The 111,421-nt window shown below is 65.2% G+C and carries 113 protein-coding genes and 1 tRNA gene (1 of these 114 cut by a window edge); 79 read left to right on the forward strand and 35 right to left on the reverse strand.

The features are described from left to right. Positions 1-146: 146 nt before the first annotated feature. Together V9K97_RS19080 and cyaY are read left to right on the forward strand one after the other, a co-directional pair. A complete protein-coding gene (locus V9K97_RS19080; protein ID WP_337320005.1) occupies positions 147-413 on the forward strand; it encodes a hypothetical protein in 267 nt (88 codons plus the stop codon). Next, on the forward strand, positions 413-745 hold the full coding sequence (gene cyaY, locus V9K97_RS19085) for an iron donor protein CyaY (RefSeq protein ID WP_258504391.1): 333 nt from the start codon (positions 413-415) through the stop codon (positions 743-745). Before V9K97_RS19080 ends, cyaY begins: the two co-directional genes overlap by 1 nt. 12 nt (positions 746-757) lie before the next feature. Here the strand turns inward: cyaY and V9K97_RS19090 are convergent, their stop codons facing one another. Then, positions 758-3,166, reverse strand: coding sequence for a penicillin-binding protein 1A (locus tag V9K97_RS19090; protein ID WP_337320007.1), 2,409 nt, complete (start codon positions 3,164-3,166; stop codon positions 758-760). Positions 3,167-3,404: 238 nt separating this feature from the next. On the opposite strand from V9K97_RS19090, the gene V9K97_RS19095 reads away from it, so the two are divergent. The 33 genes from V9K97_RS19095 to V9K97_RS19255 all read left to right on the forward strand — a co-directional run bounded on the left by V9K97_RS19095 (position 3,405) and on the right by V9K97_RS19255 (position 36,490). Then, the gene (locus tag V9K97_RS19095; RefSeq protein ID WP_126745805.1) at positions 3,405-4,484 is read left to right on the forward strand and encodes a pilus assembly protein PilM; all 1,080 of its coding nucleotides are present in this window, start codon (positions 3,405-3,407) and stop codon (positions 4,482-4,484) included. After that, a complete protein-coding gene (locus tag V9K97_RS19100; RefSeq protein WP_337320009.1) occupies positions 4,481-5,101 on the forward strand; it encodes a PilN domain-containing protein in 621 nt (206 codons plus the stop codon). Before V9K97_RS19095 ends, V9K97_RS19100 begins: the two co-directional genes overlap by 4 nt. Before the next feature lie 8 nt (positions 5,102-5,109). After that, the gene (locus V9K97_RS19105) at positions 5,110-5,790 is read left to right on the forward strand and encodes a type 4a pilus biogenesis protein PilO (protein WP_337320011.1); all 681 of its coding nucleotides are present in this window, start codon (positions 5,110-5,112) and stop codon (positions 5,788-5,790) included. Continuing rightward, positions 5,787-6,329 carry a pilus assembly protein PilP gene (locus V9K97_RS19110; RefSeq protein ID WP_337320013.1) on the forward strand — a complete coding sequence of 181 codons (543 nt, stop codon included), beginning with the start codon at positions 5,787-5,789 and terminating at the stop codon, positions 6,327-6,329. The genes V9K97_RS19105 and V9K97_RS19110 overlap by 4 nt, the downstream gene beginning before the upstream one ends. Further along, entirely contained in the window at positions 6,326-8,467 is a 2,142-nt protein-coding gene (gene pilQ / locus V9K97_RS19115) for a type IV pilus secretin PilQ (RefSeq protein ID WP_337297726.1), read from the forward strand. The genes V9K97_RS19110 and pilQ overlap by 4 nt, the downstream gene beginning before the upstream one ends. 23 nt (positions 8,468-8,490) lie before the next feature. Continuing rightward, a complete protein-coding gene (locus V9K97_RS19120) occupies positions 8,491-9,039 on the forward strand; it encodes a shikimate kinase (protein ID WP_258504398.1) in 549 nt (182 codons plus the stop codon). Between the two features lie 31 nt (positions 9,040-9,070). Continuing rightward, positions 9,071-10,183: a 3-dehydroquinate synthase gene (aroB, locus tag V9K97_RS19125; protein ID WP_337320015.1), complete on the forward strand. Its 1,113-nt coding sequence runs from the start codon at positions 9,071-9,073 to the stop codon at positions 10,181-10,183. Between the two features lie 22 nt (positions 10,184-10,205). Then, positions 10,206-11,336, forward strand: a complete 1,131-nt coding sequence (locus V9K97_RS19130) for a deoxyguanosinetriphosphate triphosphohydrolase (RefSeq protein WP_337320016.1) — start codon at positions 10,206-10,208, stop codon at positions 11,334-11,336. Between the two features lie 5 nt (positions 11,337-11,341). Further along, entirely contained in the window at positions 11,342-12,595 is a 1,254-nt protein-coding gene (locus V9K97_RS19135; protein WP_443303708.1) for an MFS transporter, read from the forward strand. Then, a complete protein-coding gene (locus V9K97_RS19140; protein ID WP_337320019.1) occupies positions 12,592-13,164 on the forward strand; it encodes a DUF1415 domain-containing protein in 573 nt (190 codons plus the stop codon). Before V9K97_RS19135 ends, V9K97_RS19140 begins: the two co-directional genes overlap by 4 nt. Beyond that, a complete protein-coding gene (locus V9K97_RS19145) occupies positions 13,161-14,045 on the forward strand; it encodes a class I SAM-dependent methyltransferase (protein ID WP_443303710.1) in 885 nt (294 codons plus the stop codon). The genes V9K97_RS19140 and V9K97_RS19145 overlap by 4 nt, the downstream gene beginning before the upstream one ends. A 28-nt stretch (positions 14,046-14,073) precedes the next feature. Then, the gene (locus V9K97_RS19150) at positions 14,074-14,769 is read left to right on the forward strand and encodes a transposase (RefSeq protein WP_337320021.1); all 696 of its coding nucleotides are present in this window, start codon (positions 14,074-14,076) and stop codon (positions 14,767-14,769) included. Positions 14,770-14,952: 183 nt separating this feature from the next. Then, positions 14,953-19,707, forward strand: a complete 4,755-nt coding sequence (locus tag V9K97_RS19155) for a glutamate synthase-related protein (protein ID WP_337320023.1) — start codon at positions 14,953-14,955, stop codon at positions 19,705-19,707. A gap of 172 nt (positions 19,708-19,879) precedes the next feature. Beyond that, a complete protein-coding gene (locus V9K97_RS19160; RefSeq protein WP_337320024.1) occupies positions 19,880-21,358 on the forward strand; it encodes a glutamate synthase subunit beta in 1,479 nt (492 codons plus the stop codon). Between the two features lie 65 nt (positions 21,359-21,423). Next, the gene (locus tag V9K97_RS19165; RefSeq protein WP_258504406.1) at positions 21,424-22,281 is read left to right on the forward strand and encodes an ABC transporter ATP-binding protein; all 858 of its coding nucleotides are present in this window, start codon (positions 21,424-21,426) and stop codon (positions 22,279-22,281) included. Then, entirely contained in the window at positions 22,278-23,060 is a 783-nt protein-coding gene (gene mlaE / locus V9K97_RS19170; RefSeq protein WP_126745528.1) for a lipid asymmetry maintenance ABC transporter permease subunit MlaE, read from the forward strand. Before V9K97_RS19165 ends, mlaE begins: the two co-directional genes overlap by 4 nt. A gap of 38 nt (positions 23,061-23,098) precedes the next feature. Next, a complete protein-coding gene (gene mlaD, locus V9K97_RS19175; protein WP_126745807.1) occupies positions 23,099-23,590 on the forward strand; it encodes an outer membrane lipid asymmetry maintenance protein MlaD in 492 nt (163 codons plus the stop codon). Positions 23,591-23,616: 26 nt separating this feature from the next. Then, positions 23,617-24,333 carry an MlaA family lipoprotein gene (locus V9K97_RS19180; RefSeq protein WP_258504407.1) on the forward strand — a complete coding sequence of 239 codons (717 nt, stop codon included), beginning with the start codon at positions 23,617-23,619 and terminating at the stop codon, positions 24,331-24,333. A 184-nt stretch (positions 24,334-24,517) separates the two neighbouring features. Continuing rightward, positions 24,518-25,177: an MlaC/ttg2D family ABC transporter substrate-binding protein gene (locus V9K97_RS19185; protein WP_258504408.1), complete on the forward strand. Its 660-nt coding sequence runs from the start codon at positions 24,518-24,520 to the stop codon at positions 25,175-25,177. 4 nt (positions 25,178-25,181) lie between these two features. After that, the gene (locus V9K97_RS19190) at positions 25,182-25,454 is read left to right on the forward strand and encodes an STAS domain-containing protein (RefSeq protein ID WP_126745531.1); all 273 of its coding nucleotides are present in this window, start codon (positions 25,182-25,184) and stop codon (positions 25,452-25,454) included. 88 nt (positions 25,455-25,542) lie between these two features. Further along, a complete protein-coding gene (locus V9K97_RS19195) occupies positions 25,543-26,490 on the forward strand; it encodes an ABC transporter ATP-binding protein (protein WP_258504410.1) in 948 nt (315 codons plus the stop codon). Between the two features lie 5 nt (positions 26,491-26,495). Then, the gene (locus V9K97_RS19200; RefSeq protein ID WP_258508276.1) at positions 26,496-27,251 is read left to right on the forward strand and encodes an ABC transporter permease; all 756 of its coding nucleotides are present in this window, start codon (positions 26,496-26,498) and stop codon (positions 27,249-27,251) included. A 21-nt stretch (positions 27,252-27,272) separates the two neighbouring features. After that, positions 27,273-27,515: a BolA family protein gene (locus V9K97_RS19205; protein WP_012746311.1), complete on the forward strand. Its 243-nt coding sequence runs from the start codon at positions 27,273-27,275 to the stop codon at positions 27,513-27,515. A 39-nt stretch (positions 27,516-27,554) separates the two neighbouring features. After that, positions 27,555-28,844 (forward strand): UDP-N-acetylglucosamine 1-carboxyvinyltransferase, encoded by a 1,290-nt coding sequence (gene murA, locus V9K97_RS19210; protein ID WP_337320026.1) that lies wholly within the window; start codon positions 27,555-27,557, stop codon positions 28,842-28,844. A 28-nt stretch (positions 28,845-28,872) separates the two neighbouring features. Continuing rightward, positions 28,873-29,523, forward strand: a complete 651-nt coding sequence (gene hisG / locus V9K97_RS19215) for an ATP phosphoribosyltransferase (protein WP_337297735.1) — start codon at positions 28,873-28,875, stop codon at positions 29,521-29,523. A 20-nt stretch (positions 29,524-29,543) separates the two neighbouring features. After that, entirely contained in the window at positions 29,544-30,866 is a 1,323-nt protein-coding gene (gene hisD, locus V9K97_RS19220) for a histidinol dehydrogenase (protein ID WP_337320028.1), read from the forward strand. Positions 30,867-31,026: 160 nt separating this feature from the next. Continuing rightward, on the forward strand, positions 31,027-31,731 hold the full coding sequence (locus V9K97_RS19225; protein WP_337320029.1) for a hypothetical protein: 705 nt from the start codon (positions 31,027-31,029) through the stop codon (positions 31,729-31,731). Positions 31,732-31,735: 4 nt separating this feature from the next. Beyond that, on the forward strand, positions 31,736-32,107 hold the full coding sequence (locus tag V9K97_RS19230; RefSeq protein ID WP_258504415.1) for a hypothetical protein: 372 nt from the start codon (positions 31,736-31,738) through the stop codon (positions 32,105-32,107). Further along, complete coding sequence (gene hisC / locus V9K97_RS19235; protein ID WP_337320032.1) at positions 32,104-33,192, forward strand: histidinol-phosphate transaminase; 1,089 nt, start codon at positions 32,104-32,106, stop codon at positions 33,190-33,192. Before V9K97_RS19230 ends, hisC begins: the two co-directional genes overlap by 4 nt. Next, positions 33,189-33,812: an imidazoleglycerol-phosphate dehydratase HisB gene (gene hisB / locus V9K97_RS19240; RefSeq protein WP_281149338.1), complete on the forward strand. Its 624-nt coding sequence runs from the start codon at positions 33,189-33,191 to the stop codon at positions 33,810-33,812. The genes hisC and hisB overlap by 4 nt, the downstream gene beginning before the upstream one ends. A gap of 19 nt (positions 33,813-33,831) precedes the next feature. After that, a complete protein-coding gene (gene hisH / locus V9K97_RS19245) occupies positions 33,832-34,488 on the forward strand; it encodes an imidazole glycerol phosphate synthase subunit HisH (protein ID WP_337297741.1) in 657 nt (218 codons plus the stop codon). 63 nt (positions 34,489-34,551) lie between these two features. Next, complete coding sequence (gene hisA / locus V9K97_RS19250; RefSeq protein ID WP_126745541.1) at positions 34,552-35,295, forward strand: 1-(5-phosphoribosyl)-5-[(5-phosphoribosylamino)methylideneamino]imidazole-4-carboxamide isomerase; 744 nt, start codon at positions 34,552-34,554, stop codon at positions 35,293-35,295. A 19-nt stretch (positions 35,296-35,314) separates the two neighbouring features. After that, a complete protein-coding gene (locus tag V9K97_RS19255; protein WP_337320033.1) occupies positions 35,315-36,490 on the forward strand; it encodes an AAA family ATPase in 1,176 nt (391 codons plus the stop codon). Positions 36,491-36,503: 13 nt separating this feature from the next. Here V9K97_RS19255 and V9K97_RS19260 read toward each other — a convergent pair whose 3' ends face one another. Together V9K97_RS19260 and V9K97_RS19265 are read right to left on the reverse strand one after the other, a co-directional pair. Further along, the gene (locus V9K97_RS19260) at positions 36,504-37,421 is read right to left on the reverse strand and encodes an amino acid ABC transporter substrate-binding protein (protein WP_337320035.1); all 918 of its coding nucleotides are present in this window, start codon (positions 37,419-37,421) and stop codon (positions 36,504-36,506) included. A gap of 8 nt (positions 37,422-37,429) precedes the next feature. Continuing rightward, a complete protein-coding gene (locus tag V9K97_RS19265) occupies positions 37,430-38,737 on the reverse strand; it encodes a dicarboxylate/amino acid:cation symporter (RefSeq protein WP_258504421.1) in 1,308 nt (435 codons plus the stop codon). 192 nt (positions 38,738-38,929) lie between these two features. Here V9K97_RS19265 and V9K97_RS19270 point away from each other — a divergent pair, with 192 nt between their 5' ends. From V9K97_RS19270 to tatC, 9 genes are all read left to right on the forward strand, one after another. Continuing rightward, the gene (locus tag V9K97_RS19270; RefSeq protein WP_337320036.1) at positions 38,930-39,766 is read left to right on the forward strand and encodes a D-hexose-6-phosphate mutarotase; all 837 of its coding nucleotides are present in this window, start codon (positions 38,930-38,932) and stop codon (positions 39,764-39,766) included. 19 nt (positions 39,767-39,785) lie between these two features. Beyond that, on the forward strand, positions 39,786-40,565 hold the full coding sequence (hisF, locus tag V9K97_RS19275; protein ID WP_126745545.1) for an imidazole glycerol phosphate synthase subunit HisF: 780 nt from the start codon (positions 39,786-39,788) through the stop codon (positions 40,563-40,565). A gap of 30 nt (positions 40,566-40,595) precedes the next feature. After that, entirely contained in the window at positions 40,596-40,994 is a 399-nt protein-coding gene (gene hisI / locus V9K97_RS19280) for a phosphoribosyl-AMP cyclohydrolase (RefSeq protein WP_337320109.1), read from the forward strand. Further along, the gene (locus V9K97_RS19285) at positions 40,991-41,371 is read left to right on the forward strand and encodes a phosphoribosyl-ATP diphosphatase (protein ID WP_126745547.1); all 381 of its coding nucleotides are present in this window, start codon (positions 40,991-40,993) and stop codon (positions 41,369-41,371) included. Before hisI ends, V9K97_RS19285 begins: the two co-directional genes overlap by 4 nt. A 13-nt stretch (positions 41,372-41,384) precedes the next feature. Continuing rightward, complete coding sequence (locus V9K97_RS19290; protein WP_337320038.1) at positions 41,385-41,774, forward strand: DUF4870 family protein; 390 nt, start codon at positions 41,385-41,387, stop codon at positions 41,772-41,774. Then, on the forward strand, positions 41,764-42,123 hold the full coding sequence (locus V9K97_RS19295; RefSeq protein ID WP_157612537.1) for a histidine triad nucleotide-binding protein: 360 nt from the start codon (positions 41,764-41,766) through the stop codon (positions 42,121-42,123). Before V9K97_RS19290 ends, V9K97_RS19295 begins: the two co-directional genes overlap by 11 nt. Before the next feature lie 62 nt (positions 42,124-42,185). Continuing rightward, on the forward strand, positions 42,186-42,434 hold the full coding sequence (gene tatA / locus V9K97_RS19300; RefSeq protein ID WP_126745550.1) for a Sec-independent protein translocase subunit TatA: 249 nt from the start codon (positions 42,186-42,188) through the stop codon (positions 42,432-42,434). A 14-nt stretch (positions 42,435-42,448) separates the two neighbouring features. Then, the gene (gene tatB / locus V9K97_RS19305; RefSeq protein ID WP_126745551.1) at positions 42,449-42,907 is read left to right on the forward strand and encodes a Sec-independent protein translocase protein TatB; all 459 of its coding nucleotides are present in this window, start codon (positions 42,449-42,451) and stop codon (positions 42,905-42,907) included. Between the two features lie 76 nt (positions 42,908-42,983). Continuing rightward, positions 42,984-43,799 (forward strand): twin-arginine translocase subunit TatC, encoded by an 816-nt coding sequence (gene tatC / locus V9K97_RS19310; RefSeq protein WP_337320039.1) that lies wholly within the window; start codon positions 42,984-42,986, stop codon positions 43,797-43,799. A 32-nt stretch (positions 43,800-43,831) separates the two neighbouring features. Here the strand turns inward: tatC and V9K97_RS19315 are convergent, their stop codons facing one another. Next, a complete protein-coding gene (locus V9K97_RS19315; RefSeq protein ID WP_281149351.1) occupies positions 43,832-44,992 on the reverse strand; it encodes a S1C family serine protease in 1,161 nt (386 codons plus the stop codon). A gap of 285 nt (positions 44,993-45,277) precedes the next feature. On the opposite strand from V9K97_RS19315, the gene V9K97_RS19320 reads away from it, so the two are divergent. The 3 genes from V9K97_RS19320 to pdxA are packed head-to-tail and all read left to right on the forward strand — an operon-like array spanning position 45,278 to position 48,452. Continuing rightward, entirely contained in the window at positions 45,278-46,621 is a 1,344-nt protein-coding gene (locus V9K97_RS19320; protein WP_337320041.1) for an MFS transporter, read from the forward strand. Next, on the forward strand, positions 46,618-47,391 hold the full coding sequence (locus tag V9K97_RS19325; RefSeq protein ID WP_337320042.1) for a Nif3-like dinuclear metal center hexameric protein: 774 nt from the start codon (positions 46,618-46,620) through the stop codon (positions 47,389-47,391). The genes V9K97_RS19320 and V9K97_RS19325 overlap by 4 nt, the downstream gene beginning before the upstream one ends. Beyond that, entirely contained in the window at positions 47,388-48,452 is a 1,065-nt protein-coding gene (gene pdxA / locus V9K97_RS19330; RefSeq protein WP_337320044.1) for a 4-hydroxythreonine-4-phosphate dehydrogenase PdxA, read from the forward strand. Before V9K97_RS19325 ends, pdxA begins: the two co-directional genes overlap by 4 nt. Here pdxA and mscL read toward each other — a convergent pair. Continuing rightward, positions 48,449-48,883, reverse strand: a complete 435-nt coding sequence (gene mscL / locus V9K97_RS19335; protein ID WP_337320045.1) for a large conductance mechanosensitive channel protein MscL — start codon at positions 48,881-48,883, stop codon at positions 48,449-48,451. The genes pdxA and mscL overlap by 4 nt on opposite strands. A gap of 210 nt (positions 48,884-49,093) precedes the next feature. On the opposite strand from mscL, the gene V9K97_RS19340 reads away from it, so the two are divergent. The 9 genes from V9K97_RS19340 (at position 49,094) to V9K97_RS19380 (ending at position 59,805) form a co-directional block, all read left to right on the forward strand. Then, positions 49,094-49,765, forward strand: a complete 672-nt coding sequence (locus V9K97_RS19340) for a phosphatase PAP2 family protein (protein ID WP_337320047.1) — start codon at positions 49,094-49,096, stop codon at positions 49,763-49,765. A gap of 385 nt (positions 49,766-50,150) precedes the next feature. Then, a complete protein-coding gene (locus V9K97_RS19345; RefSeq protein WP_258504431.1) occupies positions 50,151-51,314 on the forward strand; it encodes a polysaccharide biosynthesis/export family protein in 1,164 nt (387 codons plus the stop codon). Next, complete coding sequence (locus V9K97_RS19350) at positions 51,311-51,766, forward strand: low molecular weight protein-tyrosine-phosphatase (RefSeq protein WP_258504432.1); 456 nt, start codon at positions 51,311-51,313, stop codon at positions 51,764-51,766. The genes V9K97_RS19345 and V9K97_RS19350 overlap by 4 nt, the downstream gene beginning before the upstream one ends. Further along, positions 51,763-54,015, forward strand: coding sequence for a polysaccharide biosynthesis tyrosine autokinase (locus V9K97_RS19355; RefSeq protein WP_337320049.1), 2,253 nt, complete (start codon positions 51,763-51,765; stop codon positions 54,013-54,015). The genes V9K97_RS19350 and V9K97_RS19355 overlap by 4 nt, the downstream gene beginning before the upstream one ends. Positions 54,016-54,358: 343 nt before the next feature. Continuing rightward, the gene (locus tag V9K97_RS19360) at positions 54,359-55,069 is read left to right on the forward strand and encodes a sugar transferase (protein WP_337320050.1); all 711 of its coding nucleotides are present in this window, start codon (positions 54,359-54,361) and stop codon (positions 55,067-55,069) included. 13 nt (positions 55,070-55,082) lie between these two features. Beyond that, positions 55,083-56,231, forward strand: a complete 1,149-nt coding sequence (locus V9K97_RS19365; RefSeq protein WP_258504436.1) for a polysaccharide pyruvyl transferase family protein — start codon at positions 55,083-55,085, stop codon at positions 56,229-56,231. Between the two features lie 11 nt (positions 56,232-56,242). Continuing rightward, a complete protein-coding gene (locus tag V9K97_RS19370; RefSeq protein WP_337320052.1) occupies positions 56,243-57,313 on the forward strand; it encodes a glycosyltransferase in 1,071 nt (356 codons plus the stop codon). Further along, positions 57,313-58,572 carry a hypothetical protein gene (locus V9K97_RS19375; RefSeq protein ID WP_337320053.1) on the forward strand — a complete coding sequence of 420 codons (1,260 nt, stop codon included), beginning with the start codon at positions 57,313-57,315 and terminating at the stop codon, positions 58,570-58,572. Before V9K97_RS19370 ends, V9K97_RS19375 begins: the two co-directional genes overlap by 1 nt. Positions 58,573-58,575: 3 nt before the next feature. After that, positions 58,576-59,805: a lipopolysaccharide biosynthesis protein gene (locus V9K97_RS19380; RefSeq protein ID WP_337320055.1), complete on the forward strand. Its 1,230-nt coding sequence runs from the start codon at positions 58,576-58,578 to the stop codon at positions 59,803-59,805. 43 nt (positions 59,806-59,848) lie between these two features. On the opposite strand, the gene V9K97_RS19385 is transcribed toward V9K97_RS19380, so the two are convergent. The 3 genes from V9K97_RS19385 to V9K97_RS19395 all read right to left on the reverse strand — a co-directional run bounded on the left by V9K97_RS19385 (position 59,849) and on the right by V9K97_RS19395 (position 63,986). Next, positions 59,849-62,935 (reverse strand): YjbH domain-containing protein, encoded by a 3,087-nt coding sequence (locus V9K97_RS19385; RefSeq protein ID WP_337320056.1) that lies wholly within the window; start codon positions 62,933-62,935, stop codon positions 59,849-59,851. Next, positions 62,932-63,555, reverse strand: coding sequence for a YjbF family lipoprotein (locus V9K97_RS19390; RefSeq protein WP_337297757.1), 624 nt, complete (start codon positions 63,553-63,555; stop codon positions 62,932-62,934). The genes V9K97_RS19385 and V9K97_RS19390 overlap by 4 nt, the downstream gene beginning before the upstream one ends. A 134-nt stretch (positions 63,556-63,689) precedes the next feature. After that, complete coding sequence (locus V9K97_RS19395) at positions 63,690-63,986, reverse strand: hypothetical protein (protein WP_258504442.1); 297 nt, start codon at positions 63,984-63,986, stop codon at positions 63,690-63,692. A 294-nt stretch (positions 63,987-64,280) separates the two neighbouring features. On the opposite strand from V9K97_RS19395, the gene petA reads away from it, so the two are divergent. The 6 genes from petA to V9K97_RS19425 all read left to right on the forward strand — a co-directional run bounded on the left by petA (position 64,281) and on the right by V9K97_RS19425 (position 68,584). Beyond that, on the forward strand, positions 64,281-64,895 hold the full coding sequence (petA, locus tag V9K97_RS19400) for a ubiquinol-cytochrome c reductase iron-sulfur subunit (RefSeq protein WP_126745569.1): 615 nt from the start codon (positions 64,281-64,283) through the stop codon (positions 64,893-64,895). A 14-nt stretch (positions 64,896-64,909) separates the two neighbouring features. Then, positions 64,910-66,346 (forward strand): cytochrome b, encoded by a 1,437-nt coding sequence (locus V9K97_RS19405; protein ID WP_258504444.1) that lies wholly within the window; start codon positions 64,910-64,912, stop codon positions 66,344-66,346. Between the two features lie 29 nt (positions 66,347-66,375). Continuing rightward, a complete protein-coding gene (locus V9K97_RS19410) occupies positions 66,376-67,149 on the forward strand; it encodes a cytochrome c1 (protein ID WP_337297759.1) in 774 nt (257 codons plus the stop codon). A 95-nt stretch (positions 67,150-67,244) separates the two neighbouring features. Next, a complete protein-coding gene (locus tag V9K97_RS19415; protein ID WP_062473683.1) occupies positions 67,245-67,856 on the forward strand; it encodes a glutathione S-transferase N-terminal domain-containing protein in 612 nt (203 codons plus the stop codon). A 30-nt stretch (positions 67,857-67,886) separates the two neighbouring features. Further along, positions 67,887-68,474, forward strand: coding sequence for a ClpXP protease specificity-enhancing factor (locus V9K97_RS19420; RefSeq protein WP_337320058.1), 588 nt, complete (start codon positions 67,887-67,889; stop codon positions 68,472-68,474). A 34-nt stretch (positions 68,475-68,508) separates the two neighbouring features. Then, positions 68,509-68,584: transfer RNA gene (locus V9K97_RS19425), tRNA-Thr, on the forward strand. Between the two features lie 94 nt (positions 68,585-68,678). On the opposite strand, the gene V9K97_RS19430 is transcribed toward V9K97_RS19425, so the two are convergent. Next, complete coding sequence (locus V9K97_RS19430; RefSeq protein ID WP_258504446.1) at positions 68,679-69,080, reverse strand: hypothetical protein; 402 nt, start codon at positions 69,078-69,080, stop codon at positions 68,679-68,681. A 152-nt stretch (positions 69,081-69,232) separates the two neighbouring features. Between V9K97_RS19430 and V9K97_RS19435 the strand changes: the two genes are divergently transcribed. Continuing rightward, entirely contained in the window at positions 69,233-70,021 is a 789-nt protein-coding gene (locus V9K97_RS19435; RefSeq protein WP_337320060.1) for a YoaK family protein, read from the forward strand. Here V9K97_RS19435 and V9K97_RS19440 read toward each other — a convergent pair. The 3 genes from V9K97_RS19440 to V9K97_RS19450 all read right to left on the reverse strand — a co-directional run bounded on the left by V9K97_RS19440 (position 69,996) and on the right by V9K97_RS19450 (position 73,810). Beyond that, the gene (locus V9K97_RS19440) at positions 69,996-71,018 is read right to left on the reverse strand and encodes an SDR family oxidoreductase (protein WP_337320061.1); all 1,023 of its coding nucleotides are present in this window, start codon (positions 71,016-71,018) and stop codon (positions 69,996-69,998) included. The genes V9K97_RS19435 and V9K97_RS19440 overlap by 26 nt on opposite strands. A gap of 108 nt (positions 71,019-71,126) precedes the next feature. Next, a complete protein-coding gene (gene recJ, locus V9K97_RS19445) occupies positions 71,127-72,848 on the reverse strand; it encodes a single-stranded-DNA-specific exonuclease RecJ (protein ID WP_337320063.1) in 1,722 nt (573 codons plus the stop codon). After that, entirely contained in the window at positions 72,845-73,810 is a 966-nt protein-coding gene (locus tag V9K97_RS19450; RefSeq protein WP_337320064.1) for a hypothetical protein, read from the reverse strand. The genes recJ and V9K97_RS19450 overlap by 4 nt, the downstream gene beginning before the upstream one ends. A gap of 88 nt (positions 73,811-73,898) precedes the next feature. On the opposite strand from V9K97_RS19450, the gene V9K97_RS19455 reads away from it, so the two are divergent. From V9K97_RS19455 to V9K97_RS19465, 3 genes are all read left to right on the forward strand, one after another. Next, positions 73,899-75,155, forward strand: a complete 1,257-nt coding sequence (locus tag V9K97_RS19455) for a lipoprotein-releasing ABC transporter permease subunit (RefSeq protein ID WP_126745577.1) — start codon at positions 73,899-73,901, stop codon at positions 75,153-75,155. Further along, complete coding sequence (gene lolD, locus V9K97_RS19460) at positions 75,148-75,909, forward strand: lipoprotein-releasing ABC transporter ATP-binding protein LolD (protein WP_337320066.1); 762 nt, start codon at positions 75,148-75,150, stop codon at positions 75,907-75,909. Before V9K97_RS19455 ends, lolD begins: the two co-directional genes overlap by 8 nt. A gap of 93 nt (positions 75,910-76,002) precedes the next feature. Next, a complete protein-coding gene (locus V9K97_RS19465) occupies positions 76,003-76,596 on the forward strand; it encodes an ATP-dependent Clp protease proteolytic subunit (protein WP_258504452.1) in 594 nt (197 codons plus the stop codon). A gap of 19 nt (positions 76,597-76,615) precedes the next feature. On the opposite strand, the gene V9K97_RS19470 is transcribed toward V9K97_RS19465, so the two are convergent. Continuing rightward, positions 76,616-77,002: a RidA family protein gene (locus tag V9K97_RS19470; protein ID WP_055803740.1), complete on the reverse strand. Its 387-nt coding sequence runs from the start codon at positions 77,000-77,002 to the stop codon at positions 76,616-76,618. A gap of 187 nt (positions 77,003-77,189) precedes the next feature. Between V9K97_RS19470 and V9K97_RS19475 the strand changes: the two genes are divergently transcribed. The 8 genes from V9K97_RS19475 to V9K97_RS19510 all read left to right on the forward strand — a co-directional run bounded on the left by V9K97_RS19475 (position 77,190) and on the right by V9K97_RS19510 (position 86,483). Then, complete coding sequence (locus V9K97_RS19475; RefSeq protein ID WP_337320067.1) at positions 77,190-78,764, forward strand: ABC transporter substrate-binding protein; 1,575 nt, start codon at positions 77,190-77,192, stop codon at positions 78,762-78,764. Between the two features lie 43 nt (positions 78,765-78,807). Next, a complete protein-coding gene (locus V9K97_RS19480; RefSeq protein ID WP_126745582.1) occupies positions 78,808-79,749 on the forward strand; it encodes an ABC transporter permease in 942 nt (313 codons plus the stop codon). 12 nt (positions 79,750-79,761) lie between these two features. After that, positions 79,762-80,601 carry an ABC transporter permease gene (locus V9K97_RS19485; protein WP_126745583.1) on the forward strand — a complete coding sequence of 280 codons (840 nt, stop codon included), beginning with the start codon at positions 79,762-79,764 and terminating at the stop codon, positions 80,599-80,601. Beyond that, positions 80,601-81,638: an ABC transporter ATP-binding protein gene (locus V9K97_RS19490; RefSeq protein ID WP_126745584.1), complete on the forward strand. Its 1,038-nt coding sequence runs from the start codon at positions 80,601-80,603 to the stop codon at positions 81,636-81,638. Before V9K97_RS19485 ends, V9K97_RS19490 begins: the two co-directional genes overlap by 1 nt. A 148-nt stretch (positions 81,639-81,786) precedes the next feature. After that, positions 81,787-82,764, forward strand: a complete 978-nt coding sequence (locus V9K97_RS19495) for an ABC transporter ATP-binding protein (RefSeq protein ID WP_337320069.1) — start codon at positions 81,787-81,789, stop codon at positions 82,762-82,764. A 2-nt stretch (positions 82,765-82,766) separates the two neighbouring features. Then, positions 82,767-84,083 carry an amino acid deaminase gene (locus V9K97_RS19500; protein WP_337320070.1) on the forward strand — a complete coding sequence of 439 codons (1,317 nt, stop codon included), beginning with the start codon at positions 82,767-82,769 and terminating at the stop codon, positions 84,081-84,083. A gap of 13 nt (positions 84,084-84,096) precedes the next feature. Beyond that, positions 84,097-85,008 carry a MurR/RpiR family transcriptional regulator gene (locus tag V9K97_RS19505; protein WP_337320072.1) on the forward strand — a complete coding sequence of 304 codons (912 nt, stop codon included), beginning with the start codon at positions 84,097-84,099 and terminating at the stop codon, positions 85,006-85,008. Further along, positions 85,005-86,483, forward strand: coding sequence for an N-acyl-D-amino-acid deacylase family protein (locus V9K97_RS19510; RefSeq protein ID WP_337320073.1), 1,479 nt, complete (start codon positions 85,005-85,007; stop codon positions 86,481-86,483). The genes V9K97_RS19505 and V9K97_RS19510 overlap by 4 nt, the downstream gene beginning before the upstream one ends. A gap of 230 nt (positions 86,484-86,713) precedes the next feature. On the opposite strand, the gene V9K97_RS19515 is transcribed toward V9K97_RS19510, so the two are convergent. After that, entirely contained in the window at positions 86,714-87,652 is a 939-nt protein-coding gene (locus tag V9K97_RS19515; protein WP_337320075.1) for a class I SAM-dependent methyltransferase, read from the reverse strand. 68 nt (positions 87,653-87,720) lie between these two features. Here V9K97_RS19515 and V9K97_RS19520 point away from each other — a divergent pair, with 68 nt between their 5' ends. Both V9K97_RS19520 and V9K97_RS19525 read left to right on the forward strand, forming a co-directional pair. After that, entirely contained in the window at positions 87,721-88,701 is a 981-nt protein-coding gene (locus V9K97_RS19520; RefSeq protein ID WP_337320076.1) for a LysR family transcriptional regulator, read from the forward strand. A 61-nt stretch (positions 88,702-88,762) separates the two neighbouring features. Continuing rightward, the gene (locus tag V9K97_RS19525) at positions 88,763-89,371 is read left to right on the forward strand and encodes a flavin reductase family protein (RefSeq protein WP_337320078.1); all 609 of its coding nucleotides are present in this window, start codon (positions 88,763-88,765) and stop codon (positions 89,369-89,371) included. 24 nt (positions 89,372-89,395) lie between these two features. Here V9K97_RS19525 and V9K97_RS19530 read toward each other — a convergent pair whose 3' ends face one another. The 16 genes from V9K97_RS19530 to paaG all read right to left on the reverse strand — a co-directional run bounded on the left by V9K97_RS19530 (position 89,396) and on the right by paaG (position 105,135). Further along, positions 89,396-90,190: a CPBP family intramembrane glutamic endopeptidase gene (locus tag V9K97_RS19530; protein ID WP_337320079.1), complete on the reverse strand. Its 795-nt coding sequence runs from the start codon at positions 90,188-90,190 to the stop codon at positions 89,396-89,398. Further along, entirely contained in the window at positions 90,187-90,747 is a 561-nt protein-coding gene (locus tag V9K97_RS19535) for a methyltransferase family protein (RefSeq protein ID WP_337320081.1), read from the reverse strand. The genes V9K97_RS19530 and V9K97_RS19535 overlap by 4 nt, the downstream gene beginning before the upstream one ends. A gap of 30 nt (positions 90,748-90,777) precedes the next feature. Next, positions 90,778-91,536: an SDR family NAD(P)-dependent oxidoreductase gene (locus V9K97_RS19540; protein ID WP_337320082.1), complete on the reverse strand. Its 759-nt coding sequence runs from the start codon at positions 91,534-91,536 to the stop codon at positions 90,778-90,780. Then, positions 91,536-93,587 (reverse strand): phenylacetic acid degradation bifunctional protein PaaZ, encoded by a 2,052-nt coding sequence (paaZ, locus tag V9K97_RS19545; RefSeq protein ID WP_337320084.1) that lies wholly within the window; start codon positions 93,585-93,587, stop codon positions 91,536-91,538. Before paaZ ends, V9K97_RS19540 begins: the two co-directional genes overlap by 1 nt. Positions 93,588-93,737: 150 nt before the next feature. Then, the gene (locus V9K97_RS19550) at positions 93,738-94,469 is read right to left on the reverse strand and encodes an ABC transporter ATP-binding protein (protein WP_337320085.1); all 732 of its coding nucleotides are present in this window, start codon (positions 94,467-94,469) and stop codon (positions 93,738-93,740) included. Continuing rightward, positions 94,466-96,376 (reverse strand): branched-chain amino acid ABC transporter ATP-binding protein/permease, encoded by a 1,911-nt coding sequence (locus V9K97_RS19555; RefSeq protein ID WP_337320087.1) that lies wholly within the window; start codon positions 96,374-96,376, stop codon positions 94,466-94,468. Before V9K97_RS19555 ends, V9K97_RS19550 begins: the two co-directional genes overlap by 4 nt. Continuing rightward, entirely contained in the window at positions 96,373-97,401 is a 1,029-nt protein-coding gene (locus V9K97_RS19560) for a branched-chain amino acid ABC transporter permease (RefSeq protein WP_337320088.1), read from the reverse strand. The genes V9K97_RS19555 and V9K97_RS19560 overlap by 4 nt, the downstream gene beginning before the upstream one ends. Before the next feature lie 202 nt (positions 97,402-97,603). Then, positions 97,604-98,749: an ABC transporter substrate-binding protein gene (locus V9K97_RS19565; protein ID WP_337320090.1), complete on the reverse strand. Its 1,146-nt coding sequence runs from the start codon at positions 98,747-98,749 to the stop codon at positions 97,604-97,606. Positions 98,750-98,787: 38 nt separating this feature from the next. Continuing rightward, positions 98,788-99,882, reverse strand: coding sequence for a 1,2-phenylacetyl-CoA epoxidase subunit PaaE (gene paaE, locus V9K97_RS19570; RefSeq protein WP_337320092.1), 1,095 nt, complete (start codon positions 99,880-99,882; stop codon positions 98,788-98,790). Between the two features lie 7 nt (positions 99,883-99,889). Continuing rightward, a complete protein-coding gene (gene paaD, locus V9K97_RS19575; RefSeq protein ID WP_443303744.1) occupies positions 99,890-100,417 on the reverse strand; it encodes a 1,2-phenylacetyl-CoA epoxidase subunit PaaD in 528 nt (175 codons plus the stop codon). Then, entirely contained in the window at positions 100,414-101,193 is a 780-nt protein-coding gene (gene paaC, locus V9K97_RS19580) for a 1,2-phenylacetyl-CoA epoxidase subunit PaaC (protein WP_258504487.1), read from the reverse strand. Before paaC ends, paaD begins: the two co-directional genes overlap by 4 nt. Positions 101,194-101,202: 9 nt before the next feature. After that, on the reverse strand, positions 101,203-101,499 hold the full coding sequence (gene paaB, locus V9K97_RS19585) for a 1,2-phenylacetyl-CoA epoxidase subunit PaaB (RefSeq protein ID WP_126745601.1): 297 nt from the start codon (positions 101,497-101,499) through the stop codon (positions 101,203-101,205). Then, a complete protein-coding gene (gene paaA, locus V9K97_RS19590) occupies positions 101,496-102,509 on the reverse strand; it encodes a 1,2-phenylacetyl-CoA epoxidase subunit PaaA (protein ID WP_337320095.1) in 1,014 nt (337 codons plus the stop codon). The genes paaB and paaA overlap by 4 nt, the downstream gene beginning before the upstream one ends. Before the next feature lie 45 nt (positions 102,510-102,554). Then, a complete protein-coding gene (paaK, locus tag V9K97_RS19595) occupies positions 102,555-103,871 on the reverse strand; it encodes a phenylacetate--CoA ligase PaaK (RefSeq protein ID WP_258504492.1) in 1,317 nt (438 codons plus the stop codon). A 15-nt stretch (positions 103,872-103,886) separates the two neighbouring features. Beyond that, positions 103,887-104,330 carry a hydroxyphenylacetyl-CoA thioesterase PaaI gene (gene paaI, locus V9K97_RS19600; protein ID WP_337320097.1) on the reverse strand — a complete coding sequence of 148 codons (444 nt, stop codon included), beginning with the start codon at positions 104,328-104,330 and terminating at the stop codon, positions 103,887-103,889. A gap of 1 nt (position 104,331) precedes the next feature. Next, positions 104,332-105,135 carry a 2-(1,2-epoxy-1,2-dihydrophenyl)acetyl-CoA isomerase PaaG gene (gene paaG, locus V9K97_RS19605; protein WP_337320099.1) on the reverse strand — a complete coding sequence of 268 codons (804 nt, stop codon included), beginning with the start codon at positions 105,133-105,135 and terminating at the stop codon, positions 104,332-104,334. A 150-nt stretch (positions 105,136-105,285) separates the two neighbouring features. Here paaG and V9K97_RS19610 point away from each other — a divergent pair, with 150 nt between their 5' ends. Both V9K97_RS19610 and V9K97_RS19615 read left to right on the forward strand, forming a co-directional pair. After that, positions 105,286-105,888 (forward strand): phenylacetic acid degradation protein PaaY, encoded by a 603-nt coding sequence (locus V9K97_RS19610; RefSeq protein WP_337320100.1) that lies wholly within the window; start codon positions 105,286-105,288, stop codon positions 105,886-105,888. Between the two features lie 64 nt (positions 105,889-105,952). Continuing rightward, positions 105,953-106,597 carry a TetR/AcrR family transcriptional regulator gene (locus tag V9K97_RS19615; RefSeq protein WP_258504499.1) on the forward strand — a complete coding sequence of 215 codons (645 nt, stop codon included), beginning with the start codon at positions 105,953-105,955 and terminating at the stop codon, positions 106,595-106,597. Here V9K97_RS19615 and V9K97_RS19620 read toward each other — a convergent pair. Next, positions 106,579-107,382, reverse strand: a complete 804-nt coding sequence (locus tag V9K97_RS19620; protein WP_337320102.1) for an SDR family NAD(P)-dependent oxidoreductase — start codon at positions 107,380-107,382, stop codon at positions 106,579-106,581. The genes V9K97_RS19615 and V9K97_RS19620 overlap by 19 nt on opposite strands. 144 nt (positions 107,383-107,526) lie before the next feature. Between V9K97_RS19620 and V9K97_RS19625 the strand changes: the two genes are divergently transcribed. Next, entirely contained in the window at positions 107,527-108,123 is a 597-nt protein-coding gene (locus V9K97_RS19625) for a TetR/AcrR family transcriptional regulator (protein ID WP_337320103.1), read from the forward strand. Here the strand turns inward: V9K97_RS19625 and V9K97_RS19630 are convergent. The 4 genes in view from V9K97_RS19630 to V9K97_RS19645 are tightly spaced (at most 54 nt apart) and all read right to left on the reverse strand, a layout consistent with a single transcriptional unit that may run on beyond the window. Beyond that, positions 108,107-109,144 (reverse strand): VWA domain-containing protein, encoded by a 1,038-nt coding sequence (locus V9K97_RS19630; protein WP_258504502.1) that lies wholly within the window; start codon positions 109,142-109,144, stop codon positions 108,107-108,109. The two genes, V9K97_RS19625 and V9K97_RS19630, sit on opposite strands and share 17 nt — an antisense overlap. Then, positions 109,141-110,130 (reverse strand): DUF58 domain-containing protein, encoded by a 990-nt coding sequence (locus V9K97_RS19635; RefSeq protein WP_258504503.1) that lies wholly within the window; start codon positions 110,128-110,130, stop codon positions 109,141-109,143. The genes V9K97_RS19630 and V9K97_RS19635 overlap by 4 nt, the downstream gene beginning before the upstream one ends. Continuing rightward, positions 110,111-111,124 carry an AAA family ATPase gene (locus tag V9K97_RS19640; RefSeq protein WP_157612665.1) on the reverse strand — a complete coding sequence of 338 codons (1,014 nt, stop codon included), beginning with the start codon at positions 111,122-111,124 and terminating at the stop codon, positions 110,111-110,113. The genes V9K97_RS19635 and V9K97_RS19640 overlap by 20 nt, the downstream gene beginning before the upstream one ends. Positions 111,125-111,178: 54 nt before the next feature. Then, positions 111,179-111,421, reverse strand: the 3' end of a protein-coding gene (locus V9K97_RS19645) for a S1C family serine protease (protein WP_258504505.1). 759 nt of this gene lie beyond the right edge of the window; the window shows 243 of its 1,002 coding nt (coding positions 760-1,002); the start codon falls outside the window, past its right edge — the gene reads right to left on this strand; its stop codon occupies positions 111,179-111,181.

Below are 111,421 nucleotides of genomic sequence, written 5' to 3' on the forward strand. Positions count from 1 at the left end.
CTTGCCGACGCCCGCTTGGTTGCGGGTGATGACAGCGGGGATGCTGACTTTGATCATTTGGTGGCTCCTGTTAACGTCACTCAATGTGAATAACGTTGCAGAGCCTACCTTTTCTACACCTTGTACAACATGAGGAATTCACGAATATGCAATCCACGCTGAACCTGCTAGACGACGCCGTCAAAGTTCAAGGGCTGTCCGACTGGGCGGCAAAACTCGGGCTCTCGAAACGAGCCCTCTACACGGCACGTGACCGGGGCCACCTGTCACCAGCAATCGCCGGTGCATTGGCATCCGAACTGGGTCAAGACCCGAGGGAATGGATCGTGGTCGCCGCTCTGGAATCAGAGCGGGACAGCGCGTGCAAAACGCGCATGGTGAAGCAGCTTATGAGCGGAGTTCGAAAGCTGTAATGACCGACTCCGAATACATGGACCGCGCCGAAGCTGCGCTCGCCGCCATCGAGCAAGGCTGCGACCGCATCAACGATGCAACCGACGCCGACATCGACAACCAGCGGGTGGGCGGGATGATCACGATTTCATTCAAGAACGGCAGCCAGCTGATCGTGAACCTGCAGAAGCCGCTGCAGGAAATCTGGCTGGCCGCGCGCTCCGGCGGCTATCACTACCGCTTCGACGGCAAGGCCTGGGTCGACACCAAGACCGGCGAGGAGTTCTTCGGCAACCTGTCGCGCGAGGCAAGCCTGCAAGCCGGGCAGCCGCTGGAGTTTGCGGCCCCCTGACTCTGCTCATTCTCAATTCCTGAAGAGGTCGAGAATCCGATTGCGTTCTTCAGGCGGCGGAGGCGGGCTCACCGGCACGCCGCTCAGTGACTCCGCGGGCGGCGTGGCGGGGGTCTCCACGCCAAGGCTGGAGACGCCGCGGCCCGGCGCGTAGTCGTCGTAGTACCACTCGCCGCCAACGCTCACCACGCCAGCCGGCGGGGTGGTGGAAAGATCGGTCACGGGCACGCCCTTGATGGCGGTTTCCATGTAGTTGATCCAGATCGGCAGGCTCAAGCCGCCGCCGGTTTCGCGGTCGCCCAGGTTGCGCGGCGTGTCGTAGCCGATCCAGGAGATGGCGGTCATGGTGGGCTGGAAGCCGGCAAACCAGGCGTCGAGCGAGTCGTTGGTGGTGCCGGTCTTGCCGTAGAGGTCGGGCCGCTTGAGCATGGCCTGCGCCTTGGCCGCCGTGCCGGCGCGCGTGATGGATTGCAGCAGCGAATCCATGATGAAGGCGTTGCGCTGGGGAATGGCCCGGATCGTCTCGTTGAGCAGCGGCGGCTGCTTGTCGACCAGCACCCTGTCCTTGTGGTCGGTAATGCGGGTGACCAAGTACGGATTGACGCGGTAGCCGCCATTGGCGAATACCGAGTAGCCCACGGCCATCTGCATGGGCGTGACCGCGCCGGCGCCCAGCGCCATGGGCAGGTAGGCGGGGTGCTTGTCCTTGTCGAAGCCGAAATTGGTGATCCATTCCTGCGCATAGCGCGTGCCGATGGATTGCAGGATTCGGATCGACACCAGGTTCTTCGACTTCATCAGCGCGGTGCGCATCGACATCGGGCCGTCGTACCCGCCGCCGTAGTTCTTGGGTTCCCAGGGCTGGCCGCCCGTGGTGCCGGCATCGAAGAAGAGCGGTCCGTCGTTGATCACCGTGGAGGGCGTGAAGCCCTTCTCGAGCGCCGCCGAGTAGATGAACGGCTTGAAGCTCGAACCCGGCTGGCGCCAGGCCTGCGTGACGTGGTTGAACTTGTTCTTGCCGAAATCGAAGCCGCCCACCAGTGCCTTGATGGCGCCGTCGCGCGGATCCATGGCGACGAAGGCGCCTTCAACTTCGGGCAGTTGGGTGATCTCCCAAGTGTTCTTGGGCGTCTTCACCACCCGGATCACCGCGCCGCGGCGAATCTTGATGTTGGGCGGTGCCTTGTCGGAAAGGCCGGATTGCGCGGGCTTGAGGCCTTCTCCGGTGATCTGCACCGGGTCGCCGTTGCCGCGGACGGCCGAGATTTCCTTGGCACTGGCCTTGAGCACCACGGCTGACATCACGTCGCCGTTATCGGGGTGGTCGGTCAGCGCGTCGTCCACGGCTTCGTCGAGTTCCTTGGGGTCGTTGGGAAGGTCGACGAATTTCTCGGGCCCGCGATAGATCTGGCGCCGCTCGTAGTCCATGATGCCCTTGCGCAGCGCCTTGTATGCAGCGGCCTGGTCGGCGGCCACCAGCGATGTGTACACCTTCAGGCCGCGGGTGTAGGTGCTGTCGCCGTATTGCGCATACATGAGCTGGCGCACGGTTTCGGCCACGTACTCGGCGTGCAGGCGGTTCGGGTCCGCCGCGTCGCGCAGGTGCAACTCTTCCTTCTTGGCTTGGGCGGCCTGCTCGGCCGTGATGAAGCCTGCGTCCTGCATGCGGTCGATCACGTAGAACTGGCGCCCGCGTGCGCGCTGCGGATTGTTGACCGGGTTGTTGGCGCCCGGTGCCTTCGGCAGGCCGGCCAGCATGGCCGCCTCGGCAATGGAAAGATCTTGTAGCGGCTTGCCGAAATACGCTTCGGAGGCCGCGGCAAAACCGTAGGCGCGGTTGCCCAGGTAGATCTGGTTCAGGTAGATCTCGAAGATCTGGTCCTTGGTAAGCAGGTGCTCCAGCTTGAAGGTGAGCAGCACTTCGTAGATCTTGCGGGTGAGCGTTTTCTCCGAACTCAGGTAGACATTGCGCGCTACCTGCATCGTGATGGTCGAGGCGCCCTGGCTCTTCACGCGGTTCATGTTGGCCAGCCCCGCGCGCACCATGCCCTTGTAGTCGACGCCGCCGTGGTCGTAGAAGCGCGTATCTTCAGCGGCCAACACCGCTTCCTTCACCAGTTTGGGGATCGCCGCGATCGGCGTAAGGTTGCGCCGCTCCTCGCCGAATTCGCCGATCAAAATGCCTTCGGCCGAGAAAACCCGCAGCGGCAGCTTCGGCCGGTAGTCGGACAGCTCGGAAATATCCGGCAGATTGGGGTAGGCAACCGCCAGGGCGACCGCGACCACGCACAGAACGGCCAGCGCACCGGCCGCGGCAATGCCGAATCCCCAGGCCATGAAGCGCAGCAGCCATTTGAGCCAGGCTGGGCGTGTGGAGGAGGGAGTCTTGGCTGGCCCTTTGGGGCGTGAGGTTTCTTGCATGTGGGCCCGGAGAATCACCTGACATTATAAAAAGCCGCCCTCTTGCCGAGGACCGAACTTTGGCGCATCGTTGCGGGCTAAACCAAAAGTTACTGAATGTGGCTACAACGTCAGCTTTTGACAACGGTCCCCAGGCTTGGAGCCCGCGGTTGCTTGGTTGCAAGTACGCCTCCTGCTAGCATGCAACCGAACGCAATTTTTTCCATTGGTTACAAATGCAGGGGTAAAGGGACCTAACTTGGCTGCTTTCGGATCATTGTTTCGTCGTCAGAACGCCCCCATGCTCGGCTTGGACGTCAGTTCGTCCAGCGTCAAGCTGGTCGAGCTCGGCCGTGAGGCCAGCGGCAAGCTGGTTCTGGAGCGGTGTGCGATCGAACCCCTCGAGCGGGGCTGGATCACTGACGGCAACGTCGAAAAGTTCGATGAAGTGGCCGAAGCCGTCCGCCGCGTCGTGCGCAAGAGCGGCACCCGCACGCGCAATGTGGCGCTGGCGCTGCCTCCTTCGGCCGTCATTACCAAGAAGATCATTCTTCCGGGCGGCATGAGCGAGCAGGAACTCGAACTGCAAGTCGAGTCCGAAGCCAACCAATACATTCCCTTTTCGCTGGACGAAGTCAGTCTCGACTTTTGCGTGACCGGCCAGAGCGCGGCCTCCGCCGGCGATGTCGAGGTGCTGATTGCCGCGTCCCGCAAGGAAAAGGTCCAGGACCGCGAAGGGTTGGCCGAAGCGGCCGGCCTGAAGGCGATGATCCTGGACGTCGAGTCTTATGCATCGCGCCTTGCAACCGCCCGCCTGATCGAGCAACTGCCGGGCAAGGGCCTCGACGCCGTTGTGGCGCTTTTCGAAGTGGGCGCCTTCACCACCAGCATGCAGGTGCTGCGCAACCAGGAGGTGCTGTACGACCGCGACCAGGCTTTCGGCGGCGCCCAGTTGACCCAGCTGATCGTGCGCCAGTACGGCTTTTCCGCCGAAGAGGCCGAAGCCAAGAAGCGCAGCGGCGACCTGCCTGACGACTACGGCTCCAGCGTTCTGAAGCCCTTCGTGGAAAGCATTGCGCAGGAAATTGCCCGTGCACTGCAGTTCTTCTTTACCAGCACGCCGCACAACCGCGTCGACTATGTGCTGCTCGCGGGCGGTTCGGCCTCGTTGCCAAGCCTGACCAGCGCCGTCACCCGTCAGACCTCCTTTGCCTGTTCGCTCGTGAATCCGTTCGACGGCATGGAGATGGGTCCCAACATCCGTGAGAAGAAGGTCCGGCGCGAGGCGCCTTCCTATCTGACCTCCTGCGGTCTCGCCATGCGGAGGTTCGTGCAGTGATCCTCATCAATTTGCTTCCGCATCGCGAAGCCGCGCGCAAGCGGCGCCGCGAAGCTTTCTACGGCACCCTGGGCGCCGCGGCCATACTGGGCGGCGTGATCGCGGGCCTCGGCTTTCTCTGGTTCGAAGCGCAAATCTCGGCCCAGCAGGCCAAGAACAATTTCCTGAAGACCGAAATCACCAAGCTCGACGCCGAGATCAAGGAGATCTCGACGCTGCAGGACGAAATTGCAGCCCTGCGTGCACGCCAGCAGGCGGTTGAAGACCTCCAGGGCGACCGCAACCTGCCGGTGCACCTGCTCAATGAACTGGTCCGGCAGCTGCCCGACGGCGCCTACATCACCAGCATGAAGCAGGAGAACCAGACCGTCACGCTGCAAGGCATGGCGCAGTCGAACGAGCGAGTCTCCGAACTGCTGCGCAACCTTGGCAACAACAGCCCCTGGCTGGTCAAGCCCGAGCTGGTCGAAATTACTTCCGCAACGGTGAACCTGAGCCAGCGCGACCAGCGCCGCGTGGCGAACTTCACGATGCGCATCGGCCTCAAGCGGCCGACCGACGCGCAGAAGGCCGCGGCTGAGAAAGCCTTGGCCACAGCGGCGCAGGTCAAGGGGTAGAACGGATCATGGCAAGCAATCGCCCCTCTCAAAAGATAGATGTCGCCGCCGCATTTCGTGGCTTCGGCGACCAGTTCCGCAACCTGAATCCGAACGATCCGGCCAGCTGGCCGCCGGTGCCCCGCTATGCCTTGTGCCTGGCGGTGACGGCAATGGTGCTGGTCGGCCTGTGGTTCCTGTGGCTCACCAACTCGAACGACGAACTCGAAAGCGAGCGCGCCAAGGAAGTCACGCTGCGCGCCGACTACCAGAAGAAGGTCGCACTGGCCGCCAACCTCGACCTGCTCAAGAAGCAGCGCGAGCAGGTGCAGCAATATGTGACGCTGCTCGAGAAGCAGCTGCCGAGCAAGGCGGAAATGGACGCACTGTTGTCCGACATCAACCAGGCCGGCCTCGGCCGCAGCTTGCAGTTCGAGCTGTTCCGTCCGGGGCAGGTTTCGGTGAAGGACTACTACGCAGAACTGCCGATCGCCGTGCGTGTGACCGGCCGCTACCACGACATCGGCTCGTTTGCCGCCGACGTCGCGGGCCTCTCCCGCATCGTGACGCTGAACAACCTGACGATCACTCCGCAAAAAGACAAGGACGGCGCCCTGACGATGGATGCCACGGCCCGCACCTACCGCTATCTCGATGACGAAGAGCGCGCGGCCCAGAAACGCGCTGCGGCGCCAAAGGCGAAGAAATGAGGATGATCGCCAAACTCCTGTGGCTGGCAGCGGCCGCAATGGGCTTGAGCGCCTGTGCCGATTCGGAGCAGGAAGACCTGCGCCGCTGGATGGTCGAGCAGCGCGCCCAAGTCAAGCCCAATGTGCCGCCGATCACCGAGCCCAAGAAATTCACGCCCCAGACCTATACCGAAGGGGCTGCTTTCGAGCCGTTCAACCTGCTGAAGCTCACGCAGGCACTGCGCCGCGAATCGAACCAGCCCAGCACGTCGGAGCTGATCGCGCCTGAACTGGCGCGTCGCAAGGAAGCGCTCGAAGCCTTCCCGCTCGACTCGATGGCCATGGTGGGCAGCATGAACCGCAACGGCCAGCCGGTGGCGCTGGTCCGTGTCGACAAGCTCCTCTACAAGGTGCGCGTCGGCGAGTACCTGGGGCTCAACTACGGGCGCATTACCCGTATCAACGAAACCGAAGTCGCCTTGCGTGAAATCGTGCAAGACGCCGCCGGTGAATGGATCGAACGCGTGGCGACATTGCAGCTGCAAGAGAGTGCGAAATGAATCAGAAAAAATCAACAATGGCACAGCGGCTGCGAGCTGCCGGGCTGGGTCTGCTGGCATTCGGCGCATTTGCCATGGCGCATGCGCAAAACGCCATCGAAGCGGTAACCAGTTCGACGCAATCCGGCGCCGAGGTCATCCGCATCGACCTGGCACAGCCGCTCGCGGCCGTGCCGACCGGCTTTGCCGTCCAGACCCCGGCGCGCATTGCGCTTGATTTCCCGGGCGTCACCAACGCCATCGGGCGCTCCGCCATCGAGGTGAACCAGGGCAACCTGCGTTCCGTCAATGTGGTGCAGGCCGGCGAGCGCAGCCGCGTGGTGCTGAACCTCAAGCAGGCGACCGCCTACAAGACCGAGATCCAGGGCAAGTCGCTGCTGGTGATCCTGGAGCCGGTGGCCGGCACGGCGCTCGCGTCGTCCACGCCCACTGTGTTTGCCGAGAACCGCAACCGCGACACGCTGCCGCTGCGCGACGTCGACTTCCGCCTCGGCTCCGAGAACACCGGCCGCGTGATCGTCGACCTGCCGAACAACCAGGTGGGCGTCGATGTCAAGCAGCAGGGCAAGAACCTCGTCGTCGAATTCACCAAATCGACGCTGCCCGAGGGCCTGCGCCGCCGCCTCGATGTGGCCGACTTCAACACGCCGGTCCAGCTGATTACCTCGCAACAGTCCGGTGACCGCGTTCGCATGACGATCGAGGCCAAGGGCGACTGGGAGCACAGCGCCTACCAGAGCGAGAACCAGTTCGTCGTCGAAGTGCGTGCCCGCAAGGTCGACCCGACCAAGCTGACGCAAGGCGTGGGCTACAACGGCGAGAAGCTGTCGCTGAACTTCCAGAACATCGAAATCCGCTCGCTGCTGCAGGTGATCGCCGACTTCACGAACTTCAACATCGTGACCTCCGATTCGGTGACCGGCGCGCTGACGCTGCGGCTGAAGGACGTGCCGTGGGACCAAGCCCTCGACATCATCATGCAGGCGAAGAACCTGGGCATGCGCAAGAACGGCAGCGTGCTGTGGATTGCGCCCAAGGATGAAATCAACGCCAAGGAAAAGCTCGAGTTCGAAGCCAAGGCCGCAATCGAGAATCTCGAGCCGCTGCGCACGCAGTCGTTCCAGCTCAACTACACCAAGGCGATTGCCATTGCCCAGGGCCTGACCGGCACCGGCGCCTCGTCGGGCGGCGGTGGCGGCTCCGGCACCACAACCCGCATCCTGAGCCCGCGCGGCAGCGTGATCGCGGAGTCGCGCACCAACCAGCTGTTCGTCTCCGACGTGCCGTCGCGCCTTGCACAGGTGAGCGAACTGATCCAGAAGCTCGACATCCCGGTTCGCCAGGTGCTGATCGAAGCGCGCATCGTGGAAGCCTCCGACACCTTCGGCAAGTCGCTCGGCGTGCGCCTGGGCGGCGGTATCTCCCGCGAACGCGTCGCGTCGGCCAACGGCAATCCGGCATACGGCACCCTCGGCGTCATGCCCACCACCACCACCGGCGGCGTCGGCGCAGCGGCAGCCACCTGGACCAACTCCAATTTCCTCAACCTGCCCGCAGGCGATGCCGGCGGCACCGGCAATTCGCCCGGTACCTTCGCGATCTCGCTGTTCAACTCGAGCTTGTCGCGCATGTTGAACCTCGAGATCTCGGCGCTCGAAGCTGACGGCAAGGGCAAGCTGGTTTCCAGCCCCCGCGTCATCACGGCCGACCAGACCAAGGCGCTGATCGAGCAGGGTGAAGAAATTCCCTACCAGCAGGCAACCTCCAGCGGCGCCACGTCGATCTCGTTCCGCAAGGCGGTGCTCAAGCTCGAAGTCACGCCCCAGATCACGCCCGAAGGCAACATCATCCTGACCCTGGACGTGAGCAAGGATGCCCGCGGCGTCAACACTTCGGCGGGTCCGGCCATCAACACCAAGCACGTGCAGACCGAAGTGCTGGTCGAGAACGGCGGCACGGTCGTCATCGGTGGTATCTTCGAACTCACCGAAACCAATGACGAATCGCGCGTGCCGGTGCTGGGTGAAGTGCCCTACCTTGGGGCACTGTTCCGCAAGCGCGAACGCGTTGCCAACAAGACCGAAATGCTCGTCTTTATCACTCCGAAGATGATTACCGATCGCAACGCCGCGCGCTGACGCGCGGGCGTAGCAGCCACCGCGTGGCGGTCGCACTCGTCGGTTTGCCCGGCGCCGGTAAATCCGCAGTGGGGCGGCGCCTGGGCGCCCGCCTCAATCTTCCGTTCGTCGATACCGACCACGTGATCGAGCAGCGCATCGGCTGCTCGATTCGCGATTACTTCGAGCGGGAAGGCGAAATCGCTTTCCGGGACCTCGAGCAAACGGTAATAGCCGACCTTTGCGCACAGCCTCACGGCGTGCTTGCCACGGGAGGCGGAGCGGTCTTGCGGGAGGTCAATCGCAAGCAGTTGCGGGACCACTTCCACGTGATCTACCTGCGCTCTTCCCCCGAAGACCTGTTTCGCCGCTTGCGGCATGACGTCAAGCGGCCTCTCTTGCAGGTGGCCGATCCGCTCGGGCGGCTGCGCGAGCTGCACGATGCGCGCGACCCGTTCTACAGGGAAACGGCCCACGACGTGGTCGACACGGGCCGCCCGTCGATCGCCATGCTGGTGAACATCATCGTCATGCAGCTGGAGCTCGCCGGCATCGTGGCGCCGGGCGCCCACCCGGAAGAACCCGCCGCCTGAGCAACCGGTCCGCAGCGCCTAAACTCGCTGCATGCCATTGCCCGCACCTTCCGCACCGCCAGAACGCGTCGATATCCAGCTCGGCGAGCGCAGCTACCCCATCCTGATCGGCGCCGGCCTGCTCGGCGAATCTTCGAGCTTTGCCGCGGCGCCCGACGCTGCGAGCGCGCTGATCGTCAGCAACACCACGGTGGCACCGCTCTATGCCAAGGCGCTGCACGCGGCCCTGGCCGACCGTTTCCGCACGGTGCACCTTCTCGAGTTGCCCGACGGCGAGGCGCACAAGAACCTGCAGACGCTGAACCTGATCTTCGATGCGCTGCTCGGCCATGGCAGCGACCGGAAAACCGTGCTGTTCGCCCTGGGCGGCGGCGTGGTGGGCGACATGACAGGCTTTGCCGCCGCCAGCTACATGCGCGGCGTGCCGTTCGTCCAGGTGCCGACCACGCTGCTGGCGCAGGTCGACTCGTCGGTGGGAGGCAAGACCGCGATCAACCACCCGCTGGGCAAGAACATGATCGGCGCGTTCTATCAGCCGCAGCTCGTGGTGTGCGACCTGGGCACGCTGCAGACGCTGCCGCCGCGGGAACTGAGCGCGGGCCTGGCCGAAGTCATCAAATACGGGCCCATCCACGACATGGCGTTCTTCGACTGGATCGAAGCGAACATCGATGCGCTGGTGGCCCGCGACCCCGCCGCGCTGGCCTACGCCGTCAAGCGCAGCTGCGAGATCAAGGCCCTGGTCGTCGGGCAGGACGAGCGCGAAACGGGCCTCCGCGCCATTCTCAACTTCGGCCATACCTTCGGCCACGCGATCGAATCGGGCCTGGGCTACGGCGAATGGCTGCATGGCGAAGCGGTCGGCTGCGGCATGGTCATGGCTGCGCACCTGTCGCAGCGGCTCGGCGGCGTCGATACAGCGTTTGTCGAACGGCTCACGCGGCTCATCGAACGTGCCGGCCTGCCGACCGTCGGCCCGGCACTGGGAGCCGACCGTTACCTCGAGCTCATGCGTGTCGACAAGAAATCAGAAGCCGGAGAGATCCGCTTCGTGGTCATCGACAAGCCGGGCTCCGCCGCGGTCAGCAGCGCGCCCGATGCGCTCGTGCGCGAAGTGCTCGCGCAGTGCTGCAGCGCCGGATGAGCGCAGCGCCAAGGGTGCGGCGATGAGTCTTGCGGCCTATGCCTGCCACCCCGCGCGGTCGCGCGGGCGCCGCCATGCCGAGCCTCCCGCACCCACGCGCGATGCCTTCCAGCGCGACCGCGACCGCATCGTGCATTCCACCGCGTTCCGGCGCCTGGTCTACAAGACGCAGGTGTTCCTGAACCATGAAGGCGATCTGTTCCGCACCCGGCTCACGCATTCGCTCGAGGTGGCGCAGCTCGGCCGTTCCATCGCGCGTGCCTTGCGCCTCAACGAAGACCTGGTGGAGGCAATTGCCCTGGCGCACGACCTCGGCCACACGCCGTTCGGCCACGCCGGGCAGGACGCGCTCAACGCGTGCATGGAAAGCCACGGCGGTTTCGAACACAACTTGCAGAGCCTGCGTGTGGTCGATGCGCTGGAGCACCGATATCCGCAGTACGACGGCCTGAATCTCAGCTTCGAGACCCGCGAGGGCATTCTCAAGCACTGTTCGCGCGCCAATGCCGAGCGCCTGGAAGCCGCCGAACCCAACGGCGTGGCGAGGCGCTTCCTCGACCGCACCCAGCCTGCGCTCGAGGCGCAGCTGTGCAACCTGGCGGACGCCATTGCCTACAACGCGCACGACATCGATGACGGCGTGCGCTCGGGGCTCATCAGTGTCGAGCAGCTCGGCGAGGTGGAGCTGTTCGAGCGCTACCGCCGTGAGGCACTCGCCGAGTACCCCGGGCTGGAAGGGCGGCGCGTGCTCTACGAGACGATCCGGCGCATGCTGAGCGCCCAGGTCTATGACGTGATCGACGCCACCCGTGCGGCGGTCGAAAGTGCAGCGCCGGCGGATGCCGACGGCGTCCGCAACTCACCGCCGCTCGTCGCTTTCAGCGAAGCCATGCAGTCCCAATCCAGCGAGCTCAAGAGCTTCCTGTTCCGCAACCTCTATCGGCATCCGCAGGTGACGCAGACCACCGACCAGGCGCAGCAGGTCGTGCGGGAGCTGTTCGACGCATACCTCGAGCGCAGTGCCGAGATGCCCGCTTCCTACGCCGACCGGCGCGACCGGCATCGCGCCGTGGCCGACTACATCGCCGGCATGACCGATCGGTTCGCCATGCGCGAGCACGAAAGGCTCACCGGCCGGCGGGGCATCGGGTGAGTTCGGTGGCCGCCGTCTCCGCGCGCGTTCCAGCCGCCGCCTTCGCCGTCCTTTTCGGCGGCGTGAGCGCTGCGCTGCACCTGGGCAAGCTGCCGCCCGCCGTGCCGGCCCTGCAGGCGTCGCTCGGCATCAGCCTGGTCGAAGCCGGTTTTCTGCTGTCGCTGGTGCAAGTGGCCAGCATGACTCTCGGGCTGGTGATCGGGCTTGCGGCGGACACCATCGGTTTGCGGCGCAGCATGCTCTCCGGACTCCTGGTGTTGGTTGTCGCCAGCCTGCTCGGCGGCGCCGTCGGCACCGGCCTCTTCGGCGATGCGCACGCGGTGCGGTGGCTGCTGGTTCTGCGCGCTGCCGAAGGCATTGGCTTTCTGCTGGCGGTCATGCCGGGGCCAGGGCTGATTCGCGCGCTGACGCCTGCAGGAGCGGACAAGGCCGCGCTCGGACTGTGGGGTGCGTACATGCCGCTTGGCGTCGCGCTTGCGCTGCTGCTCGGTCCGGCGTTGATCGCCTGGGGCGGTTGGTCCGACTGGTGGTGGGCACTGTCCGCCGTTTCAGCCGGCGCGGCGCTCTGGCTGTGGCTGGCCGTACCTGCGGAGAAGGTTCGTTCCACCGCTGCGGGCGGCGCAACGGCGGGGTGGTCGTCGCGGCTGCGCACGACAGTCGGTGCGCGCGCACCCTGGATGATCGCGCTGACCTTTGCCGTGTATTCCGCCCAGTGGATGGCGGTGATCGGCTTCCTTCCGGCCATTTATGCCGGCGCGGGTGTCCCACCAGGCTGGAATGCGGTGCTCACCGCGATTGCGGCCGCGATGAACATCGTCGGCAACGTGGCGGGCGGGCGCTGGCTGCAGCGCGGCGTTGCGCCCGAGCGCCTGCTGCAGCTGGGCTTCGGGGCCATGGCGCTGGGAGGCGTGGCAGCTTTTGCGCAAATGGGGCAGGGCGCCGACGCGCTCGGCCTGCCGCCAGCGCTTCGCTATGCCGCTGTCTGCCTCTTTTCGTTGGGCGGCGGCATGGTGCCGGCAACGCTGTTCCTTCTCGGGGTCCGCATGGCGCCGGGGCCCAGCACCGTCTCGACCACGGTCGGTCTCATGCAGCAGGCCTCCTCGCTGGGGCAGTTCCTGGCGCCGCCCGCGGTGGCATGGGTGGCTCACCGCGTCGGCGGCTGGCACTGGACATGGACCGCCACACTGGCATGTTCGTTGGCCGGCATGGCCATGGCGCGGCACCTGGGACGAATACGCCTTGCGGCGACAGTGGCATGACGGGCGCGGCGACAATCGAGGCCATGCAGGCCGAAGCCGATACGCGGCGCTGGCTCGAACGTGCGGTGATCGGACTCAACCTGTGTCCCTTTGCCAAGGCGGTTCATGTCAAGGCGCAGATTCACTTCGCCGTGTACATGCCGGCCGACGCCGCCGCGCTGATCGAAATGCTTCTTGCCGAGGCCAATGAGCTCGCCGCGCTCGATGCCTCCGTGCGCGACACCACCTTGCTGATAGCACCCAACACCTTGGCGGATTTTCTGGACTTCAACGATTTCACGGCACGCGCCGAACGCAAGCTCGCCCGCGCGGGCTTCGACGGCGTATTCCAGCTGGCGAGCTTCCATCCGCAGTTCCAGTTCGGCGGCACCGAGCCCGACGACATTTCGAACGCAACCAACCGCGCGCCTTACCCTACGCTGCATCTGCTGCGCGAAGACAGCGTGAGCCGCGCGGTCGAGGCCTTCCCGGAGGCCGAAGCCATTTTTGAGCGCAACATCGAAACGCTCGAAACACTGGGCCCCGAAGGCTGGACCGCGCTCGACGTGGGCCCCGGGAGCGCTCGATGATGAATGCACAAGCGACCAAGACCGTGAAGACTGCAAAGACCGCCAAGGCCGAAGCCGAGTTGTCCGAGGTTCTGCGCCCGGGCCAATCCGTCGAGCTCCTGAAGGAGCTGCACATCCTTACGCGTGAGGGCCGGCTCAACCAGGATTCGCGGCGCAAGCTCAAGCAGGTGTACCACCTGTTTCAGTTCATCGAGCAACTGCTGCGTGAGCTGCCGGGCGGCGGCGCCGAGGCCACGCTGGCCGACCACGGCGCGGGCAAGTCGTACCTCGGGTTCATCATCTACGACCTGTTCTTCCGTTCGCGCGAAGGCGGGCACGTCTACGGCATTGAGACGCGCAGCGAACTGGTGGAAAAGTCGCGCGCGCTGGCAAGGCAGCTCGGATTCGACCGCATGTCGTTCCTGAATCTCACCGTCGCCGAATCGGCGAACGCGAGCGAATTGCCCGAGCGGATCGACGTGGTCACCGCGCTGCACGCCTGCGATACGGCCACCGACGATGCCATTGCCTTCGGCCTCGCGAAGAAGGCGCGCTGCATGGTGCTGGTGCCTTGCTGCCAGGCCGAGGTGGCCGCCTGCCTGCGCGAAACCAAGGCGCTCGCGCTGTCGCGCACGCCATTGGCCGAACTGTGGCGCCACCCGCTGCACACCCGCGAAATCGGCAGCCAGCTCACCAATGTGCTGCGTTGCCTGTATCTCGAAGCCAACGGCTACAGCGTCACCGTGACCGAACTGGTGGGCTGGGAGCACAGCATGAAGAACGAGCTGATCCTGGCGCGCCACACCGGGCAGCGCAAGGCCGCAGCAGCCGCCCGGCTGGGGGAGTTGCTGGCGCAGTTCGGCCTCGATGCCTTGGGCGAGACGCGCTTTCGCCTGAGCTGAATCCGCGAGCACGCGCCGCCTTCAAGCCATGGCCCGTCTCCCCCGCCTCACGCTGGCCGACATGCCGCACCACGTGATCCAGCGCGGAAACAACCGCCAGGCAATCTTTGTCGACCGTGCGGATCACGAGCGGCTGCTCGCCCTGCTGGCCGACAACGCCGTGCGCTTCGGCATCGCGCTGCACGCCTATGTGCTGATGGACAACCACTTCCACCTGCTGGCAACGCCCAGTACCGCCACCGGATTGCCGCAGTTCATGCAGTCGGTTGGGCGCAGCTATGTGCGCTACTTCAATGACCGCCACGGCCGCAGCGGCACCTTGTGGGAGGGGCGCTACAGGTCGACGCTGATCCAGAGCGATCGCTATCTGCTGACCTGCATGGCGTACATCGATCTCAACCCCGTGCGGGCCGGCATGGTCGCGGACGCGCGCGACTTTCCATGGTCCAGCCACGGCCACTATGCCGGCCTGCGGCACGACAAGCTGCTCACGCCGCATCCGCTCTACTGGGAGCTTGGCAACACGCCCTTTGCCCGTGAGGCTGCATATGTCGAATTGGTGCGCGCGGGCGTGCGTTCCGCCGACCAGGGCACTCTGACCGAAGCCACTCTGCGCGGGTGGGCGGCCGGCGACGCGGATTTTCTTGCTTCGCTTCAAAAATCGACCGAGCGGCGAGTGGCCAAGGCGAAGGCCGGTCGGCCCCCATCTACCGCCAACTCCTGAGCCTAAGCGCAGCGAACGGCGCAATGTTTGGGCTAGCCTGCTCCTTCTTTTAATGTGTCCCCAATTTAATTCTGACAAGAATACTCGGAATTTAATAAGAATCTGACCCCTATTAAAGTGTTTGGCATTCTTTGTGCATCGCAATATCCTTCTCTTCCCTGCGAAAAACTGAAGGAGTGCGCCATGACGACGGCTGCCGAGATCGAACATCTCCAACAACACGGTCTGTATTCCGGTGCCGACGAGCACGATGCCTGCGGCGTCGGCTTCGTGGCGCACATCAAAGGCGAGAAAAGCCATGCGATCGTGCTGCAGGGCCTGAAGATCCTCGAAAACCTCGACCATCGCGGCGCAGTGGGCGCTGACAAGCTCATGGGCGACGGCGCGGGCATCCTGATCCAGCTGCCCGACCATCTGTACCGCGAAGAAATGGCCAAGCAGGGCGTCACGCTGCCGCCGCCGGGCGAGTACGGCGTGGGCATGATCTTCCTGCCGAAGGAACACGCCTCGCGCGAAGCCTGCGAGCAGGAAATGGAACGCGCCATCAAGGCCGAAGGCCAGGTGCTGCTCGGCTGGCGCGACGTGCCGGTCAACCGCGACATGCCGATGTCGCCCACCGTGCGCGCCAAGGAACCGCTGCTGCGCCAGGTGTTCATCGGCCGCGGCAACGACGTGATCGTGCAGGACGCGCTCGAGCGCAAGCTCTACGTCATCCGCAAGACCGCCAGCGCCAACATCCAGCGCCTGAAGCTCAAGCACAGCAAGGAATACTACGTTCCCAGCATGTCGAGCCGCACCGTGGTCTACAAGGGCCTGCTGCTGGCCGACCAAGTGGGTACCTACTACCTCGACCTGCAGGACAAGCGCTGCATCTCGGCCCTCGGCCTCGTGCACCAGCGCTTCTCGACCAACACCTTCCCCGAGTGGCCGCTGGCCCACCCGTACCGCTATGTCGCCCACAACGGCGAAATCAACACGGTCAAGGGCAACTACAACTGGATGAAGGCGCGCGAAGGCGTGATGTCGTCGCCCGTGCTGGGTGCCGACCTGCAAAAGCTGTACCCCATCAGCTTTGCCGGCCAGTCCGACACCGCCACCTTCGACAACTGCCTCGAGCTGCTGACGATGGCCGGCTACCCCATCAGCCAGGCCGTGATGATGATGATTCCCGAGCCCTGGGAACAGCACGCCACCATGGACCCGCGCCGCCGCGCGTTCTATGAATACCACGCCGCCATGCTCGAGCCGTGGGACGGCCCGGCCTCCATCGTGTTCACCGACGGCCGCCAGATCGGCGCCACGCTCGACCGCAACGGCCTGCGCCCCTCGCGCTACTGCGTGACCGACGACGACCTGGTCATCATGGCTTCGGAATCGGGCGTGCTGCCCGTGCCCGAGCAGAAGATCGTGCGCAAGTGGCGCCTGCAGCCCGGCAAGATGTTCCTCATCGACCTGGAGCAGGGCCGCATGATCGACGACGAGGAGGTCAAGGCCACCCTCGCCAACAGCAAGCCCTACAAGCAGTGGATCGAGAACCTGCGCATCAAGCTCGACAGCGTGAAGGCCGAGCCGGTCTCCGCTCCCGTCAGCCAGGTCGCGCTGCTCGACCGCCAGCAGGCCTTCGGCTACACCCAGGAAGACATCAAGTTCCTGATGAGCCCGATGGCGCAGGCCGGCGAAGAAGGCATCGGCTCCATGGGCAACGACAGCCCGCTGGCCGTGCTCTCCAGCAAGAACAAGCCGCTCTACAACTACTTCAAGCAGTTGTTCGCGCAAGTGACCAACCCGCCGATCGACCCGATCCGCGAGGCCATCGTGATGTCGCTGGTGTCGTTCATCGGCCCCAAGCCCAACCTGCTGGACATCAACCAGGTCAACCCGCCGATGCGGCTCGAAGTGAGCCAGCCGATTCTCGACTTTGCCGACATGGCGAAGCTGCGCGACATCGGCAAGTACACGCAGGGCAAGTTCAAGAGCTACGTGCTCGACATCACCTATCCGCTCGCCTGGGGCGACGAGGGCGTGGAGGCCAAGCTGGCCTCGCTGTGCGCCGAGGCGGTCGACGCCATCAAGGGCGGCCACAACATCCTCATCGTGAGCGACCGCGGCGTGAGCCCGACGCAAGTCGCGATTCCCGCCGTGCTCGCACTGTCGGCCGTGCACCAGTACCTGGTTCGCGAGGGCCTGCGCACCACGGCCGGCCTGGTGGTCGAGACCGGTTCGGCGCGTGAAGTGCATCACTTCGGCGTGCTGGCGGGCTACGGCGCGGAAGCCGTGCACCCCTACCTGGCCATGGAAACGCTCGCGGCCATGCATGCCGACCTGCCGGGCGACATGAGCGCCGAGAAGGCGGTCTACAACTACGTCAAGGCCATCGGCAAGGGTCTGTCGAAGATCATGTCGAAGATGGGTGTCAGCACCTACATGAGCTACTGCGGCGCGCAGCTGTTCGAGGCCATCGGCCTGAACACCGCCACGGTCAACAAGTACTTCACCGGCACGGCCAGCCGTGTCGAGGGCATCGGCGTGTTCGAGATTGCCGAGGAAGCCATCCGCATGCACAAGGCGGCGTTCGGCGACGATCCGATTCTTTCCAACATGCTCGACGCAGGCGGCGAGTACGCCTGGCGCACGCGCGGCGAAGAGCACATGTGGACGCCCGACGCCATCGCCAAGCTGCAGCACAGCACGCGCTCGAACAACTGGAACACGTACAAGGAATACGCGCAGCTCATCAACGACCAGAGCCGCCGCCACCTCACGCTGCGCGGCCTGTTCGAGTTCAAGCTGGATCCGGCCAAGGCCATTCCGGTCGACGAGGTCGAGCCCGCCGCCGAAATCGTCAAGCGCTTTGCCACGGGCGCGATGTCGCTCGGTTCGATCAGCACCGAAGCGCACTCCACGCTCGCCATTGCCATGAACCGCATCGGCGGCAAGAGCAACACGGGCGAGGGCGGCGAAGATCCGGCGCGCTACCGCAACGAGCTCAAGGGCATTCCGATCAAGCAGGGCGACACGCTCAAGAGCGTGATCGGCGCGGCCAACGTCGAGGTCGACCTGCCGCTGAAGGACGGCGACTCGCTGCGCTCGCGCATCAAGCAGGTGGCTTCGGGCCGCTTCGGCGTCACGGCCGAGTACCTGCATTCGGCCGACCAGATCCAGATCAAGATGGCCCAGGGCGCCAAGCCGGGCGAGGGCGGTCAGCTGCCCGGCGGCAAGGTCACCGAGTACATCGGCAAGCAGCGCTACGCGGTGCCGGGCGTGGGCCTGATCTCGCCGCCGCCGCACCATGACATCTACTCGATCGAAGACTTGGCGCAGTTGATTCACGACCTGAAGAATGCCGCGCCGCACGCAAGCATCAGCGTCAAGCTGGTGAGCGAAATCGGCGTGGGCACCATCGCGGCCGGCGTGGCCAAGTGCAAGAGCGACCACGTGGTGATCGCGGGCCATGACGGCGGTACGGGCGCATCGCCCTGGTCGTCCATCAAGCACGCAGGCAGCCCGTGGGAAATCGGCTTGGCCGAAACGCAGCAGACGCTGGTGCTCAACCGCCTGCGCAGCCGCATCCGCGTGCAGGCCGACGGCCAGATGAAGACCGGCCGCGACGTCGCCATCGGCGCGCTGCTGGGCGCCGACGAGTTCGGCTTTGCCACCGCGCCGCTGGTGGTCGAAGGCTGCATCATGATGCGCAAGTGCCACCTGAACACCTGCCCGGTGGGCGTGGCCACGCAAGACCCGATCCTGCGCAAGAAGTTCTCGGGCAAGCCCGAGCACGTCGTCAACTACTTCTTCTTCGTTGCGGAAGAAGTGCGCCAGATCATGGCCCAGCTCGGTATCCGCAAGTTCGACGACCTGATCGGCCGCGCCGACCTGCTCGACATGCGCAAGGGCATCGAGCACTGGAAGGCCTCCGGCCTGGACTTCAGCCGCCTGTTCGCGCTGCCGACGGTGCCGGCGGAAGTGCCGCGCTACCACGTCGAAAACCAGGACCACGGCCTGGACAAGGCGCTGGACGTCAAGCTCATCGAGAAGTCGCGTCCCGCCATCGAGCGCGGCGAGAAGGTGCAGTTCATCGAGGTGGCGCGCAACGTCAACCGCTCGGTGGGCGCCATGCTGTCGGGCGCGCTGACGAAGGTGCATCCGCAGGGCCTGCCCGACGATTCGATCCGCATCCAGCTCGAAGGCACGGGCGGCCAGTCGTTCGGCGCCTTCCTGGCGCGCGGCATCACGCTGTACCTGATCGGCGATGCCAACGACTACACCGGCAAGGGCCTTTCGGGCGGCCGCGTGGTGGTGCGCCCCAGCCTCGACTTCCGCGGCGAAGCCATCCGCAACACCATCGTCGGCAACACCGCGCTCTACGGCGCGACCACCGGCGAAGCCTATCTGTGCGGCGTGGCCGGCGAGCGTTTCGCGGTGCGCCTCTCGGGTGCCACGGCGGTCGTCGAAGGCACGGGCGACCACGGCTGCGAATACATGACCGGCGGCACGGTTGCGGTGCTCGGCAAGACCGGCCGCAACTTTGCGGCTGGCATGAGCGGCGGCGTGGCTTTCGTCTATGACGAAGACGGCCAGTTCGCCACGCGCTGCAATCTCTCGATGGTGTCGCTCGACAAGGTGCTGACCTCGGCCGAGCAGACCGCGAGCGTGCACCGCAAGATCTGGCACGGCGGCGAGACCGACGAGGCCCAGCTCAAGAAGCTGCTCGAAGAGCACCACCGCTGGACCGGCAGCAAGCGTGCGCGCGAACTGCTCGACAACTGGGCCGTGGCCCGCACCAAGTTCGTCAAGGTGTTCCCGAACGAATACAAGCGTGCGCTCGCCGAGCTGCACGACCGCAAGGTCGAGCTCACGAGCAGCGGCAACAACGCGCACATCGGCCTCGAGCCGCACGCGATCGCCGCCGCACCGCAGGCCACCCCGGCCGCAGTTTGAAGATCAACCAAAAACAGAACTAGCTCCCACACGGCATGCAGCACGTGAAACTGTCACAGCCCCTTCGGGGAACACCGCGGAACCGGCTTTGCCGGGCCGCAGGTGTTGCCCCCTTGAGGGGGGAGGCGGCTACACGCAGTGAGCAAGCAACGGGGGTGTAAAAGGAATCGCGATGGGAAAGATCACCGGCTTCATGGAGCATGAGCGCATCGAAGAGGGCTACAAGCCTGTCGAAGAGCGCGTCAAGCATTACAAGGAATTCGTTGTCGGCCTGACGAACGAGCAGGCCAAGGTACAGGGCGCACGCTGCATGGACTGCGGCACGCCGTTCTGCAACAGCGGCTGCCCTGTCAACAACATCATTCCGGACTTCAACGACCTCGTGTACCGCAACGATTGGCAGAACGCCTTCGCGGTGCTCGACTCGACCAACAACTTTCCGGAGTTCACCGGCCGCATCTGCCCCGCCCCTTGCGAGGCCGCCTGCGTGCTCAACGTGAACGACGACCCGGTCGGCATCAAGTCGCTGGAACACGCCATCATCGACCGCGCCTGGGACGAAGGCTGGGTGGCGCCGCGCGTCGCCAAGCACAAGACGGGCAAGAAGGTGGCCGTGGTGGGTTCGGGCCCGGCCGGCATGGCCGCGGCGCAGCAGCTTGCGCGCGCCGGCCACGACGTGACTCTCTTCGAGAAGAACGACCGCATCGGCGGCCTGCTGCGCTACGGCATCCCCGACTTCAAGATGGAGAAGACGCACATCGATCGCCGCGTCGAGCAGATGAAGGCCGAGGGCGTGACCTTCCGCACCGGCGTGATCGTCGGCGCCGCGAAAGACCCGCTGGGCAAGGGCTCCAAGGTGACCAACCTCGCCAAGGAAACCGTCACGCCCGAGCAGCTGAACAAGGAATTCGACGCCGTGCTGCTCAGCGGCGGGGCCGAGCAATCGCGCGACCTGCCGGTGCCGGGCCGCGACCTGGACGGCATTCACTTCGCGATGGAGTTCCTGCCACAGCAGAATCGCGTCAACGCAGGCGACAAGGTCAAGGGCCAACTGCGCGCCGAGGGCAAGCACGTCATCGTCATCGGCGGTGGCGACACCGGCTCCGACTGCGTGGGCACCAGCAACCGCCATGGCGCAGCCAGCGTCACGCAGTTCGAGCTGATGCCCCAGCCGCCCGAAGAAGAAAACCGCCCGCTGACCTGGCCCTACTGGCCGATCAAGCTGCGCACCAGCTCCAGCCACGAAGAAGGCTGCGAGCGCGAGTTCGCCATCTCCACCAAGGAGTTCATCGGCGAAAAGGGCAAGGTCACCGGCCTCAAGACCGTCCGCGTCGAGTGGAAGGACGGCAAGATGCAGGAAGTGGCCGGCAGCGAGCAGATCCTCAAGGCCGACCTCGTGCTGCTGGCGATGGGTTTCATCAGCCCCGTGGCCACCGTGCTGGATGCCTTCGGCGTCGAGAAGGATGCACGCGGCAATGCCAAGGCCACCGTCGATTTCATCGGTGGCTACGCCACCAACGTGCCCAAGGTGTTCGCGGCAGGCGATATCCGCCGCGGCCAGTCGCTCGTGGTGTGGGCGATTCGCGAGGGGCGGCAGGCTGCCCGCTCGGTGGACGAGTTTTTGATGGGATTTAGCGACTTACCTCGCTGATTTTTGTTTCAGTTTTGCGGGGCCCGTCACGGCCCCGCTATCATTTGCGGAAACCGCATGCCGGGATGCCTGTCAAGGCGCCCGGCTTTTTTATTGAGATGGACCCAGCCGCACTGCCACACCCCTTTGTAGAGTTCCGCGACGTTACGTTCGGCTATGGCGCACGTGCGATTCTCGACGGGGTGTCCTTTTCCGTCCCGCGCGGCAAGGTCACCGCGCTCATGGGGGCCTCGGGCGGCGGCAAGACCACCGTGCTGCGGCTCGTCGGCGGACAGCAGCGGGCCCAGCGCGGCGAGGTGCTGTTCGACGGTCAGGACGTCGGCAAGTTCGATGCCGCGGCTCTCTATAAAGCGCGGCGGCGCATGGGCATGCTCTTTCAGTTCGGTGCCTTGTTCACCGACATGAGCGTGTTCGACAACGTGGCTTTTCCCTTGCGCGAGCACACGCAGCTGTCGGAAGCGCTGGTGCGCGACATCGTCCTCATGAAGCTCGACGCCGTGGGCTTGCGCGGCGCGCGGGACCTCATGCCCAGCGAAGTGTCCGGCGGCATGGCCCGGCGCGTGGCGCTGGCGCGTGCCATTGCGCTCGACCCCGACCTGGTGATGTACGACGAGCCTTTTGCCGGCCTCGACCCGATTTCGCTCGGCACGGCGGCGCGGCTGATCCGCCAGCTCAACGACACGCTGGGGCTGACCAGCATCGTCGTCTCGCACGATCTCGAAGAAACATTCCGCATCGCCGACCACGTGATCATCCTGGCCAACGGCGCCATCGCGGCGCAGGGCACGCCCGACGAAGTGCGGCAAAGCGCCGATCCGCTGGTTCACCAGTTCGTCAATGCGCTGCCCGACGGGCCGGTGCATTTTCATTACCCTGGCGTTGGAATCGAAGCAGATTTCGGCAACGAAGGGGAGCGCGCATGACCTGGTGGAAGCCCGCCGATGTCGGCTTTGCCGTGCGCAGCAAGCTCGCCGATATGGGCTATGGCGCCAAGCTGTTCGTGCGCCTGGCGTTCCAAGGCGCGCAGAGCCTGCGGCGCTTCAGCCTGGTGCGCGACCAGATTCACTTTCTCGGCAACTACTCGCTCGCCATCATTGCGGTGTCCGGCCTTTTCGTGGGCTTTGTGCTGGGCCTGCAGATGTATTACGCGCTGCAGCGCTACGGTTCTTCCGAGGCGCTCGGCCTGCTGGTTGCCCTGAGCCTGGTGCGTGAGCTCGGCCCCGTGGTGGCTGCCTTGCTTTTCACCGGGCGTGCCGGTACCTCGCTCACCGCGGAAATCGGCCTCATGAAGGCTGGCGAACAGCTCAGCGCCATGGAAATGATGGCGGTCGACCCAGTGCGGCGCATTCTGGCCCCGCGTTTCTGGGCCGGCGTCATCACCATGCCGCTGCTCGCGGCCGTGTTCAGCGCGGTCGGCATCATGGGCGGCTACGTGGTGGGCGTGCTGATGCTGGGTGTCGACCCCGGCGCGTTCTGGGGCCAGATGCAGGGCGGCGTTGATGTCTGGCGCGACGTGGGCAACGGCGTGATCAAGAGCATCGTCTTCGGTTTTACCGTGACCTTCATTGCGCTGCTGCAGGGCTACGAGGCCCAGCCCACGCCTGAAGGCGTCTCGCGCGCGACCACGCGCACGGTGGTGATGGCGTCGCTGTCGGTGCTCGGCCTCGACTTCCTGCTGACCGCCATGATGTTCAGTATTTGAAGGGGCCTTGGCTCCAATCGTTCTAGAGAGTGCAAACCATGCAACGTTCCACTAACGACATCTGGGTCGGCCTGTTCGTCCTGATCGGCGGCGCGGCGCTTCTGTTCCTCGCGCTGCAATCGGCCAACCTGCTGAGCCTGAATTTCCAGAAGACGTACAACGTCACCGCGCGCTTCGACAATATCGGCGGTCTCAAGCCGCAAACCGCGGTCAAGAGCGCGGGGGTGGTGGTCGGCCGTGTGGAATCCATCTCATTCGACGACAAGTCCTTTCAGGCCAGCGTGACGCTGGCATTGCAAAACCGTTACAGTTTTCCCAAGGACAGCTCGCTCAAGATCCTGACCAGTGGCCTGCTCGGCGAGCAGTACATCGGAATCGAAGCGGGTGCCGAGGAGAAGAACCTGCAAGCCGGCGACACCATTACCGCGACCCAATCGGCCGTGGTGCTGGAAAACCTGATCAGCCAGTTCCTCTACAGCAAGGCGGCCGAAGGAAATACTTCGACGCCGGGAACAGCCAACAAGAAATGAAAACAAGCCCTTTTTCCTCAAATGCTATGAATAACATAGCGAATTACGCCCGCTGGATGAGCGTGGCAACGGTCTTTGCGGTACTTGCAGGCTGCGCGAGCGGCCCCCGCGCCAATCCGGCCGACCCTTTCGAGCCCTTCAATCGCGGCGTCACCAGTTTCAATGACAAGGTCGACGAAGCGGTGCTGGTACCCGTGGCCACGGCTTACCAGCGCGTGCTGCCCTCGATGGTGCGCACCGGCGTGAGCAATTTCTTCGGCAACTTGGGTGACGTCTGGAGCTTTGCCAACAGCGTGGCCCAGCTCAAGCTGCAGAACAGCGCCGAAACCTTCATGCGGGTCAACGTCAACACCTTCTTCGGCCTCGGCGGCCTGCTGGACATTGCCACCGAAGCGGGCATCGACCGCCACGAAGAAGACTTCGGCCAGACGCTCGGCCGCTGGGGCGTGGGCGCGGGCCCGTACGTCGTGCTGCCTCTGCTCGGCCCTTCGACCCTGCGCGATACCGCAGCCTTGCCTGTCGACCGGGCCGGGAGCGTGCTCGGGAACATGAACGACGTCGCGTGGCGCAATTCGCTCTCCGTGCTGGAAGTCGTCGACACGCGGGCCAAGTACCTGCGTGCCGGCCGCCTCCTCGATGATGCGGCGCTCGACAAGTACACGTTCACGCGCGACGCCTTCCTGCAGCACCGCCGCAACGACGTCTACGACGGCAATCCGCCGGACGACGAAGGCGGAAAGTAAGCCGTAAACGGGCAGAAAAGAAGCTGTTTGCCGCCGGATGAAGCCTTTTCTGCTTGCATCCGGTTTCAAGGCTTCACCTGCGCTTCAGGGAACCCGGTCGGCTCCAGACCCGTCGAACACGTTCTTTCCAGGAGGCGCGCCTTAGTGCTCGCCTTGCGGATTTTCAAAACTTGAGGGAATTGCCATGAACAACAATATCTTGCAACGACGCAGCCTTGGCCGCCTGGTACTCGCGAGCGCGCTGCTTTTCGGCGCTGCCGCTGCTTTCGTGCGCCCCGCGCAGGCCGCCGACGAAGCGCCAGATGCGCTGGTCAAGCGGCTGTCGACCGATGTGCTCGAAACCATCAAGGCCGACACCTCCATCAAGGCAGGCGACATCAGCAAGATCATGCTGCTGGTCGACAGCAAGATCATGCCCAACGTCAATTTCCAGCGCATGACGGCCTCCGCCGTGGGCCCGGCATGGCGCCAGGCCACGCCCGAGCAGCAAAAGCGCCTGCAGGAAGAATTCAAGACTTTGCTGGTGCGCACTTACGCCGGCGCGCTCGACCAGGTGAGCGACCAGACCGTCACGGTCCGTCCGTTCCGTGGTTCGCCCGACGACACCGAAGTGCTGGTGCGCACCGAGGTCAAGGGCCGCGGCGACCCGGTGCAACTCGACTACCGGCTCGAGAAAACGCCCGGCCAGGGCGGCGGCTGGAAGGTCTACAACCTCAATGTGCTGGGCGTCTGGCTCGTTGATACCTACCGCACCCAGTTCTCGCAGGAAATCAACGCCCGCGGCATCGATGGCCTGATTGCAGCGCTGGCCGCGCGCAACAAGGGCAACAGCGGCAAGAGCTGACGCCATGCTGGTGCTGCCGACCAAACTCACCCACGACGAGGCCCCCGCCTGCATGCGCATGCTGCAGCAGGGGCTGGCGGGGCAGACCGACACCTCCACAGTGGTCGACGCCAGCGCGCTGACGCAGTTCGATTCGTCGGCGCTGGCCGTGCTGCTGGAATGCCGGCGTGAATCGAGTGCGCTCGGCCGCGGCTTTGCCGTGAAGGGCCTTTCGCCTCGGCTGCGCGAGTTGGCCGCCTTGTACGGCATTGCGGGTCTTTTGCCCGCAGCGCCCTGAGCGCGGGGCAGCCGGACTGTAGCCGCGTCAGGGCATCTGGCCGCGGCGCAGCAGCTTGCGGGGCGGGCCCGTAAAATCGCCGGCTCCCATGCCCGCGATCTCATTCCAATCGGTCTCCAAGACCTATCCCCCCTCCAGACAGCAACGGGCCCAAGGCAAACAAGGGCTGCGCGCCGTCGACGAGGTCAGCTTCCAGATCGAACCGGGCGAGTTCTTCGGCTTGCTCGGCCCCAACGGCGCAGGCAAGACCACCCTCATCAGCATGCTGGCCGGCTTGTCTCGTCCCACCGCCGGGGCCATCAGCGTGCATGGCTTCGACGTGCAGCGCGACTACGCCGAGGCCCGGCGGCAGCTGGGCATCGTGCCGCAGGAGCTGGTGTTCGACCCCTTCTTCAATGTGCGGGAGTCGCTGCGCATCCAGTCGGGCTACTTCGGCATCAAGAACAACGAGGCCTGGATCGACGAGCTGCTGCAAAGCCTCGGCCTGGCCGACAAGGCGACGGCCAACATGCGCCAGCTCTCGGGCGGCATGAAGCGCCGGGTGCTGGTGGCGCAGGCGCTGGTGCACAAGCCGCCCGTGATCGTGCTCGACGAGCCCACCGCCGGGGTCGACGTGGAACTGCGCCAGACCCTCTGGCAGTTTGTCGCCAGGCTCAACAAGGAGGGCAGCACCGTGCTGCTCACCACGCACTACCTCGAGGAAGCCGAGGCCCTGTGCAGCCGCATTGCCATGCTCAAGCTGGGCCGCGTGATTGCGCTCGACCGCACCAGCGAACTCCTGAAGTCCGCCGCCAGCAACGTGCTGCGCTTCAAGACCGATGCCATGCTGCCCTGGGCCATTGCCCAGCACGCGCGCATTACCGGGCGCATCGTGCAGCTGCCGGCGCAGAACGCGCATGAAGTCGAACAACTGCTGGCCGCAATCCGCGAAGCCGGCGTCGTGGTGGAAGACGTGGAAATGCGCAAGGCCGATCTTGAAGACGTGTTCATCGACCTGATGGCGGGTGAGCAAACGCCGCTGGAGGTCTCGCGATGATGGCAGTGACAGGTTGGCGCGCGCTGCTTTATAAAGAAACGCTGCGCTTCTGGAAGGTCGGCTTCCAGACCGTCGGCGCGCCGGTGCTCACCGCGCTGCTCTATCTCATGGTGTTCGGCCATGTGCTCGAAGACCACGTGAAGGTCTACGGCTCGGTCGGCTACACCGCCTTCCTGGTGCCGGGCCTGGTGATGATGAGCGTGCTGCAGAACGCCTTCGCCAACAGCTCGTCGTCCATCATCCAGAGCAAGATCATGGGCAACCTGGTCTTCGTGCTGCTCACGCCGCTGTCGCACTGGGGCTGGTTCTTCGCCTATGTCGGCTCTTCGGTGATCCGCGGGCTGGCCGTGGGCCTCGGCGTGTTCGTGGTGACCATGTTCTTCGCCATGCCGAGCTTCGTTGCGCCGCTCTGGATTCTGGTGTTCGCGCTGCTGGGCTCCGCGATGCTGGGCACGCTGGGGCTCATTGCCGGGCTCTGGGCCGAGAAGTTCGACCAGATGGCCGTGTTCCAGAACTTCCTGATCATGCCCATGACCTTTCTTTCGGGCGTGTTCTATTCGATCGGCTCGCTGCCGCCGTTCTGGCAGTCGGTGAGCCACCTCAACCCGTTTTTCTACATGATCGACGGCTTCCGCTACGGCTTCTTCGGGGTCAGCGACGCCTCGCCTTGGCTCAGCCTGGGCATCGTCGGCGGCGCCTGGCTGGTGGTGAGCGCCATTGCCGTCCATTTGCTGCGAATCGGCTACAAAATCCGAGGCTGACCGCCTTTTTCCAGAACCCCCATGACCGCCGAACAACTCCAGGCTCTGATCCAGTCCCACCTCCCTTGCGAGCACATCACGCTCGAAGGGGACGGCCGCCACTGGTACGCCACCATCGTCTCGGCCGAATTCGAGGGCAAGCGCGCCATTCAGCGGCATCAGCGGGTCTACGCCACCCTCGGTGCGAAAATGCATACCGACGAGGTGCATGCGCTCTCCATGAAGACCTACACGCCGGCCGAATGGGCGGCGTTGGAAAAATAACTCTCCGGCCCCGCGGGGCCTGATTTCGCTGGAAATTCGATGGACAAACTTCTGATTCGCGGCGGGCGCCAGCTTCGCGGCGAGGTACTCATTTCCGGCGCCAAGAACGCAGCCTTGCCGGAGCTTTGCGCCGCGCTGCTGACCGACCAGCCCGTGACGCTGCACAACGTGCCGCGCCTGCAGGACGTGTCGACCATGCTCAAGCTGGTGCGCAACATGGGCGTGGTCGCCGAGCGTGACGACAACGGCACGGTGCAGCTCAATGCGGGCGACCTCGCCAACCCCGAGGCGCCCTACGAACTGGTGAAGACGATGCGGGCCTCGGTGCTGGCGCTGGGCCCGCTGCTCGCGCGCTTCGGCCGTGCCAAGGTGTCGCTGCCGGGCGGCTGCGCCATCGGTTCGCGGCCCGTCGACCAGCACATCAAGGGCCTGCAGGCCATGGGTGCCGAGATCGTGGTCGAGCACGGCTACATGATCGCCAGCCTGCCGCCCGGGCGCACCCGCCTGAAGGGCGCGCGTATCCTGACCGACATGGTTACCGTGACCGGCACCGAGAACTTCCTCATGGCCGCCGCTTTGGCCGAGGGCGAGACGCTGCTCGAAAACGCCGCGCAGGAGCCCGAAATCGTCGACCTGGCCGAAATGCTGATCCGCATGGGCGCGAAGATCCAGGGCCACGGCACCAGCCACATCCGCATCCAGGGCGTCGAAAAGCTGCACGGCTGCGAACACGCCGTGGTGGCCGACCGTATCGAAGCCGGCACTTTCCTGTGCGCCGTTGCGGCCACCGGCGGCGACGTGTTTTTGCGCCACGCCCGCGCCGACCATATGGACGCGGTGATCGACAAGCTGCGCGACGCCGGCTGCACGGTTGCCGCGGAAGAGGGTGGCGTGCGCATCAGCTCCAAGGCCCCGGCCAGCGAACACCTCAAGGCGCAGAGCTTCAGCACCACCGAATACCCGGGCTTCCCGACGGACATGCAGGCCCAGTTCATGGCCCTGAACGTGATTGCGCGCGGCGCCTCGATGGTCACCGAAACCATTTTCGAGAACCGCTTCATGCATGTGAACGAGATGGTGCGCCTGGGTGCGACGATCCACGTGGAGGGCAAGGTCGCCATGGTCGAGGGCGTGCCCCAGCTTTCGGGCGCCACCGTGATGGCCACCGACCTGCGCGCCTCGGCCAGCCTGGTCATTGCCGGCCTGGTGGCCGACGGCGAGACATTGGTCGACCGCATCTATCACCTGGACCGCGGCTACGACCGCATGGAAGCCAAGCTGCGCGGCATCGGGGCCGACATCGAGCGCGTGGCGGGAGCCGCCGCATGATCACGCTCGAACCACAGGAGTCGCAATCGTGATCACGCTTGCTCTGTCCAAAGGCCGCATCTTCGAAGAGACGATGCCCCTGCTGGCCGCCGCCGGCATCGAGGTCACGGAAGACCCGGAAAAATCGCGCAAGCTGATTCTTGCCACCACGCGGTCCGATGTGCGCGTGGTGCTGGTGCGTGCCTCCGACGTGCCGACCTACGTGCAGTACGGTGGTGCCGACCTGGGCGTGACGGGCTCCGACGTGCTGCTCGAGCACGGCAACCAGGGCCTGTACCAGCCGCTCGACCTGCGCATTGCGGCCTGCCGCCTCAGCGTGGCCGTGCGCGCCGACTACGACTACGCCTCCGCCGTGAAGCAGGGCTCGCGCCTGCGCGTGGCCACCAAGTACGTGGGCCTGGCGCGCGACTTCTTCGCCAGCAAGGGCGTGCACGTCGATCTGATCAAGCTCTACGGCAGCATGGAACTCGCGCCGCTCACGGGCCTGGCCGACGCCATCGTCGACCTGGTCTCGACCGGCAACACGCTGCGGGCCAATCACCTGGTCGAGGTCGAGCGCATCATGGACATCAGCGCGCGCCTCGTGGTCAACCAGGCCGCGCTCAAGCTCAAGCGCGAGCCGATCCGCCGCATCATCGACGCCTTTGCTTCCGCCATTCCGGCGGCAGCCACGCCCTGACAAGTTTCATACCCAGCCTCATGACACTGAAAGCAGCCCCCGCCCGTCTCTCCACGACTTCAGCCAGCTTCGACGCTGAATTCAAGGCGCGGCTGCATTGGTCCGCCGACGCGGACGCGGCCATCGAGAAGGTGGTGGCCGACATTCTGGCCGACGTGCAGAAGCGGGGCGACGATGCGGTGCTGGAGTACACCAACCGCTTCGACAAGCTCGGTGCCAAGACACTGCCCGAACTGGAGTTGACGCAAGCTGAGCTGAAGGCCGCCTTCGAATCGCTGCCCGCCGCGCAGCGGAACGCGCTTGAAGCCGCCGCGCGCCGTGTGCGCAGCTACCACGAGGCCCAGAAGAAGGCGAGCGGCGAAAGCTGGAGCTATCGCGATGCCGACGGCACGCTGCTCGGCCAGAAGGTCACGCCGCTCGATCGCGTCGGCATCTATGTGCCGGGCGGCAAGGCAGCCTATCCGTCGAGCGTGCTGATGAACGCGATTCCGGCGCACGTGGCAGGCGTGGCCGAAATCATCATGGTGGTTCCGACGCCGCGTGGCGAGAAGAACCCGCTCGTGCTTGCCGCCGCCTACGTGGCCGGCGTAACGCGCGGCTTCACCATCGGCGGTGCGCAAGCCGTGGCCGCGCTGGCCTACGGCACTGCCACCATTCCCGCAGTCGACAAGATCACCGGCCCGGGCAACGCCTATGTGGCGGCCGCCAAGCGCCGCGTGTTCGGCACCGTGGGCATCGACATGATCGCGGGGCCGAGTGAAATTCTCGTCCTGGCCGACGGCACCACGCCGCCCGACTGGGTGGCCATGGACCTGTTCAGCCAGGCCGAGCATGACGAACTCGCGCAGAGCATCCTGCTGTGCCCCGACGCAGCGTATATCGATCGCGTGCAGGCCGAGATCGACCGCCTGCTGCCCGCCATGCCGCGCGCGGAAATCATCGCGGCTTCGCTCAATGGCCGCGGCGCGCTCATCCACACGAAGAGCATGGAAGAGGCCTGCGAGATCAGCAACCGCATCGCCCCCGAACACCTGGAAGTCAGCAGCAGCGAGCCGAACCGCTGGGAGCCGCTGCTGCGCCATGCCGGCGCGATCTTCCTTGGCGCCTTCACCAGCGAAAGCCTCGGCGACTACTGCGCCGGCCCGAACCACGTGCTGCCGACCAGCGGCACGGCGCGCTTTTCGAGCCCGCTCGGCGTCTACGATTTTCAAAAGCGTTCGAGCCTCATCGAAGTGAGCGAAGCCGGGGCCCAGGTGCTCGGCCCTATTGCGGTGACGCTGGCCGAGGGCGAGGGTCTGCAGGCGCACGCCGAAGCTGCGCGGATGCGCCTGCGCAAGATTTGAAGTTTCATAAATAGAAAACCGCTCGGGAGGAGCAAGCCAGATGATTCATCGTCTTTACAGGTCGCGTTTTTTCAGATTCGCAGCCGGCCTCGTAGCAGGCGCGGGCTTGCTCGTTGCCTGCAGCCAGATCCCGCAGGCGCCGCGCAACGAGTCGGCCGCCTTGTCCGCAACTCCCAGCGCCGCCGCTGCCGCACCCGCACAGCTCGGCACGCAGTGGGGCGAGGGCAGAGAGTCGAAGACCCGTACGGTCGAGGCGAAGCGGCTGTCCGCCCAGCCTGACGAAGTGGCCTTGCTGGGCTACAACGAGGCATCCACCGTGCGCCGCGAAGCCGGCAACAACCCCGAGCGCCGGCTCAATCTGCAACTGGCCCAAGGCGATGTCGAATGGTCGGTGCTTGATGAGAATGGCCGCCCGCTGCCGATGCAGCGCGCACGCCGCAGCAGCGGCGACATGTTCCGCATCGCCGGCATCGAAGGCGCGCGCTACACGCTGCGTTTTCGCAATCTGAGCGACCGAGCCTACGAAGTGATCGCCACCGTCGACGGCCTGGACGTGCTGAACGGCAAGCCCGGCAGCCTGCGCAACGGCGGCTATGTGCTGGGCCCGCAGCAGGTGCTCGACATCGAGGGCTTCCGCAAGAGCCAGAGCGAGGTCGCCGCCTTCCGTTTTGCCGCTCCGGGCCGCGCCTATGCGGCGAACACCGAAGCAGGCGACGTGCGCAACATCGGCGTGATCGGTGCTGCGCTGTTCGAGCTCGAACTGCCCGAGGCACAACGCCGTCCGCGTCGCAATGCCACGCCAGTTCAGCCTAGCGCCTTCCCGGCCGACGAGGCGTTTGCGCCGCCGCCGCGCTACCGCAAGTAACGACATGAGCCGTGCCGCCGTCCTGCTGCTGCCGCGCCTTTCGGTGCTGTTGCTCGCACTGGCGGCCGGTGCCGGCGCGCAGGCCATGAGCATCCGCGAATTGCGCACGCTCGAAGCCAACGAGAAAGACGGCAAGGCCTACGCGAGCTACTACCTCGTCGGCGTGCTCGAAGGCCTGCGCGAAGGCGTGGAGGCATCGCAGCGCAACGGGCAAAAGCCCGTCTTCTGCGTTGAAGGCCGCCGCCTCGAGCCGTCGATGGCGCGCTCCCTCTATCAAACCGAGCTGACCCGCAACGCCGACAGCTATGAAGCCGACATGCCCGTGCAATTGGTCATGTCCGGCGCCCTCAAGAACAGCTACCGCTGCACCCGATGACCACTTCGCCTACCGCCCGCCCGATCGACCGCATCCGCTCCGACGTGCAGTCCATGCACGCCTATGCGGTGCAGGACGCGCGCGGCTTCGTCAAGCTCGACGCCATGGAGAACCCGTTCGGCCTGCCGCCGGCATTGCAGGCCGAGCTCGGCGCACGGCTGGGCGCGCTGGCGCTCAACCGCTACCCGGGCGAGCGGGGAGGCGACCTGCAGCGCGCGCTGGCCGCGCATGCGCACATGCCCGAAGGTTTCGCGCTGATGCTGGGCAACGGCTCCGACGAACTGATTTCGCTCCTGGCCATCGCCTGCGATGTGCCGGGCGCCACGCTGCTCGCGCCCGTGCCCGGCTTCGTGATGTACGCCATGAGCGCCCAGTTGCAGGGCCTGCGCTTCGCCGGCGTGCCGCTCACGGCCGATTTCGAACTCGACGAGGCGGCGATGCTCGCTGCCATTGCGCGCGAGAAGCCGGCCATCGTGTACCTGGCCTATCCGAACAACCCCACCGCCAACCTCTGGGACGATGCCGTCATCGAGAAGATCGTCGAGGCTCAGGGCGCGCAGGGCGGCCTGGTGGTGATCGACGAGGCTTACCAGCCCTTTGCCGCCAGGAGCTACATCGACCGCATCGCGCGGCACGGCCATGTGCTGCTGATGCGCACGCTCAGCAAGTTCGGCCTGGCGGGCATCCGCCTCGGCTATCTCATGGGGCCGGCCGAACTGATCGCGCAGATCGACAAGGTGCGCCCGCCCTACAACATCAGCGTGCTGAACTGCGAATGCGCGCTCTTCGCGCTCGAGCATGCCGAAGTGTTCGAGGCCCAGGCCCGGCAAATCCGCGAGGAGCGCCACCGCCTCATGATGGGGCTGGGCCGGCTTGCGGGCGTGAAGACGTGGCCGAGCGACGCCAACATGATCCTCGTGCGGGTGCCCGACGCCGTCAAGACCTTCGAGGGCATGAAGGCACACGGGGTTCTGGTGAAGAACGTTTCTAAAATGCACGAACTGCTCGCAAATTGCCTGCGCCTCACCGTCGGAACGTCCGACGAGAATGCGCGGATGCTCGCGGCACTCGAAGCCTCACTATGACCACCCCCCAAACAGCCGACACGGGCACCGCCGCGCGCACCGCATCGGTCACCCGCAACACCGCCGAAACCAAGATCACCGTCAGCGTCAACCTCGACGGCACGGGCAAGGCCAAGCTCTCCACCGGCATCGGCTTTTTCGACCACATGCTCGACCAGATCGCCCGCCACGGCTTGATCGACCTCGACATCGACTGCCAGGGCGACCTGCACATCGACGGCCACCACACCGTGGAAGACGTGGGCATTACCCTCGGCCAGGCGGTTGCCAAGGCCGTGGGCGACAAGAAGGGCATCCGCCGCTACGGGCATGCCTATGTGCCGCTCGACGAGGCGCTGAGCCGCGTCGTCATCGACTTCTCGGGCCGACCGGGCTTGGTGATGCACGTGCCCTTCACGAGCGGCATGATCGGCACTTTCGACAGCCAGTTGACGTACGAGTTCTTCCAGGGCTTCGTCAATCATGCGTTCGTCACGCTGCACATCGACAACCTGAAGGGCGTGAACGCGCACCACCAGTGCGAAACGGTGTTCAAGGCCTTTGCACGCGCAATGCGCGGCGCGCTGGAGCTCGATCCGCGCTCCGTGGGCGTCATTCCCTCGACCAAGGGTTCGCTCTGAAAATCCCCAGCGAACAGCTATGAAATCTGTAGCAAATACCGTCGCGGTCGTCGACTACGGCATGGGCAACCTGCATTCGGTGTCGCAGGCCGTGCGGCATGCGGCCGACCAGGTGGGTGTAGAGGTTTTCGTTACCTCCGATCCCGAGGTGGTGCGCAAGGCCACCCGCGTGGTGCTGCCGGGCCAGGGCGCCATGCCCGACTGCATGCGCGAGCTGCGCGATTCCGGCCTGCAGGAGTCGGTGCTCGAAGCCGCGGCAAACAAGCCGCTCTTCGGCGTGTGCGTGGGCATGCAGATGCTGCTGTCGCGCAGCGACGAGGGGCCGACCGAGGGCTTGGGCCTGATTCCCGGCGAGGTCGTCAAGTTCGACCTGGCCGGCCGGCTACAGCCCGACGGCAGCCGTTTCAAGGTGCCCCAGATGGGCTGGAACCAGGTGCGCCAAGCCCAGCCGCATGCCGTGTGGGCGGGCATTCCCGACCAGAGCTACTTCTACTTCGTGCACAGCTTCTACGCACGGCCGGCGGACGCGCGGCACAGCGTTGGCGAGGCGGATTACGGGGCATGCTTTACCGCGGCCATCGCACGCGATAACATTTTTGCCACCCAGTTCCACCCGGAGAAGAGTGCGGACCACGGGTTGCAGCTCTACCGAAACTTCCTCCACTGGAATCCCTGACCTTATATTTCCGACCGGGCCGAACCTTCCTCAGCCCGGATTCCGCACACTCGCGTCACTTCCATGCTCCTCATTCCCGCCATTGATCTCAAAGACGGCCACTGCGTTCGCCTCAAACAGGGCGACATGGACCAGTCCACCATCTTCAGCGAAGACCCGGCCGCCATGGCCCGCAAGTGGGTCGAGGCCGGCGCGCGGCGGCTGCACCTGGTCGATCTGAATGGCGCCTTCGCCGGAAAGCCGCAGAACCACGCGGCCATCAAGGCGATCCTGCGCGAAGTGGGCGACGACATTCCGGTGCAACTGGGCGGCGGCATCCGCGACCTGGACACCATCGAGCGCTACATCGACGACGGCCTGCGCTACGTGATCATCGGCACCGCCGCGGTCAAGAACCCCGGCTTCCTGAAGGACGCCTGCGTGGCCTTCGGCGGCCACATCATCGTGGGGCTCGACGCCAAGGACGGCAAGGTGGCCACCGACGGCTGGAGCAAGCTCACGGGCCACGAGGTGGCCGACCTGGGCAAGAAGTTCGAGGACTACGGCGTCGAATCGATCATCTACACCGACATCGGCCGCGACGGCATGCTGTCGGGCATCAACATCGATGCGACCGTGAAGCTCGCGCAGGCGCTGACCATTCCGGTGATCGCCTCGGGCGGCCTGTCGAACATGGCCGACATCGACCAGCTTTGCGCGGTCGAGTCCGAAGGCGTCGAAGGCGTGATCTGCGGCCGCGCCATCTATTCCGGCGACCTCGATTTCGCTGCCGCGCAAGCCCGCGCGGACGAACTCGCCGGCGTCTGAGGCCTTTTTTCAGCGCGGCGTGCTCTCCGCGCTTGCCATTGCCAACTACCGCTCGCTGCGCCAGCTGACGGTGCCGCTCGGCCGGCTCACCGTCGTGACCGGGCCCAACGGCAGCGGCAAATCCAGCGTGTACCGCGCGATGCGGCTTTTGGCCGACATTGCCAACGGCGGCGTGATCCGCTCGCTGGTGCGCGAAGGCGGGCTATCTTCCACACTTTGGGCAGGGCCTGAACGCTTTTCAGCCGCCATGCTGCGCGGCGATGTCCCGGTGCAGGGCACCGTGCGCAGCGAGCCGGTGAACCTGCGGCTCGGGTTCTCGGGCGTTGAAGCGAGCGACTTCGGCTACGCCATCGACATTGGGCTGCCGGTACCGCGCGCAACAGCCTTTGGCGGCGATCCCGAAATCAAGCGCGAGGCCATCTGGAGCGGCCCGGTGCTGCGGCCCGCCACTCAGCTGGTTGACCGCAAGGGCGCATCGCTGCGGCTGCGCGGCGAGCGCAGCGGAAGCTGGGAGCCCGTGGGCCGGCCCATCGCCCAGTTCGCCAGCATGATGACCGAGTACGCCGATCCGCATGCCGCGCCCGAGATGCTCACGCTGCGCGAGCAAATGCGCTCCTGGCGCTTCTACGACCACTTCCGCTCCGACGCCGATGCGCCCGCACGCCAGCCGCAGCTCGGCACCTACACGCCGGTGCTCGCCAACGATGGCGCCGACCTGGCCGCCGCGCTGCAGACCATTCGCGAGATTGGCGACAGCAGTGCGCTCGACCGCGCCGTGGACGATGCGTTTCCCGGTGCGCGCATCCAGGTGCGGGTGAACGAAGACCGCTTCGAAACGCTGATGCACCAGCACGGCCTGCTCCGGCCGTTGACGGCGGCGGAGCTTTCCGATGGCACCCTGCGCTACCTGCTCTGGATCGCTGCGCTCCTCACGCCCCGGCCGCCGGCGCTGCTGGTGCTCAACGAGCCCGAGACCAGCCTGCACCCCGACCTGTTGCCCGCGCTCGGGCGGTTGATCGCGCAGGCCGCGCGCGGGTCGCAGATCATCGTCGTGTCGCATGCCCCGCGGCTGATTGCCGCGCTCGAGGACAGCGACGACCTGCAATCGGTGGTGCTCGAGAAGCGCTTCGGCGAAACCCGCATCGCCAACCTCGACATGAGCGAGATACCGCACTGGGCCTGGCCGGCGCGCTGACCGCCGGCGCGGCTTATTCGGCCTTGACCGCCATCGTCTGGATGATCGCCTGCAGCTGCGCGCTCATCGGCAGGTCGATGCTTTCTCCGGTGGGCAGCTTGCGCAGGAACCAGCGCTTGTACTGGCGCTCGATCTCGCCGTCCTGCGCCAGCACCTGGAAGGCGTCGTTGATCACCTTGGCCAATTGCGCATCGCCCTTGCGGTACATGATGCCGTAGGGGTCGTAGGAGAGATAGTCGCCGACCACCTCGTACTGGGCCTTGGCGGCTTCGCGCGCGATCAGGCCGTAGAGCAGCACGTCGTCGGTAGCAAAGGCGTCGGCCTGGCCGCTTTTCACCAGCCCGAATGAATCGGCGTGGTCGCGTGCCACCAGCAGGTCGATGCCGAGCCTGAACTTCTGCGAGAGCTCGCGCAGCGTCTTCTCGTTGGTGGTGCCCGCGGTAACGGCGACCCGCTTGCCGGCCAGGTCGCGGAACGACTTGATCGGCGATCCTTTCTTTACCAGCACCTTGGTGCCCGAGACGAAGATCGTGGGCGAGAAGCTCACGCGCTTCTGCCGCTCGAGGTTGCTGGTGGTCGAACCGCATTCGAGATCGACCGTGCCGCGTTCGACCGCATCCATGCGCGAATCGGAGGTCACCGGCACCCACTTGATTGCGAGGCTCCTGTTCACTGCCTCCTCGATGGCCGTGACCAATTCGCGGCAGAGCTCGATCGAATAGCCGATGGGTTCGTTGCGTGCATTGAGAAAGGAAAACGGCACCGACGATTCGCGGTAGCCGATAGCGACGGCGCCGCTCTCGCGCACCTTGGCCAGCGTGCCGGTGAGCGTAGGGGGCGCTTCCTGCGCCTGTGCGGAGGCTCCCATGGCAAGGGTGGCCGCCGCAAGCAGGCCGGCAATGAAAACCGGCAGCGTGGGCCTGGGCTTCATGGCGAGCCTCACGCGTGGGCCGGATGGGCGAGGGTGGCGGCAGCCTCTTCGTCCAGCGCCTTGGCGTTCACCTCTGCGTCGCTCTCGGAGAGCAGCTGGCCCTCCCACTTGGCAACCACCGCGGTGGCAATGGAATTGCCCACCGCATTGGTGGCGGAGCGCCCCATGTCCAGGAAGGTGTCGACGCCCAGGATCAGCAGCAGGCCGGCTTCCGGAATGTCGAAGTGGTTGAGCGTGGCGGCAATCACCACCAGCGAGGCGCGCGGCACGCCGGCCATGCCCTTGGAGGTGAGCATCAGGATGAGCAGCATGGTGATCTGCGTGCTCAGCGGCATGTGGATGTTGTAGGCCTGCGCGATGAAGAGCACGGCAAAGGTGCAGTACATCATTGAGCCGTCGAGGTTGAACGAGTAGCCCATCGGCATCACGAAGCTCGAGATCTTGCGCTTCACGCCAAAACGGTCGAGCGCCTGCAGGATCTTCGGGTAGGCGGCTTCCGAGCTGGCCGTGGCGAACGACAGCAGAAAGGCTTCCTTGATGAGCGCCATCAGCTTGAACACCCGGCGCCCCAGGAACGACACGCCCGCGAGGATCAGCACGCCCCACAGCACGAAGAGGCCCAGGTAGAAGTCGCCCATGAAAACGGCGAACTTCAGCAGGATGCCCAGCCCGTTCGTGGCCACGGTGGCGGCCATGGCGGCGAGCACCGCAAGGGGCGCCAGCTTCATCACGTAGCCGGTGATCTTGAGCATCGCGTGGGAGAGCTCGTCGATGGCGGCCACCAGCGTCTTGGCCTTGTCGCCGAGCGAAGCGAGCGCCACGCCGAAGAACATCGAGAACACCACGATCTGCAGGATCTCGTTGTTGGCCATGGCCTCTGCAAAAGACTTGGGCACCAGGTGGCTCACGAAATCCTTGAGGGTGAACTTCGCGGTGGCCAGGTTGGCCGAGGCGCCGATGTCCGGCAGCGGCAGCCCCAGGTTCTCGCCCGGCTTCAGAAGGTTGGCCATCACCAGGCCGATGAGCAGCGAGATGAGCGAGGCGGTAAAGAACCAGCCGAGCGACTTGCCGAACACGCGGCCCACCGACTTGGCGTCGCCCATGTGCGCAATGCCCACCACGAGCGTGGAGAACACGAGCGGGCCGATCAGCATCTTGATGAGGCGCAGAAATACGTCCGACACGATCGACACGTACCCTGCAATCTGCGCAGCCGCCTTCTTGTCCGGAAAGCTCGTGAAGATCATGTAGCCGACAAAAATGCCGAGCACCATGGCAATGAGGATCCAGATGGCGGCCGGCAGCTTTTTCTTCATGCGTTTCTCTTCGATGTGTAGGTATGGTTTTAGGTTGCGCGCGGACCTGCCGGCGGCTCTTCTTTGTGCGGCGGCAAAAGGGTATCCAAGAAGGCCCCCTGGGTGCAACCAGCAGCACCACGGCTTCGATGAGGTCTTAAGTGTCCATTGCCGGTTTCGGCTGCGGGAATTTCCGCTGCCTACAATTCCCGCATGGACATCAATCCGATCGAGTTTCGCGGCCAGCCGGCGCTTCGCGCCACCGGTGCCGACGGCAGCGCTTTCACCGTGTCTCTACACGGGGCGCAGCTGCTTTCCTGGACCACGGCGGATGGCGTCGAACGGCTCTACCTGAGCCCGCGCGCCGTGTTCGACGGAGCGGCCGCAATCCGCGGCGGGGTACCCATTTGCTGCCCCCAGTTCAACCAGCGCGGCATGTTGCCCAAGCATGGTTTCATGCGCAATCTGCCTTGGGAAAACCGTGGCATCGACGCCGCATCCGGCGAGCTGACCTTGCGGCTGCGCGACAGCGAGGCCACGCGCAAGCTCTGGCCGCACGCTTTCGAGGCACGCCTGCAGATCGGCATGGGCTCGGGCCGGCTGCGCGCCGCGCTCACGCTGCTCAATGTAGACCATGCGCCGTTCAGCTTTGCCGCGGCGCTGCACACTTACCTGCGCGTCGACGATACTGCCGATGTGCGGCTGGAAGGGCTGGAAGGCGCCAACCGCTGGGATTCGCTGCGCGACGACCGCCATGTGGAAACCGCGCCCGCGCTGCGTTTCGATGCGGAGTTCGACAGCGTCTATGCCGCGCCCGCCAAGCCGCTGCACCTGGTGCAGCCCAGCGGCACGCTCGAAATCACGCAAAGCGCGAGTTGCAGCGAAACCGTGGTGTGGAACCCGGGCGCGGTGCTTGGTGCGAAACTCGCCGACATGCCTGAAGACGGCTACCGGCACATGCTGTGCGTGGAAGCCGCGCGCATCGACGAGCAGGTGCTGCTCTTGCCCGGTGCCCAGTGGCAGGGCTGGCAGCAGCTTCGCGTTCTCTGATTTTTCCTCTCGACCCACCATGCTCGCAAAACGCATCATTCCCTGTCTCGACGTTACCGGCGGCCGCGTGGTCAAGGGCGTCAACTTTCTCGAACTGCGCGATGCGGGCGATCCGGTCGAGATTGCCGCGCGCTACAACGCGCAGGGCGCCGACGAACTCACTTTTCTCGACATCACGGCCACCAGCGATGGCCGCGACCTGATCCTGCCGATCATTGAGGCGGTCGCCTCGCAGGTCTTCATTCCGCTGACAGTGGGCGGCGGGGTGCGCACCGTGGCCGACGTGCGCCGGCTGCTCAACGCCGGTGCCGACAAGACCAGCTTCAACTCGGCGGCCATTGCCGATCCGCAGGTGATCAACGACGCCTCGCAGAAATACGGTTCGCAGTGCATCGTGGTGGCCATCGACGCCAAGCGCCGCAGCCCCGAGGAAGCCGCCACCCGCGGCGCAGGCTGGGACGTGTACAGCCATGGCGGCCGCAAGAACACCGGCCTCGACGCTGTGGAATGGGCGACCGAGATGGTGCGCCGGGGCGCCGGCGAAATCCTGCTCACGAGCATGGACCGCGACGGCACCAAGAGCGGCTTCGATCTTGAGCTCACCCGCGCGGTGAGTGACGCCGTGAACGTGCCGGTCATTGCATCGGGCGGCGTGGGCAATCTCGACGACCTGGCCGACGGCATCCAGACCGGCGGCGCCGACGCGGTGCTGGCCGCCAGCATCTTTCACTACGGCGAGCACACTGTGGGCGAGGCGAAAGCCCGCATGGCCGCGCGGGGCATTCCCGTGCGCACGTGATCCGCTTCGCAGCCGCGCGGCGATGGGACAATACCCTTCATGAATTGGCTTGACGAAGTGAAGTGGGACGCGGACGGCCTGGTGCCCGTGATCGCGCAGGAACAGGGCAGCAACGACGTGCTGATGTTCGCCTGGATGAACCGCGAGGCGCTCGAAAAGACCGCCGAGCTGGGCCGCGCCGTGTATTTCAGCCGCTCGCGCAACAAGCTGTGGTTCAAGGGCGAGGAATCGGGCCATCTGCAGACGGTGCATGAAATCCGCCTCGACTGCGACAACGACGTGGTGCTGCTCAAGGTCACCCAGCTCGGCCACGAGCCCGGCATTGCCTGCCATACCGGGCGCCACAGCTGCTTCTTCAGCAAATACGAGAACGGCCAATGGACCGTGGTCGAACCGGTCTTGAAAGACCCGGAGTCGATCTACAAATGACAGCCACAGTGAACACTTCCGACGCCCTTGCGCGCCTTGCCGCCGTCATCGAAAGCCGCCTGCCCGCGCACGGCGGCGACCCGGAGAAGAGCTACGTGGCGCGCCTGCTGCACAAGGGCCCCGACGCGTTTCTCAAGAAGATCGGCGAGGAAGCCACCGAGGTCGTCATGGCGGCCAAGGACGCCGACCATGGCGGCGACCGCACGAAAATAGTGAACGAAGTGGCCGATTTGTGGTTCCACACCATGGTGGCGCTGGCGCACTACGGTTTCTCTCCCGGCGAGGTCATTGCGGAGCTCGAGCGCCGCGAGGGCACCAGCGGCATCGAGGAAAAAGCCCTGCGCAAGGCGCAGGCCCGCGAGGCATCCAACGATTGAAAGGACATCTCCAATGGCCAACGACATCGTGAACGTGGAACCCGACGACTCCCTCAAGACCTGGGGCTGGGTCAGCTACATCCTGCACCTGATCGTGGCCATCTGCGCTGTATTGCCCGGCGCCCAGGCTTCGGTGGTGCTCCTGCTGGTGGCCCTGGTGATCGACTTCGTCAAGCGCGACAACGCGGCGGGCACCTGGCAGGCTTCGCATTTCAGCTGGCGCATCCGCTCGGTGGTTTGGGCCGGCCTGCTGTACATCGTCACGTCGTGGCTCTGGCTGCTGTTTCTGGTGCCGGGCTGGATTGCCTGGAGCCTGATCTCGCTGTGGTTCCTCTACCGGATCGTGAAAGGCATGATCCGCATGAACGACAACCGTCCCATGGAACCCAAAGATGTCATCTGATCCGAACTGCGTCTTCTGCAAAATCATCGAAGGCAAGATCCCCTCGCGCAAGGTCTACGAAGACGACGAACTGTTCGGTTTTCACGACATCGCGCCCTGGGCGCCGGTGCATTTCATGCTGGTGCCCAAGAAGCACATCGCCTCTATGGCGCAGCTCACGCCCGACGACGCCGCGCTGATGGGCAAGATCATGACGCTGGCCCCCAAGCTGGCGGTGGAGCAGGGCTGCAGGCCCTATCCGGAGGGCGGCTGGCGCGTCGTCATCAATACGGGCGCCGAGGGCGGGCAGGAGGTGCACCATCTCCATGTCCATGTCATGGGCGGTCCCCGCCCATGGCTTCGCGGCTGAACATTAGGCCAAACTGTCACATTTCGCCCGACTAAAATCGGACACATTCTTAGGAGTCTTCCATGGGTTCATTTTCAATCTGGCACTGGCTGATCGTGCTGCTCGTCGTGGTCATGATCTTCGGCACCAAGAAGCTGCGGAACATGGGTTCCGACCTGGGCGGCGCCGTCAAGGGTTTCAAGGACGGCATGAAAGACGGCGGCACCACTGCCGACGCACCCGCTTCGTCGGCCCCTGCCGCCCAAGTGACCGGCCAGCCGGCCAACAGCGACAAGTCGGCGATCGACGTCGAAGCGCGTCAGAAGTCCTGAGCGCGGGTTTTTAAGTGCTCGACCTCGGTATTGAGAAGCTGGCGCTGATCGGCGTCGTGGCGCTGATCGTCATCGGGCCCGAAAAGCTGCCCAGGGTGGCGCGCACGGTCGGCACCCTGCTGGGCAAGGCGCAGCGCTATGTGAACGACGTCAAGGCCGAGGTCAATCGCTCGATGGAACTTGAAGAGCTGCGCAAGATGAAAACCACCGTGGAGGATGCTGCGCGCGACGTCGAGCACAGCATCCAGACGGGCGCGACCGATCTTGAAAAGCAGTTCTCCGGCTCGGGCGAAACCCTTTCGGCGCTGGCCGAACCGGAGCCTTCAGTGCCCGAGTACAGGCATCCGCGCAAGAACTGGCGCCTGAAGCAGGGCGCCACGCCGCAGTGGTACAAGGCCCGCAACGGCGTGCGCACCAAGGCGCTCTCGGGTGCCGCCCGCGTTGCCCGTTTCCGTCCCCACAAGATCAACTAGCGGCTTTTACAACCGCGTTCCTCGTGCGCCGCACGCCGGCCGAAGCCACGCTTTCTCCTGCTCTTTTCTCCTTCCAATGGCCGATTCCGACAACAAGAACAAAGACGCAGAAGACGAATTGGCGGGCACCGAACAGCCGTTCGTGCAGCACCTGGTCGAACTCCGCGACCGCCTGCTCTATTGCGTCTACGGCCTGGTGGTCGCGGGCGTGCTGCTGGCCATCTGGCCCGGGCCGGGCGGGCTGATCGATCTCATCGCCATGCCCATCCGCGCGCACATGCCGCCGGACGCCAAGCTCATTGCCATTGGCGTGTTCTCGCCGTTCTTCGTGCCGCTCAAGGTGCTGATGATGACGGCCGTGCTGCTGGCATTGCCCTGGCTCATGTACCAGGCCTGGATGTTCATTGCACCCGGCCTCTACAGCCACGAAAAGCGTTTTGCGCTGCCGCTGATCTTCTTCGGCAGCCTGCTCGCCTATACGGGCATCGGCTTCGTGCAGTTCTTCGTGCTGGACAAGATGTTCAGCTTCATCCAGAAGTTCACGCCCGCAGCAGTGGCGGCCACGCCCGACATCTCGTCTTACGTCGAGGCCATTCTCTCGCTCTACATCGCGTTCGGCGTCGCATTCCAGGTGCCGATCGTCGTGATGCTGCTGGTGAAGTTCGAGATGGTCACCATCGAAAAGCTGCGCTCGTTCCGCGGCTACTTCATCGTGGTGGCCTTCGTGATCGCCGCAGTGCTCACGCCGCCCGACGTGGTGTCGCAGCTCGCGCTGGCCGTGCCGATGTGCCTGCTGTACGAGGTCGGCATCATCGGCGCGCGCTACTTTGCCATGGGCAGCAAGAAACCGTCCGAAGAGGAAGAAAGCGCCGATTCCTCGGCGTCTTCCTGATCGATCGCTATTCGGTTCCGGCGCCTCGGCGGCTACTCGGGCTGGTTGGGCACCTGCCGAACGGGGCTCTTGGGCCGCAGGCCCGGGGTCACGTCCAGTTCCATCTTGTCGGTGCCGCGCTGCAGCGCAAAGCGTGCGGTGCTGCCCGGCTTCAGGCCGGCCACGGCGGTCAGCAGGGCCTGCACGTTGTCGGTCTTCTTTTCCCCGACCGAAGTGATCACGTCGCCCGGGCGGATGCCGGCCTTGGCCGCGGGCCCGTTCTGGAGCACGCCGGTGATGATGACGCCGGTATCGGCCTTCACGCCGAAGGTCTCGGCCAGTTCGGGCGAAAGCTCGTTCGGCTCGACGCCGATCCAGCCGCGGCGCACCTGGCCTTCCTTCACGATGCCTTCGAGCACGATCTTCGCCATGGACACCGGAATGGCGAAGCCGATGCCCATGCTGCCGCCCGAGCGCGAATAGATGGCCGTGTTGACGCCCTGCAGGTTGCCGTTGACGTCGATCAGCGCACCGCCCGAATTGCCGGGGTTGATGGCCGCGTCGGTCTGGATGAAGTTCTCGAAGTTGTTGATGCCGAGCTGGTTGCGCCCCAGCGCCGAGACGATGCCGCTGGTCACCGTCTGGCCCACGCCGAAGGGATTGCCGATGGCCAGCACCTGGTCGCCCACCTGCAGGTCGTCCGAGTTGCCCAGCACGATGGCGGGCAGCTTGTCCATTTCGATCTTGAGCACGGCAAGGTCGGTGTCGGGGTCGGTGCCGATCACCTTGGCGCGCGTGTGGCGGCTGTCGTTGAGCGTGATCTCGATCTCGTCCGCGCCCTCGACCACGTGGTTGTTGGTGAGGATGTAGCCCTCGGAGCTCACGATGACGCCGCTGCCCAGCCCCACCTGGGGCTGGTCGCCCTGGTCACCGAAGAAAAACCGGAACCACGGGTCGTTGCTGCGCGGATGGCGTTGCGCCGCCTTGCTGGTGTTGATGCTCACCACCGCCGGAGAAGCCTTCTTGGCCGCCGCGCTCAGGCTGCCCGCGGGCGCCACCGCCGGGGCACCGGCCGGTGCCTCGACGATAGAGACCACGCCGCCGAGCGAGGTGGAGCGCCGGTTGATCCACTCGGGCTTGAGGGTCGCAACAACAAAATAGGCCGCCAGGAGGACGGTCACGGCTTGGGCAAAGAGCAGCCAGGTGCGTTTCATGAAATTTGTTAGCGGGTAAGCACGCCGTCCGGTGCGGCGCTACAGCTCGATTGTCCCTCAACCCCCGGCCGCCGGAAAACCGCGCCGGCCGGTCGAGATTGGCGCAGGCCTCAGGCGCCAATACGGGATAACCCTTAGCATCGCGAAGCGAGCCCACACGGCTCCGGATTCCGGCCTTCCGCAACGCCCACCCGGCGCACGCGGCCAGGTGTTTCGCCGGCGCGCTGCCTTTCCGCTTTCAATCCCCTGGCGGTCCTGCGTGCGGCAACGACTTCCCTGCCAGCCATGACTTCTCAAGCCCTTTCTCCGGACGGCACCCGGCCGGTTCCGGCCCGCACGCTCGACTCCCGCGACTACAAGACCCTTGCCCTGTCCGCTCTTGGCGGAACGCTGGAGTTCTACGACTTCGTCATCTACGTTTTCTTTGCCACCGTGCTGGGGGCGCTTTTCTTTCCGGCCGACATGCCCGACTGGCTGCGGCAGCTGCAAACCTTCGGCATCTTTGCCGCCGGCTACCTGGCCCGGCCAGTGGGCGGCATCGTCATTGCGCACTTCGGCGACCTGCTCGGCCGCAAGCGCATGTTCACGCTGTCGATCTTCCTGATGGCGGCGCCCACGCTGGTCATCGGCCTGTTGCCCACCTATGCCAGCATCGGCATTGCCGCACCCTTGCTGCTGCTGGCCATGCGTGTCCTGCAGGGCGCGGCCATCGGCGGCGAAATGCCCGGCGCATGGGTGTTCGTCGGCGAGCACGTGCCGGCGCAGCGCTATGGCTTCGGCATCGGCACGCTGACCTCGGGCATCACCGGCGGCATCCTGCTCGGCTCGCTGGTTGCGGTGGGCATCAACCGCTACTACCTGCCCGCGGAGGTGAGCGATTTTGCGTGGCGTATTCCCTTTGTGCTGGGCGGCGTGTTCGGGCTCGTCTCGGTGTACCTGCGCCGGTTCCTGCACGAGACACCGGTCTTCAAGGAACTGGCGGACCGCAAGACCGTTGCGCGCGAACTGCCGCTGCGCACGGTGCTGCGGGAGCACCGCGCGGCCAGCATCTACGTGGGGCTGCTGACCTGGGTGCTGTCGGCCGCCATCGTCGTGGTGGTGCTGTACACGCCCACCTACCTGCAGAAGGTGCATCACATTCCGGCCGCGCTGGCACTCGAAGCCAACGCGCTGGCCACGCTGACCCTGACCATCGGCTGCGTGCTGGTCGGCTGGGCCTGCGACCGCATCGGCACGCGCGCGGTCATGCTCGTCGGCTGGGGCGGATTGTTCGCGACCGCGTACCTGTTCTACACAGGGCTGCCGGGTACGCCGGCCACGCTCTTCTGGCACTACGGCCTGGTGGGCCTGTTCGTGGGCACCATTGCCACGGTGCCGATTGCCGGCGTGCGGGCGTTTCCGGCGCCGGTGCGCTTCACCGGCCTTTCGTTTGCCTACAACATGTCGTATGCCGTGTTCGGCGGTCTGACGCCGGTGATCCTGACCGTCTGGCTTCAGCACGACACCATGGCCCCGGCGCACTACGTTGCAGTGCTCGCCGGGTTGGGTTTCCTGCTGGCGCTGTGGCCCCTGGCGGCACGCGGCCATGCCATGCGCGATGGAGGCGGGAGCGCGACAATGTCGCGATGAGCACCACCCGCCACGAACTGCTGCACGCCTTCGACCTGCTTCTTGCGCCTTCGCGCTTCAAGGACTACGGGCCGAACGGCCTGCAGGTCGAAGGCCGCACCGTGGTGCGGAAAATCGTCTCCGGCGTCACGGCGAGCCGCGCGCTGATCGAAGCCGCCATTCACGCCGAGGCCGACGCCATCTTCGTTCACCACGGCCTGTTCTGGCGCGGCCAGGACAGCTGCGTGACCGGCTGGATGAAGCAGCGCCTCGGCCTCTTGCTCGGCGATGACGTCAACCTCTTTGCGTACCACCTCCCGCTCGACGCGCACCCCGAGCTCGGCAACAACGCCCAGCTCGGCCTGCAGCTCGGCCTGCTTGCGCATGCCGGCTCCACCGGGCGCTTTGGCGAGCAGGAACTCGGTTTTCTGGGCGCGCGCGAAAACGGCGAGAGCTTTGCCAGCGCCAAGGAACTCGCGGCGCACGCAGAAAAGGTTCTGAAGCGGCCGGTCACGCTGGTGGACACCGCCCACAAAGCCATCAAGAACATCGCGTGGTGCACGGGCGGTGCGCAAGGCTACTTCGAGGCAGCCATTGCCGCGGGGGCCGATGCTTTCATCACCGGCGAGATCTCCGAACCCCAGGCCCACTATGCACGCGAGATGGGCGTCGCCTTCCTGGCTTGCGGGCACCATGCCACCGAGCGCTACGGCGCGCAGGCCGTGGCGGCCCATGTGGCGGCCCAACTCGGGCTGAAGCACGAGTTCATCGACATCGACAACGCCGCATGAACGGCAAGGTTCCTGCTGCTGCCGGCGCATCCTTGGCGGTCACGCTCGGCGACCCCGCGGGCATTGGCCCGGAAATCATCGCCAAGGCCTTCCGCCAGGCGCCTGACGCCGCGCGCGGCGCCTTCGTGGCCGGCGACGTGGGCACCATGCGCCGTGCGTCCCAGGCCCTGGCGCTGCCGGGGCAGCCGGCATGGCCGGTGGCGGAAATCGAGCACCCGGCCGAGGCGGGCGCCGTGCCAGCGGGCTGCATTCCCGTGCTGCAGGTGGTGGCGCAGCCCGCGCACATCGTGCCCGGGCAAATCAGCGCCGAAGCCGGGCGCGTCGCGGGCGAGTGCGTGGTCTGGGCCGCGCGGGCGGCATTGCGGGGCGACATCGCGGCCATAGTGACAGCGCCGCTGCACAAGGAAGCACTGGCCGCGGCCGGCTTTCCTTACCCGGGCCATACCGAGCTGCTGCAGGCCGAGGCCGCCGCGCATGCGGGCGTTGCCGTGGACGGCATGCCGGTGCGCATGATGCTGGCCAACGACGACCTGCGCACTGTGCTCGTCAGCATTCACATGTCGCTGCGCGACGCCATCACCGCGGTGAGCTTCGGCAATGTGCTGGAAACGCTGCGCATCACCCACCGTGCCTTGCACCGCATGCTCGGGCGGGCGCCGCGCATCGGCGTGGCCGGCCTCAATCCGCATGCGGGTGAGGGCGGCCTCTTCGGCAGCGAAGAGCGCGACATCATTGCGCCCGCCATTGCGGCCGCGCGTGCCGAGGGCATCGACGCCGGCGGTCCGCATGCGCCCGACACCGTCTTCATGCGTGCGCGAGCCAAGGCGGGCGTGTCCGGGAGCGGCGAGTTCGATGTGGTGGTGGCGATGTACCACGACCAGGGGCTGATTCCGGTCAAGTACCTGGGCGTGGAAAAGGGCGTGAACGTGACGCTGGGCCTGCCGCTGGTGCGCACCAGTCCGGACCACGGCACCGCGTTCGACATTGCGGGCAAGGGCCTTGCCGACGCCTCGAGCCTCGTCGAGGCGCTGCGCATGGCCAGGACGCTGACGGGCGCCTAGGGGCGATTCTTCAGGCTGTCGCGAATCTCGCGCAGCAGGGCAATGTCTTCCGGCGGCGCCACCGGGGCCGTGGGCGCCTCGGCATGGTGCTTGCGCAGCTTGTTGATCTGCTTGACCATCATGAAGATGATGAAGGCAAGGATGACGAAGTTGACCGCAATGGTGATGAAGTTGCCATAGGCCAGCACCGGCACGCCGGCCTTCTTCAGGTCGGCCAGGTTGTTGGCCACGCCCGCAGGGACGGAACCCAGCACCAGGTACAAATTGGAGAAATCGAGCTTGCCGAACACCAACCCGACCACCGGCATGATGATGTCGCTGACCAGCGAGTCGACGATCTTGCCGAACGCCGCGCCGATGATCACGCCCACCGCGAGATCGACGACATTGCCCTTGACGGCAAATTCCTTGAATTCACTGAGGATGCTCATGATTTCGATGTGCGGGGGCGCACCGGTGTTGAAGATGCCGCGAGTATGCCTGTGGAACAATCGGCCCGCCTGGAACTCGATCGACACATGGCTGTAGTTCGAAAGAGTTCCCCGGCGGATGGCTGGCTTTAATGATAACGAATCAAATCACCGAGCCACCGCACCGACAGGGCGCAATTCCATTTCAAATCGATGAATAGTTTTTGGTTAATGGTCACCGGACTGGGTGACAGCGGCTTTCTATTGCCCGCCGCATTGTGGATTGCAATTTGGTTGGCGGTCGACCGCAGCACGCGTCCCGCGGCGGTGCATTGGGCGCTCCTATTTGGGGGATGCGGCTTGGCCGTGATGCTGTCCAAGCTGGCTTTTCTGGGCTGGGGCATTGGCAGCGCACGTTTCGATTTCACAGGCTTTAGCGGCCATACCGCATTGGCAACGAGCGTGTGGACAGTTGTCTTTTGGCTCGCGGCGCTGCGGTTTGCACCGTTCTTGCGCATTGCGGCGGCCATTGCGGGGTGGGCGTGGGGCGTCGCTGTCGGAGTGTCGCGGCTGGCCCTTGAAGTGCACTCCACCGCAGAAGTAGTGACAGGCGTTGTGCTCGGCACGGTTGTGAGCGCAAGCTTTCTCTGGTTGCAGCGCGACAGGCTGACCATCGTCTCGTTGCGAACGCCTGGCTGGCTCGCAGCGGGTGTCGTGGTGCCGTTGTTGCTTTTCGTCATCGTGGGGCGGCCCGCGCCCACTCAGTACGCGCTGGAATCCGTTGCCGCCTGGATGGCGGGCATCGAGCGCCCCTACAGGCGCAGCGATCTTCTGCATGGCCGCCAACCCGCCCGCGCGCCCGTAGGGAATTCACAGGTGCTTACAAAAGAGCAAACCTTTTAGACGATCGGCCAATACGCATCAATTGTCGCTTGAATGCCACAATTGATGCCGTCAATGGGTTAATTGATAGTTCACATTTGCAAACCGCGCGCAGCGGCTTTGCATGTCCCACGAAGGTCTTCATTCCCCAATGAAACACGGCCCTTCGGCATTGCGGTCGAACATTCCCCTGCGCAGCCTCGGGATATTCCACAGATAGACACAGTTTTTTCGTCTATTCAACGGAAAACAGGGGATGCGCGGGCAGCGACAATTCGGCCGGCGCGCCTGACGACAACGCGAAGGCTCGCTTTCACGAACCGTGACAAAAAGGTCGAGGCCAAATGCGGATTGGGCTCGGGCCTTGCATATGAATCACGGAATGTCGAAAAAACCAATTTGTGCAATGGGGATCAATTTGACACGCTACGTGCACCCGTCAGGGTGGGGTTTAGCCCTAGTGGGCGCGTTATTGCTGCAGGGTTGCGCACCGGGCTTCAGTTCTGTGTCCGCCTACGAGGCCGACCAGAGCCTGCCCCCGGAATTCCAGTACCTGCCGGCCGACGGCGCACCGGATGGGGTCATCACCTCGATTTCACCCGCGCTCATCCGCGCGATGGCCGAGGCGCAGCCTACGGCCGTACCGTCCGAGGTGAAGGCGCTTTTCGGCGAGGCGCCGGTCTACACCATCGGGCCCGGCGACGTCGTGGGCGTGATCGTGTACGACCATCCGGAGCTGTTGCCCAACGCGGGCGCGGTGATCACGCAGCAGGCCGACCCCACGGGCATCAGCGTGGCGCCGGGCTTCATCGTCGGCGCGGACGGGCAGATCACCTTTCCCTACATCGGGCGTGTCAAGCTCCAGGGGCTGACCGAAATCGAGGCTTCCGATCTCATTGCCAAGCGCATTGCGGCCTACATCCGCGATCCGCAGGTGACGGTGCGCATCCAGTCCTTCAGAAGCCGCCGCGCCTTCGTCGAAGGCGAGGTGCGGAACCCGGGGCTGCAAATCTTCACCGACGTGCCGATGACGCTGGCCGAGGCCATCAGCCGTGCCGGCGGCATCACCGCGAACGGCGACCGTTCACTCGTTACGCTGCAGCGCGGCGGCAAGTCCACGCTCATCAACCTCACGAACCTGCAGGACCTGGGCGCCGACGCAAGTCAGATTCCGCTGCGCAACGGCGACGTGATCCAGGTGCGGCACCGCGACGAGAGCAAGGTGTTCGTGATGGGCGAAATCTCGCGTCCCTCGGCGCTGCTCATGCACAACGGGCGGCTCAGCCTGAACGAAGCGCTGGGCGAGGCCGGCGGCCCCAACCTGGCTTCCGCCAACACCGGGCAGGTCTACGTCATTCGCAACAACGCCAGGGGCTTGCCGGCCATCTTCCACCTGAATGCGAAGAACCCGGCCGCGCTGGCACTGGCCGAGCGCTTCCCGCTGCAGCCGCGCGACGTGGTCTACATCGATTCCGTGCCGCTCGTGACCTGGAACCGCCTGGCCAGCCTGATCCTGCCCGCGGCGCAAGTCATCAACGCCGGCGACGAGGTCTGGAGCCGCCACAGATGAAATCCATCCTGACCGTCTGCATCGGCAACATCTGCCGAAGCCCCATGGCGGAAGGCCTCCTGGCCGCCGGGCTGCCGCACCTCCGGGTGGTGTCGGCCGGTACGGGCGCGCTGGTCGGCAAGCCGGCCGATGCCATGGCGCAAAGGCTCATGCAGGCGCGCGGCATCGACATCTCGGCCCACGTCGCGCAGCAGGTGAGTCAGTTGCTGTGCCGCCAGGCCGACCTGATCCTGGTGATGGACATGGAGCAGCGCCGCTACCTCGAGGCGACCTACCCGTTCGTGCGGGGCAAGGTCTTTCGCATTGCAGAGGCCGCCAAGCAGGACGTGCCCGACCCCTACCGGAAAGACGAGGCGGCCTTCGAGCATGCCCTGGCCCTCATCGACGTGGGCGCCAGGACCTGGATCGATCGCATTCTGAAAATTACAAAACCCGAGCAGCAACCGACATGAACGCACCCCAGCAAGCCGCCCTGCCGATGCCAGCGCTGGAAGAAGAGGGCGAAGGAATCAACCTCGTCGAGTACCTCGACATCCTCGTGGACAACCGCTGGCTCATCGCCATCGTGACCGCGGCGGCCTTGTTCCTCGGCGTTGCCTATGCCTTCTTCGGCAAGCCCATGTACGAAGCCAATGTGGCGGTGCAGGTGGAAGACTCCGGCAACTCGGCGGGCAGCTTCCTGGGCGACGCAGCGTCTTCGTTGCTGAGCGTGAAGACCCCCGCCGCGGGCGAAATCGAGATCATCAAGTCGCGCGCCATCCTGGCGCAGGCGGTGGAAAACACCAAGCTCTACATCAGCGCGCAGCCCCGCTATGCGCCCGTGGTGGGCAGCTGGCTTTCGCGGCGCGCCACCGATCTTTCGAACCCCGGCTTCATGGGCCTGTCGGGCTACGTGACCGGCACCGAGAAGATCGTCGTTCCCCAGTTCGACGTGCCGGCCGATCTCGAAGAGCAACAGTTCTCTCTGACTGTACGAGCCGACAACCGCTACGAGCTGGCCCACCCCGGCATCGAAACCCCGCTCCAGGGCGCCATCGGAACCCCGCTGGTTGCGAATCTTCCGGGCGGCAGCTTGCGGCTCCTGGTCAGCTCCGTCAGCGCGAAGCCCGGGGCCCAGTTCCGGCTGGTCCGGTTCTCGAAGCAGCTGACGCTGCTGTCGCTGCAGGACGGCCTCAAGGTCGTTGAAAAGGGCAAGCAGTCGGGCGTGATCGACGTCAGCTGGAAGCACCCGAGCCCTGAGAAGCTGACGCAGCTGCTCAACGAGATCGGCCGCCTCTATGTGCGCCAGAACATCGAGCGCAAGGCTGCCGAAGCTGAAAAGACATTGGGTTTTCTCGATACCGCGCTGCCCCAGTTCAAGAAGCAGCTCGAGCAATCCGAAGACCTCTACAACCGCTACAGGAACGAGAACGGCACCGTCAGCCTGGACGACGAGGCAAAGAACGCCCTGACGCAGACGGTCGATCTGCAATCCAAGTTGCTCGAAGCGCAGCAGAAGCGGCGCGAGCTCTCCGCGCGCTTCACGGACAAGCATCCGAGCATCCAGACACTGGACACGCAAATCTCGGCGTGGAAGGGCGAAATCGCTTCCGTCGATTCGCGCATCCGCAAGATGCCGCTGCTGCAGCAGAACACCGTGCAGATGCAGCGCGACATCAAGGTCAACACCGATCTCTATGTGTCGCTGCTCAACAGCTCGCTGCAGATGCGGCTGGCCAAGGAAGGCAAGGTCGGCAACGTGCGCCTGCTGGACGACGCCATCATTCCGGAAGAGCCCGTCTGGCCCAAGAGGCCGTTGATCCTCGCCCTGGCATTGCTCTTGGGGCTGATGGCCGGCGTGGCGGCCGCCATCGCAAGGAACTCGTTCTTCGGCGGCATCCGCAATCCGAGCGAGATCGAAATGCACACCGGGCTCAGCGTCTACAGCAGCATTCCCCTGAGCGGCGCCCAGCGGATGATCGACCGGAGCATCGAGAACAAGGCGCCCGGCTTGCACATCCTGGCGCTGCAGCATTCGGAAGACCCCGCGGTGGAGAGCCTGCGCAGCCTGCGAACCGCCCTGCAGTTCGCCATGCTGGAGGCGCCCAACAACCGCCTGCTCATCTCGGGTGCGACCCCCGGGGTCGGGAAGACTTTTGTTTCCGTCAATTTCGCGGCAATTACCGCCGCGTCGGGCAAAAAGGTTCTCCTGATCGATGCCGATTTGCGCAAGGGCCGGGTTAATCAATTCTTCTCAATGTCTCGATCTTCCGGTTTATCCGAATTGATCGCGGGTACATTGAGCCTCGAAAAAGCGGTTCGTCCGTCGGTTCTGCCGAATCTGGACGTGATAACGACCGGGGTGCTTCCGCCCAACCCCGCCGAATTGCTCCTGAGCGACTCTTTTTCGCAACTTTTGGAAAAACTGTCGCCAAGCTATGACCTGGTGATCATCGATACGGCGCCGGTGTTGGTGGCTGCCGACACGGCTTCGGTGGCACCGCTCGCAGGCTCGCTGCTGTTGGTGGCCCGCGCCGAGAAAACCCAGTTGGGCGAATTGAACGAGAGTGTCCGGAGATTGGCGCACGCGGGGTGTACAGCCAATGGCGTTATTTTGAATGCTATGGACTTATCGCGGCGTCACGCCGGTAGCAGCAGCTACAAATATGGCGGTTACCGTTACATACACTATAAATATAAAAACAACAGGGATACCACCTAGTTGGCCACGCTATATCTGTGAAAATTAGGCCAGAGTGTGGAATTTATCACTCGAAGCACTAAATTGGTGCCTTTGCCCAAAACCTAATAACAAAGGCCTAGGGCTAAGTACTTCGTTCTTTTGTATTACGTGGTTGAGTCGCTTGGATTGCGCAATGGTATTTGTTGCGCAGCGTCCTTCAAGGCTCCCGGGCCGGACCGTATCGGGTCTGAAGCCCGAGCCGCAACTTATCACCGACCCGCTAGGGGCAAGCATTTGCTTGTAAGACGAAAGGTGCTCCAGAAATGAGAGTTCTTAAGCTAAAAACTTGCCTCCGCTGCAAATGTGAGAACGGGGCATTCCTATGACCAATTTCCGTTCAGAGGAATTGACCGCGCCCAGCAGCGAAGAAATGCATTCCGAATTCTCGGACGCGGCGTGGGAAAGGGTCAATCACCCGGCCATGCTGCGCATTGCCAAAAGAGCGGTGGATATTTCCGCTTCTCTTTTCTTTTTTACCGCTTTCGGCTGGCTTTACGTCTTGCTCGCCATTGGCGTTTTTCTGAGTTCCGGAGCTCCCGTTCTTTATTCGCAGCCGCGTTATGGACGGGGAGGGCGCGTGTTCAAGTTCTACAAGTTCCGCTCCATGCTGCCCAACTCCGCCCAGATCCTCGAGGAGCACCTCAAGAACGATCCCGTGGCACGCCAGCAATGGGACGACTATCAAAAGCTCGAGAACGATCCCCGCATTACCCGCTTCGGCAAGTTCATCCGCAAGACCAGCCTGGACGAATTGCCGCAGTTCTGGAATGTGCTGGTTGGAGACATGAGCCTGGTCGGCCCCCGGCCCTGCATGCTCGATCAGAAGGGCCTCTATGGCGCCGACTGGTCGTTCTATTGCGCCGTGCGGCCCGGAATCACGGGCCTGTGGCAAGTGAGCGGCCGCAATCAGCTGAGCTACAAAAAACGCGTGGCGCTGGACGTCACCTATGTCGAGACGCTCTCCGTGGGAAGGGATATCGGCATTTTCATCAGGACCATCTGGGTGGTGGCTGTAGGCCACGGTTCTCGGTGACGCTCATTCAAAGATGAAAAAGATCCTGATTTGTGCGGTGCCGTTCAGCGACAACCTGGGAGACGGGGTGATCGCGGCATCGTTGGCCCACATCGCGGGAATGAAGTACCCGCGGGCGAGCGTCGAGTTTCTGGACATTGCTGGTCGGGTGGGCTTCGAGGAAGAAAACCTGCGGGGTGGGGGCGCTTTCCGGCTTTTCGCAAAGCTGCCTTCCCTGCTTCGGTCGCTGATCGTTTTTCTTTACTGCCTCAAGGGCTACTTTCTGGTCTGGCGAAAGAACTGGAAAGCCGCCATCAGCGATGCGGACCTGATCGTCATTGGAGGCGGCCAGCTGTTTTGCGACGTGGCGCTCAATTTTCCGGCGAAGCTTTTTCTCCTGAGCCGGCTTTTGCGCGGAAAACGGGTGGTGGTGGTGTCGGTCGGGGTCACGGCCCGGTGGTCGTTTCTGGGCCGCTTCCTCGTCAAGCGCTTCATCAGCAATGCGAGACCGGTTTTCTACGCTACGCGCGACAAGGAATCGGCAAACAACCTGCATACCCATTTCGGAATTCCGAGGGGAAGCATCAGGGTGGTTCCCGATCCCGCGCTGGTTTGCGCCGATGCGTTCTCCGAAGAACTTTCGCCGGAGAAGAACTGGGACATCGGCATTTGCGTGAGCAGCCTCGACGCGCTGGTCATGAACTCCGAATACGCGAACGCCAACTCGACGGAGTCGGCCAGGTTCTTTTCAACGCTTGCCGAATCGCTGCGGGCGGAGGGAAAGCGGGTGCTGTATTTCACCAATGGCGCGTCTGAAGACAACAAGATCCTGAACGAGATTTCTGCGGAATCGAACGCGCCGAAATCCAGCTTCCTGGTTCCGCGGCATCCAGATGAACTCGTTTCATTGATCAGCGCTTGCTCGTGCATCGTGGCGCACCGGCTGCACGCAAACATCGTGGCCTACAGCCTGAACATTCCGTCGATTGGAATGAATTGGGACAAGAAGGTCGAATCCTTCTTCGAGTTGACGAAGCGAAAACGCTATCTCTTCGACCTGTCGCCTCGCGTGGAAAAACTCGAAGCCTCGGTGTTGGGCGTGCTGAACGAAAAGACTCCGGACCGGCAAACACTCGATCTGCTCAGGGGCGAAGTGGTGGCCGGAATTCATGCCTTGATCTGACTGCGCAGGCCATGAAAATATTGCACATTGCCGAAACCCTCAAGGGCGGGCTGGAAACCTATTTGCGGATGGTTTCCGGCTTTCAGCAGAACTCCCCCGTGATCACCCAGGCGAAGTTCGTTTTGCCCGGACCGGTGGAGTGGCTCAGTTCACAAGACACCCACGTGGTGCCCACGGCGCGCAGCCCCTTGGCGCTTGCGAGCTACGCCGCGGAAGTCAGGAAGATCATCCGGACCGAGCGGCCCTCGGTTCTTCATCTCCACAGTTCGATTGCCGGCGGGGTGGTGCGCGCAATGGCGCTGCTCGGCCAGGTGCCGCAAGAGACAAAGATCGTCTATTGCTCGCACGGTTGGGCATTCGACCAGATCGGCCCTTCGTACAAGAAGTCGATCTATCGCTGGGCCGAATGGCTGCTTTCGTATTGGACCGACGCGATCATCTGCATCAGCGACCATGAACTGCGCATTGCAGAGAAATTCGGCATCAAGCGATGCAGGTGCATTCCGAACGGAATCACCCCCGCGGCACTGGGCCATGAACAGGCTGCCGCCCCAATAGACGTTTCCTCGCGGCAAAGACAAATCTTGTTCGTGGGTCGGCTCGACCGGCAGAAGGGCATCGACCTGCTGCTCGATTCCTATGCCCGCGTGCGGCCGAGATTCAAGCTGACCATCGTCGGCGGCGCTGTTCGAAACGATCTTTCCCTGGCCCATTCCGATGAGATCGAGTTCAAGGGTTGGCTCGAAAAGGACGAACTCGACGCCGCATACCGGTCTTGCGACGCGGTCATCGTGCCGTCGAGATGGGAAGGCTTCGGCTTTGTCGCTGTGGAGGCAATGGCACGAAGCAAGCCGGTTTTTGCCTCCGCCGTGGGCGGGCTGGTCGACATTGTCGAAGACACGAAGAACGGACGGCTGTTTCCGCTCGATCGCCTGGACGAAATGCTGCGTGAGATCGACCAGATCCCGAACGAGGACCTGGTGCGAATGGGGCAGAACGGGCGAAAGATCTTCGAAGAAAAATACACCGCCGACCGAATGAACTCGGCCATCGTCGATCTCTACAAGGAGTCGGTACTTTGATGAGATCTTCATCCATGGTTGGAATCGTCAGGCTCTTCTGTGCGGTGATGATGCTTGCCGCAATCTCGCTCCCGGCACAGGCGCGGGGCGTCAGCGAGCTGAGCACCGAATATCCGACCGCGCTGAGCGTGCAGATCGATCCGAGCGACATATCGGACGAAGACCTGAACGAAATCAGGGCGGCGGGATTCGAGTTCGTCCGGTTCGGCGTGCGGCCGCCGCTGAAAAGCGTCAACCCCGCAATGATCGATTACTCGAAGCTGATCCGGCGCGTACGCAATGCCAGGCTCGAAGCCATCGTGACGCTGTTCGGCGGCAGGGAGATCTGGGGGCACGATTCGTCGGACCAGCAGGCCGGTGGGCAGAAGGAAAAGCTGTTCGCGAACTTTGCGGCCGAATTCATGAACGCACACGCCGCCGACGTGGCGGTGTGGGAGCTGTGGAACGAGCCCGACCACAAGACCTTTCTGAACCCGGCGCTCTTTTCGAACTTCGAAACTGCCACGGCCGAGTTCTGCCGCAGCATCGCGCAGCTGAAGAATCCGCCGAAGATCGTCATGGGCTTCGGTTTTGCGAAGCTTCCGTTCAACCAGGGGCAGGTTCCGCCGCAACTCGAAAATGCTTTTGTGTCCGGGGCCAAGGCCAACTGCCTGACGGACGTATCGATTCATCCGTACCGCTCGGTTCCGGAAACGGCGGTTGCCGACTACGGAAAGCTGCGCGCAAAGCTCGACCAGATGCAACTCGGCAAGGTCGGCATCGTTGCTTCGGAGTGGGGTTATGCGTCCTACCTGCCGGTGCGTGACCGCAATGCACAGGCCTCGCTGATCTTGCGCGAGTACCTCACCAATGTGGCCGCCGGCATCAAGCTCTTGAATCTCTATGCATGGAAGGACCGCGGAACCTCCGTGGTTTCGAGAGAAGACAACTTCGGGCTCAAGTCCAAAGGGGGCGAGAAAAAGGAAGCCTTCTCCAGTCTTTCTGAATTCCTCAAGATCGCCAGAAACTCCAGGAAGGTTTCTTACGACAACGCCGCCGGCCTGAACAAGCTGGTGCTGAGCCGCGGAAATTCATTGCTGCATGTGGTGTGGACGCAAAGCTCGGAGCAGAACGTTCTGGTGGCGGCCGACAAGGGAAAGAAGTGCACGCGCGTCGACTTCTTTCCGCAGGTGCGCCACGGGAGCTGCGGCAGTCCGGTCGAAGGAGGCTTTGCCGTGAAGGCAACCACTTATCCGGTTCTGTTCTCGCTGTCGGACTAGTGAATGGCGTCGTTCGCGGAAATCCGAAAACGCCTGGGAGGTCCGATCTATGCAGTTGCAGACCAGTGCATCTATAGCGCGAGCCAACTGCTGCTGAGCTTTGCGTTGGCGCGGGCGTTGTCGCCTTCGGACTTCGGCATTGCTTCGGCTTTTCTCGCAATCGTCAGCTTCCAGTACATCCTGCATACGGCGGTGGTGCATGAACCGCTGCTGATCAAGCGCTACTACGCGAGTCGCTCGGCCGCCTGGTGGAGCTGGGCGCTGGTTGCCGCGGTAGCCATTGCGGGCTTTCTGGTGTGGCAGTTCACCGGGTTTCCGGGGCCGCTGAACTGGGCCGGCGTGGCATTGATCATCGGCTACGAGATCTTCTGGATTTCTCGCAGCATTCTGCTCGTCGGGCGCCGGTTCGCGGTGCTCTGCATATCGGGCGTCCTGATCAGCATCGGCTATGTGGCGGTGCTGATCGGCCTGAAGCCCGCTTCCTGGACGCAGGCCCTTCTATGGATTGCCGTCATCCAGCTGCCGTTCTCGCTCCTGATCGCAGGCAGCCTGAAAAACGTGATTGCGCCCCTGCCGGCGCCGGCCAATGCGCAGACGCTGACCCTGAAGGAGGCGTCGGCCTATGGCTGGAAGGCGAGCCTGTCGCAGCTCATGAGCTGGATCATGACGGGCGGCGCCATATTGCTGCTGGGCTCTTCGGCCGATTCGGCGCAGGGCGGCTTGCTGAAGATCTACATCACCTTCTTGCTGCCCATGCAGTACGTGCTGCTTGCGCTGGGCTACTACATCCTGCCCAAGCTGGCGGCCAGCTGGAAATCCGAGCGCCGGAAAGACGCCTTTCGCCTGTTCATCAAGTTCGTCGTCTTCGGATTCGTGGTGGCGGAAATCGGCGGGGTCTTGCTGGGCCTGCTGGGGCCTCATCTGGTGGTGCTGGCCTTCGGCAAGAACTACGGTGGAATGGATTTTTCGCCGTTTTTCTACGCGCCCGCAATCTTCGGCCTCACGATGTGCCTGCGGACCGGCTTCAGGGCCGCTGGCCGGCCGGGGGCTCTCTTGTGGTGTTCGATCTTCGGTGCGCTCGTGTTCGCGGCCTGCATGCTCATGGCCAGGGGCCCGATCTCCTACATCCAGACCATCAACGCCATGACGCTGGGCTTTGCCTGCATGGCCGTCGCAATGATGGCCTGGCTGTTCTTCATCATGCGCGCCTCCGCTGCGCCGCAGGCTCGCTGAACCTGGCGACGAACGGTGCGGAAAGGGCGGAAGGGCGAGAGCCCTAGCGCCGTTCGAACTTCAGGATGTTGTCGCCAGTGCCCGGGGCACCGCTGTCCGGCGGGCCGAACTTGAAGGCGCTCGGGTCGCGCGCGGACGTCATTTCGTACAGCGGGTGGATGCGGCCCAGGCGCGCACCGCCGTCGCGCACCAGCGGTGCCCATGCGAAGTTGGCGGTGAACTTGTTCGAGCGCGGCAGCAGCGCATCGAAGGGCACCGAGATGTAGATGCCCTTGTCGAAGCTGCCTTCGCCGAACTGCCTTGCCGAGATGTTGGTCTTGGTAGCGTAGGCGCCGAGCACCACGCCGTTGTCGAAGCGGCGGCTGATGTCGATGGTGACCCCGCGGTCGCCCGCCAGGTACTGGCCCGCGCTGATCTTGGCCAGGACGCCGTTCCAGCCGGTGTCCCAGTAGAGGGTGGCGTGGCCGGTGTTGACCTTGTAGTCGCGCAGGCCGAAGTCCTGGTCGAAGTCGCGTTGCCGCACATGGTTGAAGTCGATGCCGATGGCCATGCGGCTGCGCCATGGCCGATAGAGCCATTCCGCGCCGACGCCCGCGTACATGCTTTCCAGCGCACCGCCGTACACGCTGTAGTACTGGTTGTCCGTAAGCCTGCCGACGTGCGTCAGCTGCAGCACCGGCATCGTCAGGCGCTTGGCCGTGACGAACTCGCGCTGCAGGGTTCGCACGCGGGGCAGGTTGCTGGGCGCCGTGTAGGTGAACTTGTCGAAGTTGTCGAGCAGGCGCAGATTCAGCGCACCGTTCACCCACGTGCTTGGCGTGAAGCGGTATTCGGCAACCGCCTGCACGCCGATCTGGTAAAGCACGAACGCATTGGGGCCGCCCAGGATCTGGCCGAGGCTGGGTGTCAGGCCGATGCTGAACTTGGGGGTGCGGCGCTCCCACGGCGCGAGCGCCTTGTTGTCGTCCGCAATGCCGGGCGCGTCCCGCGATGCGATGGCCGCATTGGCATTCGAAATGTTGGGAGGCTGGAAGTCGGCGCCGATGGGCGGGGGCGCATAGTCGCGCTGGCTGGCCGCACGCGCTTCGCTCGGCGTCTGCGCCTGGTAGTGCGCCGTCACCCATTCGTTCCGGTCGACCACTTGCGCATGCATGGGCAAGCCGCGTTCCGAGTAGTGCAGGACGAAGTTCTTGATGGTGCCCGGCGCATCGCGGTGCAGCACGGCAATGATCTGCTCGACGCGCGCGTTGCGGTACACGGTGGCGCTTTCTGTGATCCACACGTGCAGCATCTGGCCCTGTGGCGCAATGCGCTGGACGGTCCACTCGGTGCGGCTTTCGATATCGGCAGCGGTGGCCGCCCAGCCTGGCGACGTGGCGGGTGGCGTCGGCGAAAAGCGCGGCGCCGGCGGGTCCGCCGTCTTGGGCATCTGCATGTTCGCCAGGTTGGTTTGCAGCGTGAGGCCCACCATCACCTTGTTGCCGCGCTCCAGGCCGGCCGAGAAGGTCACGCCGGGGGCGTAGCGGTATTCCAGGCCGATATTGATCGGCGAGCGCCGCGGCTGGTCGTTGTTGAGCGGCTCGTTCTTGTAGTTGTTGCCTTCGAACTCGAGCTTGAGCGTCAGCGGGTCCCAGGGCGTGCGCCACTGCACGCCACCGAAGAGCGCGGTAGGGCCGCGAAAGAGCCGGCCGAAGTTGGCGCCGCCCCATGTGGTCTCGCTCACGCGGGTCTTGAAGCGGCTGCTCAGCAAGCCGAAGGGATTGCTGATGTTGCCGCTGCTCCCCATGTAGCCCCAGCCGATGCCGAGGCTGAAATCCAGGTCGCCGTGGCGCTTGCTCGCCACCAGGTACTCGGACGAAAAGAGACCGGTACCGCCGATGTCGCGAAAGCCCAGCGCCACCTCGGGGAGGTAGGCCGACTCTTTCCACAGCCGCGCCTTGAAGTCGATGCTCTTGTCCTTGTAGTCCTGGTTGCTCAGGCCGATGCCGTAGATGCGGTTGCCGATGGACGTGTAGCGGAAGCCGGCTTCCAGCCAGTCGAGCGGCTGGAACATCACGTTCAATCGCGTATAGGGCGAGACATGCGTGATGGAGGTGCGCATGTCGCCCGTCTGGCCCATGCGGGCCGAGGGCGTCTGCAGCAAGCCGGTTTCGCCCCAGTCATTGCCGCTGGGCTGCAGCGGGCGGTACTGCGGTGCCGCCTCGGGGCGCACCGAAACCGTGGTGGGCTGGAAGGGGGTGGCCGGGGGAGAGGGCTCTGCCGCCAATGGAATGGGAATGGCCGCAGGTGCCGCCACATCAGATGCGGCAACCGCCGGTGGCGTAGCCGTTGCCGGAGCTCTCGCCACGGCAGATCCTTGTGGCGATGGCCCCTGCGTGGCCAAGAACTTGATCATCCCCTCGGAAACTGCCTCCAGGTCGTCCTTGCCGCGGGGCGCCGCCCATACCCAGGCGCCGGGCGCCGGCTCGTCCGACGGATGCGCATTCCACTTTGCCATGCCGACCCGCGCGGTGCGGCCGTCGGGCTGCGCCACCCAGGCCCAGTCGTGCTTGCCTTCGGGATCGCAGGCCGCCACGTAGTCCCATGCCGTGCGGCCGGGTTCGTGCGCCACCTGGCAGAGCCGCCCGTCGGGCTGCACCACCGAAATGGTGCTCAGGACCGGCGGAGGCGCAATGAGCTGCTGGCCGGCCGTGAGCACCGGGTCTTCTTCGGGGTGCGCCTCGAGCCAGCGCGGGTCCACGATGCCGAGCGCAACCCGGCCCGTGACGGGAAGGTTCTGCAGCCATGCGATCAGCTGCTGGCGCTGGGCGTGTTCGGCCCGGGGGGCGCGCCGCCTGGCGGCCTCGAGCCGCAGCAGCACCTGGTTCTTAAGGAACTGCTGCGCCAGCCGCTCCTGTGGAACGCGCCATGACAAGCCAGGGGCGGCCGATTCCGTCGGCTGCCGCAGCAGCCATGCACTCAGGCGCTCGCCCGGGCGAATGTCGGCGTCGTTGGCCGGCGTCTTGTTGTCGACGGGGCCGCTGCCCAGGGGCTGGGCCGCCGCGGCGCAACTGGCCGCGAGCGCGCAGGCCACCACCGCGCGAAGAGGCCAGGGTTTTCTGCCGGAGCCACGAAGAAGCAAACGGCTCATGTACCAGCGCTCGCCGCTGCGACGGGTGCTGGGGAAGAAGGCGTCCACTGCTCGAAGCTCATACACAGGTCATTGGAAATACATTGCTCGGAATAAACGACCCGAGGGGTGCCGCCCGCTTGCGAGACGCCGAAGCGCGCGGGGGGCAGCGAGGCGCTTGCCGGCCGGGAAACGCTGCGCTCCTCGTACCAGCGCAGGGAAGCAGCGGGCGTGCCAGCCAAGGCGACTTGCTGCGGTGCGGCAATCGGCGCCAGCACGATCTCGTCCCGAATACCGAAACGGTAGCCCGGCATCATGTCGCGCTGGCGTTGGTAGGCTTTCGCGGAAGGCGGGCTGTTCGCATCGGCAGTCCAGGCGGGCAGGCCCGAAAACCGCACCTCCCGCCAATCGGTGGAAAGACCGGTGGTTCCCACCAGGCGTCCATCGAGCAGCCTGACGACCTCGCCGCTGCCGCTGTACCAGACTTCGACCGCGCCTTCAGGGCGCTTGTCTATATAGCCGAGCACCATGAACACCGTCTGGTCGCCGGTGGCTACGCGCAAATAGCGGTAATTGGGATTAAAGGCGGGCGGGGGCGCCGAAGGCGCGCCGCTATATATATGCCGTGCCGTTGCCAGCATGGCAGAAGATCCGGAAGAACAGCCGCCAACGCCCAAAAGAAATGCCGCCAAAAGACAGCATTCAACAAGTCGCGTGGCGTGGCCAACGCGCGGACTTTTCAGCGAATGCCCTCCCGTCAGGAGGGCCCGCACGATCAATTCGTGCCGGTGGTACCTGTGCCGGTGCCGCCCGTACCGCCGGTGCCGCTGCCGCCACCGCTGTTGCCGCCGTTGCCGCTGGCCACGGCAGCTGCCAGGCCGACGCTGGCTGCGATGCCGCCAGCCTGTCCGGCGGTAATGCGGCCGAATGCGGAATTGGTTGCGCCGGTAGCGCTGGCCGGCTGCGGGCCGGGCGTTTGAACGGGAGGCGTCGGGGTCGGGGCTTGCGCCAGAGCCGAAGAAATGCTCAAGGCTGCAATGGCGGTTGCGAACACCAATGGCTTAATTCTCATGGCAAACATCCTCTCAATTGACGATTAACAGTTGAGAGAAGATTAGCAGCTAGCGAAGTGTGCCGCAACTAATTTAGCCTTTTGCAACCATTTGCCGGTGCAAATCGTTGTGACGAAATGTCGTCTAAATAAGTTGCAAATAAATACTAATTAATTGTTCTTAGTCGATCTTCCAGGGCGCCCGGCGGGACGCATTCGCACGTGCTCGGACCTGGCGGCGTTGAATATGCCCGCAACAGCCCGCTACAATCGCCGGTTGACCCTGCTCCAGCGAAGAAGACTTAGAGGATCCCCATGAGTGACATGACCTCCGGCTCCCCCCGGATCGACACAAGCAAGCGGACGTGGTTAATCGCATCCAGCTGTGCCGGCGTAGCGGGAGGCGTGGCCACCGCGATTCCCTTCGTGAGTACTTTCCAGCCCTCCGAAAAGGCCAAGGCCGCGGGCGCTGCGGTCGAGGTGGACATTGCGGGCCTCAAGGTCGGCGAGAAGATCACCGTCGAATGGCGCGGCAAGCCCGTCTGGATTCTCAAGCGCTCGCCCGAGCAGGTTGCCGAGCTCGCCAAGCTCGACGGCCAGCTGGCCGATCCGCTCTCCAAGCGGCACCCCGACGAGTTCACCCCCGAATACGCGCAAAACCAGCACCGCTCCATCAAGCCCGACGTGCTGGTGGTCGTGGGCATCTGCACCCACCTCGGCTGTTCGCCGGTCGACCGGCTCCAGGCCGGTCCGCAGCCTTCGCTGCCGAACGACTGGGAAGGCGGGTTCCTGTGCCCTTGCCACGGCTCGACCTTCGACCTGGCCGGCCGCGTCTTCAAGAACAAGCCCGCGCCTGACAACCTGCCGGTGCCCCCGCACATGTACGTGTCGGACACCAAGTTGCTCATCGGCGAAGACAAGAAGGCCTGAGGCAGAAGAAGAACATGGCTGAATTCCACGAAATTTCCCCCAACGCGCCCGCCGGCGAGAAGCTGCTCAACTGGGTCGACAACCGCTTCCCGCTGACCAAGCTCTGGAACGACCAGTGGGGCAAGTACTACGCGCCGAAGAACTTCAACTTCTGGTACATCTTCGGCTCGCTCGCGATGCTGGTCCTCGTGATCCAGATCGTGACCGGCATCTTCCTGGTGATGCACTACAAGCCCGACGCGAACCAGGCGTTCGCATCGGTCGAGTACATCATGCGCGACGTGCCCTGGGGCTGGCTCATCCGCTACATCCACTCGACGGGCGCCTCGGCGTTCTTCATCGTGGTGTACCTGCACATGTTCCGCGGCCTCATGTACGGCAGCTACCGCAAGCCGCGCGAGCTGATCTGGGTGTTCGGCTGCGCGATCTTCCTGTGCCTGATGGCCGAAGCCTTCATGGGCTACCTGCTGCCGTGGGGCCAGATGAGCTACTGGGGCGCCCAGGTGATCGTGAACCTGTTCGCCGCCATCCCGTTCATCGGTCCTGACCTGGCCCTGCTGATCCGCGGCGACTACGTGGTGAGCGATGCCACGCTCAACCGCTTCTTCAGCTTCCACGTGATCGCCGTGCCGCTGGTGCTGCTCGGCCTTGTGGTGGCTCACCTGATCGCGCTGCACGAAGTGGGTTCCAACAACCCCGACGGCATCGAGATCAAGGCCAAGCGCGGCCCTGATGGCCATCCGCTCGACGGCATTCCGTCGCACCCGTACTACACGGTGCACGACATCTTCGGCGTAGTGGTGTTCCTCACGATCTTCTCGGCCGTGGTGTTCTTCGCGCCCGAAGCAGGTGGGTACTTCCTGGAGTACAACAACTTCATTCCGGCCGATTCGCTGAAGACGCCCAACCACATCGCTCCGGTCTGGTACTTCACGCCGTTCTATTCGATGCTGCGTGCAACCACCGACGACATGGTCAACGTGTTCGCGCTGATCATCGGCCTGGCCGCCATCCTGAACTTCGTCAAGGGCAAGTCGGGCACCGCGCTGAAAATCGCGGTCGTCGTCGTGGCGGCCGTGGCGATCTTCCTGCTCAAGGCGTTCGACGCCAAGTTCTGGGGCGTGGTCGTGATGGGCGGCTCGGTCATCATCCTGTTCTTCCTGCCCTGGCTGGACAAGAGCGAAGTCAAGTCGATCCGCTATCGTCCGGGCTGGCACAAGTATGTCTACGGCGTCTTCGTGTTCCTCTTCCTGATCCTGGGCTACCTGGGCATCCAGGCGCCCGGCGTCTGGGGCAACCTGGTCATCGGTTCGTTCGCGCTCGACATCGCGCAGACCATCTCGCAGATCGGCACGCTTTTCTACTTCGGTTTCTTCCTGCTCATGCCCTGGTGGAGCAGCAAGGGCGAGTTCAAGCCCGTGCCCGACCGCGTGACCTTCGCCGCCCATTGAGAAGCCCAAGAGAGCTCGAGAGAAACACGATGAAGAAAAGCATTTCTGGCTGGCTCGCGGTTGTGGGCCTGGCACTGGGCCTGACCTTTTCCGCAGCCGCCTCGGCCGAATCCGGCGGTATTGCATGGGACAAGGCGCCCAACAAGACCACCGACGTGGCCTCCCTCCAGAACGGCGCCAAGCTGTTCGTCAACTACTGCCTGAACTGCCACTCCGCGGCCTTCATGCGCTACAACCGCCTGCAGGACATCGGCATTTCCGAGCAGCAGATCAAGGACAACCTGCTGTTCTCGACCGACAAGGTCGGCGAGACCATGAAGGCCAACATCGACGCACGCCAGGCCAAGGACTGGTTCGGCACCACGCCGCCCGACCTGACCCTGGTCGCGCGCTCGCGCGCCGGCCACGGCGGCACCGGTGCCGACTACCTGTACACCTACCTGCGCACCTACTACCGCGACGACACCAAGGCCACCGGCTGGAACAACCTCGTGTTCCCGAGCGTTGCCATGCCCAACCCGCTGTGGGAGCTGCAAGGCGAGCGCCGCCCGGTCTACACCAAGGTCGAGCAGCATGGCCACGCAACTGAAGTGTTCAAGGGCTGGGAGCAAGTCACCCCCGGCACCATGACGCCGCTGCAGTTCGACAATGCCGTGGGTGACCTGGTGGGCTACCTGCAATGGATGGCCGAGCCGGCACAGAACACGCGCATCCGCATCGGCGTGTGGGTGCTGCTGTTCCTGGCCATGTCGTTGGTTTTCGTGTGGCGACTGAACGCCTCGTACTGGAAAGACGTCAAGTAGTTCCGTCCACGCCGACCGGGCGCCCCGTGCGTCCGGTCCCACAGAGTGGGTTGCCAACGCGACCCACTCTTTTTGATTTTTAGGAGTCTCTCGCCATGATGGTCTTGTATTCAGGAACGACCTGCCCCTTTTCCCACCGCTGCCGGTTCGTGTTGTTCGAAAAGGGCATGGATTTCGAAATCCGCGACGTCGACCTCTACAACAAGCCCGAAGACATCAGTGTGATGAACCCGTACGGCCAGGTGCCGATCCTGGTCGAGCGCGACCTGATCCTGTACGAGTCGAACATCATCAACGAGTACATCGACGAGCGCTTTCCGCATCCCCAGCTGATGCCCGGCGATCCGGTCGACCGCGCCCGCGTGCGCCTGTTCCTGCTCAACTTCGAGAAGGAACTCTTCGTGCACGTGGCCACGCTCGAGAACCGCACCGCCAAGGGCAACGAGAAGGCGCTCGAAAAGGCCCGCTCGCACATTCGCGACCGCCTTACGCAGCTCGCACCCGTGTTCCTCAAGAACAAGTACATGCTGGGCGACAACTTCTCGATGCTCGACGTGGCCATTGCGCCGCTGCTCTGGCGCCTTGACTACTACGGCATTGACCTCAGCAAGAACGCGGCGCCGCTTCTGAAGTACGCTGAGCGCATCTTCTCGCGCCCGGCCTACATCGAAGCACTGACGCCTTCCGAAAAGGTCATGCGCAAGTAAAACTGCGTCAATCGTTCTCCGCTGTCTTTCATGATCAACGCGCTCGAGTCGTCCTCCACCCGCCCGTACCTCATTCGGGCGCTGTATGAATGGTGCACCGACAACGGGTTTACGCCTTATGTCGCGGTGCAGGTCGACGACACCGTCCAGGTGCCGCGCGAGTACGTGAAGAACGGCGAGATCGTGCTGAACATCAGCTTCGACGCGACCAGTTCGCTCAAGCTCGGCAACGACTTCATCGAGTTCAAGGCCCGTTTTGCCGGCAGCGCGCGCGAGATCATCGTGCCCGTGGGCCGGGTGATCGCGATCTATGCGCGCGAAAACGGGCAGGGCATGGCCTTTCCGGCTCCCGTGCCGGCAGGCAGCGGCGCAGAGGGCGGTGCTTCCACGGGCGCCGCGGCGCCTTCGCCCCAGGGGCCCGCGCGCATGCCGCTGCGCGATGCGTCTCGCGGTACCGAAGGCGATGCCGGCAAGATCGTGCACCTGGTAACAGGTGAAGACGCGGATGAAATGGTCGATGTCGGCGACGATTCCGGCTCATCCTCCGAGCCGCACGACGAGCCGCCGCGCCCTCCAGCCGGTGGCGGCAACCGCCCCTCGCTCAAGCGCGTGAAGTAGGCGTATTTCGCACCGCTAAAATCCCAGGATTCGTGCCGCTTTAGCTCAGTTGGTAGAGCACCCGCCTTGTAAGCGGAAGGTCGTCAGTTCGATTCCGACAAGCGGCACCATATATCGAAGATCCCGGAAAAGGCATCTGCCTTGGCCGGTAAGCAAAAAGGGGCGATTTCTCGCCCCTTTTCATTTTTCGGCGGCCGACAGAAATCAGCAACGGCCTTTCTTGGCTTGTCCCGGTGGGCAATGCGCGTGCCCGCCGCCGCCGTGGTCGCCGCCATGGTCGGCGTGGCGAGGCCTCTCCGCCCGGCGCCAGTTGCCTTCCATCCACCGCCATCCGCCGTCCGCCTGAACCCAGCGGCCGGGCGCATAGGCGTAGTCCGGCCGTGCAGCCTGCCAGAAGCCGGCGCGCCAGACATAGGCGCGCTGGTTCCATTGCCAGTGTCCCGGCACCCACACCTGGCCGGACCTGGGGCCCGGCATCGGCTCATAGCGAGGCGCGGGAGGCGCAACCTGGACCAGGGGCAGGTTGATGTTGACCGAAACCTGTGCCACGGCCGGCACGGCAGACGCGGCGAGCGCGGCGGCGATCAGAAGAGCAGAGACTTTCATCGGAACCTTTGAATATGTGAACACGTATGCACAACGCAGACCGGTGCAAAGTGTAGTCAGCGCATTCCCAGGTGGCGCCATATCGAAAGCGTGATAGCCCGGGGCCGTTGCTCCTGCCGGGTGCTAGAGTCGAAAGCGCAAGTTGCACGCCGATGCGCAGACTCCGCTTTCTTACCCACCGCCACCGCGCCCCTTCGACGAACCGGGTGCTCGGGCTTCTGCTGGCCTTCAATGCCGGCGCGGTCAATGCGGGAGGCTTTCTTGTGCTGCACATGTATACGTCGCACATGACGGGTTTCGCGTCGCAGTTCGCCGACAGCCTGGTGCTGGGCAACACGAAGCTGCTGCTGAATGCGCTGGGAGCCATCCTGGCGTTTCTTTCGGGGGCAGCCGTCTGCGCGATTCTCGTGAACTGGGGCCGCCAGCATCGCTTGCGCAGCGTCTATGCGGTACCGCTGCTGCTCGAGGCGGCGCTCATGTTTCCGTTCGGCCTGATCGGGGCCATCACCCTGACATGGCCCACGCCGTTTGCGGTGCCGCTCACGGTGCTGTTGCTCTCATTCATCATGGGCTTGCAGAACGCGGTCGGCTCCAAGACCTCCGGCGGCAGCATTCGAACGACCCACATGACGGGCAACATCACCGATGTGGGCATGGAACTGGGCAAGCTGCTCTACTGGAACCGCCATGTAACGCCCGAGCGGGCGATGGTGCGCCACAACCGCCGCAAAATGCAGGCGGCGGGCGGGCTGATCGGCATGTTCGTGCTGGGCGGGATCGTCGGCGCACTCGGCTTCAGCTATCTCGGCTTCGTATGCGTGGTGCCGCTCGCGGCATTGCTGTTGGCCGTCTCGGTGCCGCCTCTGGTGCAGGACGTGCCGCGGTCCAGAACACTGCAGAAACTATTGGCGGCACTCAAACCGCGCCCACGCTGCCCGTGATCGGCAGCACGATGCCGGTGATGTAGCTGGCGCAACTCGGCGCGGCCAGGAACACATAGGCGGGGGAGAGCTCCTCGGGCTGTGCCGGCCTTTGCATGTCGGTGTTCTTGCCGAAGTCCTTGACCTTTTCGGGCGGGCTGTCCGCCGGGTTCAAGGGCGTCCACACCGGGCCCGGCGCCACCGCATTCACGCGGATGCCCTTGGGCAGCAGGTTGCTGGCAAGTGATTTGGTGAACGCGTGTATCGCGCCCTTGGTCGTCGAGTAGTCGAGCAGGTGCGCGCTCCCCTCGAGGCCGGTGACCGAACCGGTGTTGATGATCGACGAGCCCTGACCCAGGTGCGGCACTGCGGCACGCGCCATCTGGAAATAGCCGAACACGTTGGTCCTGAGCGTCAGGTCGAAGCGCTCATCGGTAATGTCCTCGATCGATGCCGCATGCAGCTGGAAGGCCGCGTTGTTCACCAGGATGTCGAGCTTGCCGAAGGCTTCGACCGTCTTGTCGACCGCTTCCCGGCAGAACGCCGGATCGCAGACGTCGCCCTTGATCACGATGCAGCGTGCGCCTTCGTCCTCCACGTGCCGCCGGGTTTCCTCCGCGTCCTCGTCCTCATCGAGGTGCACGATGGCCACGTCGGCGCCTTCGCGTGCATACAGCAGCGCCACGGCGCGCCCAATGCCCGAGTCGCCTCCGGTGATCAGTGCCGTCATGCCCTCGAGCTTGCCGCTGCCCTGGTAGTCCGGCGCCTCGAACCGCGGGCGCAGCGTCATGTCCGCCTCTTGGCCGGGCTTGCTCAGGTGCTGTGCCGGCATCGGGTTGGCCGGCTGCGGGCGAGAGCCTGCCTGCGCAGGCTGGCTGGACTTCTTGGCAGCGGGTTTCGCGCTGTCCTTTTCATCTTGCGCGCGCTGGACTTCCCGATGCTTGGCCGCCGTCTGGGCGGGTCCCGCGGACTTGGATGACTTGGCGGATTTGGGAGGTGATGCGGTGGTCGATTTCATGGTGCCTTGGCTCCTCATGCAAATGACCACCGTAAAACTCCCCGGCCTCGCTCGCGTAGGAATCCGTCCCGACCGCATGCCCGCCGTGTCGCGCGAAGCAGGGGCGAGCTAAATTTCAGCGCCCTCGACCAGGAAGCGCACGCGGCGCACGCCTTGCCACTCATCGGCATCGAGCCTGAAGGCGAGCTTCACGCGTGCGGGCAGCGGATCGGTATGGCCGAACCAGATGCCGTCGACCGGGTGGCCCTGGTGCCGCAGCTTGAGCGCCAGGTGCTTTTCGCCGACGAGGCGTTGCGACACCACCTCCACTTCCTCGCTGAAGGTGGGCGGCGCAAAGCCCTGGCCCCACACCTCGCGGTGCAGCGTGTCGACGAGGTCGATGCGCATGTACTCGCGCTCCAGCGGTCCGTCGGTGTCCAGGCGCCGGGTCAGCGTGGCTGCGTCGAGCCACTCGTGGGCCACCTCGGCCAGCGCGCGCTCGAACACCTCGAACTTCTCGCGCGCCACGGTGCAGCCCGCCGCCATTGCATGGCCACCGAAGCGCAGCAGCACGCCCGGATGCCGCTTGGCCACCAGGTCGAGCGCATCCCGCAGGTGAAAGCCCGGAATCGACCGGCCCGAGCCCTTGAGCTCGTGCTCCTTGCCCGGTGCGCCGCTCGCGGCAAACACGAAGGTCGGGCGATGGAAACGGTCTTTCAGGCGCGAGGCCACGATGCCGACCACGCCCTCATGGAATTCCGCGTCGAACACGCTGATGGCGGCGGGCGGCGCTTCGCCGCCCTTCGCATCGGGGCCGAACAGCGATTCGGCCAACATCAGCGCCTGGTCGCGCATGCCGCCCTCGATGTCGCGCCGCTCGCGGTTGATGCCGTCGAGCATGCGCGCGAGCTCGTCGGCTCGGCCGGCGTCGTCGGTCAGCAGACATTCGATGCCCAGCGTCATGTCGGCGAGGCGCCCGGCCGCATTGATGCGTGGACCGAGCGCAAAGCCGAAGTCGAAAGTGGTGGCCACGGCAGCATTGCGCCCCGCCGCCTTGAACAGGGCCGCAATGCCCGCCGGCAGCGCGCCAGCGCGAATGCGCCTGAGGCCCTGCGCCACCAGGCGACGGTTGTTGGCGTCGAGCTTCACCACGTCGGCCACGGTGCCAAGCGCCACCAGCGGAAGCAGCACGTCGAGCTTGGGCTGCGTGGCCGCCGTGAACACGCCGCGCGTGCGCAACTCGGAGCGCAGCGCCAGGAGCACATAGAACATCACGCCCACGCCGGCAATGCTCTTGCTCTCGAAGCCGCAGCAGGGCTGGTTGGGGTTCACCAGCACATCGGCGGCCGGCAGTTCGGGGCCGGGCAGGTGGTGGTCGGTCACCAGCACCTGCAGGCCGCGCGCCTTGGCGGCGGCCACGCCTTCGACGCTGGCAATGCCGTTGTCCACGGTAATCAGCATGTCGGCGCCGCTATTTGCGACGCGCTCGGCAATGGGCGGCGTGAGGCCGTAGCCGTCGACCACGCGGTCGGGCACCAGGTAGCTCACGTTCTTTGCGCCGAGCAGGCGCAGGCCGCGCACGGCAACCGCGCAGGCAGTGGCGCCGTCGCAGTCGTAGTCGGCCACGATGCACAGGCGCTTGCCCTGCGCCATGGCATCGGCCAGCAGCACCGCAGCCTCGCGCGTACCGTGCAGCGTATCGGGCGGCAGCAGGCGCGCCAGGCCGTCGTCGAGCTCGTCCTTGGCCAGCACGCCGCGCGCGGCAAAAAGGCGGGCCAGCAAGGGGTGTACACCGGCCTGCTCCAGCGCCCAGACCGAGCGGGGCGGTATGTCTCTGGCGATGATTTTCATAGGCCCTCGAGCACGTTGGCGGCGCGTGGCCGGTCGAACAGGCTCTTGGCCCAACCCACCAGGCCGCGCTGCTGCACCGCATAGCGCTGCGCCGCACGGTCGCCGCACAGCGTGAGCGTGATGTCGGCGCCCGCGGTGTAGTCGGCCAGCAGGTCGGCGACGGGGCCCGCATCCAGCGCTTGCCACGCCTGTGCCCATCCTGGCCCGTCGTCGCGCAATGCGGCCACGCGCAGCGCGTCGCTCACGGTGGGCGCGGGATTGGCGGGAGCAGGGTCCGCCTGCAGCGCGCCGGTGCCGCTGAGCCAGAAGGAGTTGATCGGCGGCACGCCGCGGGCGGCGCGCTCATCGTTCACGCGCTGGGTGTAGAGCAGCATCTGCATTTCATTCTGGAGGCGGCGCAGCGGCCGCGCGGCTTCGGCGAGCGGCGACCACTGCGAAATCGGATGGCCCACCGCACGGTCGATAGATGCCGTTGCCAGGCCGTTGAAGATGCGTGCGCGCGCCAGCCAGCGGCCGGGGGTGGAAGAGGGGTGCAGCGCAATGCCGTCTTCCTCGAAGAAAGGATGGGCGGCAGCCAGCAGCGCGGCCGATTCGGCGGCGTCGATCTCGATGGCGGCGGGGTCGCCCAGCACCACGTCGTCGATGCCCACCTGCCAGTTGCACAGCGACACCAGGCCCCAGCCTTCGCGGTCGCCGGGCTCGGCAATGCCGATTTGCCTGGCCTCGAGCGCGGCCCAGGGAATGCAGCCGTCGGCTGCGGAAATACCCAGCGCCGCGGCCAGCGCCCTTTCATGGGGCGGTGAGCGCGTGCTTTCGTCCTGCGTAGCGGTCTCCACCAGCGAGAGCCGGGAGAGCAGGGACTCGAGGTTGGGCAGCCGAAGCGATGGCAGCGCGGCGCGGCATGCAGGGGAACCGCGGCCGGCAAAGGGAATCAACAGATGACGTGGGAGAGGTTCGGCCATTCCCCTATTGTCCGGGAATGCCACAATCCCGGGGATGCAACGCCCCGAAGCGCCCTTGGCGCCGGAAGCGCGTCAAAGAACTGGAAATATGCGACTTCCTTATGAACTGCAACTCGGCTGGCGCTACACGCGCGCAGGCCGGGCGACACGGCGCAACGGCTTCATCTCCTTCATCTCGGGCGTATCGATGCTCGGCATTGCGCTGGGGGTGGCGGCGCTGATCATCGTGCTCAGCGTGATGAACGGCTTCCAGAAGGAAGTGCGCGACCGCATGCTCGGCGTCGTGTCGCACATCGAAATACTTTCGCGCGACGGCCAGGCCCTGCCCGACATCGACGCCATCATGGCCGCGGCGCGCAAGAATCCCGAGGTGGTCGGCGCGGCTCCCTTCATTGCCACGCAGGCGCTCATTGCACGCGGCGAGGACATGAAGGGCACGCTGGTGCGCGGCATCGTGCCCAAGCTCGAACCCGAGGTCACCGACATTGCCACCACCGCCCAAAAGGGCACGCTCGACAAGCTGGTGCCGGGTGAATTCGGCATCGTGCTCGGCGGCGAGCTCGCGCGGTCGCTCTTCGTGCAACCCGGCGACCAGGTCACGCTGGTGGCTCCCGGCGGTCAGGTCACGCCCGCGGGCGTGGTGCCGCGACTCAAGCAGTTCACCGTGGTGGGCACCTTCGATTCGGGCCACTACGAATACGACTCGGCCCTGGCCATGATTCACGCGGAAGACGCCCAGCGCGTGTTCAGGCTCGACGGGCCCACCGGCATCCGCATCAAGCTCAAGGACCTGAACGAGGCACGCGACGTGGCCGACCAGATGGCCGTCACGCTGCCGGGCCAGTTTCTCATTCGAGACTGGACGCGCCAGAACAAGACATGGTTTGCGGCCGTGCAGGTCGAGAAACGCATGATGTTCATCATCCTCACGCTCATCGTGGCGGTGGCCGCGTTCAACCTGGTGTCCACCCTGGTGATGACCGTGACCGACAAGCGGGCGGACATTGCCATCCTGCGCACGCTGGGCAGCTCGCCGCGCAGCATCATGGGCATCTTCGTGGTGCAGGGCGCCATGGTCGGGGTGATCGGCACCGTGGCCGGGCTGCTGCTGGGGCTGGGCATTGCCTACAACATCGACGTGATCGTGCCCGCGCTCGAGCAGCTCTTTCATGCGAGCTTCCTGCCGAAGGACATCTACCTGATCAGCAAGATGCCGAGCGACCCGCAGCGCAGCGACATCATGCCGATTGCGATCATTTCCCTTGTCCTGGCCTTCCTGGCCACGCTGTATCCGAGCTGGCGCGCGAGCCGCGTCAACCCCGCCGAGGCCCTGCGCTATGAGTGAACGGACCCCCACGCTCGGCACTGACGTGTCCTCGCTGCCCCCCGAGGGGGCCCCCATTGGCTTGGGGCGGCCCGGCGCCAATGGCGTCGTCCTGAAGGCCCGCGGGCTCACCAAGCGCTTTCATGAGGGGCGCATCGACCTCACCGTCCTGCATGGCGTCGACCTGGACGTGCGCGCCGGCGAAACGCTGGCCATCGTCGGCGCCTCGGGCTCCGGCAAGAGCACGCTGCTGCACCTGATGGGCGGGCTCGATGCACCCACCTCCGGCAAAGTCGAGCTGCTCGGCAAGGACATCGCCCATGCCGACGCGGCCGAGCAAGGGCGCCTGCGCAACCAGCACCTGGGCTTCGTCTACCAGTTTCACCACTTGCTGCCCGAATTCAGCGCGCTCGACAACGTGGCGATGCCGCTAAAAATCCGCCGCACCGAGCCCGCGCAAGCGGCGGCTGCGGCCACCAAGATTCTCGAAAGCGTGGGCCTTGGCAGCCGCCTGCATCACCGGCCAGCCGAGCTTTCCGGCGGCGAGCGCCAGCGCGTGGCCATTGCGCGCGCACTCGTCACGCAGCCAGCCTGCGTGCTGGCCGACGAGCCCACGGGCAACCTCGACCGCAACACGGCCGACACCGTGTTCGCGCTGATGATCGAACTCGCGCACAAGCACCGCACCGCCTTCGTGATGGTCACGCACGACCAGGAGCTTGCAAAGCGCTGCGACCGCGTGCTGCAACTTGTGGCGGGACGTCTGGCGGGTTGAGTTGACGCCGCTTGCCACGCGTGCACGCAATGTCGGCGAAACTGTCTGTCTGTTCGGCAAGATGCCGTTCAACTACAGGAGTGCATCTTGATCATGGAAACCGACGACGACACCACGCCCGCTGCCACTGCCGAGCCGCGCAACTCCTATCTGGAAGAAAAAGCCTTCAAGTCGCGCACGCTGCTGATCTTCGGCAGCATCACCGATTCGGTGGCCGCCGACGTGACGCGCAGGCTCATCGCGCTGGACGCCGACAGCAGCGAAAAACCCATCGACATTCTCGTGAGCTCGCCCGGCGGCCACCTGGAATCGGGCGATGCGATCCACGACATCGTGCGTTTCATTTCGGCCCCGGTGAACATGATCGGCACCGGTTGGGTCGGCAGCGCCGCCACGCACTTGTACCTGGCCGCGCCGAAGGAACGGCGCGTGTGCCTGCCCAACACCCGCTTCCTGATCCACCAGCCTAGCGGCGGCGCGGGCGGTCAGGCGACCGACATCGCCATTCAGGCGCAAGAGATCATCAAGGCCCGCCACCGCATCGCGCATGAGATTGCGCGCGAAACCGGCAAGCCGATCGACGTGGTGCTGGCCGACATCGAGCGCGACCGCTGGCTCTCGGCCGAAGAAGCGGTTGCCTACGGGCTGGTCTCGCGCATCATCCAGCGCAAGACCGAGCTGCTGTAGCAACTGCAGCCCGGGCCGATTACTTCGGCTTGTAGGCCACCACGTCGATCTCGACCTTGGCGTCGACCATCAGGCGCGCCTCGGTGGTCGAGCGCGCCGGCTTGTTTTCACCGAAATAGCTCATGTAGATGCGGTTGAAGGCACCAAAGTCGCGCGCGTCCTGCAGCCACACGGTGCTCTTGCACACGTCGTCGAGCGTGGCGCCGGCCAGTGCGAGCACCTTCTTCAGGTTTTCCATCACCTGGCGCGTCTGCGCCTCGATGCCGCCCACCACGATTTCGCCCTCTGCATTGGCGGGCACCTGGCCCGACACGTAGATGAAATCGCCCGCGCGCACGGCCGGGGAGAAGGGGCGGGCCTGGCGGTCCGAGGCGACGGGCGGGGCGCCGAGGTATTCGAGCGGCATGGGAAAACTCCTGAAGTGAAAAAGAAGAAGAAAAGAGGATTGCCAGTATCGATCCAATCTGAAAATTAGTTTCAGAAAACCTTTCAAACAAGGGTTAACACGGATGATTTGGCATGAATACTGCTTCAAAGTCCGGGCCGAAAAGAAAATTTCTTTCAAACCTGCCCGCCCCATGAAGGAGTTCCCCATGCCTCACGCCGGTCTTGTCCAGCGCCTGCCGCACCTGTCCAAGCGCAGCCTGCTGGGCGCTTCCCTGCTCGCGCTGCTGTGCGCCGCGCTGCCTCATCAGCAGGCCCAAGCCCAGGGGCCGCGCAACTTCGCCACCTTGGCGATGGTCGCCGAGCCGCAGACGCTCGACCCGATGGCCTCCACGGCCGACCTGGTCGGAACCATCATGCAGCACGTGTACGAAACGCTCTACACCTTCGACGCCAAGTGGAACGTGGTGCCGATGCTGGCCGAGACCATGCCGAAGATCTCCGCCGACGGCAAGACCTACGCCATTACCCTGCGCAAGGGCGTGATGCTGCACAACGGCCGCGAGCTCACGGCCGACGATGTGGTCGCCAGCCTGCAGCGCTGGATGGACCAGTCGCCGCGCGGCAAGGCCGTGGGCAAGGAAATCGAGAGCCTCAAGGCCAAGGGCCCGCTCGGTGTGGAGATCGTGCTGAAGGCGCCGTATGCGCCCCTGCTGTCGCAGCTTGCGTTGCCGAGCGGCATGGCCGCCATCATGGCCAAGGACTCCATCGCCTCGCCGCTGAAGGATTTCGTCGGCACCGGCCCCTACAAGTTCAAGGAGCGCCGGCCCGACCAGTTCGTGCTGCTCACGCGCTTCGACAAATACGCCGCGCGCAAGGAGCCCGCAAGCGGCTACGGCGGCAAGCGCGAAGCAGCGATTGAAGAACTGCGCTTCGTGCCCGTGCCCAATGCGAGCACGCGCGTTGAAGGCGCCCTGGCCGGCCAGTACGACTTTGCCGACCTGCTGCCGGTGGAGGCGCTGCCCCGGCTGGAGAAGGCTGGCGGCAAGACCGTGCCGATCATGACGCCGTCGTTCGGCTTTCCGTACCTGGTGCTCAACACCAAGGAAGGCGTTGCCTCCAACCAGGCCATCCGCCAGGCCATTCAAACGGCGCTCGGCGAGGGCGAGATGCTCGCGGCCGGCTTTGGAGACACGCGCTTCTTCGTGGCCGAGGGCAACCACTTTCCGAAGGGCTCGCCGTTCTATTCGGCGGCCGGCGCCACGCTGTACAACGAACGCAACGCGCCCAAGGCCAAGGAGGCCGCGGCCAAGGCCGGCTACAAGGGCGAGCCGATCCGCGTGCTCACCAGCCGCCAGTACGACTTTCACTACAACATGTCGCTCCTGATGGCCGAGCAGCTCAAGCGCGCCGGGTTCAAGGTCGACCTCAACGTGGTCGACTGGGCCACGCTGGTGCAGCGCCGCAACGATCCCAAGCTCTGGGACATCTACGTCACCCACTCGGGCCAGTTCCCCGAGCCGATGCTCTCGCCTCCGCAACTCGGCGACGGTGCGCCCGGCTGGTGGGACACGCCCGCCAAGAAGGCGGCGCTGCAGGCCTTCAATGTCGAAAGCGACCCGGCCAAGCGCGGCGCGCTGTGGGGCAAGGTGCAGCAGGTGGTCTACGAAGAAGTGCCGTACATCAACGTCGGCAAGTTCAACGGCCTCTCGGCCAAGAGCCCGGCACTCGACAACTACCAGCCGGCCACCTGGCCGTTCTTCTGGAACGCCCGGATCAAGTAATGGCGCCGTACGCTTTCGCATCGGCTCGACAAGACTGCACCCCATGATCCGCTACATCGCTTCGCGCGCCGCCGGCATGCTGGTGGTGCTCGCCATCGTGGCGGTGCTCGTCTTCGTGCTCACGCGCGCGGCCTCGGGCGACCCGGTGTCGGTGCTGCTGGGCGACCAGGCCACCGCCGCCGACATTGCCCGCGTGCAGAAGGAATACGGCCTGGACAAGCCGTTGCCCGTGCAGTTCGGCTATTGGCTGCGCGAGGTGCTGCAGGGCAACCTCGGCACCTCCATCTTCCTGCAGCGGCCGGTCACGCAGGCGCTGTGGGAGCGGGCCGAACCGACCACGCTGCTCGCGCTCATGGCCGTGGCCATTGCGGCGCTGATCGGCGTGCCTTGCGGCATTGTCTCGGCCGTGTTCCGTGGCCGCGTCGTCGACCAGCTGTTCACAGGCATTGCGATGCTCGGCGCCAGCATTCCGAGCTTCTGGCTCGGCATCGTGCTGATCCAGATCTTCGCAGTGTCGTTCGGCTGGTTTCCGGTGTCCGGCTACGGCGCGCCCGATGCGCCGTTCGCCGAGCGGCTGCATGCGCTGGTATTGCCGGCCACGGTGCTCGGCCTCTTGAACTCGGCGCTCATCATCCGCTTCACGCGCGCCTCGATGCTCGACGTGCTCGGTGAAGACTACGTGCGCACCGCGCGCTCCAAGGGCCTGAGCGAGAGCGTGGTCGTGCTCAAGCATGCGCTGCGCAATGCACTGGTGCCCATCGTCACGGTGATCGGCCTCACGGTCGCGCTGATGATCGGCGGCGCCGTCATTACCGAAACCGTATTCGGCCTGCCGGGTGTCGGCAACCTGGTGGTGAGCGCGGTGCTGCGACGCGACTACCCGGTGATCCAGGGCGCGTTGCTCGTGATCGCGGCGATCTACGTGCTGATCAATTTCTCCATCGACCTGCTGTATGCGGTGGTCGATCCGCGCGTGAAGGTTTGAGAGAACAACAACATGCAAATGCCCCGAATGCTCCGCCAGCTGATGCACCGACGCATCGTGATGGTCTCCGCGCTGGTGCTGCTGGTCATCGCGGTCATGGCCATCGGCGCGCCGCTGTTCGCCTCCATCGATCCCAACGACACCGCCGTACTGCAACGCCTGAAGGGGCCGAGCGCCGAGCACCTGCTTGGCACCGACGAGTTGGGCCGTGACATGTACTCGCGCATCGTGCACGGTGCGCGCTATTCGCTGGCGATTGCGGCGCTCACCGCGCTCGGCGCGGTCGTCGCCGGCACCGTGCTGGGTCTCATGGCCGGTTTCTTTCGCCGCCTCGACGCGCCGCTGATGCGCGTGGTCGACGCGATGATGTCGTTCCCAGACATCCTCCTGGCCATCGCGCTCGTCGCGATACTCGGCCCTTCGCTCATCAACACGGTGCTGGCGCTGGTGCTGGTCTACACCCCACGCGTGGCGCGGGTGGTGCGGGCCTCGACATTGGTGGTGCGCGAGCTGCTGTTCGTCGAAGCGGTGCGTGCATTGGGCGTACGCACCTCGCGCATCCTGTGGCGGCACATCCTGCCCAACCTGATGTCGCCGATCCTCGTGCAGGTGTCGTTCATCTTTGCCTACGCCATCCTGGCCGAGGCGGGGCTCTCGTTTCTCGGCGTCGGCGTGCCGCCCGAAATTCCGACCTGGGGCACCATGGTCGCGGGCAGCCAGCAGTACGCGCACCAGGCCTTCTGGGTGGTGCTGTTTCCGGGGCTCGCCATCATCTTTACCGCGCTCTCGCTGCAGCTGCTGGGCGACGGCGTGCGCGACCTGCTCGACCCCAAGCTCAAGAAGACGCTGTGATGACGACCCCCACGAACACACCGCGTCTCCAGGTCAGCAACCTGAGCACCAGCTTTCCCACCGAAGATGGCCTCATCCGCTCGGTGGCCGACGTGAGCTTTTCGATCCAGCCCGGCAAGACGACGGCGCTGGTGGGCGAATCGGGCTCGGGCAAGTCGGTCACCAGCCTCACGCTGATGCGCCTCTTGCCAAAGACTGCGAATGCGCAGGTCAGCGGTTCGGCTTCTTTCGTCACCCGCGAAGGCAAGTCGCTCGACCTGCTGCAGATCGGCGAGCGCGAAATGCGCAGCCTGCGTGGCAACCAGTTGTCGATGATCTTCCAGGAGCCGATGACCAGCCTGAACCCGGTCTTCACCATCGGCGAGCAGATTGCCGAGAGCGTGCGGCTGCACAAGGGCCTCGACCGCAAGGCAGCCATGGCCCATGCGCTGCGCATGCTGGAGCTGGTCGAGATTCCGGCCGCGGCGCAGCGCATTCACGAGTACCCGCATCAGCTGTCAGGCGGCATGCGCCAGCGCGTGATGATTGCGCTGGCCATGGCCTGCGACCCGACGCTGCTGATTGCCGACGAGCCCACCACCGCGCTCGACGTGACCATCCAGGCGCAGATCCTCGAACTCATGCGCCGGCTGCAGGCCGAGACGGGCATGAGCATCCTCTTCATCACCCACAACCTCGGCGTGGTCGCGCACCATGCGGATGATGTGGTGGTGCTGTACGCAGGTCGCGTGGTCGAGAGCGCACCCGTGCGGCCGCTGTTCGCGCAGCCTGAGCATCCATACACCCAAGGGCTCCTGGCCTGTCTTCCGGGCAAGGCTCGCCTGCCGGGGCAGCCCAAGCCCAAGCGGCTGTTCGCCATTCGCGGGCAGGTGTCGAGCCCGCTTGCGCCGCCGCCGGGCTGTGCGTTCGAGCCGCGCTGCGACCATGCGGTGGCAGGGTGCAAGGAGGCGATGCCTCCGCTCATCGATATCCGGCAAGACCGCCAGGTGCGCTGCACTCGGGTGCAGCCGGATGCGCAACTTGCGAGGGTTGCATGAGCCGCCCGCCGCTGACCCCGTCTTGCTCCCTCCCCTTCCGGGGGAGGGTTGGGGTGGGGGCTCTGGGCGGTGGAGACCGTCGCAACAATAAAACGGCCGCGTGCCCCCACCCCAGCCCTCCCCCGGAAGGGGAGGGAGAAAGTCCACGATGACCACCGCCGCCCCTCTCATCGAAGTCCGCAGTCTCAAGAAATACTTCGGCAGCAGCGACCGCCCGGTGCGCGCGGTCGACGATGTGTCGTTCGCCATTCGCCCCGGCGAAACACTGGGCCTCGTAGGCGAATCGGGCTCGGGCAAGAGCACCATCGGCCGCACCGTGCTGCGGCTCGTAGAGCGCACCGATGGCCAGGTGCTCTACCGCGGCGACGACATCGGCGCACTCTCGGGCGAGCGCATGCGCAAACTGCGCAGCAAGCTGCAAATCATTTTCCAGGACCCGTATGCAAGCCTGAACCCGAAGATGCGCATCAGCGCCATCCTCGGCGAGGCGCTGTCCACGCACGGTTTGCACAAGGGCGCCGCCGCGCGCGACAAGCGCATTGCCGAGCTGCTTGAAACCGTGGGCCTGCGCGCCGAGCATGCGAGCCGCTTTCCGCACGAGTTCTCGGGCGGCCAGCGACAGCGCATCGGCGTGGCGCGCGCGCTTGCGGTCGAGCCCGAGTTCATCGTGGCCGACGAGCCGTTGTCGGCACTCGACGTGTCGATCCAGTCGCAGGTCATCAACCTGCTGGCCGACCTGCGCGAGCGGCTAGGCCTCACCATGCTTTTCATCTCGCACGATCTCGACGTGGTCGAGTACCTGTGCGACCGCGTGGTGGTGCTGTACCTCGGCAAGGTGATGGAAGTGGCCGAGACCGACGAGCTGTTCGCGCGTCCCTCGCATCCCTACACGCAGGCGCTGCTGGCCGCGAGCCCGAAGCCCGACCCGACGCTTGCCACCGAGCGCATCGCCCTCAAGGGCGACATTCCCAGCCCCATCTCGCCGCCATCGGGCTGCGTGTTCCGCACCCGCTGCCCCCACGCCATCGACGCCTGCGCTCAGACCGTGCCGCCGCTCGATGAGATTTCCGTCGGACACTACAGCGCCTGCATCCGCAAAGAGCTGCTCTCCAACAATGCCGCATGACCATGACCGACATCACCGCCGCCACCGACAACATCGACGATTTCAACGACCCGCTGCTGGGCAGCAGCTTCAAGGGCTACCCGCGCACCCAGCCGCCGCGCCGCCGCAGCGAAGTAGGCGCCGCGGGCTGGAACGTGCTCGCGGGCGACCTGCCGCTGCCGCTGGCCGTGCTCAAGCGCGAGGCGCTCGAGCACAACCTGGCCTGGATGCAGTCGCGCGTGCGCGAGTGGGGCATCGACCTGGCGCCGCACGGCAAGACCACCATGTCGCCGCAGCTCTTCCAGCGCCAGCTCGACGCCGGCGCCTGGGGCCTGACCTTTGCCACGGTCACGCAGCTTGCCGTGGGCGTGGCGGCCGGCGCACGCCGCACGCTCATCGCTAACCAGGTGGTCAGCGACGAAGACCTGGCCGGCATCCAGCTGCTGCTGCAGGCGCATGCCGACCTGCGCGTGGTGTTCCTGGTCGATTCGCTGGCGCAGCTCGCGCTGATCGAAGACTGGTCGAAGCGCCATCCCGAGAGCGTGCCTTTCGACGTGATGCTGGAGATTGGCGTGGAAGGCGCGCGCACCGGCTGCCGCACGCATGAGGAAGCCGTGGCGCTTGCCACGCGCCTTCGATCGAGCGACGCGGTCAAGCTCGTGGGCATCGAAACCTACGAAGGGCAGGGTGCCACCGGCGCCAGCGACGCCGACACGGCCTACGCCACCACGCTGATGGACCGCGTGGAAGCCATCGCACGCCATTGCGACACCAAGCAGCTGTTCGAAACCCCCGAGGTGCTGGTCTCCGCCGGCGGCTCGGCCATCTTCGACCTGGTGGCCGGCCGTTTGAAGCCCGTGCTGGGTTCGCCCGTGCGTGGCCTGCTGCGTTCGGGCTGCTATGTCACGCACGACCACGGCTTCTACAAGCGCATGGTGAGCGCGGTCGACGAGCGGCTGGGCTGCGATTGCGGCGAGAGCCTGCGCCCCGCCATGGAGGTGTGGGCCACCGTGCAATCGCGGCCCGAACCTGGCCTGGCGATTCTTGCGGTAGGCAAGCGCGACATTTCCTTCGATCTCTCGATGCCGGTGCCGATCGCACGCGCGCCCCGCGGCATGCTCGAGGCGGAGCCCGTTCCCGCCGGCTGGAAGATCACCGCGCTGAACGACCAGCACGCCTACCTGCGCTGGGACGCCTCCGAAGAAGCGCAGGCACCCGTGGTGGGCGACCGCGTCGGCCTGGGCATTTCGCACCCCTGCACCACCTTCGACAAATGGCACTGGATGCCGGTGGTCGAAGAGAACTACCGCGTGAGCGACGCCGTCGCCATGCACTTCTGAGCCACGCCAACCGATGACTCCTTCATTGCTTCAGAAGATCGGCGAGATCCGCAGCAGCGCACCTGCCACGCGCCGCGCGATTCTCGACCTGATCCTCGAAGACCCCGACCGCGCGCTCGAGGAAAGCTTCGAGCAGCTGGCCGAGCGCTCGGGCAGCTCGGTGCCCACCATCATGCGCACCTGCCGCGACCTGGGCTTCGCCGGATTGCGCGAGTTCAAGCTCGCTCTCGCGCAAGAGCTCGCGCTGGGCGGCTCTCCGCTGCACCGGCGCGTGAACATCGAGGACGCGGCCGACGAAGTCGTCAGCAAGATCGCGCGCAGCGCGGCGGCTTCGGTCTCGCGTGTGCGCGGGCAGCTCGACATGCAGGTGCTCGAAGGAGCGGTAGCCGCCATTGCGGCCGCGCCGCACGTCGACTTGTACGGTGCGGGCGCCACCTCGTGGTTCATGGCCAACGACCTGCAGGCGCGGCTCTTCAGGCTCGGTCTTTCAGCCAATGCCTGGGCCGACTACCACCTGCAGCAGGTGGCGGGTGCGGCGCAGCGTCCGGGTGGCGTGGTCATCGCCATTTCGCACGTGGGCGGCATGCCTTCGCTGCTCGACGCAGTGGACATCGCGCGCGGGCAGGGCGCCAAGGTGGTCGCGCTCACGCGGCCGGACACCGCGCTGGCGGCGAAGGCCGACTTTCTGCTGGGCCTGTCCGTGCCCGATGACGCCGTGATGCACGTGGGCATCGATGCCTACCTGACACACCTCACCGCCATCGAGATTCTCACGGTGCTGGTGGCGCAGCGGCGCGGCGAGCCCGCGGTGCAACGGCTGCAGCGTGCGCGCGAGGCCTTCCAGCGCCACGGCATCGACGCCGCCACACATCCGCTGCAAAGCTGGGATGGCGGCGGCATCAATACAGGGGGCCGTGCATCGTGAGCGGAGAAGCCAAAGCCATATTGCTCGAGGCCGGCCTCGTGGTCGACGGCTCGGGCGGGCCGTCATGGACCGGCGACGTGCTGCTGCAGGGCGATCGAATCGTTGCGCTTGGCGAAGGCCTGCGTGAGCGGCTGCCCGAAGGCCTTGCTCTGGCCGACATCGAGATCGTCGACTGCCGCAAGAAGGTGATAGCCCCCGGCTTCATCGACGCGCACACGCACGACGACGCCATCGTGCTGCGCGACCCGCTCTGCCTGCCCAAGGTATCGCAGGGCATCACCACCGTGGTGACAGGCAACTGCGGCATTTCGCTTGCGCCCTACCGCACGCCGCAATCCAAGCCGCCGCTCACGCTGCTGGGCGCCGAGTCGTTCAAGCACGCCACCATGGCCGAGTACCGCGCGGCTGTCGATGCGACGCAGCCCGCGCTCAACGTCGCGGCGTTGGTGGGCCACACCACGTTGCGCTTCGCGGCGATGGAAGCGCTCGACCGCCCCGCGACCGGCGACGAACTGGCGCGGATGGCGGCGCTGCTCGACAGCAGCATGGCCGAGGGTGCGCATGGCATGTCGTCGGGCCTGTTCTACGAAGAAGCGTTTGCCGCTCCCGCCGAGGAAGTGACTGCGCTCGCACGCGTCGTCGCAAGGCACGGCGGCGTCTACGCGACGCATCTGCGCAGCGAAATGCAGCAGATCATCGAGGCGCTGCATGAAGCGGGCGATACGGCCTTCAGCGCCGGCGTGCCGCTCGTCATTTCGCACCACAAATGCGCCGGCCCCGCCAACTGGGGCCGCACGAAGGAAACGCTGCCGCTGATCGAGGCGCTGGCGGAGCGGCAGAAAATTTCGATGGACGTGTACCCCTACGTGGCCGGCTCCACCGTGCTGCGCGAAGACCTGGTCGACGGCGTCATCGACGTGCTGCTGACCTGGTCCGACCCGCACCCCGAGATGACCGGCCGCCTCATCTCCGACATTGCGCGCGAATGGGGCACCACCGAACAGGAGGCGTGCCTGCGCCTGAAGCCCGGCGGCGCCTGCTATTTCCAGATGCAGGAAGAAGACGTGGAGCGCGTCATCGCGCATCCGCTCACCATGATCGGCAGCGACGGCCTCCCGCACGACCGCCACCCGCATCCGCGGCTGTGGGGCGCATTCCCACGTGTGTTCGCGCGCTACTGGCGCCAGCGCCGCCTGCTCACGCTGGAGCAGGCCGTGCACAAGATGACCGGCATGACCGCACGCAACCTGCGCATCGCCGACCGCGGGTTGCTGCGCGTGGGTGCCATGGCCGACGTGGTGGTGTTCGACCCGGAGACCATTGCCGACACCGCAACCTATGACAAGCCGCACGGTGTGAGCCTGGGCGTGGAGCGGGTGTTCGTGAATGGGGTGCTGGCGTATCGCGGCGGCGGCGCCGAGGCGAAGGTGCTGGCTCGGGCGGGGCGGATGCTTAGCCGGGGGCTGAGGGCGTAATTCATCCGGGGCGCGTGCAAAGGCCACCGGGTACTCCCCTCCGCGAATGTCCCCCGGGCTTCGCCCTCCTCCTTTATTTCGCTGCGTGGAGCACCCGATGGCCTGTGCACTGGGGCGCGCTCTCAATTTGTCGCAGGGCAATCGGTACTCTGAACAAATGTTTTCTCCGTCGGCGGGATCGGTCCGGAGCGCCCCGCGCCGCGGTGCGCCTGATAGGGCCTCGTGCGGATTCAGAGGGCGGACATCGCACCGCTGACAAGGCGGGCGTGCGCGATGTGCGCGGCCCGGGCCGGCTGCAAGCCGCTAGTCCCTGCCGCGTCATAGCGTGCGAGCGCATGGTCGCCATCGAAGTCCTCCACCAGCAGCAAACCAGCATCAAGCAGCACTGCCTTCAAGGTAGCCGGGTCAAAACCCGAGAGGAACGCTTCGCCGACGGAGGCCACCTTGCTTCTCAATCTGCGGAAGCTTTCGACTTCCTCGTGATCGGCGTCACACAAGATAGCCTCGTCCACATAGGTGAAAACCAGTTCGCTTCCGGCGGGGGCATATGAAGCGATCGCGCGGAGAGTGGCGAGGTTAGCCTCCCGCGTCAGATACATGGTGACCCCGAGCCACGAGAAGAAAGTCGGCTGCATGGTTTGGAAAGAGGATCGCCCCAGGGCCGATCCCAGCGTTTCGACGGCCAGGTCGGCCTCGACGAAATGTACGTCGGCGGATTCGGGAACCCCGCATCTCTGCAAGCACTGTCGCTTCATGCGCTGGGTCGCGGGGTGGTCGACCTCATAGATCGTCAGCCCTTCGGCCCAAGCTGGACGGCGGCAGATGAAGCTGTCGAAACCCGCACCGATGATCACGTACTGTGCGACGCCCTGCGCAACGGCGGCCTTCAGTGCATCCTCGGTGTAGCGGCTTCGTAAGATTACGTCCGCATATGCAGGGTTGGCGCGCAGCGCGGCGTCGAGAATCTTGTCGGTCGCTTCTGCGACTTCGAAGCGCCTGGATGCATCCACGCTCTGCAATGCCCGCTCGCGCAGGGCTATTCGCACCGCGTCAGGAATCAGGCGGTCGCCCCATGGATCGTTCAACAGCGGAACTGGGTCGCCCCGCGTATGAAGTGCTCGCATCAGCGAGGTGGCAACGGCGGTGCGGCTGGCATCTGAAGGGTTCACAAGGGTCTCCGTGCTTTGGGGCGCGAAGTGTCAGCCAGGGTCTCGAATCTGTACAGTGCATTGTTCTCATGCTTCAGCTGCACAAAATGAACTCATTGGATCTCAATCTACTTGCCGCACTCGACGCACTGCTGGGCGCAGGAAGTGTGGCAGGGGCCGCGCAGCGCATGCATCTGAGTGCTCCCGCCATGAGCCATACGCTGGCGCGCATCCGAGACGCACTCGGCGATCCGATTCTTGTGAGAGCCGGCCGCAAGCTGATTCCGACGCCAAGGGCGGATGCCTTGCGCGAGCCGGTGCGCCGCCTGATCGCCGAAGCGAGAATGTTGATGCAACCGGATGGCGGCGTACCGCTGGCGCGTGTGGAGCGCGAGTTCACGGTGCGGGCGCCCGAGGGGATGGGAATTGTCTATGGCGCCACATTGCTTGCTGCACTTCGGAAAGACATTCCTTTGGCGCGGCTGCGCTTCGTTCCCGAAAGCAATAGCGATGCGATGGCGCTGCGCGAAGGCAGGATCGATCTGGACGTAGGGACCTTGTTCGACAAGGGCCCCGAAGTCCTGAGTTCTCTGCTCTATGAACAGCGGATTGTCGGCGTGGTCCGGGCCGAACATGAACTGCTGAAGGCACGCATTACGCCAAAGCGTTTCGCCGCCCAGCAACACGTGGCTGTCATCCAACGTGGCATGGCGAAGGAGTCTGTCGACCGACTTCTGGCCGAGATAGGCGTTGCGAGACAAATTGCATTGACTGTGCCCAGTGGCTACGGTGCATTGATGGCGGTCGCACGTTCGGCATTGGTCGCCTGTGTGCCGGAATCGTTGGCTCGAACCGTGGCGGATGGGCTCGGCTTGGAGATTTTCAAGCTGCCTGTTGCGGTTCCTGCCGAGCGAGTGCTGCAGGCTTGGCACCCGCGGGACGACGCCGACCCGGCGCATCGGATCTTGCGGACTTGCGTTGCTTCCGTGTCGAAAGATGCGAGCTTTGGCCCACTTGCAGCACGCGGCGGTGAAATGGTGTCGCACCGCGCACTTCTGGCACGAAGATGACGAATGTCCGTCTTCGTGGGTCGCTTGCCGCGACTCGACCTTCCTTTCTTCGACAATCTTCATGAACGCCATTCACCGCCGACCAGTCCCCCTGGCCAAGGCCTACCGCCTGATCAACCACGGCCCCACGGTTCTCGTGAGCGCGGCGCACGGCGGCCAGCGCAACATCATGGCCGCGGCTTGGGCCATGCCGCTGGACTTCAATCCGCCCAAGGTGGCCGTGGTGCTCGACAAGAGCACGTGGACGCGAACGCTGATCGAAGGCGCGGGCACCTTTGCGCTGCAGGTGCCCGCGCGCGCCCAGCTCGACCTGACGGAAGCGCTGGGCAACAGCTCGGGCCGCGAGATCGTCGAGCGCGACGGGCGGGACAAGTTCGCGGCCTACGGGCTGCAGACTTTTGCCGGCACCGCCGGTACGGCGCCCTTGCTGGAAGGCTGCGTGGCGTGGCTCGAATGCCGGCTACTGCCGGAGCCGCACATTCAGCAAAGCTACGACCTGTTCCTGGGCGAGGTGATCGCCGCGCAGGCCGACTCGCGCGTGTTTGCCGACGGGCGCTGGAACTTCACGGAGCATGACGACCTGCGCACGCTGCACCATGTGGCGGGCGGGCACTTCATTGTCGATGGCGACGCGGTGGATGCGCGGCCGCTCGCGCCCGTGCAAACCTAGTTTCTTGAAAGGCGGCGGCCCGGATCAGGGCGCCTGCCTGCGCGCGATGGGCGCCACCAGCATGTGCCGCAAAGCCAGTACGCCGCACACCGTTGCAAGCAAGATTGCCAGCAGGGCCAGCGCGGTGTCCGCGAGCGAAATGGTTTCGGGCAGGTCGCTCAGGAAAATCGTGCCGGTGTTGTAGGCCGCATGCAGCGCGATGCACGGAATGAGCGAGCGTGTGCGCTCATAGAGCCATCCGAGCACCGTTCCCATGACCAGACCCACGACAAACTGGTAGATGTTCATGTGTGCCACGCCGAAGAGCAACGCCGAGCCCAGGATGGCCTGCCACCTCGAATAGCGCTGCAGGAAACCCCGCAGCACGATGCCGCGGAACAGCATTTCCTCGAGCAGGGGCGCCATCACGCACACGGCCAGCGTGGCGGCAACGCTGCCGTCGGCCATGCGGCTGAACATCGATTCCTCCCAGGCCGAAAGCGGCGCAACCAGCACCAGCAGGTTCATCGCGGTCACTATCACCACCATCAGGCCGGGCACCAGCAGCAGCACTGGCGGCACGATCAGCACCAGCGTGGCCCTGGCGGAGGCCGGAGACTGGTGGAACAACTCGCGATAGGTGAGCTGCTGAAAGTGCATGACGCCGGCAAAGACGCAGCCGTTGCCCAGCACGGCGGCAAGCACGCCAAGCTGCATGTCGTTCAGTCCGAGCCAGCGGTTGGCGTCGCGCAGTGCAACGGCAATGACGAACTCGCAGAGGAACAGTGCCAGGAACAGGAGGGCGGCTTGCGGCCCACTGGGAAAGCCCTGGCTCTTCACAGCAGGAAAGGAATGAAGCGCCGCGTGCGGCGCATGTACTCGCGGTACGCATCGCCAAAATGCGCGATGCACTCCTTTTCATCGCTGCGCGCCGTCAGAAACAGCAGCACCGTGGCCGCCAGCACCAGCGCAAGGGTGAGCCAGGTGAACTGCTTGAGGAAGGCGCCCCAGGCCAGCAGCATCAGCGCCGTGTACATGGGGTGGCGAATGTAGCGGAAGGCGCCGGTACTGACGATGGACGAGGTTTTCTCGAAACCGTAGAGCGCCGGATCGTCGTTGCGCGCCTCGGTCGGCTTGCCATGGGCCTTGAGCAGCCTCACCGCATGGATCGGCAGCCAGATCGAGAGGGCCAGCAGCACGCAGGAGAGCAGCTGCGTGAGCGACAGCGGGTCGACATGCCACACCGGCAGGTTCACGATGATGAGCACCAGCATGCACTCCCACGCGAAGAAGCGGTAGAAGCCGTGCGAGCCCGGCTGGCGCAGCGGCCCGCGCGAAACGTAGAGCAGCGCGGCCGTGCCGGCGACAAAAAGAAAGATCTGAAACCAGAGGAGCATGGCGGCCGAATTTACACGGCCCGCCCGACTTCAGCCAGAGATGGAGAAGCCTCCGTCCACAGGAATGGCCGTCCCGGTCACGTAATCGGAGGCTTGGCTCGCAAGAAACACCGCCGTGCCCGCAATATCGGCCGGCTTGCCCCAGCGGCCGGCGGCGGCGCGGGCCACCACCCGGTCGTACAGGCCCGGAATCTGGCTGCGGGCGCCGTCGGTCAGTTCGGTCTCGAACCAGCCCGGGAGAATCGCGTTGACCTGGATGTTGTCCGCCGCCCATGAAAGCGCGGTCGACTTGGTGAGCTGCACGATGCCCGCCTTGCTCGCGGCATAGGCCGGGGCGTAGGGTGCGCCGAAGATCGACATCATCGAGCCGATGTTGATGATCTTGCCTCCGCCCGCCTTCTTCAGGTGGGGATGCGCGGCCCGGCTGCACAGGAAGGCGCTGGTCAGGTTGGTGTCCATCACCTTGTGCCACTCGTCCAGAGCCAGTTGGTCGACCGGCTTGCGCACCGTGGTGCCGGCGTTGTTGATGAGGATGTCGAGCCTGCCGCAGCGCGCGGCCGCTTCGTCGAAGGCCTTCTGCACCGAGGCTTCATCGGCCACATCGACTTCGAGCGCAAAGCTGTCGCTGCCCAGCGCCTGGAGCGCTTCGACCGCGGCGGCCGATTTCTGGGCATTGCGCGCGGCAACGATGACGCGGGCGCCGGCTTGGGCAAGGCCCTGGGCCATGCCCAGGCCGATACCGCCATTGCCGCCGGTGACGAGTGCTGTTTTTCCTGTGAGATCGAACATCAGGTGGATTCTGGTTTCTTGGAGACGAGGGTCAGGATATCGTAGCTCGCGACCAGCTCGCCGTCCTGGTTGGTCACCTCCACATCCCAGGCCACCACGCCCTGGCCCTGGCCGCTCGCGTCCTTCTTGTTGCGGTCGATCTTGCGCTTGCAGGTCAGTCGCGCGCGGATGGTGTCGCCGATGCCCACCGGCTTGACGAAGCGCAGCGTGTCGAGCCCATAGTTGGCGAGCACCGGGCCCGGCGCGGGCGATACGAAAAGGCCCGCCGCCGCCGACAGCACGAAGTAGCCGTGCGCAATGCGCTTGCCAAAGGGCGACTCCTTCGCCGCCACTTCGTCGAAGTGCATGTAGAAATAGTCGCCCGAGATGCCGCCGAAGGCCACGATGTCGGCCTCGCCGACCGTGCGGCGGTGCGTGAGCAATGAGTCGCCGATGCGCAGATCTTCGAAATGGCGGCGGAAGGGGTGCACCTCGCTTTCGCGCACCGCCGCGCCGCGCACGTGCTCGCCGGTGATCGCGGCCAGCATGGTGGGCGAGCCCTGCACCGCGGCGCGCTGCAGGTAGTGCTTCACGGCGCGCAGGCCGCCGAGCTCTTCACCGCCGCCCGCGCGGCCGGGGCCGCCGTGCTTGAGCTGCGGCAGCGGAGAGCCGTGGCCGGTCGATTCGGCGGCCGCTTCGCGGTCGAGCACCAGCAGGCGGCCGTGCCATGCGGCAGCCACCGGAATGGCCTTGGCCGCAATGGCCGCGTCGCGCGTGACCAGCGTGCCCACCAGGCTGCCGCGGCCTCGCGCAGCCAATGCGAGCGCTTCGTCGATGCCGTCATAAGGCATCAGCGTGCTGACGGGGCCGAAGGCTTCGACATCGTGCGCGGCATCATGTTCGAGCGGCTTGCGGCTCAAGAGCAGCGTGGGCGCGAAGAAGGCGCCGTCGTTCACGCCGTCGCCTACCGGCGAGAAGCCGTCGCGCTCGCCGTAGACCAGTTCGGCGCCTTGCAGCAGCGTGGCGACGCGTTCGGCCACGTCGGTTTTTTGCGCATGCGAGGCGAGCGCGCCCATGCGCACCTCTTCGCGTGACGGATCGCCGATGACTGTCTTTGCGAGCCGCGCGCGCAGCCGTTCGGCCACCGCATCCAGGTGCTGGCGCGGCACGATCGCGCGGCGGATGGCGGTGCACTTCTGGCCGGCCTTGATGGTCATCTCGCGCGCCACCTCTTTCACGAAGAGGTCGAACTCCTCGTCGTCCGGCGTCACGTCGGGCGCGAGGATTGCGCAGTTGAGTGAATCGGCCTCGGCGTTGAACGGTATCGAATGGCGAACCAAGTTCGGGTGCACGCGCAGCTTGGCGGCGGTGTCGGCCGATCCGGTGAAGGTGACCACATCGGCACCCTCGAGCCGGTCGAGCAGGTCGCCCGTGCCGCCGACCACGAGTTGCAGGCTGCCTTCCGGCAGGATGCCCGACTGCACGATGAGCCGCACCAGCGCCTCGGTCAGGTAGCTGGTCGCCGTGGCCGGCTTGCCGATGCACGGCATGCCCGCGAGAAAGCTGGGGGCGAACTTTTCGAGCAGGCCCCACACCGGAAAGTTGAACGCATTGATGTGCACCGCCACGCCGCCGCGCGGCACCAGGATGTGCGTGCCCGCAAACCCGCCCTTCTTGCCGAGCGGAAAGGCCGGGCCTTCATGCACCAGGTTGCCGGAGGGCAGCTCATTGGTGCCGATGCCCGCGTAGGCGCTGAGCGTGCCGGCGCCGCCTTCGATGTCGATCCAGCTGTCGGCGCGGGTCGCGCCTGTGTGGGCGGAGATGGCGTAGAGCGTTTCCTTGTGCGTGGCCAGGTACTTGGCCAGTGCCTTCAGGCGCTCGGAGCGTTGCTGGAAGTCGAGTGCCATCAGCGCGGGGAGGCCGACTTTGCGTGCGTGGTTCAACGCCTCGGCGAAGTCGATGGCCTCGGCATGCGTGCTGGCCACGGGCTGGCCGTTGACGGCGCTGCGCAGCTGCTGCGCGCTTTCCTTGCCGATCCAGCGGCCGGCGATGTAGCTTTGAAGGGTGCTCATGGTGATGTCCTTTGGCTTTGTATTGGCTCCTTCCCCTTCCGGGGGAAGGCTGGGATGGGGGCAAGCGGCCTTCGTTCGGTGCAGTGCTTCATCAGAAGCCGCGTGCCCCCACCCCGACCCTCCCCCGGAAGGGGAGGGAGAAAGACAGGGTCATTTCTTGTTGCCGATGCCCAGATAGGTATCGATGATTCGCTGGTCGTGCAGCAGGTCGCCTGCATTGCCTTCAAGCGCCACTGCGCCCATCTCGAGCACATAGGCCCGGTCGGCCACTTGCAGCGCGGCGCGTGCGTTCTGCTCCACCAGCAGCACCGAGACCCCATGGCTGCGCAGTTGCGACACCACGCGCAGCACTTCGCGCACCACAAGCGGCGCCAGGCCCAGCGAGGGTTCATCGAGCATCAGCAGTCGCGGGCGCGCCATCAATGCGCGGCCGATGGCAAGCATCTGCCGCTCGCCGCCCGAGAGCGTCGAAGCCAGCTGCGGCTTGCGCTCGCGCAGGCGCGGAAAGATCTCGAACACTTCTTCCATGCGCGCACGCTGGTCGCGCTTGCCCTTGCGCCATTGATAGAAGCCGCCGAGCAGCAGGTTGTCTTCCACCGACATGTCGCCGAACAGCTCGCGCCGCTCGGGCACAAGCGCCACGCCGCGCGCCACCATGGTCTCGACACCAGGGCGCGCGATGCGTTCGCCATGCAGCGAGAGGCTTCCGGTGGAAGGAAGCAGTCCCATCGCCGCGCACAGCAGCGTGGTCTTGCCCGCGCCGTTGGGCCCGATGACGGTGACGATCTCGCCTTCGTTCACATGCAGGCGCACGCTGTGCACCGCCTCCACGGTACGGTAGGCAACGCAGAAGTCGTCGAGCTGAAGGAGCGGATGGCTCATCGCGCGTCCTCCAGCAGCTGGTCGTCGGCACCACCCAGGTAAGCCTCGAGCACGCGCGGGTTGGCCTGCACTTCAGCCGGCGTGCCAGTCGCGATGACGGTGCCGAACTCCAGCACGGTGATGCGGTCGGCGAGGTTCATCACAAATTCCATGTCATGTTCCACCACGAGAATGCCGAGGCCTTCGGCGCGCAGTTGGCTCAGCAGCACGGAAAGCGCGCGCTTCTCCAGGTGACGCAGGCCCGCGGCGGGTTCGTCGAGCAGCAGCACCGAGGGTTGGCCGGCCAGCGCGCGCGCAATCTCGACCACGCGCTGCTGTCCGAGCGAAAGTGATGCGGCCGGCGTATCGGCATGCTCGCCAAGGCCGCAGCGCTCGATCTGGCGGCGGGCTTCGGTCATCAGCGCGGCTTCTTCCGCGCGGTCCAGCCGAAGCATGGCGGCAAGCCAGCCGCGGCGGGCACGCAAGTGCGCGCCAAGCGCCACGTTCTCGACCACGCTGCGCTGCCCGAGCAGGCGCACATGCTGGAAGGTGCGGCCCAGGCCGAGCGCCGCGAATACGCGCGAAGGCCTGGCGGCCATCGGCTGGCACGCGAGCCGCACTTCGCCCGAGCTCGGATCGTCCACGCCGGAGATCATGTTGAAGAAGGTGCTCTTGCCTGCGCCGTTCGGCCCGATCAGCGCATGGATCTCGCCCGCCTTCAGCGTCATCGAGATGTCGTTGTTGGCCACCAGGCCGCCGAATCGCTTGCTCACGTTGGTGGCCTGCAGCATGACCTCGCCCTTGGCGGGCAGGTTGCGCTGTACCAATTGCATCGCAGTCGCCGAGGGCTGCGAAGCATCGATTCCAGCAGTGGCATGCGGGCGCACCCAGCGCCTTGCAATGCGCGCCAGCGTCGGCCACAGCCCGTCCGCAAAGCGCTGCAGCACAAAGAGCATGAGCAGGCCGAAGACGATCACCTCGAAATTCCCGCTGCTGCCGAGCAGCGAGGGCAGCACGTCCTGCAGCTTTTCCTTCAGCAGCGTGATGAGCGCAGCGCCCAGAACCGCGCCCCACAGGTGTCCCGCGCCGCCGACCACCGCCATGAACAGCAGCTCGATGCCGATGTTCAGGTTGAAAGGCGTGGGATTGACGAAGCGCTGCAGGTGCGCATAGAGCCAGCCCGACACGGCCGCCAGCAGGGCCGCAAGCACGAAGAGCTTCACGCGGTGGCGGGCGGTGTCCACCCCCATCGACTCGGCCATGAGCCGGCCGCCCTTGAGCGCGCGGATGGCCCGGCCTTCGCGCGAATCGAGCAGGTTGTGCATGGCCCAGAGCGCCAGCAGCAGCACGGCCCAGATCACCACGCCAAGCGCGCGCGGCGTGGCCAGCGAGAAGCCGGCAATCACCAGCGGCGGCACGCCGGTGATGCCTGTTTGTCCGCCAAGGAAATCCATGTTGCCGAACAGGTAGTAAAGGCTCAGGCCCCAGGCAATGGTGCACAGCGGCAGGTAGTGCCCCTGCAGCTTGAGCGTGACCGCGCCGAGCGCCCATGCCAGGGCGAAGGTCAGCAGCAGGCCCAGCAGCAGCCCCGCCCATGGCAGCAGGGCAGGGCCGACGAAGCCGCCCATCCAGGCCGCCGCGCCAGGCGAGGTGCAGATCCACGCAGTCGCGTACGAGCCCACGCCCACGAACGCGGCCTGGCCGAATGACGTCATGCCGCCCACGCCGGTCAGCATGACGAGGCCGACCGCGACCAGTGCATAGAGCCCGATGTTGCTGAGCACCGATACCGTGAACTCCGGCAGGAAGCCCCAGGCCGCTGCAAGCAGCACGACAAAGCCGAGCGTGAGCTGCCGCGGCGTGACCAGCGCTCGGCCGGTGGACGGCGGCGCGGCGCCAGCGGTGTTGTTGGCGGAGGTGTCGTTCATTCCTCGTCCTCCACATGATGGCTGTGCAGCGAGCGCCACCACAGCACCGGGATGATCAGCGTGAAGACCAGCACTTCCTTGAACGGGCTGGCCCAGAATGAAGCAAAGGCTTCGAGCTGGCCGACCAGCAGCGCGCCCCCCAGCGCCAGCGGATAGCTTGCGAGCCCACCCACGATCGCGGCGACAAAGCCCTTGAGGCCGATCAGGAAGCCGGTGTCGTAGTACACCGTGGTGAGCGGCGCAATCAGCAGGCCCGAGATCGCGCCGATGAGCGCCGCGAGCGCAAAGCTCAAGTCACCCGAAAGTTCCGTCGGAATGCCCGACAGGCGAGCGCCCACGCGGTTGATGGCGGTGGCGCGCAGCGCCTTGCCGATCATCGAGCGGCCGAAGAAAAGGAACATTGCAATCACCAGCAGCAGCGTGACGCCCACCACCACCAGCGACTGCCCGCTGACCGGAATGCCGCCCACGTCGAAGCGTTCTTCAGAAAACGGCGCGGTGCGGTAGCCCTCGGCACCGAAGAACAGCAGGCCCAGCCCCACCAGCACGCCGTGCAGCGCGACCGAGACGATCAGCAGCATCAGCACGCTGGCATCGGCCAAAGGCCGGTAGGCAAGGCGATAGAGCAGCGGCCCGAGCGGCGCGATCAACACCAGCGTGGTGACGGCTTGGGCCGCCATCGATGTGGGCTTGAGCAGCAATACCAGTGCGGCGGCGGCCAGCGGCAACACGACGCACCACGCAACTGCCGAAGCCCAGTCGACGACCGCGCCGCGCTTCCAGCGCCAGAACTCGACCACCAGCACCATGGCCGCGAGCGCAATCAGCAGCCACAGCGTGGCCGGCACCCGGCCCGTTTGCAGCATTGCCATCGAGAGCGCCCCGAAGGCGACGAACTCGCCCTGGGGAATGAAGATGACGCGCGTGACGGAGAACACCAGCACAAGAGCAAGCGCCATCAATCCGTAGACGGCGCCGTTCACGATGCCGTCCTGCCCCAGCAAAAGGGCGATCTGCAGATCCATAGAAAACCTTTGGGCTCAGCCCTTGTATCGAATCAGTGTCCGGCGCCTGTCTCTTCAGCTGGGACTTGTATTGCTCCTTTCCCTTCCGGGGGAAGGCTGGGATGGGGGCAAGCGCTTGCCTTCACAGCCGCGCGGATGTCGATGCCGTCGTGCCCCCACCCCGACCCTCCCCCGGGAGGGGAGGGAGCAAGGCGAAGACGTGTCAGGGCTGGTATTTCCAGGCGCCGTTTTCGATCTTGACCATGACGCGGGCGCGTTGATCAAGACCCAGATGGTCGTTCGCCGTCATGTTGAATACGCCGTGCGCGCCGGCCACGTCCTTCACCTGCTCGAGCGCGTCGCGCAGCGCGGCGCGGAATTCGGGCGTGCCCGGCTGCGCCTTTTTCAGGGCAACGGGAACGGCCGACGTCATCAGCAGGCCTGCGTCCCACGCGTGCGCGCCGAAGGTCGACACGGTGTTCTTGCCGTTAGCGCCCTCATAGGCGGTCACATAGGCCATGGCCGATTTCTTCACCGGGTGGCTGGCCGGCAGCTGCTCGGCCACCAGCACCGGGCCGGCTGGCAGGAAGGTGCCTTCCACGTCCTTGCCGCCGACGCGCAGGAAGTCGGCATTCGCCACGCCGTGCGTCTGGTACATCTTGCCGGTGTAGCCGCGCTCCTTGAGCGTTTTCTGCGGCAGCGCGGCCGGCGTGCCGGAGCCCGCCACCAGCACCGCGTCGGCCTTGGCGGCCATGATCTTCAGGGCTTGGCCGGTCACGGAGGTGTCGGTGCGCGCATAGCGCTCGTTGGCCACGATCTTGAGCTTCTTCAGCTCGGCCGCCTTCGCGAATTCTTGCGACCAGCCTTCGCCGTACGCGTCGGAGAAACCGATGAAGGCCACCGTCTTCACGCCGCTGGTGGCCATGTGCTCGGCAATGGCCAGCGACATCATGATGTCGTTCTGCGGCGTCTTGAACACCCACTGCTTCTTGGCATCCATCGGCTCGACGATACGGGCCGAGGCGGCAATGGAAATCATCGGCGTCTTGGCTTCGCTCACCACGTCGATCATTGCGAGCGAGTTGGGCGTGGTGGTGGAGCCCAGCACGATGTCGACCTTGTTCTCGGCAATGAGCTTGCGCGTATTGGCCACGGCCGCGGTGGTGTCGGAGGCGTCGTCCAGCACGATGTAGTTGATCTTCTGGCCGCCGATAGTCTTGGGCATCAGCGCGATGGTGTTCTTCTCGGGAATGCCGAGCGAGGCGGCCGGGCCGGTGGCCGAGAGCGTCACGCCGACGTTCACATCGGCCCATGCCAGGGCGGCAGTGGCGCACAGCGCGGCAATCGCCAGGGGCTTGAAGAATTTCATTTTGGTTTGTCTCCGGGTTGAAAAATCGTTGTTGTGTGTCAGCGCTCGTCGAACGACAGGGTGACGCGTTCGGTCAGGGGGTGCGCCTGGCAGGTCAGCACGAATCCTGCGGCCACTTCATTCTTGTCGAGCGCAAAATTTCTTTCCATGCGGACTTCCCCCTCCACCAGCTTGGCGCGGCAGGTGCCGCACACGCCGGAGGTGCATGAGAACGGCACTTCGAGGCCCGCCGCCGAAGCCGCATCGAGAATGCTCGGCTGGCCTTCGGTAAAGGCGATTTCGCGCTGCAGGCCGTCGCGCACGATGGTGATGCGCGCCTGCTTGGCGTCGCCCGGCAAGGCCTCGTGCACCACTGCGCCCACCTGGCCCGCCGAGGTGGCGGAGGGCAGCGCAACGCCAAAGCGCTCGATGTGGATGCGCTCCTCGGGCACGCCCGCGGCAAGCATCGCAGCCTCGGCCTCGTCGTTCATCTGGAACGGCCCGCAAACGTAGGCGTGGTCGATGCTCCCGGCGGGAACAACCGTCTGCAGAAACTCGCCGATCTTTTCGCGGTTCATCACGCCGTGGCCCAGCGGAGAATCGGTGTGCTCGTCGGAGAACACATGGTGCAGCACCAGCCGCGTCATGTAGCGGTTCTTCAGGTCCTCGATTTCTTCCTTGAACATCGTGGATTGCAGCTGCCGGTTGCCGTAGATCAGCGTGAAGCGGCTGAGCGGCTCGCGCGCCAGCACGGTTTTCATGATGGAGAGAATGGGCGTGATGCCGCTGCCGCCTGCAATACCCACATGGTGCCGCGCGGCGCCGGGTTCGATCGGCACGAAGAAGCGGCCTTGCGGCGCCATCGCCTGCACCGTGTCGCCGGGCTGCAGGTGCGCGTTGATCCAGTTGGAGAAAACGCCGCCGCGCACCTTGCGCACGCCGACGCGCAACTCACCGTCGTCGAGGCCGGCGCAGATCGAATACGAACGGCGCAGGTCCTGCCCGTCGATGTCGCGGCGCAGCGTGAGGTACTGGCCCTGGGTAAAGCCGAAGGTTTCCCGCAGGTCGGCCGGTACTTCGAACGACACGATGACGGCCTCGGCGGTGTCGGGCTCGATCGCCTTCACGCGCAGCGGGTGGAAGAGGGTGCTCATCGCTTTGTCAGATCGGCTTGAAATGTTCGAAGGGTTCGCGGCAAGCCATGCAGCGGTAGAGCGCCTTGCATGCGGTGGAGCCGAAGGCGGAAAGGCGTTCGGTGCGTTCGCTCGCGCAGCGGGGACAGGCGATGCGTTCGCCGCCGGCCATGCGGCCGAAAAGGCGGATGGACATTGCCGTGTTGGCCGCGGCTTCCGGCGTGAGATGCGCGGGCGGTGCGATGCCGTAGGCCTTGAGCTTGGCGCGGCCTTCGTCGCTGATCCAGTCGCTGCTCCAGGCGGGGGCGCGGCGCAGCGTGGCGCGTGCGCGGCCGAGGCCTGCCTGTTCGATGGCGGCGAGCACGTCGTGCTCGATGGCTTCGGTGGCGGGGCAGCCGGAGTAGGTGGGCGTGAGCACGATCTCCAGTCCATCGTCATGCTCGATCACCTCGCGCACGATGCCGAGGTCGCAGACGGACACGGCCGGCACTTCGGGGTCGAGCACCGTATGGAGCACGGCCCACGCCGCATCGACGCGCGATGCGACGGCGTTCACCACACGCCTCCCGGGTAAGAGCGCTGCAGGTGCTGCATCTCGGCGAGGATGTAGCCCATGTGCTCGCTGTGCACGCCCTGCTTGCCGGTGCTGCGAAAGGCGGCTTCCTGCGGCATTGCGAGGCCGGCGGCGTCGAGCACCTGCTGCATCTCGGCGAGCCACGGCTCGCGCAATTCGCTCCACGCCGGGCCAAGGCCGGTAGCACTGGCTGCTTCATCCACCGCGTCGCTCTCGAACAGCTCGGGCATGTAGAGCCAGAGTTGCTTCAGCGCCTTTTCCGTACGGCGGCGCGATTCATCGGTGCCATCACCGAGACGAACCACCCAGTCGCCCGAATGCTGCTGGTGATAGCGCGCCTCCTTCACGGCCTTGCCGGCGATGGCGGCCACCTCGGCATCGCTCGAAGCGGCAAGGCGTTGCCACAGCAGCTTGAGCAGCGTGGCCACCATGGTGTTGCGCACCACGGCAAAGGCGAAGTCGCCGCGCGGAAGCTCGACCAGCGTGAGGTTGAAGTAGTCGCGTTCGTCGCGCAGGTAGGCAAGCTGGTCTTCGTCGTGTTCTCGGCCTTGGCCTTCGAGCTTGCCGGCATGGGTAAGCAGTGCGCGCGCCTGGCCGACCAAGTCGAGCGCAATGTTGGCCATGGCAATGTCTTCTTCCAGCACCGGCGCATGGCCGCACCATTCGCCCAGGCGCTGCGCGAGCACCAGGCAGGTGTCGCCGATGCGCAGCAGGTATTGCACCGTGGGGGTGCGGTTCAGTTCGATAGAGGCTTGCATGCGATCCGCCTACATGTGGTCCACGGACTTGGGCAACGCATAGAAGGTCGGGTGCCGATACACCTTGTCCTCCGCCGGATCGAAGAACATGTCCTTGTCCCCTGGGTCGCTCGCCACGATCTGGTCCGAGCGCACCACCCAGATGCTGCTTCCTTCCTGCCGGCGCGTGTACACGTCGCGTGCCAGCTGGATCGCCATCTTCGGATCGGCCGCGTGCAGGCTGCCGCAATGCTTGTGGTCGAGCCCGGCCTTGCTGCGCACGAACACTTCCCACAGGGGCCACTCTTGTTTCTGTTCGGCGCTCATGCGGCCTCCTTCATCGGTTGCTTGTTGGCGTGGGCCATGGCGGCCTCGCGCACCCAAGCGCCTTCTTCCCAGGCATCGACGCGCGCCTGCAGGCGCTCACGGTTGCAGGGGCCATCGCCGCCCACCACGCGCCAGAACTCGCTCCAGTCGATGGTGCCGAAGTCGTGCGCCTGGCGCTCTTCGTTCCACTTCAGGTCGGGATCGGGCAGGGTCACGCCAAGGATGCGCGCCTGCTCCACGGTGGCGTCGATGAACTTCTGGCGGAGTTCGTCGTTGCTGAAGCGCTTGATGCCCCAGCGCATCGACTGCGCGGAGTTGGGCGACTGGTCGTCCGGCGGGCCGAACATCATGATCGAGGGCCACCACCAGCGGTTGACCGCGTCCTGCACCATCGCCTTCTGCGCATCGGTGCCGTGCGTCATCATCGTGAGCAACGCTTCATAGCCCTGGCGCTGGTGAAAGCTCTCCTCGCGGCAGATGCGCACCATGGCGCGCGCATACGGCGCATACGAGCAGCGGCAGATCGGCACCTGGTTCATGATGGCCGCGCCGTCGACCAGCCAGCCGATGGTGCCCATGTCGGCCCAGGTGAGCGTGGGGTAGTTGAAGATCGAGCTGTACTTGGCCTTGCCGCTGTGCAGCGCATCGAACATCTGGTCGCGCGAGGTGCCCAGCGTTTCGGCGGCGGCGTACAGGTAGAGGCCGTGGCCGCCTTCGTCCTGCACCTTGGCCAGCAGGATGGCCTTGCGCTTGAGCGTGGGCGCGCGGCCGATCCAGTTGCCTTCGGGCAGCATGCCCACGATTTCGGAGTGCGCGTGCTGGCTGATCTGCCGTACCAGCGTCTTGCGGTAGTGCTCGGGCATCCAGTCCTTCGCCTCGATGAACTCGCCGGCGTCGATGCGCTCATCGAAGCGTTCTTCGAGCCGCATTTCGTCGGCAGAGCGCACGGCCTTTTTCTTGCCGTCGTCGCCTGAGTCCTTGCCCATGGTGTCCATTGCCTGGGTGTACATGTGCGTGTCCTTTGTCTGCAAAGAGAATGGAAACGGTGCGCGCGTTCAGCGCGGCCGTGTGTCGATCACGCGGCGGGCCTTGCCGGTCTGCGTGCGTTCGATGGAATCGGGGTCGAACACGCGCACCGTGGTCGAAATGCCGACCAGCGTCTTCACGCGGTCCTGCACCCAGCCGGCGATGGCCTTGCGTTCGGCTTCGTCGACGGCGGCATTGCGATGGTCGAGCTCGCAATGCACCTCGACCTCGTCGAGCAGGCCTTCGCGGCGCACGTGCACCTGGTAGAGGCCCGAAAGGCGCTCGTGCGCCAGCACGACTTCTTCGACCTGCGTGGGAAACACGTTCACGCCGCGGATGATCATCATGTCGTCGCTGCGCCCGACGATCTTGCCCATGCGGCGGAACGATCGCGAGGTGGGCGGCAGCAGGCGCGTGAGGTCGCGCGTGCGGTAGCGCACGATGGGCATGGCCTCCTTGCTGAGCGAGGTGAAGACCAGTTCGCCTTCCTCGCCGTCGGCCTTGAGCTCGCCGGTGTCGGGGTCGATGATCTCGGGGTAGAAGTGGTCTTCCCAGATCACGGGGCCGTCCTTGCTTTCGACGCATTCGCTGGCCACGCCGGGGCCCATCACTTCGGAAAGGCCGTAGATGTCGACCGCGTCCAGGCCGGCCTTGCCTTCGATGTCGCGGCGCATGGCCTCGGTCCAGGGCTCGGCGCCGAAGATGCCGATCTTGAGCGAGCTGTTCTTTGCATCGAGGCCCTGCCGCTCGAACTGCTCGATGATCACCTGCATGTAGCTGGGCGTGACCATGATGATGTCGGGCTTGAAGTCCTGGATCAGCTGCACCTGCTTTTCGGTTTGCCCGCCCGACATCGGGATGACGGTGCAGCCCGCACGCTCGGCGCCGTAGTGGGCGCCGAGGCCGCCGGTGAAGAGGCCGTAGCCGTAGGACACATGCACCATGTCGCCCGGCCGCCCGCCGGCGGCGCGGATGGAACGCGCAACGAGGTCGGCCCAGGTGTCGATGTCCTTGAGCGTGTAGCCCACCACGGTCGGCTTGCCGGTGGTGCCCGACGACGCATGGATGCGCGCCACCTGCGTGCGCGGCACGGCGAACATGCCGAAGGGATAGTTGTCGCGCAGGTCGCTCTTTACGGTGAACGGAAATTTCGACAGGTCGGCGAGGGACTTCAAATCATCCGGATGCACGCCCTTGGCATCGAAGGCCTTGCGGTAGTGCGGCACGTTGTCGTACGCGCGCTGCAGCGTGGCGCGCAGGCGGCTGAGCTGCAGGGCGGCAATTTCGTCGCGGCTCGCGGTTTCGATGGGCTCGAGCTCGCCGGGGGCGGGGTGTCTGGCGGTCATGGTGCGTGTGTCTCCTCAGGCGGCAACGGCGGGGCGGCCCTTGGCGGTGTATGAGCGGCCGCGAAAAATGGCAACGCGCTCGCCGCGCTGGTTGGTGATTTCGGTGTCGTACACGCCGGTGCGCCCGGCCTTCGAAACCTCGAAGCAGCGCGCGGTGAGCACATCGCCTTCGTGTGCCGGTGCAAGGAAGTCGATGGAAAAGCCCGAGGCCACCGTAAGTTCGTTGTACGAGTTGCAGGCGAAGGCAAAGGTGGAATCGGCCAACGTGGCCATGAAGCCGCCGTGGCAGATGGCGTGGCCGTTGAGCATGTCTTGGCGCACCTGCATCTGCAGGGTGGCCTGGCCGGGGGCGACTTCGACGATGCGCATGCCTAGGCCCTTGCTGGCGTTGTCGTTGGCGAACATGCCGTCTCGGACGTGTTCGGCTGTCTTTTGTGGAGTGCGGGAGGTGTCGGTCATCTCAGCGATCCTTGAACACCGGTGCACGCTTGGCACGAAAGGCTTCGACGCCTTCGCGGTAGTCGGCGGCGTTGCCCAGCTCGCGCTGGATGCGTGCTTCTTCGGCGAGTGCCGTGTCCAGGTTCATGTCCTGCGCCGAAGCCATGGCTTGCCGCGTGGCGACCAGGGCGCGGGTCGGCATTGCGGCGAGTTTCGATGCGAGCGAGGCCACTGTGTCGGTCAGTGCCGCGTCGTCCACGCATTGCCATATCAGTCCGATGCGCGCCGCTTCCTCGGCGGGGAGCTTGTCGCCCAGCATCGCGATGCCGAGTGCGCGCGCCGAGCCCACGAGGCGGGGCAGCAGCCAGGTGCCGCCCGTGTCGGGCACGAGGCCGATCTTGGTGAAGGCCTGGATGAAGCTGGCCGAGCGCGCGGCCACGACGAGGTCGCAGCACAGCGCGAGGTTGGCGCCCGCGCCGGCGGCCACGCCGTTGACGGCGGCCACCACCGGCACCGGCATCGAACGCAGGCGCGCGACGAGTGGCGCGTAGTAAGTGGAGATGACGTGGCCCAGGTCCTTGGGAGCGGCGCCGGGCGTGGGGTCGGGCGCGACGGAGGGGTCGGCCAGGTCCTGCCCGGCGCAGAAGGCGCGGCCGGCGCCCGTGAGCACCACGCAGCGCACGCTGTCGTCCGTGGCGGCGAGCTCAAGCGCTGCCATCAACTCGGCATGCATTTCCGTCGTGAAGCTGTTGAGCGCGGCGGGGCGGTTGAGGCTCAACGTGCGCACGGCGCCGGCATTACCGGTGAGAACTAAAGGTTCTGGCATGGGCTTGTCTCTCATCCTTGTTTTGGCGGAATCGGCATGCAAACACTATTGACCGACCGGACGGTAGATTTTAGGATCGACCTTGAATCCGGCACAAGCGGGGTTGATTCAGGGCAAACCCTGAGCCCCTGAAAAAAGGAGACAGACCGAATGCCCAGCTATTCCATCGACGGCGTCATACCCGTCGTCGACCCCACCGCCTATGTGCATCCCAGTGCCGTATTGATCGGCGACGTGATCGTTGGCGCCAACTGCTATGTGGGCCCGTGCGCGAGCCTGCGCGGCGACTTCGGGCGCATCGTGCTGGAGGAGGGCTCCAACGTGCAGGACCATTGCTGCATCCATGGCTTTCCGGACCAGGACACGGTGGTCGAGGTCAACGGCCACATCGGCCACGGGGCAATCCTCCACAGCTGCATCGTGCGGCGCGATGCGCTCGTGGGCATGAACGCGGTCGTGATGGACGAGGCCGAGATCGGCGAGCAGGCGATCGTGGCGGCCTGCGCCTTTGTGCCGGCCGGCATGAAGGTGCCCGCGCGGTCGCTGGTGGCCGGCATTCCCGCCAAGGTGAAGAAGATGCTGAGCGAGGAGGAAATTGCCTGGAAGCTCGAGGGCACGCAGACCTACCAGGCGTTGACGGTTCGCAGCCTTGCCAGCCTGCACGAGGTGGTGCCGCTGCGGCAGATGGAGCCCGATCGCCCGCGCCTGCCTGCCACTGACGTGCGTTCGCTGATTGCGACCCGGCGCGGGTAGCCGGCGCGCTTCATGCAAGATTGCGGGTTGCCCGCAACTCCAATCAAGGAAGAAAGAAGACCCGATGCCGCGTGGAAGATCCGCCACCTATGACGACCAGCGCGAGTTCATCCTCGCGCAGGCCGCCCAACTGTTCGCGCGCCGCGGCTATCCCGCCACCTCGATGAACCAGGTGGCCGAAGCCTGCAACCTCTCCAAGGCCACGCTCTATCACTACTACAAGGACAAGAGCAGCCTGTTGATCAGCATCGCCGAGACGCACGTGTCGAAGCTGGCCGCGCTGGTGGCCGAGGAAGAAGCGTCGACGCACACCGATGAAGAGCGGCTGCGCCGCTTCATCTACCGCATCGTCGAGGAATATGCCGGCGCGCAGGACGCGCACCGCGTGCTGACCGACGACGTGCGCTTTCTCGAAGAGGAAGACCGCGAGCGCGTGCTCGACAAGGAGCGCGAGGTGGTCGCGGGCTTTGCGCGCGCCGTGTCGGCGCTCAGGCCCGGCGCGCCGAGCGACGACCTCGCCAAGCCGCTGACCATGCTGCTGTTCGGCATGATCAACTGGATGTTCACCTGGATGAAGCCCGATGGAAAGCTCGACCACGCGGCGATTGCGCCGATCGTGGCCGACTTGTTCCTGGGCGGCATCGGCGCGGTGAAGTCGCCGGACCAATCCGCGATGGCCGCGCGGGCCGATCAGGCCGTCGCCAGGTAGCGCGCGGCCGGCTTGCTGGTCTGCGAAGCGCCGAACAGCTTGGCGCTCGCGTCAGTAAAGCCCGTGAGCAGGGCGGCGTCGTTCACCGACGGCAGCGTGATCGCCTCGCCCAGGTCGAGGCCGGCCAGCGCGGCGTCCACGCAATCTTCGGCCTGCATGACCGTACCTTCGGCCAGCGCCGACACCGGCACGCCGGAGAGCTCCCAGATGTCGGTGGCCGTGGCGGCCGGCAGCACCAGCTGCACCTTCACGCCGGTGCCCGCCACCTCTTCCTGCAGACCGCGCGTGAACGCGACCACAAAAGCCTTGGTGCCGCTGTAGATGCTGCTGATCGGCAGCGTGTAGAAGCCGAGCACTGAGCCGATGTTCACCAGCGTGCCGCGGTTGCGCGCCTTGAAGGCGGTCAACGCGGCATGGCTCAGGTGAGCGAGGGCGTTGATGTTCACGTCGAGCATGCTCTGCAGCTGCGCGCTCGTGGTCAGCGCGACGGGGGCAAGCGTCGAGAGGCCGGCGTTGTTGATCAGCAGCGTGATCGATGGATCGGCGGCAACGGCCTTGGACACGCGCTCGAGGTCGCCGGCGGCGGCCAGGTCGGCCGCGAGCGTTTGCACCTTGACGCCATATTTGGCGCGCAGGCCCGCTGCGACTTCTTCCAGCAGGTCGGCGCGGCGCGCCACCAGCAGCAGGTCGTGGCCGCGGCGGGCCAGGCGGTCTGCGTAGATCTTGCCGAGGCCGGCCGAGGCGCCGGTGACGACGGCGGTGCCGAGGGTTGCTTGTTCGCTCATTTCGAATCCGTTCAAAAGGTAGGTTGGAAAGGGTTGTCCTGCTGCAAGCATGATGACCATCATGTTTGAGGTGTCGAAGCATGATGGGTATCATGCTTAGCGTCAAGCCATGCCTTGAAGTACCCCGGAACAGAAAGAGGTCACATGCGATACCCCGCAGCGGAAACCGCCGAAAAGCACCAGAAGATCCTTGCCGAGGCCTCGCGCCTTTTCAAGGAGCGCGGCTTCGACGGCGTGAGCGTGAGCGAGATCATGAAAGCCACCGGGCTCACGCACGGCCCGTTCTACAACCACTTCGCCTCGAAGGAAGCGCTGATGGCGGAGTGCATCGTCCATGCGGGGGATGCCGCGCTTGCCCATCTGGATGAGGCCGCACAAACGCCCGAAGGCATGCGCGGCTATGTGCGGAGCTACCTGAGCCGCGAGCACCGCGACAGCCGCGCCGGCGGCTGCCTCGTGGCGGCATTTGCCGCGCACGCCGGCCAGCCGGGGAGCGAGCAAGCCATCGGTGCGCCGCTGACGGCCTACTTCAAGGTGCTGATCGAGCGGTTCGCGAGCAAGTTTCCATGGCGGTCGAAGAAGAACGCCCGCGGCGACGCGATCCGCATCCTGGCGTCGATGTACGGCGGCGTGGTGCTGGCCCGCGCCATGGACGACGAGGCTTTGTCCGAAGAAATCTTGCGAGAAGTGCTCGCTGGCCTGCCGGCCGCCGCCAAGGCCGGAGCTAAAGAATCCGGTTGAACCAGAGCAGCGAGAGCCCCGCCGACAGCAGCGTGAGAATGGCCGCGCCCAACGCGAAGAGCGCCGATATCTCGGTTTCCTTCTTCTCCACGGTGAGCTTGGAGCTCAGCGTTTCATATACCTTCTTCAGGTCGGCGGCGGTGCCCGCGTAGAAGTACTCGGCATTGGTCTTGTTGGCCACGGCCTTGAGCGTTTCTTCGTCGAGCCGCACGCGCATTGACCAGCCTTCGAAGCCGATGGTTTCGCCGTCGACCGTGCCCACGCCCACCGTGTAGATGCGCACGCCGCGGTCGGCCGCCGCCTTGGCTGCATCGAGCGGGTCGACGCCGGTGGTGCGCTGGCCGTCGGTCAGCATGATGACCGCGGCAGAGGTGTAGGAACCCGGCGCCACGGGCGTGAACTCCTTGGCCTGCTTTTCGGTCTGGTCGATGGGCGTGCCGCGCTGGCGGCTGGGTGCGCTGAACTGCGAAACGTCGATGCCGGCGTCGGGGAACAGCGTGGCGAGCGACACCACGATGGCATTGCCGGTGGCCGTGGCGCGCTGCAGCTGGAAGCTGTCGATCGCGGTGATCAGGTCGTCGTGGTTGGTGGTGGGCAACTGCGCCACCTGCGCACTGCCTGCAAAGGCCACGATGCCCACCTTTACATGGCGCGGCAGGTCCTTGATGAAGCTCTTGGCGGCTTCCTGCGCGGCCACCAACCGGTTGGGCAGCACGTCGGCCGCGCGCATGCTGCCGGACACGTCCATCGCAAGGATGATGGTCTGCTGGTTCGAAGGCAGCAGCACCACCGCCATCGGCCTTGCAGCAGCCACAAGCATCGCGGCCATGGCCAGCAGAAAGAGGAGCGGCGGAATATGCCGCCTGACGCTCTGGCCGGCGCCCATGGCCTCGCGCACGATCGAGAGGCTGGCATAGCGCACCGCCAGCTTCTTCTTGCGGCGAATGAGCCAGATGTAGAGCAACACCAGCAGCGGCAAGGCCGCCAGCAACCAGAGGAATTGAGGCCAGAGAAATGTCATGCTGCCACCGCCTTCATGCTGCCCGAGCCGATGCGCGTGCGGCGCTTGCGCATGTCGGCAAAACGAACGATGGCTTCCACCAGGTCGTCGCTGGTCGAAAGCTCGAGTGCATCGACGCCGGCCTTTGCGAGCGAGGCGCGCAGCGTGGCTTCGCGCTCGGCTGCCAGGCGGGCGAAGCGCTTGCGAAAACCGGCATCATGGGTGTCGACCCATAGCTGCTCGCCGGTTTCGGCATCGCGCAGCGGCACCAGGCCCAGGTCGGGCAGCTCGAGCTCGAGCGGGTCGAACAGGCGCACGGCAATCACTTCATGCCGCTGCACGAGTTGGCCGAGCGGGCGCTCCCAGCCGGGCTCGCTCAAGAAGTCGGACACCACGAACACGGTGGAGCGGCGCGGCATCAGCGTAGCGGCCGACTTCAGCAGGTCGGCGAGGCGCGTCATGCCTTTTTGCGTGGGCGCCTTCTCGATCTTGTCGGCGCGGCGTTCCATGGCGTGCAGCAGGTGCAGCACGTGCCGGCGGCCGCTGCGCGGCGGAATCACCGCTTCGAGGTCGCTCCCGTAGACCAGCGCGCCCACCCGGTTGCCGTGGCGCGTGAGCAGGCGCGCGAGCACGCCGACAAAGCCGGCCGAGATCTCGCGCTTGGCCTTGAGGCCGGAACCGAAGTCGACCGAGCGGCTCAGGTCGAGCACGAACCACGCGGACATCTCGCGGTCTTCGGTGAACACGCGCACGTGCGGTACCTGCAGCCGCGCTGTGACGTTCCAGTCGATGTGGCGCACGTCGTCATGGTGCTGGTATTCGCGCAGGTCGGCCAGGTCGAGCCCGGTGCCGCGCATCAGCGTGCGGTAGTCGCCCTGCAGCAAGCCGTCGAGGCGACGGATGACGGTCCATTCGAGCCGGCGCAGCGCGCGTTCCGCTCCGCCGGCCTGTGCATTGAGCCGTTCGTCGTTTGCGGCCGCGGGGGCCTTACGCCACCAGCTTTTCATGTTCAAGAGGTTTGGGAGGAGCGGGAACGGCCTTCATGATCTTCTCGATCAGGCCGTCGGGTGTGAGGCCTTCGGACAGGCCTTCGTAGGAAAGCGTCACGCGGTGGCGCAGCACGTCGGGCACCAGCGCGGTCATGTCTTCAGGCAGGGCGTAGCTGCGGCCGCGCAGGAGCGCAAGCGCGCGTGCGCCTTCGGTGAGGCTGATGCTCGCGCGCGGGCTGGCGCCGAAGGTGATGAACCGGTGCATGTCCTTCAGGCCGTGCTTGTCGGGCGTGCGCGTGGCCGATACGAGCTTTACCGCGTACTGGATGAGCGACGGGTCGACATACACGCGCCGCGCCTCGGCCTGCAGGGCCGCCAGCTGCTCGGTGGTGGCCACCGGATTGACCTCGACCATGGTGCCGATCACGCGCTGCACGATGACGAACTCTTCCTCGTCGCTCGGGTAGTCGACCAGCACTTTCATCATGAAGCGGTCGACCTGTGCCTCGGGCAGCGGATAGGTGCCCTCGGTTTCGATGGGGTTCTGCGTGGCCATGACGAGAAACGGGCGCGGCACCCTGTGCGTTTCGCCCGCAATGGTGACCTGCCGCTCCTGCATTACTTCGAGCAGCGCGCTCTGCACCTTGGCCGGCGCGCGGTTGATTTCGTCGGCCAGCAGCAGGTTGGCGAACACCGGGCCGAGCGAAGTGCTGAACTCGCCCGTCTTCTGGTTGTAGATGCGCGTGCCGACCAGGTCGGCCGGCACCAGGTCGGGCGTGAACTGGATGCGCTTGAACTGGCCGCGCACCGTGTCGGCCAGCGTCTTGATGGTGAGGGTTTTCGCAAGACCCGGCACGCCTTCGACCAGCAGGTGGCCGCCCGCGAGCATGGCCACCATCACGCGCTCCAGGAAGCGATCCTGGCCCACCACGACGCGCTTGACCTCGTAGAGGATCTGCTCCATCAGCTCGGCCGTCGCGGAAGACGTGGAAAAGGGGGTCTCGGTGCTCATGCGATGGCCTCTCTGTAATCAATCGAAAGCATGGGTCGGTCCTCCGTCAGGCTGCTAGAACGGCGGCGAGCCAGCGGCGGAGGCTGCGTTCTCGATGGGCACGGCAAACCCGATGCCTATGAAAGTGCGCTGCTGCGTAGGGTTGAGGATGGCGGTGACGATGCCGAGCACCTCGCCGTCCATGTTGATCAGCGGGCCGCCCGAATTGCCGGGGTTGGCCGCCGCGTCGAACTGGATCAGGTTGCCCAGCTCCTGCTTGCCCTCGGGCGAGCGGAACGAGCGCTTCAGGCCCGACAC

This window comes from Variovorax sp. CCNWLW186, assembly GCF_037203865.1.
GTDB lineage: Bacteria > Pseudomonadota > Gammaproteobacteria > Burkholderiales > Burkholderiaceae_C > Variovorax.

Excerpts from the sequence above, each read along its gene's own strand:
- hisB (WP_281149338.1), top strand. The coding sequence starts at position 33,189 with ATGACCACCCCCCAAACAGCCGACACGGGCACCGCCGCGCGCACCGCA.
- V9K97_RS19540 (WP_337320082.1), bottom strand. The coding sequence starts at position 91,536 with ATGTTCGATCTCACAGGAAAAACAGCACTCGTCACCGGCGGCAATGGC.
- V9K97_RS19520 (WP_337320076.1), top strand. The coding sequence starts at position 87,721 with ATGCTTCAGCTGCACAAAATGAACTCATTGGATCTCAATCTACTTGCC.
- V9K97_RS19415 (WP_062473683.1), top strand. The coding sequence starts at position 67,245 with ATGATGGTCTTGTATTCAGGAACGACCTGCCCCTTTTCCCACCGCTGC.
- tatC (WP_337320039.1), top strand. The coding sequence starts at position 42,984 with ATGGCCGATTCCGACAACAAGAACAAAGACGCAGAAGACGAATTGGCG.
- hisD (WP_337320028.1), top strand. The coding sequence starts at position 29,544 with ATGACACTGAAAGCAGCCCCCGCCCGTCTCTCCACGACTTCAGCCAGC.
- V9K97_RS19500 (WP_337320070.1), top strand. The coding sequence starts at position 82,767 with ATGACCGACATCACCGCCGCCACCGACAACATCGACGATTTCAACGAC.
- murA (WP_337320026.1), top strand. The coding sequence starts at position 27,555 with ATGGACAAACTTCTGATTCGCGGCGGGCGCCAGCTTCGCGGCGAGGTA.
- V9K97_RS19525 (WP_337320078.1), top strand. The coding sequence starts at position 88,763 with ATGAACGCCATTCACCGCCGACCAGTCCCCCTGGCCAAGGCCTACCGC.
- V9K97_RS19090 (WP_337320007.1), bottom strand. The coding sequence starts at position 3,166 with ATGCAAGAAACCTCACGCCCCAAAGGGCCAGCCAAGACTCCCTCCTCC.
- V9K97_RS19195 (WP_258504410.1), top strand. The coding sequence starts at position 25,543 with ATGCCCGCGATCTCATTCCAATCGGTCTCCAAGACCTATCCCCCCTCC.
- V9K97_RS19565 (WP_337320090.1), bottom strand. The coding sequence starts at position 98,749 with ATGAAATTCTTCAAGCCCCTGGCGATTGCCGCGCTGTGCGCCACTGCC.
- paaB (WP_126745601.1), bottom strand. The coding sequence starts at position 101,499 with ATGAGCGCCGAACAGAAACAAGAGTGGCCCCTGTGGGAAGTGTTCGTG.
- V9K97_RS19105 (WP_337320011.1), top strand. The coding sequence starts at position 5,110 with ATGGCAAGCAATCGCCCCTCTCAAAAGATAGATGTCGCCGCCGCATTT.
- V9K97_RS19620 (WP_337320102.1), bottom strand. The coding sequence starts at position 107,382 with ATGAGCGAACAAGCAACCCTCGGCACCGCCGTCGTCACCGGCGCCTCG.
- hisA (WP_126745541.1), top strand. The coding sequence starts at position 34,552 with ATGCTCCTCATTCCCGCCATTGATCTCAAAGACGGCCACTGCGTTCGC.
- V9K97_RS19150 (WP_337320021.1), top strand. The coding sequence starts at position 14,074 with ATGGCCCGTCTCCCCCGCCTCACGCTGGCCGACATGCCGCACCACGTG.
- V9K97_RS19355 (WP_337320049.1), top strand. The coding sequence starts at position 51,763 with ATGAACGCACCCCAGCAAGCCGCCCTGCCGATGCCAGCGCTGGAAGAA.
- V9K97_RS19485 (WP_126745583.1), top strand. The coding sequence starts at position 79,762 with ATGCAAATGCCCCGAATGCTCCGCCAGCTGATGCACCGACGCATCGTG.
- V9K97_RS19320 (WP_337320041.1), top strand. The coding sequence starts at position 45,278 with ATGACTTCTCAAGCCCTTTCTCCGGACGGCACCCGGCCGGTTCCGGCC.
- V9K97_RS19475 (WP_337320067.1), top strand. The coding sequence starts at position 77,190 with ATGCCTCACGCCGGTCTTGTCCAGCGCCTGCCGCACCTGTCCAAGCGC.
- paaG (WP_337320099.1), bottom strand. The coding sequence starts at position 105,135 with ATGCCAGAACCTTTAGTTCTCACCGGTAATGCCGGCGCCGTGCGCACG.
- aroB (WP_337320015.1), top strand. The coding sequence starts at position 9,071 with ATGCCATTGCCCGCACCTTCCGCACCGCCAGAACGCGTCGATATCCAG.
- mlaD (WP_126745807.1), top strand. The coding sequence starts at position 23,099 with ATGCAACGTTCCACTAACGACATCTGGGTCGGCCTGTTCGTCCTGATC.
- V9K97_RS19325 (WP_337320042.1), top strand. The coding sequence starts at position 46,618 with ATGAGCACCACCCGCCACGAACTGCTGCACGCCTTCGACCTGCTTCTT.
- V9K97_RS19080 (WP_337320005.1), top strand. The coding sequence starts at position 147 with ATGCAATCCACGCTGAACCTGCTAGACGACGCCGTCAAAGTTCAAGGG.
- V9K97_RS19630 (WP_258504502.1), bottom strand. The coding sequence starts at position 109,144 with ATGACATTTCTCTGGCCTCAATTCCTCTGGTTGCTGGCGGCCTTGCCG.
- V9K97_RS19420 (WP_337320058.1), top strand. The coding sequence starts at position 67,887 with ATGATCAACGCGCTCGAGTCGTCCTCCACCCGCCCGTACCTCATTCGG.
- V9K97_RS19385 (WP_337320056.1), bottom strand. The coding sequence starts at position 62,935 with ATGAGCCGTTTGCTTCTTCGTGGCTCCGGCAGAAAACCCTGGCCTCTT.
- V9K97_RS19490 (WP_126745584.1), top strand. The coding sequence starts at position 80,601 with ATGACGACCCCCACGAACACACCGCGTCTCCAGGTCAGCAACCTGAGC.
- V9K97_RS19395 (WP_258504442.1), bottom strand. The coding sequence starts at position 63,986 with ATGAGAATTAAGCCATTGGTGTTCGCAACCGCCATTGCAGCCTTGAGC.
- V9K97_RS19435 (WP_337320060.1), top strand. The coding sequence starts at position 69,233 with ATGCGCAGACTCCGCTTTCTTACCCACCGCCACCGCGCCCCTTCGACG.
- pilQ (WP_337297726.1), top strand. The coding sequence starts at position 6,326 with ATGAATCAGAAAAAATCAACAATGGCACAGCGGCTGCGAGCTGCCGGG.
- mlaE (WP_126745528.1), top strand. The coding sequence starts at position 22,278 with ATGACCTGGTGGAAGCCCGCCGATGTCGGCTTTGCCGTGCGCAGCAAG.
- V9K97_RS19130 (WP_337320016.1), top strand. The coding sequence starts at position 10,206 with ATGAGTCTTGCGGCCTATGCCTGCCACCCCGCGCGGTCGCGCGGGCGC.
- V9K97_RS19480 (WP_126745582.1), top strand. The coding sequence starts at position 78,808 with ATGATCCGCTACATCGCTTCGCGCGCCGCCGGCATGCTGGTGGTGCTC.
- recJ (WP_337320063.1), bottom strand. The coding sequence starts at position 72,848 with ATGAAAATCATCGCCAGAGACATACCGCCCCGCTCGGTCTGGGCGCTG.
- hisF (WP_126745545.1), top strand. The coding sequence starts at position 39,786 with ATGCTCGCAAAACGCATCATTCCCTGTCTCGACGTTACCGGCGGCCGC.
- V9K97_RS19555 (WP_337320087.1), bottom strand. The coding sequence starts at position 96,376 with ATGAACGACACCTCCGCCAACAACACCGCTGGCGCCGCGCCGCCGTCC.
- V9K97_RS19615 (WP_258504499.1), top strand. The coding sequence starts at position 105,953 with ATGCCGCGTGGAAGATCCGCCACCTATGACGACCAGCGCGAGTTCATC.
- V9K97_RS19160 (WP_337320024.1), top strand. The coding sequence starts at position 19,880 with ATGGGAAAGATCACCGGCTTCATGGAGCATGAGCGCATCGAAGAGGGC.
- pdxA (WP_337320044.1), top strand. The coding sequence starts at position 47,388 with ATGAACGGCAAGGTTCCTGCTGCTGCCGGCGCATCCTTGGCGGTCACG.
- V9K97_RS19140 (WP_337320019.1), top strand. The coding sequence starts at position 12,592 with ATGACGGGCGCGGCGACAATCGAGGCCATGCAGGCCGAAGCCGATACG.
- V9K97_RS19535 (WP_337320081.1), bottom strand. The coding sequence starts at position 90,747 with ATGCTCCTCTGGTTTCAGATCTTTCTTTTTGTCGCCGGCACGGCCGCG.
- hisH (WP_337297741.1), top strand. The coding sequence starts at position 33,832 with ATGAAATCTGTAGCAAATACCGTCGCGGTCGTCGACTACGGCATGGGC.
- hisC (WP_337320032.1), top strand. The coding sequence starts at position 32,104 with ATGACCACTTCGCCTACCGCCCGCCCGATCGACCGCATCCGCTCCGAC.
- V9K97_RS19405 (WP_258504444.1), top strand. The coding sequence starts at position 64,910 with ATGGCTGAATTCCACGAAATTTCCCCCAACGCGCCCGCCGGCGAGAAG.
- V9K97_RS19370 (WP_337320052.1), top strand. The coding sequence starts at position 56,243 with ATGAAAATATTGCACATTGCCGAAACCCTCAAGGGCGGGCTGGAAACC.
- V9K97_RS19340 (WP_337320047.1), top strand. The coding sequence starts at position 49,094 with ATGGTCACCGGACTGGGTGACAGCGGCTTTCTATTGCCCGCCGCATTG.
- petA (WP_126745569.1), top strand. The coding sequence starts at position 64,281 with ATGAGTGACATGACCTCCGGCTCCCCCCGGATCGACACAAGCAAGCGG.
- V9K97_RS19390 (WP_337297757.1), bottom strand. The coding sequence starts at position 63,555 with ATGCTGGCAACGGCACGGCATATATATAGCGGCGCGCCTTCGGCGCCC.
- V9K97_RS19505 (WP_337320072.1), top strand. The coding sequence starts at position 84,097 with ATGACTCCTTCATTGCTTCAGAAGATCGGCGAGATCCGCAGCAGCGCA.
- V9K97_RS19270 (WP_337320036.1), top strand. The coding sequence starts at position 38,930 with ATGGACATCAATCCGATCGAGTTTCGCGGCCAGCCGGCGCTTCGCGCC.
- paaE (WP_337320092.1), bottom strand. The coding sequence starts at position 99,882 with ATGAGCACCCTCTTCCACCCGCTGCGCGTGAAGGCGATCGAGCCCGAC.
- V9K97_RS19145 (WP_443303710.1), top strand. The coding sequence starts at position 13,161 with ATGATGAATGCACAAGCGACCAAGACCGTGAAGACTGCAAAGACCGCC.
- V9K97_RS19315 (WP_281149351.1), bottom strand. The coding sequence starts at position 44,992 with ATGAAACGCACCTGGCTGCTCTTTGCCCAAGCCGTGACCGTCCTCCTG.
- mscL (WP_337320045.1), bottom strand. The coding sequence starts at position 48,883 with ATGAGCATCCTCAGTGAATTCAAGGAATTTGCCGTCAAGGGCAATGTC.
- paaA (WP_337320095.1), bottom strand. The coding sequence starts at position 102,509 with ATGTACACCCAGGCAATGGACACCATGGGCAAGGACTCAGGCGACGAC.
- V9K97_RS19550 (WP_337320085.1), bottom strand. The coding sequence starts at position 94,469 with ATGAGCCATCCGCTCCTTCAGCTCGACGACTTCTGCGTTGCCTACCGT.
- V9K97_RS19285 (WP_126745547.1), top strand. The coding sequence starts at position 40,991 with ATGACAGCCACAGTGAACACTTCCGACGCCCTTGCGCGCCTTGCCGCC.
- V9K97_RS19410 (WP_337297759.1), top strand. The coding sequence starts at position 66,376 with ATGAAGAAAAGCATTTCTGGCTGGCTCGCGGTTGTGGGCCTGGCACTG.
- V9K97_RS19205 (WP_012746311.1), top strand. The coding sequence starts at position 27,273 with ATGACCGCCGAACAACTCCAGGCTCTGATCCAGTCCCACCTCCCTTGC.
- V9K97_RS19430 (WP_258504446.1), bottom strand. The coding sequence starts at position 69,080 with ATGAAAGTCTCTGCTCTTCTGATCGCCGCCGCGCTCGCCGCGTCTGCC.
- V9K97_RS19625 (WP_337320103.1), top strand. The coding sequence starts at position 107,527 with ATGCGATACCCCGCAGCGGAAACCGCCGAAAAGCACCAGAAGATCCTT.
- V9K97_RS19180 (WP_258504407.1), top strand. The coding sequence starts at position 23,617 with ATGAATAACATAGCGAATTACGCCCGCTGGATGAGCGTGGCAACGGTC.
- lolD (WP_337320066.1), top strand. The coding sequence starts at position 75,148 with ATGAGTGAACGGACCCCCACGCTCGGCACTGACGTGTCCTCGCTGCCC.
- V9K97_RS19560 (WP_337320088.1), bottom strand. The coding sequence starts at position 97,401 with ATGGATCTGCAGATCGCCCTTTTGCTGGGGCAGGACGGCATCGTGAAC.
- V9K97_RS19290 (WP_337320038.1), top strand. The coding sequence starts at position 41,385 with ATGGCCAACGACATCGTGAACGTGGAACCCGACGACTCCCTCAAGACC.
- V9K97_RS19350 (WP_258504432.1), top strand. The coding sequence starts at position 51,311 with ATGAAATCCATCCTGACCGTCTGCATCGGCAACATCTGCCGAAGCCCC.
- V9K97_RS19155 (WP_337320023.1), top strand. The coding sequence starts at position 14,953 with ATGACGACGGCTGCCGAGATCGAACATCTCCAACAACACGGTCTGTAT.
- V9K97_RS19455 (WP_126745577.1), top strand. The coding sequence starts at position 73,899 with ATGCGACTTCCTTATGAACTGCAACTCGGCTGGCGCTACACGCGCGCA.
- V9K97_RS19185 (WP_258504408.1), top strand. The coding sequence starts at position 24,518 with ATGAACAACAATATCTTGCAACGACGCAGCCTTGGCCGCCTGGTACTC.
- V9K97_RS19295 (WP_157612537.1), top strand. The coding sequence starts at position 41,764 with ATGTCATCTGATCCGAACTGCGTCTTCTGCAAAATCATCGAAGGCAAG.
- V9K97_RS19375 (WP_337320053.1), top strand. The coding sequence starts at position 57,313 with ATGAGATCTTCATCCATGGTTGGAATCGTCAGGCTCTTCTGTGCGGTG.
- V9K97_RS19640 (WP_157612665.1), bottom strand. The coding sequence starts at position 111,124 with ATGAGCACCGAGACCCCCTTTTCCACGTCTTCCGCGACGGCCGAGCTG.
- tatA (WP_126745550.1), top strand. The coding sequence starts at position 42,186 with ATGGGTTCATTTTCAATCTGGCACTGGCTGATCGTGCTGCTCGTCGTG.
- V9K97_RS19190 (WP_126745531.1), top strand. The coding sequence starts at position 25,182 with ATGCTGGTGCTGCCGACCAAACTCACCCACGACGAGGCCCCCGCCTGC.
- V9K97_RS19365 (WP_258504436.1), top strand. The coding sequence starts at position 55,083 with ATGAAAAAGATCCTGATTTGTGCGGTGCCGTTCAGCGACAACCTGGGA.
- paaZ (WP_337320084.1), bottom strand. The coding sequence starts at position 93,587 with ATGAGCACCCTTCAAAGCTACATCGCCGGCCGCTGGATCGGCAAGGAA.
- V9K97_RS19610 (WP_337320100.1), top strand. The coding sequence starts at position 105,286 with ATGCCCAGCTATTCCATCGACGGCGTCATACCCGTCGTCGACCCCACC.
- V9K97_RS19165 (WP_258504406.1), top strand. The coding sequence starts at position 21,424 with ATGCCTGTCAAGGCGCCCGGCTTTTTTATTGAGATGGACCCAGCCGCA.
- V9K97_RS19465 (WP_258504452.1), top strand. The coding sequence starts at position 76,003 with ATGGAAACCGACGACGACACCACGCCCGCTGCCACTGCCGAGCCGCGC.
- V9K97_RS19230 (WP_258504415.1), top strand. The coding sequence starts at position 31,736 with ATGAGCCGTGCCGCCGTCCTGCTGCTGCCGCGCCTTTCGGTGCTGTTG.
- paaK (WP_258504492.1), bottom strand. The coding sequence starts at position 103,871 with ATGACCGCCAGACACCCCGCCCCCGGCGAGCTCGAGCCCATCGAAACC.
- V9K97_RS19260 (WP_337320035.1), bottom strand. The coding sequence starts at position 37,421 with ATGAAGCCCAGGCCCACGCTGCCGGTTTTCATTGCCGGCCTGCTTGCG.
- V9K97_RS19380 (WP_337320055.1), top strand. The coding sequence starts at position 58,576 with ATGGCGTCGTTCGCGGAAATCCGAAAACGCCTGGGAGGTCCGATCTAT.
- V9K97_RS19470 (WP_055803740.1), bottom strand. The coding sequence starts at position 77,002 with ATGCCGCTCGAATACCTCGGCGCCCCGCCCGTCGCCTCGGACCGCCAG.
- V9K97_RS19440 (WP_337320061.1), bottom strand. The coding sequence starts at position 71,018 with ATGAAATCGACCACCGCATCACCTCCCAAATCCGCCAAGTCATCCAAG.
- V9K97_RS19635 (WP_258504503.1), bottom strand. The coding sequence starts at position 110,130 with ATGAAAAGCTGGTGGCGTAAGGCCCCCGCGGCCGCAAACGACGAACGG.
- V9K97_RS19110 (WP_337320013.1), top strand. The coding sequence starts at position 5,787 with ATGAGGATGATCGCCAAACTCCTGTGGCTGGCAGCGGCCGCAATGGGC.
- V9K97_RS19265 (WP_258504421.1), bottom strand. The coding sequence starts at position 38,737 with ATGAAGAAAAAGCTGCCGGCCGCCATCTGGATCCTCATTGCCATGGTG.
- V9K97_RS19345 (WP_258504431.1), top strand. The coding sequence starts at position 50,151 with ATGGGGATCAATTTGACACGCTACGTGCACCCGTCAGGGTGGGGTTTA.
- V9K97_RS19360 (WP_337320050.1), top strand. The coding sequence starts at position 54,359 with ATGACCAATTTCCGTTCAGAGGAATTGACCGCGCCCAGCAGCGAAGAA.
- paaC (WP_258504487.1), bottom strand. The coding sequence starts at position 101,193 with ATGCAAGCCTCTATCGAACTGAACCGCACCCCCACGGTGCAATACCTG.
- paaI (WP_337320097.1), bottom strand. The coding sequence starts at position 104,330 with ATGACCGACACCTCCCGCACTCCACAAAAGACAGCCGAACACGTCCGA.
- V9K97_RS19495 (WP_337320069.1), top strand. The coding sequence starts at position 81,787 with ATGACCACCGCCGCCCCTCTCATCGAAGTCCGCAGTCTCAAGAAATAC.
- V9K97_RS19450 (WP_337320064.1), bottom strand. The coding sequence starts at position 73,810 with ATGGCCGAACCTCTCCCACGTCATCTGTTGATTCCCTTTGCCGGCCGC.
- cyaY (WP_258504391.1), top strand. The coding sequence starts at position 413 with ATGACCGACTCCGAATACATGGACCGCGCCGAAGCTGCGCTCGCCGCC.